This is a genomic window from Reichenbachiella sp. (genome assembly GCF_965233835.1).
Lineage (GTDB): Bacteria > Bacteroidota > Bacteroidia > Cytophagales > Cyclobacteriaceae > Reichenbachiella.
The window spans coordinates 1,757,303-1,872,645 of the sequence record NZ_OZ247585.1; the positions used below are offsets into that span (position 1 = coordinate 1,757,303).

A 115,343-nucleotide genomic window follows, 5' to 3' on the forward strand; every position below is an offset into this window, starting at 1 on the left:
ATGCCGCCAGCTCCTTGCACTAAGGGTTCGAAGATAAAGGTGGCGCAATTTGGATCGCTGGTCAGTTCATCAAAGTGAGCCAGCACTTTTTCAAAATTTTCTTCCGTAGGAAAATCGAGCGACTCAATGTCAAATAGGAAAGGGAAGAAAGGTTTGGTAAATCCGCCTCTTGCGCTTACAGACATTGCTCCAAACGTATCACCATGATACGCTCCGTCTAGCGCAATGACTTTGGTTCTGTTTTCTTCTCCCTTGTTGCACCAATATTGAAAAGCCATTTTGAGCCCGACCTCGATAGACGTACTGCCGTTATCCGAAAAGAATATTTTTGAGAAGTTTTCTGGTAAAATGGTCATCAGGTTTTTAGCCAGTTTCACTGCGGGTTCGTGAGTGAATCCTGCGAATATGACATGCTCAAGTTCCAACGCCTGTTTGTGGATGGCATCAGCGATGTATTCATTGGAGTGACCGTGAATATTGACCCACCAGGATGATACCGTATCAATAATGGTTTTTCCACCATGAGTGAAGAGTCTGGCTCTTTTGGCAGACTTGATAGGGATGTATTCAAATGGACTAATCAGTGGAGCAAATGGATGCCAGATTAAGTCTTTGTCAGCTTTTTTTATTTCAGCATTGGTCATAGGTCGATGTTTTTTAGTTGTGATTGAATAGTTGCCGGAGTGACCTCAGTCAGTTGGCCGATTCTGCCCAGGCATGGCAGTTGTGAATATTGCAGAATAAAACGCTCGGTTTCTGGGTTGGGCGTATCATTGAAAATGATGCCTGCAACCTTAAATCCATTTTGTTTTAGGTAGGCAATAGATAGCATCGTGTGATTGATACTACCCAGGTAATTTCGCGAAACCAAAATTGCCTCTACATCAAATTGTTTGGCTAAGTTGATAACAAACTCTTCGTCATTGATCGGAACTAACAATCCGCCCGCCCCCTCAATGATCAGATTGTTTTCTGTTTCAGGAACTGATAGCTGATTAGCTCTAAGGTCAATGTCTTCCAACTTTGCTGCGGCATGTGGCGACATGGGTGCTTTCAGCACGATGCCTTCAGGGTGGATGATTCTGTCAGGACTGACCAGACTACGAATGGAGTCAGAATCGGTAGGTTCACCAGCTTGAATAGGTTTCCAATAGTCTGCTTTCAGTTTTTCGACTAGGATGGCACTTGCTATCGTTTTTCCAGCGTCAGTATCAATGCCGGTTACAAAATATCTTTTCATGCGTGTTTGGCTAATTCATTAATTAATTCTGCAATTTCTTCTTCTGTGTTGTGCGTATGTATAGAAATACGCAATCTTTCCAATCCCTCCTTCACTGTAGGGGATAGAATAGGCCTCACGTCAAATCCATTCTTTTGCAACGATTCGGCTATAGTCTTTATCCGTGCATTTCCTGGAACTACGATCGGCTGAATCGGTGTGTTGCTCTCCATTCTAAGCATATTTTCATTCTTGCCAATTTTCTGGTTGAATAGTGAATTGAAATAGAAAATTTTCTCTTTACTACTTTTTTGCAATTCCATATTTTCCGCAAGGTGTTCAAAGGCTGCATCTATGGAAAACAAGCTATGCAAGGGAAGCGCAGTAGTGTAAATAAAGGGTCTGGCGAAGTTGATCAAATAATCAATCAGCTCCTGTGATCCACAGATCACCGCCCCATGCACACCCATCGCCTTGCCAAAGGTGTGCACTCTGGCAAAGATGTGTTCTTCTAGTCCCAAGGCGCACAATTTACCTGAACCGCCATCGCCATAGAGTCCCGTACTGTGGGCTTCGTCTACGATGATTTTTGCACCATATTTTTCCGATAAGGAAATGATATCACCAAAAGGAGCCAGGTCGCCGTCCATAGAGTAGACAGATTCAATGATGACATAAATGTTACCACTAGCTTGTTGGAGCTTTGTTTCGAGATCTTCACAGTCGTTGTGTCGGAAAGGAAATCTATTGGCTTTGCTGAGGAAGGCTCCTTCTTTTAGACAGACATGAGAGAGATTATCGTAGAGAATGGTGTCTCCTCGTTGTGGTAGACAGGAAATCAAGGCAAGATTGGCCACATAGCCTGAGTTGAAAAGCAACGAGGCTTCACTTTTAAATATGTCAGCCAATTTACTTTCTAAAGTTTGAGCAGTAGCAGAATTGCCTGCTAGAAGCCTTGAGCCTGTCGAACCGTTGAGGTTGATCTCTTGGCTGTAATCATAGTTTTTTATTCTTTCAAAAAGAGCTTTTGACCTACTTAGCCCCAGGTAGTCGTTGGATACAAAATCCACCAAACCTTCAGTGGCTAAGAGCTTTCTAGTGCTGCCCGCCAGTTGCCTTTCCTCAAGCTTTTGTGAAATATGATTCGTCATACAGGTGTTCTGCAAATCTTTAATTTTCTACTAAGCCAGCCAAAGGATTTCGAGTTTCTTTTAGGGGAAGGCCTTATATTAGCGGTCTTATCAAAAACATCTAATAAAAGACTTATGAAAAAAATTACATTACTACTCGTGATTGGTGCATTATTTATGGCTACTGCATCACAAGCTCAATTGACTGTTGGCTTAAAAGGTGGGTTAAACTTCAACTCTGCCGATGTATCAAGCAATATTGACGTAGATAATAAGACAGGTTATCATTTTGGTGCTTATGCTGTTGTGAAAGCTGGTCCAATTGGTATTCAGCCAGAAGCTTATTTCTCTGTTCAAAATTTGAGTACAGATGCTGGAGATCTTGACCTTTCTTATTTGCAAGTTCCTGTGCTTTTGAGATTAGGGTTTGCAAAAATCTTATACTTCAATGCGGGGCCACAGTTTGGAATTAATCTGAAAGCCGAAGATCCGGTAGGAGACGATATCGAAGATTTAAAATCTCTGGACACATCTATCGCATTAGGTGCTGGATTGGATTTGCCGATGGGGTTAGGTGCGCAGTTGAGATGGGTGAAGTCATTGGCTAATCAGTCAGATGCTTCTGGCGTGGACTGGAAAAACTCAATGATCCAGGCGTCTATTACTTTTGCTTTGATCGGCAATAACTAATAGATTAAAAAAATAGATTATTAAAGCCACTCCTTGAAGTGGCTTTTTTTATGTCCCAACTAAATTGAGTTTCAATCCTGATAATAGAGCGAGGTCTTCACCTTGTTCCAGCGCATCCTCATCTTCAATGTTGTAATACCAATTTACAATGATGTTTTTGCCAGTAGACTTCATCTCTTTGAGGTAGATCATGGTTTCAAGCAAACACTTGTATGTGGAGGTATTGAAATACTCAAGTTGAATATTAACATGAAGTTTAGGGTAAATGCTCTTTTTGAAATTACCCAATGCCTTATATAGTTCTCCAAAAACTTCTCTTGCATTCACTAATGTTGAATTGCCTTTCATTTCGAGGATTTCACCTTCAGGGTTGAAATATATATAAGGCGTCGTGTGCGAAGGGGTAGAAAGAAACTTCTCCATGGGCTACTTTATTCTAAATCCCATCACCAGCATGTCGTCTGTCTGAGGTGTATCTTGTTTCCAGTCTTGTAGTTCTTTTTCCAGTAGGTTCTTTTGAATCATCATCGCTTTTTGTACGATCATACCCAGATACATTCTGAATCTTTTGGGTAAATACTTCTTGTGCTCTTTTCCTCCAATCTGGTCTTTGAACCCATCAGAATAAAGGTAAAAGGTGTCGTTGGTTGAAAGGTTAAATGAATGCTGAGTAATTTCCTGCTCGGCCAGGCTGTCATTATTGAAATTCCTCCCAAGTAGCAGTTTGTTTCCTTTAGTCAAAGACCATTCATTATCCTTGTAAAGTAGTAGTGGAATACCAGCACCTGCATACTTCATGATATTGTAGGTTAGGTCTATGGTGCAGATGGCCATTTCCATGCCTTCCTGAATGGTTTCATTATCAGAGAAATCTTGACTCAATGTGCTGATGATGTCATTGTTGACTTTGGCTAATAGTGCAGAAGGGTTGTAGTCTGACGTGTATTGAATGGCATTGTTGAGCGCATTGATACCCAGCATCGATAAAAATGCTCCAGGTACGCCATGCCCTGAACAATCTGCGCAGGCAATGATTAGGTGATTGCCTGTGTTGTTTTTTACATGTTTGAACCAATAAAAATCACCACTTACGATGTCTTTTGGTTTGTAGTAGACAAAATAATCCTGGAAGAAATCAGAAAGCAGTTTTTCATCAGGTAAGATGGCATTTTGAATTTTTTCCGCATAGCTCAAGCTGGAATGTACCATCGTATGCTGTGTTTTAATTTCTTTGTATGCCCGGTTAATTGCTTTGGCTTGGGTGATGATTTTGCTTTGATGCTTCTGGATTTCCTGATTTTTTTCCATCAGCTGCTTGGTGATTTTTTTCTCGTTATTCTCTTTGGTTTTTAGTTTTTGGGAGGTTACGTTGAATTGTCTGATGAGATAGCCTATTTCATCTTTGTTGTCGCCTGAGATTTGCACGTCATAGTTTCCTTTTGAAATTTCTACAGCAGCAGATCTCAATTTTTTTAGCGGTTTAGAAATGATTCTGGCCAGATAAATGGTCAAGCCAGAAGAAAGCAGTAGGATTACAATACCTACTATAAAAATGGTGGTGCGCATGTCCGACAACGAAGCAAAGGCGTGCTCTTTAGAAGTGTTGATGATGAATATCCAATCCTTTCCAGGGAAACTGAGATAGCCCTCCTGTCTATGAAAGAAGTATAGATTGTCCTCGGTAGAAAAACGCCCTTCTTTTTTCTTCTGCTCTAAAATGTCGTCAGGTATGATGTCTGGATACTTCGCAATTAAAACTTTTTCCGGTTCGTGGTTGGAATAGAGGATGTTTAGGTTTTCATCCAGCAAGTCCATTTTTACCTGTTTGTTACTCTCAGCACCTTGCGATTGATTGCTGATTACGGCGTAAAGGTTTTCAATGAGCACCCGCCCAACGAATACGCCGATGGGCTGATTAGCATTATTTCTCACCACGGAAGCAAAGTGAAGGACAACACGCCCAACAGACTCTGATTTAGAAATATCCATGATGGCTTCTGTATTGTCATTGATATGTGTCCAGTAGAGACGTAGCCCATGTTGTTTGCCAACAGAGAGGCCTTTGCTATCGGCGAGTCTAAACCGATTCATATCAAAGTAGGAAAAGCTATAATAAAGTTCGTTGGCATGTGAGATTTCGCTGAGTGTTCTATTTACTTCATCCAAATCTGGTTTTTCTTCCCTGAAGGCTGGAAGTTTGGCAAAATTTTTCACGTCGTTGAGCCGTTCGTAGATGAATCGGTCAATATTGTTGATGCTGATTTCGGCTTTTTGAGAATGTTCGGTTAGAATGCTTTCACTGAGATTTTTCTCAACAGAATTGTTTACAAAAAGAAAAATAGTAGCAGCAGTGAATACCACTAGGGAAAGGCCCAAGAGCACAAATTTTAAATACAGATTCATAGCTTAATTATTAGAAGTGACAAATCTAGGAATGGAAGGTGCTCAACTTTAAAAAGCTTGATAAAGGAATTATTAATTAGCCAATAGGGTTCGTCAAAAAAATAAACTGGGGATAACAAAATGGAACTAATTGATAATCTAAACTTAATGGATTCGTTTTGGAGAGTACGGTCGTTGGAAATTGTTTTTGCATTTCATTGGGGTTTTACGAATCTTAGTGGTCATTAGAGTTGCGATTAAAAAAACAAGACCATGAAAAAATTACTGTTGATACTTGCCCTATTGTGCGTAAATGAACTGGTTCATGCACAACCTCGAAACCGATCCAGATCTCGCTCTCAGGTGAATGTCACTTCTGAGTATGGAATTATGGGAGGTATCAATTTCAACAGCCCAAAAATCAATGCACTTAACACTGGAGGAAACGAGTTGTCAGATGTGGGTGAAGGAAACTTTGGGTTTCACATTGGCCTTTATTCTACAATTGACTTTGAATTGTTTGCTATTCAGCCAGAGGTTTATTTTTCTCAGCAAGGCGGGAAGTTTAAAGTGAATGCTACTCAAGAGAATGAGTTCAAGTTGAGCTTAATTCAAATCCCTTTATTGGGCAGGTACAACTTTCTAGAATACTTTCATGTACTTGCAGGTCCACAGTTTGGCATTCCAGTTCAGGCAGAAGTGTCATTTTCGGGAGGTTCACCAGTTGATGTCAAGGATCAGATCAAAGGGTTGGACGTATCTGCAGTAATTGGTATTGGAGTAACCATTCCTGAATACAAGGTCAACGGTTCTCTTAGATGGTCCAAAGGTTTTTCGGAAATGATAGAAGAACCAGGCACAACTTCGGGAAGTGTAACTTCTCTAAAGAATTCTATGATCCAGATATCTGCTTCCTATGTCATAGGGGGATAAAAAAAGAGGCTTCTGCCCAGAAGCCCCTTTGAAATTTCTTACTGTGTGTTTATCAGTAACGTATTAGATGCTCAATATTTTGGTCAATCTAATCAACTCTTCATTGAGTGGTTTTGATTTTGAAATAGCCAATTTCAGATTGGTATACGTGATCTTGTTGTCAATTACACCCACCATTACATTTTTCTGACCATTCATTAGACCTTCTACAGCAGCAAGCCCTAGTCTTGAAGCTAGAATTCTATCAAAAGCAGTAGGTCCACCACCTCTTTGAATATGTCCCAGACTGGTTACTCGAATATCCATTTTTGGTGTTTCTACCTTTACTCTTTCAGCGATCTGCAAGGCACTTCCTTGTTCATCGCCTTCTGCTACAACGACAATGGAAGAAGTCTTCTTATTGTCTCTACCTTCTCGTAGTTTTTTGATGACGTCATCGATCGTTGTAGAAGTTTCAGGTACCATGACCATTTCTGCACCACCACCAATACCAGATTGGATAGCTATGTAACCACTGTGTCTTCCCATGACTTCGATAAAGAATACTCTATCGTGAGAAGCAGCTGTATCTCTAATTTTGTCTATAGCGTCTAGGGCTGTATTTACGGCCGTATCAAAACCAATCGTGTAATCTGAGCCATACAAGTCATTGTCAATCGTGCCAGGAGCACCAACGACCGGAATGCCGAATTCATCATAAAACAAGTTAGCGCCAGTAAACGTGCCGTCACCACCAATGGCAATCAGCCCTTCGATTCCATGTTTTTTTAGATTTTTATAGGCTTTTTCTCTTCCTTCTTTGGTTCTGAAGTCTTCGCTTCGTGCAGATTTTAGAATGGTGCCTCCTGTTTGTACAATGTTACTTACGGAGTACGACTCCATCTTCTGTATTTCGCCGCGGATCATCCCATCGTAGCCATATTTGATCCCGTATACTTCAAGATCCAAATAAATGGCACTTCTCACTACAGATCTAATGCAGGCATTCATGCCCGGTGCATCGCCCCCTGAGGTAAATAATGCAATTTTTTTCATAAGGTATTTACTAATATTTTATACTTAACCTTTATACCGTTTTTGGGTGTTGTGATGTTTTGGGCATTCAAAGTAAGTCATAAAAAACTAAAATTTCATCAATAATTTGCTTCAAATCTGTGATTTCGTTTACTCAATGCGTCAAATCATTTAAAATTTCGCATTTTGAACAGATACCAATCAATTTTGGTTTATTTAGCGATTCATAGTTCAGTGAGATATGCCCCAAAAAAAAGTATTGGTAATCACCTATTATTGGCCGCCGAGTGGAGGTGGAGGTGTTCAGCGATGGCTCAAGTTTGTGAAGTATCTCCCACACTTTGGATGGGAACCCATTGTTTTCACTCCAGAGAATCCAGAATTTGACCTAAAGGATCCCTCTCTTTCGAAGGATGTGAGTTCAGACCTAGAAGTGCTTCAGTTCCCTATTTGGGAACCATTTGGGATTTACAAGAAGCTATTCAGAAAAAGAGAAAAGCTCAAACAGGGTATTGTGATCGAAAAGACCAAAATGTCCTTAATTGATCGATTGAGTGTTTGGATAAGGGCGAATTTGTTTATCCCTGATCCTCGACGGTTTTGGGTTAAACCATCGGTAAATTTTTTAGTTCCATATATAGAACAACAGGGTGTTGATGTGATTGTAACGACTGGGCCTCCCCATAGTATGCATCTAATTGGTCTCCAACTAAAAAAGAAATGTGATGTTAAGTGGGTGGCTGATTTTCGTGATCCATGGTCAGATTGGGATATTCTTGATAAACTTGGTGTTAAAGGTTTTTCGTTGAGAGAACATAGACGTTTAGAAAAAAATGTTTTGAGGAACGCTGATCGAATTTTAACGGCGAGTGAGGGAATTAAGAGATCTTTACTTTCTAAGGATGGCAGAGTTAAAATTAAGGTGATTACCAATGGCTTTGACCCTGATGATTATTCGACTCTGACTCAAAAGAGTTCGAATACTAAGTTTAGAATTACTCATTTGGGATTACTTAATGAGTTAAGGAATCCCTCAATGCTTTGGGATGTTTTAGAGGAGCTATGCACTGAAATCCCTTCCTTCCAAGAGGAGCTCGAGCTGGTCTTGGCAGGCATGGTTAGTGATTCTATTTTGGATAGAATAGGTAATTCTGAGGCTTTGGGTGAATCATTCGTTTACATGGATTATATCCCTCATCAACAAATTTTTGATTATTATCAAGGCTCATCCATCTTGCTGTTGTTACTCAATCCACTGGACAAAGATCAGTTAATTATTCCGGGTAAGTTGTTTGAATATTTGGTGGTGAAAAAGCCGGTATTGGCCATAGGAAGAAGACCAAGTGAGGTGGATGATTTGTTGAAGTTCACAGGTACTGGAGAAGTATATGAGCCAAATGAGAGAGGCCGGATGAAGGAAATGGTCAAAAACCAGTATCAACGTTTTGCAAAAGGAGAGAAGAATATTTCAACTATGAACACTTCACAATTTTCGAGAAAAAATCTAACGGCAGAATTAAGTCGATTTTTAGATGAAATAAATTTTTAGTCATAAACTATTATCACTGAAGATTGAATTAAATTGTCGGTTTTTACCGAGAGGTAAGTTGAGTACTATGAGGATTTTGTTCAGGTTTTTTATTGGTTTTTGGTTGATTTTCTTTGGTGGCACCATTGAAGCAACGGCACAGGATCAGTCCAAGTCTGAGCAATTCCTGTCTGCATCCTTTAGGACTTCCGATTCAGATTCTATTCTGCTATTACTTGATTTGGCCATCAAGCATGCAAATAAAGAAGATAACGCAGATGTACTTGTAGAATCCCTTATTGAGAAGGGGATTGTTTTCGAGCAGGGCCAACAAGGAGATAGCAGTGATTTTTATTTCAATCAGGCTTTGAGCAGAGCTAAGAATACAGAGCTAACTCCAATTATTAATGCCAAACTTCATCATCAATTTGGAAATCATGTTGGAAATCAAGATGAATATTTTATGGCGCTGAGTCATTTGGATACTGCTGCCAATTTGTATTTGTCGGTTTCGGATTCAGGTTCTTATGGTGACATGTTATCACTCCAAGGTGCTCTTCATGACAACAATGGCAACCAAGGCAAAGCCTTGCGCATGTATCTTAAGGCTTCAAAAATTTACGAGGCGACTAAAGACAGTGCTGTTTTTGCGGGAATACTAAACAACGTAGCTATTATTTATAAAAAACTAGGTGATATAGAGGGAGCACTAGAATATTACAACAAGAGCATAGAATTGGGAAATCAGCTGAATGATACGGTAGGTATATCCATAAGTAAACTCAATCGCGGAATGTTGTATAAAGACCTGAGCAGATTCGAAGAGGCACTTTCAGAAGTGTATTATAGTCTCAGAACGTTCAAAAAAGAGAAAATGAATAGAGGTGCTGCGATTGCACATCACAATTTGTCCGAAATATACCTAGTGATGAACAAGACAGATTCTGTGTTGTATCATATAGATGCTTCTCAAGCCATAGCCATCGATTTGCAATATTGGACAGTCGTGGTGAGTAATCAAATTGTTTTGGCCAAGGCCTTGAAAAGTATGGGTAGAGCTGATATTTCTAATAAGTCTGCCCTGAGAGCATATAACCTGGCTATTGAGCATGGATTTTTAGAGAAGCAGGAAGAGCTTACCTCTTTAATTGCTCTGAATTACGAAGAACTTGGAGATTTTGAATTAGCACTGGATTACTACAAGAAGTACAAACAAGTAAAGGATAGTTTGTTAGGAAAAGAGTCTCAAGAACAAATCAATCGACTTCGGACTGAATATGACCTAGAACAAAAAGAGGAGGATATAAAGGGTTTGGAGACTATTAACTCTTACCAAAAATCATTGGCCGAGAAGGAGCATAAAATCAGCCAATTTTTGACTGTGGGTATTTTTCTTTCCCTACTGGTGATCGCATTGTTTTTCTACCTCTACCGCAGACAAAAGGATCTTTCAACGATACTAACGGATCAAAAAGTGCAATTGACCGGATTGAATAAAGAAAAGGATGACCTTATTGCAATGGTGGCTCACGATCTACGGAGCCCATTGAACAACATTAAAGGGCTCTTAGCCTTGATCAAGGATGCAAATGGAGCAGAGCAAGAAAAAATGATTGAGCTGGCCAATGAGTCAACAGATGTATTGAGAACCAGAATTAATCAGATATTGGATGTAGAGGCCATCAATGTAGGAAAGATCAATTTAAAAATTGAGAAGATTAATGTGTCTGATATCCTTACCAAACTGGTTCATCATATTACTCCAGAGGCAGAACAAAAACATATTTCTTTTTATGCCCATTCTGTAAAGAATCTGAAATGCATGGCTGATCAAAATTATCTGCTACAAGTGCTTGAAAATTTATGTGCCAATGCCATCAAGTTTTCTAAACAGAAGTCTGAGATTTATGTGAAAGTTGGGACAAACAAGGACAAACTGAGATTTGAGGTACAAGACCAGGGGCAGGGAATTCCAAAAGGCGAGATGAAGAAGTTGTTTGAACGTTATGCCAAAATCTCTACGCTGCCTACAGAAAACGAAAAGTCTACGGGACTAGGATTGCCAATTGTAAAGAAATATGTCGAGGCTATGGGTGGCAAGGTTTGGTGTGAGAGTGAGGTAGGTGTAGGAAGTACTTTCTACTTTGATCTACCAGCAGCATAAAAAAAGGCCAGCTCAAGTTATTGAACTGACCTCATTGGGACTCGATGGATATTAGCTTTCTTTCTTGTCGAGCATTAACATTTCATTTAAGCTAATCTCTGTGATATACTTGATCACACCTTCTTTTTCATATTTTCTATTTACCAGTTTGCCTTGGATGGCAATTTCACTTCCTTTCTTTAGGTAAGAATCGATAGTTTCAGCCTTTTTTCCCCAGGCTACAATGTTGTGCCATTGGGTGTCTTCCACTTTTTCCCCTTTGTTGTTGTAGTAAGTCTCATTGGTAGCCAGAGAGAAGGCGGTCATTTTTTTACCGCTATCGAAAGTTCTCAATTCTGGATCGTTGCCTAATCTGCCAATTAATTGCACGTTGTTTTTTAGAGTTGTCATAATTTTAAAAATTAAGTTTTAATGATGTTTCACCTGATGGCAGATGAATTTGTCGTTTGACATGGCAAATATGAAATGAGTCACAAACCGGAGTCGGTATTTAAGGCATCTATATACAAAGTGGGACAGGTAATAAACCACCTGAACCGCAAAAAGTATCTATATTTGTAAAAACAAAAAGGCCGCTGCAACGACCTTTAAGACCTCCAAGAGGATTTGAAACACGAAAGTTGAGTCTATCAAACCCGATCTCCACTAGCTAATGAGACTAGATTCAACCCTTTCCACTATAGTACTATAAAATCAATTCTAATTGATATGGTACGTTGTGTTCAGCGTACAATTTTATTCTAAAGTCATACCAATCGTTAGATTTTTTCATTACATCAATTGATTCGTTTATAAACTGTTCTAGTTTAATTAATCCGTCTTCATCAAGAAACTGATGATGCTTGTATTTTCTAATTCCAATGCTAATGTAAGGATTATATAACTCAAGGACTGGCAATACTTCTTTGCCAAATCTGCTGTAAATGATTTCATTTGTCCACTTACCAACGATATGCGGTTTTTGAGAAATCAATCCGCTTTCAGGAATTTGCCACTCTAATCCTCTATGTCTATTTAGTCTAAAAATTTCTCTGTAATAATCTTGAGGAAATTTAGTGGTGTAATCTTGAAGTTTATTAGTAACAAAGTCTATTGTATCAGCATTAAGAACAATGCCGCTTCTAAGCTCTATTTTAAGACTTTCTCGGTCAAATTTTTTGTCTGATAATTCATCCTTTACTAGTTGTTCAACTTTAGTTAAAAAGCTCCCCTTCAAGTCTTCTCGACCTTTGGTTGTAGTCTCTTTGGTTGAATTATTTATTTTTGATAGTGGTGCTATATTTTTATTATGCTTCATAAGATTAGGTGTAAAATTTACTTTTAATACTTCTTACATATTCTGTTATTGGCTTAGGATTTTGCCATGAATTATCAAGGGTGCTGAGTAATTTCTTTAGTTCATTATCAGGGTTTTTCTTTTTAGCTAATGCCCAAAAGCTTCTATTATTATTTCCAGCTTCAAATGCGTTGAAAGCATATATTAGGCTTGGGTGTACATGATTGATTCTTGCAAAGCTTTCGACCGCTTGATCATCATAAATATTAGGTCTAATTCTTTTTATTTTTTCCTTTGAGAATAGATACTCTTGAGTAAAATCATTCGCTTCATTTTCTTTTTCAACCACAGTAAGTACATCACTAGATTCTTCCGAAAGGTGATACCTCTGTGATTTTATTTCCTCCCAATCAAAAATTACATGGAACAGCTCGTGTACCAATGCAAACCATAGAGTTGCGTAAAAATTTCTATAGTTTGTTATGACAATACATGGCTTTCTATTTACGGATATTGTAGCTCCTCTTAGATGTAGAGACTTTAAAGTAGGTAAAAAAACAACAGTTACCCCAAAATCATAAAGAGACCTGATAACGTTTAACAGCCCTAATTCAATGCTTGTGGAGTGCCATCTCACTTTAGGGAAATATTCAATTAAAGCATCTCTATTATACTCATTAGGGTTTTGTATTTCCTTAAAAACCTGGATTGCTGCAAAAATCCAGTAATCCTTATTTAGTTCACTTTTCGATTTGGTTTTAGCAGAACTAAATGCGGCATTGTTTTTTATAGGCTTATAGTCAAAAATGCTATCTAGGTTTAGATAAGAAACAATCCGAGATTCTATATCAGCATAATCGTTTATATCTGGAATAAAGCCAGAATCTCTAAGGTTTGCTAAATCAAAATGATCTCTAATGAAGATGGCTTTTTGAGCATCAACGTTAGCGGTTGTAGCGAAATTCCTATTTACAGCGTTTCTATAGAGGTTGTAAACTTCATCTTCGCTAATTTGAAGAAAGTTTGACAACCTTGAGAGGTTAGTAATGTCAATTAATTTTTGTGTGCCATCAAGAATGCCATTTAAGGCTCTTGGTGAAATGCCTATAATATCTTTTGATGCCGTAAAAGACAAGTCCAGATCTTTAAGCCTATTGGTAAATATTTGCCTCAAGCTCAATCCATCTCTCTCGATACTATTCAAAAACTCCTCTATTGTTGCTTGTCTGTTATTCATTATACAAATTAAATGCACTTTTACATCAGTAAAAATACCTCATTAATTAACATATACCAAGATATATACAAAAAAAATGCAAAGTTGCATCAATTATATTAGGTATTTAAAGGGACAAATGCTATCTTTACCATGTAATTCAAACGGAAATAGCCATGAACTTCAAATCACTACCACAGCTTTTAGACTACTTCAAGGAAGAAGAAACAGGCAAAGAGTACTATGCGAACATTCGTTGGGCTGGAAATCCTACGTGTCCTCATTGTGATACTGATAATGCTTATGTAACTACTAGAGGTTATAAGTGTAAGAACAAAGAGTGTCACAAGAAGTTTACTGTTAGGACTGGAACGATCTTCGAAAACTCTAAAATCCCTTTTAGAATCTGGTTTGCTGCTATCTATTTGGCTACTTCTCACAAGAAGGGTATTAGTTCAGTTCAATTGGCTATTGACTTAGGTATCACTCAAAAGACTGCATGGTTTGTACTTCACAGAATCCGTGAAATGCTGAAAGAAAAAGCCCCTAAAATGTTAGGTAAGGACAAGATGGTAGAAGTGGACGAAACTTACATTGGAGGCAAGGAAAAGAACAAGCACTTTGATAAAAAGAGATCAGACGAAAATCTTTCATTAAGAAATGATGGTTCTGATTTCAAAGACAAAAAAGTAGTGCTTGGTATTATCGAGCGTGACGGCAAAGTAGTTTTAAAGCATGTACCGAATGCTACCAAAGAGAATATGGTAAATTTTATCGAGCGACACGTACCAACTGGTTCAAAGGTTTACACTGATGAATACAAAGGGTACAATAGCCTTAAAAAGCAATACACTCACGACACCGTGAATCACAGCTTGAAGGTTTACGTTGCTGGTGACGTGCACACCAATACGATAGAAAACTTTTGGAGCGTCCTTAAACGAGGATTGTACGGTATTTACCACCAAGTAAGTGATAAGCACTTGGAAAGGTATTTGGATGAATTTTCATCAAGATTCAATGAGCGTGATCTAAGCCCACAAGGTAAATTCGAAAAGTTCTTGAATCAAAGTGAAAGCTATCTATCACACAAAAGACTAATTGCAAGATAATGTTTGTAGATCAGGAAAGAGGATGTCTTGAGTGTGGTAGCACTTTATTTGGAAGAGCAGACAAAAAGTTCTGCTCTAACAAGTGTAGGAACGGTTATAACAATCGGATTACGTCAGATGCGACCAACTTCATTAGAAACACAAATAACGCTTTGAGAAGGAATAGAAGGATTCTGGTAACACTTAACCCATCAGGAACAACCAAGGTTAAGAAACAAGAGTTAGAGGACAAGGGATTTGATTTTGAACTGATTACCAACTACCAAACCTCAAAGGCTGGAAAGGAGTATAGATATTGTTACGATCAAGGCTATATGATATTGGATGATACCACCGTTCTAATAGTAGAAAGTAAGTTGTAACTTTAAGGTATGGAACAACCTAATCCTGAATGGTACGAAATCGTTATTGGTATCGTGGCCTTGATTATAGGGTCTTGGATATACTCGAAGTACCTAAACAGATATAAAAAACGCTATTGATATGGCAGGTGAAAAGAAAAAGAAGGAGAGGGCAAAGGAGTACGAAAAGAAATTGGCTATAGAAGGTTCGCTTGATGATGTACTAAAAGTGTCAACTTCTAAGAAAAAAGAGGAGAAGGGCTAGTATTCACCGTTGCTCATTTGTTATTATTTTCATATAATTGCCAAAATGATCGACTTATACCTTTTTTCAATTACTACTCAAACATTAAGCAGTATTATAATAGGAGTTGGCACGGGATTGGCTTCTTCTTTTATGTTCTTATGGTTTTTAACTACAATAAGACCGAAGGTTAGAATATCTACTGATATTGCTGAAGATACAATATTTTATGAAGGGGAAACCCATAAATGTTTTAGATGTAAAGTAATTAATGATACATGGAAAAGCAGAATATACGACATTGAAGCGCAATTAGTATTAATTAAGTACGTTACTGTAGACGGAGGGCAAAACTTATTTATGGATAAGATTCCATTGATTAAGGAACGAACTTGGTCATTAAATCGTTATTCGAAAAAAGATACTCATGCTGAATACGCATTTCAATTTATTACAATAAGAGATTTGTATGATATTTGGGATGATAACGTTAATATTGAGCTTAGAATAAAAGCAAAACATGCTTTTAGCGGTTTTACCAGAACTGATAATTATAGGTATTTCAAAACTAACTGCATAAAGAAAGGTTCTTTTAAGTTTGGAAATACCATGGAGATAACATAAATTAAAAATACACTAGACCAAAACCATTATGAAAAAGGACATTATAGGTGTTTAAGCGTATGTGTAACCCCGATAACGACACAGCTATGGAATCGTCGTTATCTACAAAAAATCTAAAGAGGGGATTCCCCTCTTTTTTATTTTAAGTCGGTTTTGGCCGTATTGCTGGATTCATATAGCAGCTTACAAAACGCTCTTTGAACATTAGCTAAGTTTTGATAGTTAACTCTATCCCTTTTCTGGTAGGCGTTTTTGCCCGCCTGAAACTTAGTGATTGACCACTCAAAAAAAGAAAGCATTTCAGCTTTCAGTAATCATATTTTATTTTCTTGTCCCACTTTGTATATAGATGCCGTATTTAAGCATTTGTAACCGTTTGTAGTCGTTTAATATTGGATATCTATCAGTATTTCAGTACTTTAAACTTATGAAGGAAAATACCAACCAACGCCTTTGTGAAGAATGTGAGCGTCCACTGTTTGGCCGAACGGATAAGAAGTTTTGTTCTGATGCTTGTCGCAATTCCTATAACAATCGTGTGAATGCTGATGCCACGAACTTTGTACGTAATGTAAATAATGCCCTTCGAAAGAATCGAAGAATACTTGTTGATTTTAAGAATGGTGTAGGCACAAAAATTCATCGAGATCGGCTACTTCGTGCAGGATTCGATTTCGATTATCATACCAATACCCGTGAGACAAAAGCAGGAGAGATGTACTATTACTGCTACGATCTCGGATATCAGGTATTAACTGACGGCGAAGTACTTTTGGTTTCTAAGCCTGATGACTAAAACGATACAGATTGCCCCGCTTTTTCAAACATAATGGCATCTGGCATGAATTTTTTGATTTTATCCAAAGACTGCTGGCTGTAGTTTTCAGGAATATGGATGGCCACTACTTTTTTCGCACCAATATGCTGACGAACCACCTCTGCTCCATAAAAGCTGGTCAGATACCAGAAAGGCACGAAGGCAACATCCACTTCTTCAAATTCCAGCTTTAGTTCCTCAAACCGATCTGGATCCATATTGGCATCGCCCAGGTGAAGAACCTTTTTGCCATTGAAGTTTACCAAAAAAATCAAATCCTGAATTTTGGCGTTGCTTTTTCCCGCATGCCTGGCATAGGCTGCCTTCACCGTTAACCCTTCCTGATTGTAGCTTTTCCAAGATCGAGAAAGCGGAAAAGTAAGTGTCCGATCATGTATGCTTTCAAAATTGTCCATAACTGCTTCAATCGAGTCCACTACCTGAGGGGTAGCCAAGCAGTTTAGTTTTTTGTGGGTAAACAAAAGCTTTCCAATTTGACTTGGACTGAAGTGATCTGGATGCGCATGAGTCGCAAGGGCAAGTGAAAGGTTGTTGTAAGGAGGTCTGCCCGCTACCATAGCATCCAGCTGTGAACTGTTGGGTGCTAAGAATCGTCCTCTTCCATCTTCAAAAAAGGCGTCTATAAGCACCTTGTTTTGACCTACTTGTACCAGTACACCACTATTGGCTATATAAGTTGCTTTTTGAGCAAATAAAGAGAGTGAAAGGAATAAGAAAAACGCAGAAAATGTGCTTCTCAAAAATTGCATGTAAGAACTAAGTTTACTTTGACATTGGTTTGTTTGAAGGCAAAATTAAGATAAATCAATTCTATTTCTAATTCTACTGGCTAGATACTAGTTAAAAATTCACCATCTCACCTTCTTTCATAAATACAACGGCATTGGGAAAGTTATCCCTAATTTTTTCCAGAGTTTTGGGGTCTCCCACCTTTGGGTAGTGGATGGCAACGAGCTTATTGGGTTTAATTTGATTCTTCACAATGTCTATGCCTGGCGGGTAAGCCAAGAACCAATAGGGAATCAGGGCCACGTCTATCGGAGGTTTGGATAAATGAAGTTGTGCGAAGTGGGCAGGATCCATTTCTGCGTCCCCAAGGTGAAGTATCTTCTTTCCATCCACATTGATAAGATAGATTTGGTTGTCTACATCATAATTCTGTTTACCACCATGACGCACATAGGCCGTATGAACACTAACTCCTTTCAAGAAGAGCGCGTTCCACTCTGCCTTTGGTTCAACTCCATTGAGCCTTGGTATTAGTAATTCCATGTTCTCCTGAGTTTTCACAATAGAGTCGACGGCCTGTTTTGGACAAACCAGTTCCGTTTCCCTGTGAGACTTTAGGAATTTGCTGACCATTTCAGGATTGAAATGATCTAGATGTGCATGAGTAACTAAAAGTAGGTCAACAATTTGATAAGGGTGCTCTTTAGCGTTTAGGTACTGAATGGTTTGTTCGCTGGGAGAGGCATAGGTTTCATAATAGTTGTCAAAAATGGCATCTATCAAAATGCTTTTGTTTTCAGATTGTATAAAAATCCCTTCATTGGCGATGTAAGAAATAGAGTGTTGAGCGGATGCCGTAAATGAGAATATGAGTGGAATGAGTAGGAATTTCAGATTCGGCATATCATTAAGTTTGAGTTTGAAAAGTAATTTAATCAAACTGCTTGAAGTATTATTTGTAATAAGTCTAAATAAGAACTAGTTTTGCTCCGTGATCCACGAGATATACCATACGACTAACGGAAAAGTTCTTCAAAACGATAAGGATAATCGTTTTTACCTTGAGTATAAGGGGAAAGAATATCGTATGGCAGTTTGTGCTTTGATTGCCTTCAAAGCCAAGTTGGATCAATTGAATATTGAAGAAATGCTTTTGAGTGATGCCTCGCTCAATGACATTGAAATCATTCCCCTTTGCAACAAAGAGCATCTTATGGTTTTGACCTTGGATGAAATAATTGAAATGAAGGATCTGATCCCAGGGACTTTGGTGATGCTTGAGCTCAATAGCATCGTGCAGCAGCGTCTCGTCAGAGCCTTGGTTTAAGCCAAACGCACATCAAACCTAACTTAGACTAGTTCTAAATTTCTTTTTGTCCGAACTATTTAAGCTCCATTTAGTTACCTATAGTATATATTTATCTTGAAATGAACGTGCAAGGCTATATATGCACTTGCGGTTTCATGAACATAAAATACTAGGACATGAAAGATCTAATGAGACAAAAAGTAGCGGTTCAGGACAATGTCATGAGCATGCTCAATAAACAAGTGAAGTTGGAAGCACAATCGTCAGCTGCTTATTTGGCGATGGCAGCTTGGTGTGATCAGCATGGATTTGATCATAGCGCACATTTTTTCTATGAGCAAAGCAACGAAGAAAGAGCACATATGCTGAAGTTGTTTCACTACATCAGCGATATGGGAGGTCAGCCTATGGTGGCGACCATTGAGGCTCCACAGAATGAATTCAGTTCTTTGAGAGAAGTTTTTGAGTTGGCTTTGGAGAGTGAAATCAATGTGACCGAATCAATTAATCAAATCGTGGCAACTTGCAGAAAGTCAAATGATTTTGCGACAGAGAACTTCATGCAGTGGTTTGTGAAAGAACAGGTAGAGGAAGAGTTTGTGGCAAGAAGAGCGCTGGAGTTCTTCGATATGCTAGGAGATGATCCGGCTTCATTATTGCTTATCGATGAGCGAATTTTGAAAATCAAATACACAGAAGAATAAGATATTCCCCTTAATAAAAGTAAACCCAGCTTGGTAGACCAGGCTGGGTTTTATTTTTTAGTTTACCTGAAATGTAATTCCTGTATTGAATACAAATTGATCTTCATCTGGCCATTTTTGCCATTTACCTTGAATATTTACCCCTGCTTTATCGCTTATTGGAATGATTGTGCCTACACCAAGGTTTATCCCATTTTCGGTGGCTGTCAGTTTAGTACCCGAACCAAAAAGACTGGTTTCAGCCGTTGCTCTTAAGTTTGAATAACCTATTAGTCCGTATGCTAGTATATTTTCAGAAAGGAAATAATACCTTAAATCAAAATCGATAGTGCTTCCCCACGATTTAGTTTCTATTGTCATACCTTGAAATGATGAGGAGGAGTATTTTTGTTTTGAAAATTGTGAATAGCTGATAGCCACCCCGATTTTATCATATATCAAATACTCTGCGCCAATATTAAATCCAAAGGCACCTTTATTCTCAAGTGTAGTTTTGTCAACGCCTAGCTTTGTCCCATAGGCTAATCCTCCATTCAAGCGAAAAATACCCTGTTCTTGCGCATAAATGTTTGATACAATCAGGGTAAATGTGATTATTAAGATTTGTTTTTTCATGTTTGATTTGTAATTGATCTATGCGGTAAAGGCTGAGGAGAAAATTGAAGAAACTTGAGGTATAACAAATCTGATTGACGCTGTCATTTTATCATTTGTTTGATAGCAGTTTGTGTGTCTTCTATCGGTAACAAGCAAGATTTATTCTCGCAAACGTAAATTAGTGTTTGACCTTGAGATAACTTTCCATTCAATAATTCAAGGGTTCCTTCAGATGTTCCTCCCAATAGAATTTTATTTGGAATGAAAGGTTTAGCCATTTCGAGTTTTTTGCTGTTTGCTTCCTCTCCTACGATGGCGACTTCAAAATGCCGTTGCCCCATCAGTCCATACAGTCTGGCCCAGTTACTATAGAAGTAAGGCTGCTCTTTAAATTCTTTCTCCATATTAGAAATCATCTGCGTAGCACGATCCAGATCTTTCTGATTATAATAAAACTGACCTAGTAAATAGAGAGCCTCAGCCATAGCTGAATTCGAAGCAGGGATCACATTGTCGGACAATTCCATTTTTCTTGCAATCAGTTTTTCATCTTGATCTGAGGTGTAGAAGAACATCTGTGTTTGTTCGTCAGCAAAATGTTCGATCACATATTCTTTTAGTTTTTTAGCTTCGGCCAACCATGATTCGTCAAATGTGGCTTCGTATAGTTTGATAAAGGCTAAAATGGTATAGGAATAGTCATCGAGGAAGCCATTGATAGTTGATTGGCCATTTTTATAATTCCGAAGCAACAAACCAGATGATTGTATTTGATTGGCTTTGATGAATTCACCAGTCTTTATTGCTCTGCTCAGGTATCCCTCATCTTGCAATGCAAAATAAGCATCTACTAGTCCGATAATCATGAGGCCATTCCATGAGGTCAAAGTTTTATCATCTAACCCTGGGCGAACTCGGCCATCTCTAACTTCCACCATTTTAGACTTGGACCCGGTTAGTTTCTCTTTGACCTCAGATTCGGAAAGGTTGAATGTATCTGCAAGTTCTCTGATCGATACTTTTCTTTCCAGAATGTTGTGGCCTTCGAAATTTCCTTTTTTGGTTACTCCGTAATACGTTTTGAAAAGTTCAGCGTCACTCCCCAGAATTTGGTCAACTTCCGCTTCAGACCATACATAGAATTTCCCTTCTTCGCCTTCACTATCCGCATCTAGCGAGGAGTAAAATCCTCCAGACTTATCGGACAATTCACGATTACAAAAAGTGATAGTTTCGCTGACAGCTTGTGCATACTTTTCATCACCAAATACTTGATAGGCATGACTGTACAAACTAATCAACTGTGCATTGTCATATAGCATTTTCTCAAAATGAGGTACGGTCCAGGTCTCATCTACGGAGTAACGGGCAAATCCGCCACCAAGATGGTCGTAAATACCTCCATCTGCCATGCCGTCTAAAGTTACTTTCAGGGCGTCCCTGATTTCTTCACTAGGTTGATAATAGCCTTGGGCTAACAAGAATTCATAAATGGCGGGCATAGGAAACTTAGGAGCTCCTTGTCTGCCACCATACTTTTTGTCAATGGAGGATACTACTTTTTCTCCAGCGCTCGCGTAAAGAGCAGAATCAAATGGAGTACCTGATTCATTGAGTTCTGGCACTTCAAGCTGATTGATGCCTTCAGTTATTTTTTCTGCTTGCTCAAGCATCTTGCCTGGTTGCGTGCGATACATTTCTGCGAAATAGTCAACCACTTTACCCCAGTTTTCTTTCGGAAAGTAAGTGCCTGCAAAAACAGGCCTACCATCTGGAAGTGTGATCACATTGAGTGGCCAACCGCCTCTTCCCGTCATGAGCTGTGCTGCGTCCATATAGATTTGATCGATGTCGGGACGTTCTTCTCGGTCCACTTTAATCGAGATATAGTTGGCATTCATCTTGGCAGCTATAGTTGAGTCCTCGAATGACTCATGCTCCATCACATGGCACCAATGACAAGCGGCATAGCCAATACTGATGATCATCAGCTTGTCCTCACGTTTTGCTAAGTCCAGCGCCTCTTCTCCCCACGGAAACCAATCCACTGGGTTGTGTGCGTGCTGGAGTAGATATGGACTCGTTTCATCTATTAAATGATTGGTGTGTTTATGTTCTTGTCCCATGTTTTGCGTGCAGGCGTTTATGGATAAAACAACAATTAATAAGAATGCGAGTCCTCTTGGCATATTAGTCTTCTACAGTGATCAAGAAATAATTCTTCTTGCCTTTCTGTGCAAGTAGATATTTGTCATTCAGTAGCTTGAAATCAACGGCTTGGTTTTCATTGGCCAGTTTGGTTTTGTTTATACTCACACCACCACCTTTGATCATACGCCGTGCTTCACCTTTGGATGGGAACACGATCCCATTGCTTTCCTCAGAGAGAAGATCTGTTACATTCTGAGAGTCGGCGAAAGTGTTTTTCGAAATGGTTGTTTGTGGTACCCCTTCGAACACCGAAAGAAAGGTGTCCTCATCTAAAGATTCTAAATCCTCTGTGGTTGATTTTCCAAACAAGATTCCAGAGGCTTTAATAGCCATATTGTAATCATCTTCCGAATGTACCCGGATCGTAATGTCCTTACCTAGCTCTTGCTGGAGCTTTCTCATGTGCGGAGCCTCTTGATGCTCAGCAATCAGAGCATCAATCTCCTCTTTAGTTTTCAAAGTGAAGATTTTGATATAGTTGGTAGCGTCTTCATCAGAAGAATTCAACCAGTACTGGTAAAACTTGTAAGGGGAAGTCAATTTTTTGTCCAACCAAACATTTCCACCTTCGGTCTTTCCAAATTTAGTTCCATCGGCTTTTTTGATCAAAGGAGTAGTAATAGCCCACGCTTCTCCTTGTCCTTTTCTTCGGATAAGTTCTGTACCTGTTACAATGTTACCCCACTGGTCAGAGCCACCGAGTTGAACTTTACAATTCTTATTGTTGTACAACCACCAAAAATCATAGCCTTGTACAAGCTGGTAGCTAAATTCTGTAAATGACATCCCAGACTCTAGTCTGCTTTTTACAGAATCTTTGGCCATCATGTAGTTTACAGATATGTGTTTGCCTACATCTCGAATGAAATCCAGGAAGTTGAAGTTTTTAAACCAGTCATAGTTGTTGACCATTTCGGCAGAGTTGTCGCCGCAATCGAAATCCAAAAATTTCTCAAGTTGTTTTCTAACGCACTCCAGGTTGTGATTAAGAATATCTTCAGATAGTAAATTTCTTTCAGCAGATTTTCCAGATGGATCACCAACCATGCCGGTGGCTCCTCCGACCAAGGCGAACGGTTTATGCCCGGCCTTTTGGAAGTGGACTAAGGTCATGATTTGAACCAAGCTTCCAATATGAAGAGAATCTGCAGTAGGGTCAAATCCTATATATGCAGAAGTCATTTCTTTATTTAGTTGGTCCTGTACTCCGGGCATCATATCGTGGATCATACCCCTCCATTTCAATTCTTCTACAAAATCCTTAGTCATTGTAATCTGATAATTTTTCAATAAGTCGACAAAGATATAGGGTTCAAGGATTTTTGAATATGCTTCTTATAATAATCCCAAAAAATAAATTTCTAACACAATTTTTGTAAATTGACGAAAGGAATGAAGAAGGTTGTTTTTTAACCCTCAATTCACGGTTTGAATAGAAGCTATGGGCTTATTTCGAACTGACAATGAAGCATATTTGAAAGATTGACACTATTACAATGAGAATGCAAAAAACACACCAATGGCTATGGATGTTAATGATTGCTTTCACAACTCAGGGGCTTGCCCAGAGAATGGATATTAATGCCAGTCCGGCAGAACGAAAAAGAATAGCAGAGGAATATTACCAACAGGGAAATCAGGCAGGTAGTCGAGGGCAATTTGAGCTAGCAGTGCTGTATTATGATAGTGCGCTTCGCTTGTACGGAGGGTCTACCGAATATTTTTTTTCGAGAGGACAAGCCAAGGAGCTTGCTGGCAATGATATTGGTGCACTTACCGACTTTGAAGCTGCACTACGCGTGGACCCAGAGAACTACACCGCAATTTTTAAAAAGGCATTAATCTACCACAAACAGAAAAACTATAAGCAGGCTGCTCAAGATTTTACTTTTTTGATTAACAATGTAGAGACCTTTGAAACTCAAGCCATTGTTTTCAAGGGAGCTTCCTATGACGAAAAGGGCGAGATGATTTTCTCTGGTATTGCTACTTTGGAAGATATGAAAGCGGATGTGTATCTGGCTAGGGCTTTAACCTATGAACAAATGGGTTTCAATACACCTACAAGATTAGATTTTGACAAGGCCATCGAACTCAACAATCATGAGCCGAATTATTACGTTCAGAGAGGGCTTTTTAGGCTAAGTAAGGAGGACAAGGAAGGAGCTGAAAGGGATTTTAGAAGTGCACTGGAGATAGATCAGTATCATAGACTGGCACTTTATAATCTTAGTTTTTTAGTAGATGATAAAGAAAAAGATGAGATCAATAAAATTCTTTACGGTGTAGGAGACTTTGCGATGGCTTATTCTAGACGAGCCTTTGAGAAATATCAGAAAGGAAAATATGAGGAGGCTTTAATGGATTACGATTCTGCTTTGATGATCAAGCGCGACAATGCGAATGACCTAATGAACAGAGGTATGGTAAAGGCCAAATTAGATAGACACAAAGCCGCGATTAAAGATTTTGAAACCTCAGTCTATACTGATAATACATTGGTGAGAAACTTTGTGCTTATTGGAAATTCATATCAAGAGCTAAAAAACTATCCTCAGGCCGTTACCTACTATCAGCGCTATCTGAGGTCTGAAACTGGAGATGGTGTGGTTTATTATAATATGGGCTTGGCATACATGAAAGCAAAAAAAGATGAAGAGGCTTGTCAATCACTACGTACAGCCTATGACCTTGGTGAAGAAAGAGCGGAGCCTGCCTTGGAACAAGTATGCTTTAAGTTGAAGTAGTCGAATTTTTGCATCAACTGATACATTTTTTGTATTAACCAGTAATTTTGTACTTTCGAGGTGAAACTAATTATTCAATTTTTTTAAAAGTAATTTAAGAGAGGATTAGATTGATGCCTTTCTTAGCTTAAAACAACTTAACCATGTATCAGAAACCTAACCTCAGGAGGGGCATGTTCGCCCTGGCCATGTTATGCGTATTTAATTTGGCAAAAGGACAATCATTGAAGACACAGGCCGACGAACAACCGAGAGGTCATGCGCTCTACAAGCAATCCAAACTTTTTGATAGCAGAACTGGCTCAGTAGAAAGCAAACCAACTGCTGTGGGTGATCGTGCTACTGATAGATTTACTTTTGAGTACAATCGTACCCGAAATCCATATACTGGAGATATTCCTCGAGGAATTTCAGAACTTGAGCAGAAATTTGCGGACCATATCGCCGAAGGCACTGACCTCAAAAATTCTGCCAGTCAGGATGGTGGGAGATTTCGTCAGTATTCTTACTGGAGCAATAGGGGGCCATTTAATGTTGGTGGGCGAACCCGAGCTCTGGCTATAGACATCACCAATGAAAATGTAATTCTTGCCGGAGGAGTTTCTGGAGGATTATGGCGGTCAACGGATGCTGGTGCGAGCTGGTACAAAGTGACTTCTAGAAGACACGCGCCAAGTATTACATGTATAGTGCAAGATCCGCGACCTGGAAAGCATCACATTTGGTACTATGGTACAGGGGAGCGTTCTGGTAATTCTGCAAGTGAAGGAGGAGCCTTTTATTCTGGTACTGGTGTTTACAAATCAGTTAATGGAGGAAGGTCTTGGAGGCTTTTATCTGCAACCGATGATGATGCTATCGGATCTTATGGGCCTTTTGATATTACTAATTCGATTGTTATTAATCCAATCAACGGAGATTTGTACGTTGCTACTTTCAATGGAGTTCACCGGTCTAAAGATGGAGGAAGTACTTTTGAGGAAGTCTTAACGGGAGGATTTGATGCTAGAACTGAAGTGGCAATCACGTCGTTTGGAAAAATTTATGCTACCGTAGACTACAGTGGAGTTCCAAATGCCGGCCTTTTTACCTCCATGGATGGTGACAATTGGACGAGCATTACACCATCTAACTTTCCTACATTCTTTGGAAGAACCGTCATGGGAATTGATCCATCAAATGAAAACAAGGTATATTTCTTAAATCATGATGAACTCGGCCCACAAGGTTTATATCGCTACAATGCGGCAGACACTACAGCGGCAGCCTGGACAAACTTAAGTGCCAACTTGCCGATCAGCATCGGAGGTCCTGTTGGTGATTTGAATTTTCAGGGAGGCTATAATATGGTTATTAAAGTTCATCCTGGTGATTCGAATATCGTTTTTGTGGGAGGGACTAATCTGTATCGGTCGACAACAGGATTTACTACACCCGCGGGACAAGAAAGTTGGATTGCAGGATATTCCCCAATTAACAATATAAGCGTGTACCCTGACCAGCATCCAGATCATCATGAGCTGGTGTTTTATCCATCAAATCCGAACAAAGTACTTTCTGGGACTGACGGTGGGGTTTTTCTTGCGGAAGACATCACTACTTCTATTTCAGCTGCAGAGCCAGTGGATTGGACTTCATTAAATAACGGTTATATAACTACACAGCCATATGCAGTAGCCTTTGACCCAGAGCCTAATAGTGATGACCTATTGGCAGGATTTCAAGATAATGGGACTTGGTTTACTTCTTCAACAGATAAAACTGAGCCTTGGATTGAGGATTTTGGAGGTGATGGTTCGTACAATGCGATCGCTGATGGAGGAGATACCAGATATGTGTCTTCTCAATTTGGAAACATATATAGACTCAACTTTGATAGTCTAGGTGAATTTGAATCATTCACAAGAGTAAAACCAGCGGGCGCAAATAATTTGGACTTTGTTGCTCCTTTTGTATTGGATCCGCATAATGACAACATCATGTATTTGCCTGATGGTAATAGAATTTGGAGAAATAATGATTTGGATGGAATTCCTCTATTTAGCAATGCAACTACCACAGTAAATTGGGTTAATCTGCCTAACTCAGATACACCAGCAGGCACGACCATTACTTCATTGGATGTGTCTACTTACCCGATGGCTAACAGATTATATTATGGTACTAATAGTGGAGGTGTTTACAGAATGGATAATGCCAACTTGGACAATCAGCCTGCGGTTGATGTAACAACAGGAAAAGATTTACCTCCTGGATATGTCAACGACATTTCTGTTGACCCATCAAATTCGGATAGAGTTATTATTACTTTCTCAAATTATGGAGTGCAGAGCTTGTTCTTGACGAACGATGCGGGTGAGACGTGGACAAATATTAGTGGTAATTTGGAAGAAAATGAAGATGGTACCGGTAATGGACCTTCTGTAAGAAGTACAGCTTTTTTCGGTGGAAGTAACTCTCGTTTTGGTTCAAGATTTCAAAAAGTATTTGCGGCAACCAGTACTGGACTTTATTATACGCTTCGGTTGAATGGAAATAACACCAGATGGTATAAAGAACCATTTGTAATTGGACACGCTGTAGCTGATGAAGTGAAGACCAGAAAAGACGGATTTGTAGCTGTAGCTGCTCATGGAAATGGGCTGTTTAGTGCAAAGTTCCCAATCATATTTAACCCATTACCTAAGTCGAAACTTTCTGTTGCCTATTTGCTTGAAGATTTGAAGGTGGATGAAAATAGTGCCGATGTTACTGTTGATATTGAGGACTTGTTTGTGCATTCAAGGGGTAGACATATAGATGTCACCTTAACTAATTCTAATCCCGGTTTAGTGACTGTTACCGATAATGGCAATAGTCTAACCTTGTCGTTTGCCGCTGATACATTGGGTTCGGCTACCATTGGGTTGATTGCTACAGCAGGTGGAGAACAGGTTGCAGAAGGTTTTACGGTATTCATATCTAAACCTACGCTTTATGAACAACTTGGTGCTGGAGTTTCCTCATTGCCTTCTCAAAACTTTGTGGATTTTGGAGCAATTGCTCAAACTGCGGATGATTTTGTAGTTCCAGCTGGAGACAGTTGGGATATCAGCAATATTCTTGCTTTCGGAGGAGCTAATAATTCACCAACTTTCACCAGTGCAACTGTTGTGATCTATAAGGATACCTTGGGCAACCCTGGTGATGTTTTATACATGAGTGATGAAATAGTACCGGATTCAGATCCTCTAGATGCCAATCTTAATTTAACCTTACCAGAAGAAGTGCATTTAGAAAGTGGAACTTATTGGCTTTCTGTTTATGCCAACCTGCCATTCAATCCATCTGCAACGCAATGGTTTTGGACTTCGCAGAATGGAGGAGTAGGGCAAGAGCCTCAATTTTTAGATCAATTTGATCTGTTCGGAACTGGATCAACCGATTGGACGGATGTATCGGTGGCTTTCGGAAGACCACCACTGGATCAGGTATTTCAGGTCTTTGGATCGATCGTACCTTCGACTTTGGACCCTGCTTCAGCAAGAACTACTGAAAATGGGCCATTGGTAGATTTGGACATGGAAGTGAGATCCTTAGTTTACCCCAATCCTTCTACTGGTGAGTTTACTTTTAGTATTGAAATGGGTGGTTCAGATGAAATTGCACCTATTATAAATATGAGTGTATACAATACTTCAGGTAGGTTAGTACATCAGGTGAGAGATATTGATACGAAGACTGAATTTCGTTGGGATGCATTTAATCAACCTGCGGGTATCTATATGGTTAAATTGAATGGTCCTCGTGTGAGCCAATCATTTAGAATTGTAAAAAAGTAAATCAGTGATAATAGTCGCATGCACTATTTGTGCATGCGACTATTCTTAAAAATATGCTTACGAAGAAAATAGTTTGCTTGGTATTTCTTTTGATCTCATTTATTAGTCATACACAATCAAACGCAAATCATAGATTGACCCAGAGTCCTGATATGGTGAAATTTACGGGAGTCATCCTTGAAATATCATCAGATCAACTGGCGTGTAAGGTGCCAGGAAAAACAATAAAAGTGCAGGTTCAAAAGGTTTTGTATAAAGGTCGTACAGTAAACTTCAATCTTCAACCTCAGGCAGTAATTACCATTCTCATCGACCCAAAGGTCTCTAAGGAAAAGAAAAATGGGCTTCAAGCGGATCGGGTATTGACATTTCATGCTAAGGAAAAACTTTGTCCAGAAGAAGCGGAGTCCCTTCTAACTGCCCTTTCCTGGGCGTCCGAATAGGTTTTGTATTCATTAAACAATATTTATTTAATCAATTCAGGAATTAGATATTTCACAGTTAAGGGAACATGCACTAAGTTCACTTCTTAATTTAATATCTGTTTCTGTGAATCAATCCAAAAGCTACTTCTTCCAGCTCATATTGGCCATCATTGTAATGAGTACCTCAGGTGTGCTCGCAAGGGCAATGAATGTTTCACCTGAACTTGCTATTTGGGTCCGATGCGTGATTTCCGGAGTGGCACTAGGGGTTGTGTTGAAGTTTTTGAAACTTCCACTGTGGGTTCAAGAACCCAAGGCTCGTATGATAGTTTTGTTTAGTACTATCCTGTTTGGCCTGCACTGGGTCACCTACTTTTATGCCTTACATTATTCAAGTGTAGCTATAGGCATGCTTTCCTTATTTACCTATCCGGTTTTTACTGCCATTTTAGAACCTATCATTGTAAAGTCTAAGCTCAAGCTTATGGACATTGGTCTTTCTTTCGTAGCTTTTATTGGGGTTTTCTTTTTGGTGCCTGATTTCGATTTGACTAATGATGTCACCTTAGGTGTCGTTATAGGTATTGTGTCAATAGCCTATTCATTTCGAAATATTTTGTTAAAACTTCACGTGCAAAACCATTCAGGTATCACTTTGATGTTTATGCAAGTAGTGGGACTGTCTGTTTTACTTTGTCCTGTTTTCTTTTTGGGAGACATCACCACGCAATTGGATGCGATTGTGCTCGATTGGTGGAAACTATTAGCGTTAGGACTATTTACGACTGCCATTGGCCATACGCTATTCGTCGTGTCATTTAAAAATTTCTCCATTACCGTAATCAGTATTCTGAGTACGTTAACTCCTCTCATTGGTATTGGATTGGGCTTTTTGTTTCTGGAAGAAATTCCACAAGGCAATGTTTGGATAGGAGGTTTCCTTATATCAATTGCCGTACTAGTCGAGTCCATCAAATCAGCTAAAAAAAAGGTGTAGTTTTTTCAGTTTTGCTTTACCGACTGATATAATATTTGCCCATTTCGTCATAAAAGTGAAGTCTTGGTAATGCCCAAGGTGAAATTTTGTATTACATCTCATTAATGCACAGATTTGTTTGCAGCTTTATGTGATATGAGAAAGTATTGGTTTTTGTTTTATCTATTCGTCTTCCATTGTAGCTATTCTTGTTTTGGCAATGATGAAATAGATAGTGTAAGGCAGGCGGTGGAATCTGCTTCCAATCCGAAGTCCAAACTAAAATCCCTAAATTATTTGGCTGAATTGTATTGGGGTAGAGACCCAAATCAAACACTGGAGCATGCTTATGAAGCCCTGAAAATAGCGCAAGATGAAGGAAATAATGCCCAGTTGAGTTACGCCTACCTAAACCTTTGTCAAGGCTATTTGTACAAGGATGATTATGTAAAAGCACTTGATTTTGGGCTCAAGTGTCTTGACTTAAGACAGCAATCTGATGATGTGCCGGCATTGGCCTTTATACTGCGTACTATTGGCTGGTTGTACTACGATATGGAAAACACTGACCTATCACTCCAGTATCACAAAGAATCACTGAAACTTTATGAAGAACTGGAAGATGTTAGTCGCATTGGCAATGCGCTCAATGGATTAGGTTTAGTCTACATGCAAAAGCAGAGTTATCAGGCAGCATTGTCTTATCTGGAAAGAGCTTTGGAAATAGAGGATTCTTCAGGAAATGATCATCGCGTCAGTGTAGTGCTGAGTAATATAGGCGCTTGCTATCAAAAACTAGGTAGCAATCAACAGGCCATTGATTACTTACAAAGGTCATTGAAACTCAATGAACAGATCGATGATATGGATTTGTTTGCAGAAAGTCTCAACAGAATGGCGAATGCTTATTTGGATTTGAATGACTATCGACAAGCTGAGGTTTTATTGGATAGCGCAAAGAATATCATAGACCGCAGTGTTTTGGCTGATAAGCCAGTGTTGTTAATGGAAAACCTTCAGGCGAGGTCAATTTTATATGCTGCAAAAAGAGATTTTAAGAAATCGTTGGATGCTATGCAGCAGTTCAATGATTTACGAGAAAGTATTTTATCTGAAGAAAAAAGTTATGCACTAATGGAGCTTCGAGTGGATTATGAGATGCAAAGAAAAGAAGCCGAAATTCAGTTGTTGGAGCAGGAGAAGCAACTATCCAACATGAGAAGAAATATGCTCATAGGTGGTCTGGTTGGTTTGATATTGTTTGGAATACTTTTAGGCGGCCGGTTGCGAAGTTCGTATAGAAAAAACAAACTAATCTTAGAAACCAAACAGGCGTTGACCGATGCGGAATTAGAAAAGAGCAAATTAAGTCAGGAACGACTCAAGAACGAGCTGGACTTTAAGAACAAAGAGCTTACCACTTTTGCGATGCATATCGCTCAAAAGAATGAACTATTCAATGAGTTTATAGAGCAACTGACGAGTATTGAAAAAGCAGATTTTGATAAATCACATGTGGAATCCGCAATCAAATCTTTCAAGCAACGTCTCGACATCAATCATGATTTAGAAGAGTTTTACAATCATACCGAATTGGTGCATCAGGATTTCTTATTCAAGCTTGCAGAAAAATTTCCAGACCTAACAGATCACGATAAGAAGCTATCTTCCCAAATAAGGTTAAACCTATCGAATAAAGAAATCGCCGCACTTAACAATGTTTCTCTTAAATCTGTAGAGGTGGGTCGCTCCAGATTAAGAAAGAAAATGGGTATCGACAGCGCTGTCAATTTTTCTGAATTCCTTCAGAATATTTAAATCTCAAACACCAAACTGATACTTTATTACCGCCAGCCAGTAGAATACTGGTCGTATGCATGCTGTGTAGGGGCTATTTCCAAGATATGTAGGGGCAGTGTAGGGGTAATAAATGTCAAATGGACGTTTATTAAACATACTTTTGATTCATGTTAGTTAAGAAAAATGAGACACTGAGTTTCATTTTCACAGACCCATTTAAAAACATAATTAATAAAGTATGATGAATTGTTTACAAAAGAATCAAAAGCTATTGATGCTCCTGTTGGGGCTCAGCTTTTTGAGCTTCAGCACGCTTGCACAAACAAGTAGTGTGTCCGGAACAATCACTTCCTCTACGGATGGACAGAGATTGCCGGGAGTGAATGTCGTAGTCAAAGGGACTACAGAAGGAACCATCACAGATCTGGATGGTGCGTATAGAATAGAAGTTGAGACTGGTGCTTCACTGGTTTTTAGTTCTATAGGATTTGTTTCGCAGGAAATAGCTGTAGGCTCAAGAAGCACGATCGACATTTCTCTTGATGAAGATATTCAGCAGTTGGGAGAGGTAGTAGTCGTTGGCTATGGTACACAGAAGAAAAGTGACCTGACAGGTGCTATATCTTCAGTGAAAGGTGACGAAATCCGAAAGTTTAGTTCCAACTCCCCAGTAGATGCCCTTCAAGGTCAGATGGCTGGTGTCAACATTATCAAAGGGAGCGGTGGTCCTACCGCCAATACTCGGATAACCATTCGTGGATTGCGATCAGTTAATGGTACCAATCCTTTGGTGATTGTAGATGGACTACAGGGTGATATTAATGCCATTAACCCTGATGATATTGCCAGTGTAGAAGTGTTGAAAGACGCGGCAGCAGCTTCTATCTACGGTTCATTGGCGGCCAATGGTGTGATTATCGTTACTACCAAGTCTGGAGAGTCTGGTGAACCACAATTAGAGTTTAGCTCTTTCTACGGTGTGGATAAAATTCAAAACACCCTAGACTTTGCTAATGCTTCAGAGTACACACAGATTGTTCAAGCGGTAGCTAACAACAGTGGTAGAACAGAACCTGATTTTATCAATCAGCCCTGGGCAGCCAATACCAACTGGATGGACGAGATGTTTAGCGATGCAGCATTCAGTAATTACAACATTACCGTAAGGGGTGGTAGTGAAAAGACTAAATATATGCTGTCTGGTAGCTACAATAAGAGGGAAGGTATCCTGCTCGATGAGCAAAGAGACAAAAAGCAAGTCAGAACTAAATTGGGAACAACTGTTGGTAGGCTTTCTTTGGATGCCAATATTTTCTACAGCCAAATGGATGATAGTTTCTTTACAGGAAATATCAACAATGGATATGAGATTATGCCAATTGTCCCCGTATACGATGGATCAAAAGAATATGGCTATGGTTATATATCTGACGATGACTATGCAGATCAGCCTGATCATGAAAATCCAATTGGCGAAAATGCTTATAAGGATGCCACCAGAAAAATCAAAAACTTGGTAACAAACTTCAGTGCAACGGTAGATATTATTGATGGGTTGAAGGCGACGGGTAGAATCGGTATCGATAACAGAGATACTGACAACTATACGAGGTTTAGACCGCATCAGGTAGCTAATAAGAGACAAACTAGATTTCACTATTTAGAAGAAAGCACGAATCATGAACTCAATAGAAATATTGAAGCTTTCATGAATTACGATAAGACTTTTGGCGATCACTCAATCGGATTAATGGTAGGGGCTTCTCGTCAGGATATAGAAGAAAATTGGATGTCAACTTCTGTAGAAGGTAAACAAATCTTAGATGATGGTACAGAAGAACCGATTGGTTTCAATGAGGATGATTTCAATACCTTCGATGCTGGTGCAGGTGGAGTTTTCAACGCAGAAGGATCAGGATATGAAGTAACTAGAATTTCTCAATATGGACGAGTGAATTATGCATTTGCAGACAGATATTTTGTTCAAGCTTCTGTACGTCGCGATGGTTCATCAAGGTTTGGAGCCAATAATAGATATGGAACATTCCCATCTGCAGCTATTGGTTGGAAAATTTCTAATGAATCCTTTTTCAATGTAGAAGCTATTAGTTTCTTGAAATTGAAGGCCAGTTGGGGTAAACTAGGAAGTGAAGCTGCGCTTGGTGCTTATGACTTTGCTGTATTTACTTCTGGCCCTTACAGATATCCATTTGGAGTAAGTGAGACACAAGGGTTCGGGCGTACATTCCGTGCCTTTCCTAACCCTACCCTCCAGTGGGAAGCTGCAACTACTATCAACTTAGGTGTAAACTTCGGATTGTTTGCCGATCGTTTGATTGGCGAATTCAACTATTACCGAAGAAATACTGAAGATATGATTATCCCTCAGGTGTTACCTGCCTCGTCAGGCTTCTGGGATCCTTTTGTGAATGCAGGTGATGCGGTTAATAAAGGGATAGAACTTGAGTTGACTTACAGAAAAAATATTGGTGATTTCCAATATTCTATTAGTGGTAATGTATCTCACAATTCCAATGAAATCACTAAGGTGGTTAGCGACGGAGATGAGTATTTTGGAGGGCCAACTACTTTGGACGGCACCTCAGCAAATATTAGTAAGCTCGGTTACCCAATTGGTGCATTTTTTGTGTATCAGGCAGACGGAATTTTTCAGGACCAAGCGGAGGTCGATGCACATACGGGTACAGATGCCGACGGAAACACAGTATTGGTACAGCCAGATGCAGCGCCTGGAGATATACGTTTCTCTGACGTAAACGGCGATGGTGTACTCAATAATGATGATCTTGTTTATGCAGGTTCAGGTATGCCAAAGTTCAATTTTGGATTGAACCTAACTGCTGAGTACAAAGGATTGGATTTAACTGTCTCACTTTATGGAGCCAGCGGCCACAAGTTGTACAATGCGGTTCGACAGAACTATGAAGGTTTTGATAATTACAGAAATCATCTAGCAAGTGGAGTAAATGCCTGGACACCAAGTAATACAGATACAGACATTCCTAGAGCAGTTTATGGCGACCCTAATCAGAATGCAAGTAGAAACTCTACAAGATTCATCGAAAGCGGGAATTATGTGAGAGTAAGAAACATTCAACTCGGATATACCATTCCAAGCTTGTTGACGGACAAAATTGGCGTGTCAAAAGTGAGAGTTTACGTGAGTGGTCAGAACCTGTTCACCTTCACCAACTATTCAGGAATTGATCCAGAAATTTCTACTTCTTATTCTAACTATGAGGATTCCGACAACGCGAATGCTGCATTGAATATAGGTACAGACTACGCGACTTACCCGAACATTAAAACCATGTTGGTTGGACTTCAAGTAAACTTCTAAACAAGACAAATATGAAATTGTATAATAAAAACTGGTACAGGTTACTATTGGCATCGATGGCATTTTTGGCTTTCGGATGCGATGAATCTGACCTCGAAAAAGTACCATTGGATCAGACAAGTTCTGAAACCTTTTGGGAGAATGAAACAAACGCCAATGATGCTCTGACTGCGGCATACCGTCAGTTGAATGCCGGCTACTGGAGCCACACGGAGGTGGTCTATGTGATCGATAATTTTAGATCGGATTTTTGTAAGGCAGGCGCAGATGTAGTGGCCAACTACCCAGATCAGGAAGCTTTTTCTTCTTATAGAGTGACTGACGATAATGGCCGTATGGCAGCTTATTGGGGACAACAATATATTGCGATCTCTACCGCAAATCAAGTGATTCACAATGTGCCCTTGATGACCGATGATCAAGTACCGGAGGCACGTCGAAATGAGTTATTAGCAGAAGCTAAATTTTTGAGAGGACTCTTTCATATGAGATTGCTGATGAACTGGGAAGAGATTGTAGTGTTCGATTTTCTAGCTCAAACCGGAGAAGAACTATTCAAAGGTTTATCTACCCGAGATGAGGCCTGGGCAGCTGTAGAAGCTGATTTGTCAGATGCTGCATCCGGTCTCCCAACGAGCTACGATGATAACAATAAAGGTAGAGCAACTCGAGGTGCTGCTTTAGGCTTCTTGGGTAAAGCACAGCTGGAGCAGCATAAATATGCAGAAGCAGCTGCTACTTTGAACCAAGTGATAGACTTGAATGAATATACGCTAGAAGCTGATTATGCTTCCCTGTTTGATGGTTCAAATGAATTGAACAACGAAACACTCTTCGAGTTGGCATTTACTAGTAACGAAGTAGGAGGTACCTCGGTGGAGTACGCCGGAATCTACAATGTAGCAGCGTCTGAAATGGGTGGTTGGGAAGCTATGCTCCCTACACAAGCCTTGTTGGACGAAATGCAAGCAGAAGGTAGAATTTCAACTGATGCAGGGAAGTATGATGCCAGACTATACGGTTCTATTTTCTTTGATGATCCAGATGTTGATATCTATGGGTTGACATATGCAGAAGTTTTTGGCGCAGGAGCTACAAAACTCGGATGGAAAAAGTTCTTATTTAGAGATGTTGCCCCTTGGGATGCAACGAGGTTCGAAGCTTCTGATATCAATACGCCACTATTGAGATATGCCGATATTCTTTTGATGAGAGCTGAGGCGCTCAATGAATCTGGAAGCACCTCCGAAGCGATTCCTTTGATCAATCAAGTAAGAACAAGAGCGTTGATGCCAAATACAACGGCAGCAACTCAGGTTCAAGTGCGAGAGGTTATCATGCATGAAAGAGCAGTTGAATTCGCATTGGAAGGAAGTCGATTCTATGACCTCAGACGTTGGGGAAATGATGTGCTTGAGGATGCCATAACCAACAGTGGAAAAGATGGAGTGGACAACTTCAGTGTTTCAAGTGATAGCTATTTACCTGTACCAGCGGGTGAAAAACTGAGCAATCCACTAATTGACTAATTATAGAATTTAGTTGAATAAGGAAGCTGGGATGGGTTATGCCACCCATCCTAGCCCTTTCTAATTACACAAGAAAATGAATATGATAGATACCCCATATCAGCGATTCATGCTTTTTGCTAAAACAAGTAGTTATTTTCTGCTAATGTTTGTTTTGTTTTGGCAATGTCAGCCTAAAGGAACACCCAGTTCCAATCTCTTTCGGCAAACAACATCCCAAGAATCAGGCGTTGATTTTATCAACCGATTGCCATCCAACCATATGATGAACAATATGGTCTATGATTATTATTACAACGGAGGTGGTGTAGCTGTAGGGGATATCAACAATGATAACCTACCTGACCTTTTTTTTACCGCCAATCTTTTACCCGACCGACTGTATCTAAACAAAGGAGATTTACAGTTTGATGATATTACTGAACAAGCAGGAATAGCCCATTCCAAGTCCTGGAGTACTGGCACAGCGATGATAGATATCAATGCCGATGGTTGGCTCGACATCTATGTATGCAAGTCGGGTAGACTTTCAGAAGAGAAAAGAGCCAATCAATTGTTCGTGAATCAGCAGGATGGAACTTTTAAAGAACAGGCCGCAGGGTACGGACTCAATTCATCCAGTTATTCTACTCAGATAGCATTTCTGGATTTTGATTTGGACGGCGACCTGGACGCCTACCTACTCAACCACCCAATAGAAAAAACTACTGTCCAGGATTTTAAAGAGGTAAGAAATATCACTCACCCATTGGGTGGAGATCAGCTGTTTGAAAACCGAAATGGAAAATATGTAGACATAGGTCAAAAAGTAGGAATCATTGGTAATCCGCTTTCTTTTGGACTAGGAGTGGCCGTAGGAGACCTCAATGCAGATGGTTGGCCAGATCTATTCGTGACCAATGACTATTCCGAACCGGATTACTTGTACTACAATCAGAAAGACGGGACTTTCAATGAAGTGATCAAAGAAAAAACTAGCCAAATATCTAATTTCTCCATGGGCAACGATATCGCTGACTTTAGTAATGACGGCTACTTGGATCTAGTTACAGCCGAGATGTCTCCCGAAGACAATTACAGTATTAAGACCAGTATGAGTGGCATGAATCCCGAGCAGTTTTATCGCTTGGTTGATAATGACATGCATCATCAGTATATGTACAATACCCTTCAGGTGAATGCCGGTAATGGTCATTTTAGCGAGATTGGTCAACTAGCGCAGATCGCTAACACTGGTTGGAGTTGGACGACTCTATTTGCGGATTTTGATTTGGACGGTTATAAAGACCTCTTCATCAGTAATGGTTACAAAGCTGATAACTCAAATAATGACTTTAAAATTTGGTACAAAAAAGCCCTGAAGGAATTCGAATCCAGGAGTTCCGGAGATACAATAGCCTTCATGAACGAAGTGATAAACAGAATTCCTCAAGTTCATATTCCTAATTATTTATTCCGAAATACTGGAAACCATCAATTTGAAAACAGCACTGAAAAATGGGGATTGGCGAACGCCTCATTCTCTACTGGAGCCGCATACGCTGATCTGGACAACGATGGCGATTTAGATCTGGTAATCAATAATGTCGACGAACAGTCCCAAGTTTATGAAAACCAATCTACCCAAAAAAATTATCTAAAAATTAGATTACTTGGAGCAGAAAAGAATCCATTAGGGATCGGTGCTAAAGTAGAAGTACAAGCCGCTGGACAGTCGCAGTACCAAGAACAATACCTAACCCGCGGCTACCAGTCTTCTGTCACGTCGGAGTTGATTTTTGGTTTGGGGTCAGCTGATAGAATAGATCAGGTCAGAGTCATATGGCCTGATGGAAAAACCAGTCGACTGGAAAATGTTAGGGCCAATCAAACGCTTAAAGTTCTCTATGCTGAAGCGAAGAACAATAAGTTGGTCAGATTGGCTTCTCTAAAAAAATCCGACACAAGTGTGTCAAAATTCAAGGATGTCACTAGCGAATTCAAACTCGCACATCAACACATCGAAAATCAATATGACGATTTTGAAAAGGAAAGTTTGCTGCCCCATCGCATGAGCCAGTTTGGGCCTGCTTTAGCCACAGGAGATGTGAATGGCGATGGACTGGAGGACTTCTATGTCGGAGGAGCGAAGGGCCTTCATGGAAGCGTCTATTTACAACAGTCTGACGGTAGTTTCAAAAAGAGAGTTTCAAAACTCTGGGAACGGGAAAAAGAATTTGAAGACTTGGATGCTGACTTGTTTGATGCTGACGGTGATCAGGATTTGGATTTGTATGTAGTGAGTGGAGGCAGCGAGTTTGAGGCGAATTCACCCTGGTTGCAGGATAGATTGTATATCAATGATGGAAACGGCAATTTCTCAAAATCAACTAGGCTGCCTAATAACTTCATCTCTGGAAGCAAAGTTAAACCTTACGACTTCGATCGAGATGGAGACCTGGATTTGTTTGTTGGTGGTAGGCTAGTTCCAGGTCAGTATCCATTACCTACCAAGAGTATTTTACTTAGAAACGAGGGCGGAAGATTCGCTGATATTACGGAGGATACATGTCCTGAGCTATTGGAGATTGGCATGGTCACCGATGCAGTTTGGACGGACTTCAACCATGATGGAGAATCTGATCTGATTCTGGTTGGCGAATGGATGGCTCCAAGGTTTTTTTCAGGCGCAAATGGGCAATGGGAAGAAATTAAAAATACAGGTATCCTGGATCAAACCGGTTGGTGGTTTAGCATCGAGCAAGCTGACTTTGATCAGGATGGAGATATGGATTATGTCGTGGGCAACCTTGGCCTCAACTACAAATACAAAGCATCTCAATCAGCGCCATTTAGTGTGTATACAAAGGACTTCGACGAAAGCGGGAACCTCGATATCGTTTTGGGTTATTACAATAATGGGGAAGAATTCCCGCTTCGTGGAAGGCAGTGCTCTTCCAACCAAATGCCTTTCATCAAAAAGAAATTTCCGACCTATCACGATTTTGGCTCGGCGACGATTGAAGAGGTATATGGATCGGAGTCATTAGAAGGGTCTACACATTACGCTGCAACTAATTTTGCCAGCTCATACATCGAGAACTTAGGCAACGGTCAATTTGCTATGAAGGTACTCCCGATCGAAGCGCAGTTCTCCTCGGTCAATGATTTTGTAGTTAGGGATTTCAATCAAGATGGAAATTTGGATGTTGTTCTAGCAGGTAACCTTTATCAGTCTGAAGTGGAAACGCCGCGCAATGATGCTGGCTATGGACTGCTGCTTTTGGGTGATGGTCATGGTAATTTTAAAACCCAACCATTTAGCGAAAGCGGCCTATTTATAAAAGGCGATACCAAAGTCATAAAAACGATTGAAGTCGGCAATGCTAAATCGATGCTGGTGGGTAAAAATCAAGACTTCCTTCAACTCATCCAATGGTAGGTCTGAATAGGATACATATTGTCTTGATCAGTTTAGGACTCTGGGCTTGTGTCAAAGAACAGCCAAGTACTTTTCTTCTCAGCCGTTTATCAGTAGAGGATACGGGCGTTGATTTTGTAAACAAAATCCCCGAAGGTCCTGAAATGAATAGTCATGTCTATGAGTATTTCTATAATGGAGGAGGTGTGGCTGTAGGTGACATTAACAATGATGGATTACCTGACTTGTATTTCACTTCCAATATTTTCGATAACAAATTATACTTGAATAAAGGAAGTTTGGTATTTGAAGACATTACATCTAATGCTGGAGTTGAAGGCTCCAAGGGTTGGACTACAGGCACCTGCATGGCTGACGTCAACGCAGACGGGTGGCTTGATATTTACGTGTGTAAGTCTGGCCGATTTGGGGCTGAGAAAAGAGCCAACCTATTGTATATCAACAATGGAGACCAGACTTTTTCCGAACGAGCATCCTATTATGGGGTGGACCATTCCGGCTACAGTACCCAAGCTTCGTTCTTGGATTTCGATTTGGATGGTGATTTGGATATGTACTTGCTCAATCACAATATTGACAAGTCCAAACTCAATAATCTAGAATTAGCCAGACGTATTCCAAACGCATATGCAGGAGATCAACTGTTCGAAAATGTAGATGGCAAATATCAAAATGTAACTCAAACAGCGGGTATCATTTCCAACCAATTTGGTTATGGGTTGGGTGTGTCCGTAGGAGATCTAAACAACGACGGATGGCCTGATATCTATGTCGGTAACGACTACATGGAGCATGATTATATGTATCTGAATCAAGGAATAGAAAATGGCGTGCATCAAGGTTTCGAAGAGATATCCAAATCTGCTACAGCTCACACCTCCAACTTCTCTATGGGTACTGACATGGCAGATCTCAATAATGATGGGCTACAAGATCTATTGGTTTTGGATATGTCTGCTCAAGACAACTATGCGATCAAAACCAGTATGAGTGGAATGGATCCAGCCAAATTCAACTTTGCAGTCGAGAATGGATTCCATTACCAATACATGTATAATGCCCTTCAGCTCAATCGGGGCCAGCAAAACGGGCAGCCCTTTTTTAGCGAGATCGCACAATTTTCCGGGCTATCATCTACAGACTGGAGCTGGGCGCCGCTATTGGTCGACTTGAACGGAGATGGTCTGAAAGATGTATTTGTAACGAACGGACTCAAGCGAGACTTTAGAAATAATGACTACAGAATTTTTAAAAAGAAGAGGGTAGAGTCAGCGCATGTAAATGGCGAAAATTACAAGGATTTAATGAATGAACTTATCGCTAAAACTCCTCAACGACTGGTTAAAAATAAATTGTTTTTGAATCAAGGCAATTTGCAATTCACAGATAGTACTAGCATTGAAAACCTACCACCTACTTTTTCTAATGGTGCTGCATTTGCGGATCTGGATCTTGATGGAGACATAGATTTGATACTAAACAATATAGATATGGAAGCGATGATTTTGAGAAATAATTCGGCCTCGGTTCCGGGGTTTAAGTATTTGCAAGTAAGACTAAAAGGGCCTGAACGCAATCCTTTTGGCATAGGGGCCAAGGTAAAAGTAATTACTGCCGATGGATTCCAGCTGCAGGAACAATTTCCGACAAGAGGATATCAGTCGTCAGTAGACTACCTCATGAGCTTTGGTTTAGGAACAGCTTCTCGAGCTGACTCTATCGTGGTATTTTGGCCTGATGGCAAGCAAGAAATCAAGACGGGTCGCGAGGCCAATCAAGTGATTACATTTAATTACACCAAAGCGATCTTTATGTCATCAGGTGAAATCAAGAAAGGATAGTAAATTGAGTAAAAGCGAATTGAGGATACCCAAGTAGTTATGAATAGATTTTGGATAATTTTTATAGGATTGTGTTTGGTTGCGTGTGGTAATCAGGTAGATACGGATGGAATCAATCTCCAATCCAATTTTCCTAACACACTCGATCTTTCTGGTGCTCCAGCCAATGCAAAGGACCGATCAGTTTATAGTTTTTCGGACCTAGGTGCTTGGCACAGCTACTCGCTAAGCCCCAAACCTTCCGGAGGCTTTGTTGGTCCATTTTTAATGACGGATGATAATGGGCTTTGGGCATCCAATCAGCTGGTTACTTTACAACTTTCCCTTGGCGAGCGGGTCTTAGATTTGGCTTCCGCCAAAATGGTCAGGAGTGAATACCTTCCCGGGAAATTGTTGCAAACTTATGAATTGGAGGAATTGAGAATCCAGCAAGAGCTGATCTTCATTTCCAATCGTTCGACCTTGGTAGAATACAAAATCGAAAGTAAGGCTAAACAGCCAAAAGTAACTGCTCATTTGACAGCTTCCACCTGGCTTCCTGATTGGCAGTTCAGCGTTGAGGACAGTCAAGTACTTCTTCAATCAGATAGTAGTAAAACTAAACTATGGCTTACCTTCGATCAGCCGGCGGACGGTTCTGTGGTTTCCAATTCATTTGTAGGTCAGCAACAAGAATTTGATCTTAATCCGAGTTTTCCTGTCAAAATCAGTTACGTTCAGTCTGCATATTTCAATGAAGAGGAGAGAGTAAAAGATCAGTCAACGGTAGCCAAGGCCTTGTCCAATTCCAAATGGGCTTTCGTCAATAATCAAAAACGATGGAATGACTATTTGAGCAGAACACTCACAAAGGCAAATGGAGGAAAGATAGATTCCAGTTATCAAACCCTAGCCGTAAAATCTCTCAATACCCTGATCAACAACTGGCGCAGTGCCGCGGGTGAGCTCAAGCATGATGGACTTTTTCCTTCATACGCATATGGAGGGTTTCATGGTTTTTGGGCTTGGGACTCATGGAAGCACGCTGTTGGTCTTGCCGATATCGTACCACAATTAGCCAAAGATCAAATCCTAACCATGTACGATTATCAGGATATTGACGGCATGATTGCGGACTGCATCTTTAGGGATACCTTGATTGAAAAGCACAATTGGCGTGACACCAAGCCACCATTATCTGGGTGGGCCATCGCGAAAGTGTTTGAAGTCACCAGCGACACCTTGTTTGTTAAGAAGCTCTATCCTAAACTCAAGAAATATCACCAGTGGTGGTACAATTTTCGCGATCACAACAAAAATGGTCTGTGCGAATACGGCTCTACCGACGGAACCAGGGTAGCGGCGGCTTGGGAAAGCGGCATGGACAATGCCGTGCGCTTCGATGAGGCTACCATGCTAACGAATGACGGCGGAGGCTTTTCTCTCGATCAAGAGTCCGTGGATCTCAATGCCTACTTGTATGCCGAGAAGCTATATCTGACTCAGTTGGCTCGTGTGCTTGATCTTTCTTCTGATGCTCAACAATACGAGGAAGAGGCTAAACAATTGGTGGGTTTGATTAGGACGAATTATTACGAGGAAGAGACTGGATTTTTCTTCGATGTGATGCTCGACGGAAAAGTCATTGAGGTATTTGGACCCGAAGGGTGGATTCCGCTTTGGGCGGGAATAGCCACTAAGCAACAAGCGGCAGCAGTAGTAAAGCAGATCATGGACAAGGCTAGGTTCAACACCAAAGTACCACTACCAACTTTAGATGCCTCACATCCAAAATTCAATCCGAAGAATGGCTACTGGCGTGGGCCGGTGTGGTTGGATCAAGTGTATTTCGCCATTCGTGGTTTGGAAAAATATGGTTTTCAGGCTGAAGCCAATGAGTTAAAAGAGAAATTGTTTAACAACGCGGAGGGTTTGTTGACTAATGGCCCTATTCGTGAAAATTATCACCCCATCACGGGCGAAGGACTCAATGCCAAACATTTTAGTTGGTCCGCTGCACACCTATTGATGTTGATCAGAGAATAATCAAAAATGAAGAAAGGAATAAAAAAATTAGGTTGGCTAGCCTGTGTGTTGGCCTTGGGTTGCACTGCTCCAAACATACCCCATGATTGGGAAGACGAGTCGATCACAGAGATCAACAAATTACCAGCACGGTCGGATTATTTTCCATACGAATCGCTGGAGTTGGCTATAAGAAGAGACAGAGCAGCATCAGAGAGGTACTTGTCTCTGGATGGTAAGTGGAAGTTCAGTTGGGTACGAAAGCCTGCGGATCGACCTAAAGACTTTTATAAGTTAACGTTTAGTGATAGTGAATGGAATTTGATCGACGTGCCGGGTAATTGGGAGCGTCTGGGGTATGGCGTGCCTCATTACCTGGACGTTGATTATCCATTTCCGGCCAATCCGCCTCACATCCCCAATGATTACAATCCGGTTGGTTCTTACCGTAAGACCTTCGATTTGCCACTTTCGTGGAATGGAAACGACGTTATCATTCAATTCGGAGCGGTGAGATCAGCCTTCTATCTATGGGTGAATGGGCAGCAGGTTGGCTATAGCCAAGGGTCTAAATTGCCAGCCGAATTTGATATCACATCATATGTGCAGTCAGGCGAAAACTTGGTAGCTATAGAAGTGTATCGCTGGAGCGATGGTAGTTATTTGGAAGACCAGGACATGTGGCGCCTAAGTGGAATCGATCGTTCAGTTCTAATCTATGCTCGCCCAAAGTTTCATATTGCAGATCATACGGTGCTGGCAGGGCTGGATGAGAATTATAAAGACGGAACATTGGAAATTGAGACCGAAATCGTTGGTGGTTTAGGCTCACTAGAAGTCAAATTACTAGATGAGGATCAGATAATTGCAAATCTCAAATCTCAAATCTCAAATCAAGAAAGCCAAACATTGAGTCTTGAATCTCAAATCTTGAATCCCAAAAAATGGACAGCAGAAACTCCCAATCTCTACACCCTAACACTAGAACTAAAAGATAGCCTGGGAGCAATTGTAGAAGCCTATTCACAAAAAATTGGGTTCCGAACTGCTGAAATCAAAGACGGCAATTTCAAAATCAATGGTCAGACCGTGATGATCAAAGGAGTTAATCGCCATGAACACGATCCAATCAAAGGTCATGTCGTGAATGAAGCGTCCATGATCAAAGACATTGAGCTCATGAAGCAATTCAATATCAACGCTGTGCGAGCGAGCCATTATCCGAACGCGACACGGTGGTATGAGTTGTGCGATGAGTATGGACTTTATGTTGTGGATGAGGCCAATATCGAATCTCATGGACTAGACATTAGCGACCCTGAAGTTACCTTAGCGAATCAACCTTCCTGGCAAAAAGCTCATTTGGATCGTGTGCAAAGAATGTATGAACGCGATAAAAATTTTACCAGCATAGTCACCTGGTCGTTGGGTAATGAGGCAGGCTATGGTGTAAATTTTGAAGCTACTTACGATTGGCTCAAAGCACAAGACCAGAGTAGACCGGTACAATACGAAATGGGACAAAATACTGATTATTCTGATATTCAAGCACCTATGTATCATTCGATAGAGCGAATCGTGGAGTACGCCGAAAAGCATACAGACAAACCGCTTATTCTTTGTGAATACGCCCATGCCATGGGCAACAGCGTAGGCAATCTACAAGACTATTGGGATGCAATTGAGAAGTATGATGAACTGCAAGGCGGGTTTATCTGGGATTGGGTAGATCAGGGGTTATTAGAAACTTCAGACGAAGGAGAGGAGTATTTTGCTTATGGCGGTGACTATCCACATGCTCCCGTGAAAAGTGATTCTAACTTCTGCATTAATGGATTGGTACAAGCCAACCGAGAAATCAACCCACACATTTGGGAGGTTAAAAAAGTGTATCAAAACATAAAAATCGAAGCTGATGATCTAGCTAATGGTAGGTTTAGCGTTCACAACAAATACGATTTCACGAACCTAAAACAGTTCGATTTTAGCTGGGAGCTCAAGAATGATGAGGGCTTGATAGCCGAAGGGAATTTACCGACTTTGGATGTACAGCCTCATAACAACTCCAAATTTCAAATCTCAAACTTCAAATTTCAAATCTCCAAAAAAGAATCCATACTCACCATTTCTGCAAAAACAAAAACAGCTACTGAGCTCGTGCCTGAAGAGCATGAGGTGGCTTGGGATCAGTTTGTTATTCCGGCTAGTAACTCAATTGAAGATGCTAAAACTGCGAGTCTAAAGTCACTTGGACTGATTGACAATGAATCAAGCCTTATCGTACGAAATTCCGATTTTGAAGTCTCGTTTTCAAAGACCAGCGGACAAATGACCAGTTGGAATATTAATGACAAAGAGATGATAATATCAGGCCTGGAACCTGACTTTTGGCGTGCACCAGTGGACAATGATCTTGGGAATGGTATGCCTGCGAGAAATGCTCTTTGGCACTATGCAGGTAAGAATCAAATAAATGAAAAACTGGAAGTCGTGATATCGGAGGCCAATGAAGTAGTCATACAAGCCGATTTTATACTGCCAGGTGCTAACGAATCCAAATACACAACAACCTATACCATTCGAGCTGATGGTAGCATTCATGTCAAGAATAGCTTTGAGCCCGAAGGTGACTTACCCAACTTGCCAAGGTTCGGAATGAAAATGGTATTGGAGCCTGAGTTTGATGAAATGACTTGGTTTGGGAAAGGGCCTCAAGAGACTTATTGGGATAAAAATACGGGCGCTAAAATAGATAGGTATAACGGTAAGGTTTGGGATCAGTATCATCCTTATGTCAGACCCCAAGAGTTTGGCAACAAGTCTTCTGTTCGTTGGGCGAGCTTAATGAATGCTGACGGATTCGGGCTAAAAGTAGTAGGGGATTCTTTACTCAATGTACGAGCGATGAATCTGGAATTAGCAGATATTGACCATACACCAAGACCGAGTCCAAACAGACACACAACCGATATCAAGAAAAAACCGCTGGTGACTTGGAATATCGACCATTTACAAATGGGTGTAGGAGGGGATACCAGTTGGGGTAGATTGGTTCACAAAGAATATACAATTCCTGTTAAAAAGTATAGTTATGGGTTTACTTTGATCCCAGTCGGATTATGAAATTAATCAACTTGTTGGTGACAAGACCAGCAAAGGTTACTAACAATTTCCCCTTAGGCAAAGGGGGCTAGGGGGATTTGAAACTAGATAGTATAGAATGATCGACAAACAACTAATATCAAAATATAACTTAGGAAAAGTAATTGGAGTAGAGTCTCTCACCCAGGGCTACGCCAACGAAAACCTAAAAGTAATCACAGAGCAAGGCTCGGTACTGTATCGCGTCTGCAAACAGCAACCATTGCACCTGCTGGAATACGAAGTGCGACTGATGCGTGCTTTGAAGGAGGCTGGAATTAAAACTGCTTTTCCTATAGCCGCTGCTGATGGAAAGTGTATTCAAAAGTCAGAAGAACACTTTGTGATGCTTTATGAATTCAAGGAAGGAGAGGAACCTGAATTGACGGAGAAGGTTGCTTTCCAAATTGGTACTGAAGTAGGTAAGCTGAGTCAAATTTCTCTGACTAAAGGATTACAAAAGAAAAATGCTGTTCATATCGATAACTGTCACGTTCTGATCAGAGACTTCATCCAGTGCAAGAATTCCATGCCAGAAGTCTTTGGATACTTTAAGGAACAAACAGATTATTTGACCAGTCAATTAGACTCTACCCTTCCGATAGGATTGGTACACGGGGACATTTTTCCGAACAATACAATTTATGATGGTGAGGATTTGATCGCAATTATAGACTTCGAAGAAGCTTGCAGTGATCAACTTATGTTCGACGTGGGCATGACGATCAATGGCTTTTGTTTTGTCAACAACGAATTGCAGCCAGCGTTACTTCGATCATTCTTAGAAGCCTACAATAGTCAGCGTGAGATGACAGATGGAGAATGGAAAGCGCTGCCTGTCTACATGCAGTGGGGAAGTCACGGTATGCTGAGTTGGCACTTAAGAAATGAGTTGATTAATGTGCCCAATCAGACACAATACGAACGAGTTCTAGAGCTCATGCATCGCACACAATGGATGCGATCAAATGAAAAAGAAATTTTAAAAATGGTCACATGACCAATTAAAAACTGCTATGAAACTGGAAAATAACGCTTATAATATTCAGAGTATTGCTGTAAAAGAATTAGCTGAAAGGTTTGGTACGCCACTTTATGTCTATGATGCCGAGGTGATCAAAGAACATTTGGATCGATTTCGTCAAGGCTTTAGTAGCGTAGACTTGAAGGTTAAGTATGCCTGCAAGGCGCTCACCAATATGAGTGTGATGAAATATTTACTCAAGCAAGGCACAGGCTTGGATACGGTGTCTTTGTCAGAAATTCAAATGGGGCTTACTGTAGGCTATCAACCTGAGGATATCGTTTTTACACCGAACTGTGTTGATTTTTCTGAAATAGAGGAGGCAGTCGATCTCGGCGTAAAAATCAATATTGAGAACCTTTCCAACTTAGAGAAATTTGGAAGGAAGTATGGTGGCAGTGTCCCAGTCTGCATCCGACTCAATCCGCAAATCGCTGCCCAATCCAACACGGACAAAGTTGACTGGTGGCACAAGCAGTCTAAGTTTGGTATTTCGCTAGATCAAATAGAAAATGTAAAGGCTCTAGAATCTAAATTCAATATGCACATTGACGGGATTCATATCCATTCCAGTTCGGTGATCATGAGTCCTGAAATTTTCATCAATGGTGCCAAGGCAGTTTTCGACATTGCCATGCAATTCAAAAAACTGGACTTCATAGATTTCGGTGGAGGCATCAAAGTGGATGTAGGTGATGGTAATGAGGTGATTGATGTAGTAGAGCTAGGCAAACAATTAGATGTGGAGTTTTCTTCCTTCTGTGAAAAGTATGGTCGACGATTACAACTTTGGTTTGAACCGGGAAGATTTTTGGTGGGCAATGCCGGTTCGTTGATCACTACTTGTGTAGTTCGAAAGCGAAATGGAGGGACGGAATTTGTTGGTGTGGATAGTGGTTTTAATCAGCTCATTCGGCCAATGATGTATGGCGCCTATCACGAAATTGTAAATGCCTCAAATCCAGATGGAGAACAGCAGAAGTATACGGTGGTAGGGAATATCTGCGAGATCGACAATTTTGCAGTAGACCGCATGCTACCCGAAACCAGTGAGGGCGACCATATCATCCTAAAAAGTGCAGGGGCCTACGGCTATAGCATGGCTTCAAATTACAATTCAAGGTTCAGGCCAGCGGAAGTATTTGTGGTAGATGGTGCAGCACATTTAGTACGTAAGCGTGACAACTATGAAGATTTGATTCGGAATCAAATAGTAATTGATTAAACGGTTCCTAAACACGTGTTTTGTCAAGTATTTTATTAAATGTAAAATATACGTTTAATAAAATATTCCTGTATATTGCCAATTAGTCCGGTAGGACAGGGGTTGATATATTGTTAATTTTAGACGGATGGCTATCAAAATTTTGACTCGAATTTTGAAATAAGCTCGATTTTAGTGAGTTTAGCCGTCCCCCCAGAACGATTGAAATAAATCTCCCCCCAATTTGAAATATATCTAATCCCATTGCCGGGGTGAATAGGCAAATATTGCGTTGTGTTTAAAATTCTAAAACATCAATTAGGAAAGTATAATACTGTGCAATTGATTAATGATTTGACTGGCGAATATTTGGAGGTACTCACCGATTTTGGTGCAGGACTCAATGATTTACAGGTCAGAGATATAAATAATCAGTTGGTATCGGTCATCGATGGCTATCGTTCAGAAGATGAGATCAACAATTACCATAATACTTCCTTCAAAGGCTCAAAACTTTCACCATTTCCAAACAGAATTCCAGATGGAGTTTATGAATTTGAAGGAGAGACTTATCAGTTACCAATTACGGAAGTAGGAGCTAACAATAACTTGCACGCCTTATTGCATAATCAACCGTTCGAGATACTGGATGAGGAAGAGAGCGAATCTCATGCTGTTTTGAAGTTGGGTTACGACTACAAAGGGGAAGAGAAAGGCTACCCTTTCACCTACTCGTTAAAAGTGACTTATACATTCAGTACTAGAGATGTTTCAATCCATACTGAAATTGAGAATATGTCCAACACTCTCATTCCTATAGGTGATGGCTGGCATCCTTATTTTAAGTTCGAGGATTTAAATGCCGTTCAAATGAAAATGGGGTCAGCAAAAAGAATGAGCTCAAATTTTGGTAACACACTCAACGGTCATCACGGTTTCGAAGAATCGAGAACAATCGATGGAAACACTTTAGATGATTGCTTTCAGGTGAATGACGATGGAGACTTTTCAATTCATTTAAAAGATGAAAACGCTGGCCTTGCCATTGAAATCTGGCAACATAGTGCTGAAAAAGAATACAAATACTTTCAAATATACACACCAGCAAGTCGCAAAACGATTGCGATAGAACCGGTGACATGTATGCCCAATGCCTTCAATACAGGCGAGGGGTTGATTAAACTAGAACCAAAACAAGTGGTGTCAATGTCGTTTGGCATCAAATACGAACTACTAAATAACTAATATGAATTTTTCAACCTTAGATTTCATCATTTTTGCTGCCTATTGTGCGGTCATTCTGGGTGTCGGTCTTTTTGTATCACGAGATAAGAAAGGACATGAAAAAAATGCCGAAGATTATTTTCTGGCAGGTAAGTCACTTCCGTGGTGGGCCATTGGTGCTTCGCTAATTGCCGCGAATATTTCTGCTGAGCAGTTTATCGGAATGTCCGGATCAGGATTCGCCCTGGGATTGGCTATTGCTTCTTATGAGTGGATGGCTGCGATTACTTTGATTATTGTAGGGAAGTATTTTCTGCCCATATTCATTGAAAAGGGACTCTATACCATTCCGGAATTTGTTGAAAAAAGATTCAGTACCAACCTCAAAACCATATTAGCTGTCTTCTGGATAGCGTTGTACGTGTTTGTGAACTTGAGTTCTGTGTTATATCTGGGGTCATTGGCACTAGAGACCATCATGGGTATTCCTATGATGTACGGTGTGATAGGTTTAGGACTTTTTGCTGCAGCTTATTCTCTATATGGAGGATTGTCTGCGGTGGCATGGACCGATGTGATTCAGGTAGTATTCTTAGTGCTTGGTGGATTAGTAACTACCTATCTGGCGTTAGACGTGGTTTCAGACGGCGCTGGTGTGATGGCAGGGTTCAGCCATCTGATGTCAGCAGCTCCTGATAGTTTCCATATGATTTTAGATAAGTCTAACCCTGAATATAAAAACTTACCTGGCATCTGGGTACTTGTTGGGGGTATGTGGGTAGCCAATATCTATTACTGGGGTTTCAATCAGTACATCATCCAAAGAACTTTGGCGGCCAAGTCACTTGAAGAATCTCAAAAGGGTATTGCTTTGGCAGCTGGTTTAAAGTTGATCATCCCTTTTATTGTGGTCATTCCTGGTATTGCAGCATATGTCATGGTGAATGATCCTGAGATCTTGGCCAGACTGGGCGAGGCAGGTCAAATGAACCTCCCGGGTGCTGGAGCCTCGGACAAGGCTTACCCTTGGTTATTGCAGTTGTTACCCGCAGGGCTGAAAGGTGTGGCGTTTGCGGCATTGACTGCGGCCGTGGTATCTTCTCTGGCATCTATGTTGAACTCTACTTCTACCATCTTCACGATGGATATCTACAAACAGTACATCAACAAAAACGCTTCTGAGAAGCAGTTGGTTTCTACAGGTAGATTGACCGCAGGTGCGGCTTTGGTGGTGGCTTGCATCATGGCGCCGCTTCTAGGAGGAATTGATCAGGCTTTCCAGTTCATTCAGGAATATACAGGTATTGTTAGTCCGGGTATTTTGGCAGTATTCTTATTAGGCCTATTCTGGAAGAAGACGACCAATCAGGCTGCGATTTGGGGTGCGATTCTTTCCGTTCCGATTGCGATTGCTTTCAAATTTGTACCCGGCATGCCTTTTATGAACCAAATGGGACTGACTGCTATAGGTACTATGATTGTGATTGCCATCATCAGTCAGATCACTACTGGAGGAGCGGATGATCCTAAAGGTATTGACTTGCATAAGGGACTGTTTAAAACAAGTCCAACATTCAATATTGCAGCTTTCGCAATTTGTATTATTACAGCTGTGCTATACGCCATGTTCTGGTAAAAGAAATTTTGTTTGACTTAGTGAAAGCCTCTCGGACTAAACTCTGAGAGGCTTTTTGCATTTATATTAGCCATCTTTTTAATTAGCAGCTCGTATGTTCCTTACATTAAATTCGAATTATGATAGTAAAATTGGCCGAAGGCTCACTCAGAACAAAGTATGGAGAGTTCACTGAATCGCTCTATTACGACGGGCAAAAGGAATCAGTAGTGTTAATGATGGGAGAATTGTCAGGTTCAGAAGATGTGCTCTGCAGAGTGCATTCCTCTTGCATATTTGGTCACTATTTCAACAGTGTAGAATGTGACTGTCAAGAGCAAATGGATATTTCTCAGCAACTGATCTTCAAAGCTGGAAAGGGAGTTATAATTTTATTGGATCAAGAAGGCAAGGGTAATGGTCACTTTGCTTTATTGAATAGTGTTAAATATAAAAGACAGGGAGTGCAGCAGGCTGAGGCCTATGAGGCCGCTGGGTTCAAAAGAGACAACAGAGATTTTTCTGCTGCTGTAAAAATATTGAAGGACATTGGCATAAAGTCTATAACCATGTTGACAAATAACCCGAATAAGATAGAGACTTTAGAAGCACACGGGATTACCATTTCAGGAACCAAAAACATCGAACTTTGATTTTGTAAAAATGGAAAAACTACTTTACATACTTGGTGATATATTAGGGAGAGGCAGAGTGTTTAAATTGGGTTTTAACCTATTTCCAGGTTTCCGGAGGACGGGTGCACGAATGATCAAAGCCAGAGATGATTTTCACTATGCTAAAATCAAATTACCCCTGAACTACAAAACCAAAAACTATGTGGGCACCATATATGGTGGGTCTATGTACAGCTGTGCAGATGGTATATACATGGTGCAGCTGATCAATATTTTGGGAAAGGAATATGTAGTTTGGGATAAGAGCGCCTCCATACGATTCAGAAGGCCGGGCAACACTACCTTGTTTGCAGAGTTCTTAATAACGAAGGAGTTTGTTTCACAGATTAAAACTGAAATTGAAGAGCTAAATGAAAAGGATTATGTACTCAAAGTAGATTTGGTGGATGCTGAAGGGAAAGTTTATGCTGAAGTAGAGAAAGTACTGTACATCGCTACCAAAGCGCACTACAAAGAAAAGAGGAAGGCCAAGCAATTGGCTGGCAAGGCATAAAAAATGCCCCATGGTTCAACCAATGGGGCATTTTCAATAACCTAAAATGTAACTTTAATCAATCAATTGATCGTCATTAAATCCAACCAATTCTAAATTGATACCTTTAGATTTGGCATTGATTTTAAAGTCATCAATCACTTCCATTACATCCCAGTGAATGTCTTTTGTTCGGGTAGCGTCAATAATCACATGAGAATTCTCAGGAAGCAAACCAAAGGTTTTAATAAAACCTGCTTTGTTTAAGAAACTTACGTCCTCAGAAAGTTCGATTTTGATTGGCTCACCTTCTTTGATTTCGTTTGGATCGAAGTGATATGGCGTTTTGAAGTTATTCCAAAGGATGAACACCACTGCTACTACCAATCCTATTCCAATACCAGTCAAAAGATTAGTGAACACAATGGCTAGAATGGTAGCTATGTAAGAATAGAACTGTGCATGTCCTGTCTTGTACATCGCTTTGAAGATAGATGGTCTAACCAATTTGTAGCCTACCACAAGAAGCACAGCAGCTAAACTGGCCAATGGAATAAGATTTAGGACTTGTGGTATAGCCATTACACAAACCAATAACATGACGCCATGAAAAAAGGCTGAAGCTCGAGTTTTTCCACCTGATTGAATGTTAGCAGAACTTCTGATGATTACTTGAGTTACTGGTAAACCACCAATTAAGCCAGATACGGCATTACCTACACCCTGCGCAATCAATTCTCGATTAGTAGGAGTGATTCTTCTTTCGGGATCCATCTTGTCTGTAGCTTCCACACTTAAAAGTGATTCGATACTGGCTACAATCGCAATGGTCAGTGCTACCGTATAGGTCTTTGCATTTGCTAGCATGGCAAAATTCGGACTTGTAAATTTGCCGAAAAAGTCTTGTAGGCTATTGCTCACTGGGATATTTACCACGTGTTTGCCGCCGTGAAGAGCCAAAAACTCATTGCCTTCGAATAATACGTTGAGTAAAATACCAACAGCTACTGCTAGAAGAGGTCCGTTTACAATCCTGGTAAAGCTCATCTTCTTCATAAATGGTTGCTCCCAAAGAATAAGGATAGCAAGACCCACCATACTAATGACTAAAGCACCAGGAGTAATATTTTCTAACGCATAAAATAGTTCAGAAAAAGTGTTGTGTCCATCAGCTTGAATAAACCCTAAGTCTCCTTCCGGGTCTTCATCGTATCCGAAGGCATGAGGGATTTGCTTAAGAGTAATAATGACCCCAATACCTGATAACATTCCTTTGATGACGGATGAGGGGAAGTAATAAGCAAATACTCCTGTTTTGAACACACCAAGTAAAATTTGGATAATTCCGGCGATTACAACTGCTGCCAAAAAATTCTCGAAACTTCCCATGTCACCAATCGCTGTAAGAACGATTACCGCCAGACCAGCTGCTGGCCCACTTACTCCCAATTGGGATTTACTGATAAGGGCAACTACGGTACCTCCTACAATACCGGCGATAATTCCCGAAAATAATGGCGCTCCAGACGCCAACGCAATTCCTAAACAGAGCGGAACGGCTACTAAAAACACGACCAAACTGGCCGGAAGGTCACTACCTAAGTGACTAAAAAATCCTTGATTATCTGAATTCTTCATGATGCATATATGAATAGACTCTTTTGAGTCTGATTGAACAATTGACTTAAAGTTTAAGGTTGAGCGTGGACTATTACAGTCTTAAGCCAATTGGTCAGGAGGGGGAGTGATTACAGGTAAGCAAAGTTCTTGAAGTAAAAGGTCATTAGATAATTGACTTCTACTGTCTTGCGACTCAAACAATAAACCATGTGCATGAGAAATGTCTTGTTGGAATTTTTCCTTTTGTTCGGAATTCTCCTTTTTCTCTTCACTGGATTCTTCACCATCTAAATCGGCTTCTTCCATGTTTACGGTTTGCTGCTCTAAGGAATAATCAGGAAAAACATCAGAAATCACGAACGAGATCATCATGACAATGATCAGCGAGTTGATCGCGGTATCCGTAAATTTCTTTCTATACATTTTTACTTTTTCTAATAGCTGACTTTTTGGAGCCAACCGCTAAAATCTTGCTTTTTTTACTGATATACAAACAAAATGTTTCATTTGACTTGACATCTCTACAAGTGGTGGTGATGTGAAATTCGAAGAAATAATAAAACAAAGAACCAATTCTGAAAAGAAGTGTTTTAGAAGAAAACAACAAAGATGTATTTCGATTATAAAGACCATCAGCTCAATGCCCTGCTTCGAATGACCGATAATGTTGGGCTCATTGTCGAAGACGCGAGTATCCAAAAGGGATTAATTCATATCATCTGGAATCAAGGAAACAATCCAGTGATTTTTGATGTGGATGGCTCGGCTATTACGCTAGGTCCCAATGAAATTACAACGGTCACTTATATGCACATGGTCAAATTCCAAAGACCATTGCCTGCACTCACGGTGATATCTTTCAATCGTGAATTCTATTGCATCAAGGATCACGATCATGAAGTCTCTTGCAACGGATTATTATTTATGGGGGCAAGAGATCTGCCGATTTTGAAATTTGACGAAAAGGAGAGAGATAGTCTGCAGTCGTTGTTGCATGTATTTGAAGATGAATTTCAGAACAAAGACAACATTCAGGGAGAAATGCTTCAAATGTTGCTAAAAAGGTTGATCATCAAATGCACACGTCTGGCTCGAGCGCAGACCCTGGGTGTTTCTTTGGCCAACGATGCCTCAGAGTCCATTAGGAAGTTCAATGTATTGGTAGACGAGCATTACAAAACATTGAAGCAAGTGGCTGATTATGCAGATTTGATGTTTAAATCTCCGAAGACCTTATCTAATGTATTTAAACAACACGGGAGTAAATCACCTTTGCAAGTGATTCATGAAAGAGTGGCCATAGAGGCAAGGCGGCAATTGTTGAAAACCAATAAAACAGCCAAAGAGATTGCCTTTGATCTTGGATTTGAGAATGTGTCTTCGTTCAATAAGTTGTTTAAAAAATGCACAAACTTGACTCCGGTTGAGTTTAGAAATGAACATCGGGAAAAATCGACAATCATTCAGGAATAATCACCAACTACCTGTGAGAGGCAATCCAGTTAATATGATTAGAAATTAAAATTTTAAATCATAAACAAACAAAAAATGGAAAGCTTTAACGTACCGTCAAGAGAAGAAGTATCAGCAAACAATCAAGCAATTTTTGACAACCTGAAAAGCCAGGTAGGATTTGTGCCAAACCTTTACGCTACCTACACACATTCAGAAAATGCGTTGGCCGATTATTTGGCTTTGTCAGGAAGAAAAACATCATTGTCTGGAAAAGAAAAAGAAGTGGTGAATCTGGTAGTGAGTGAGGTAAACAACTGTAACTACTGCAAAGCAGCACATACGGCCATCGGAAAAATGAACGGATTTACTGATGAGGAAATTCTGGAAATTAGAACAGGAGAAGCTTCTTTTGATTCGAAACTAGACGCTTTGGCCAAATATGTAAAGAGTGCTGTGGTGAATAGAAGCAAGCCAGAGCAGTCGGTCATTGACGCCTTCTTTGCGGCAGGATATACCAAAGAGAATTTAGTGGATACAGTGCTTCTTATTGGAGACAAGACGATTAGCAATTTCTTGTATGGGTCTACACAGATTCCTGTTGATTTCCCTGCAGCACCAGAGTTGGAAGAAGCGGTATTATAAAAATAAGGTGAGTTGAGTAGTAAGTAACCCCATGGGCATTAGCTCGTGGGGTTTTTTGTTTCTCGTTGAGGGTTGATTTCCAATATTTCTTCACTCCATAAGGCACATTTAGCGAAAGCGATTACTTTTGAGGCTTTAAGAAAATCTAACGAGATACAAATCAAATCAAACATGGGTTTATTACAAGGAAAAACAGCTTTGGTGACAGGTGCTTCAAAAGGTATCGGCCGTGCCATCGCGATGAAATATGCCGAACAAGGCGCTAACGTAGCTTTCACTTATTTGTCTAGTGTAGAAAAAGGGGAAGCCCTGGTAAAGGAATTGGAAACACAAGGTGTGCAAGCCAAAGGGTACCGTTCTGATGCCTCTGATTTCGCTGCTGCCGAAGAATTGATTAACAATGTAGTAGCTGACTTCGGAAGCCTGGATATTTTGGTTAACAATGCGGGTATCACCAAGGATAATCTTTTGATGAGAATGACCGTAGAGATGTGGGATGATGTGATCAATATCAACTTGAGATCATGTTTCAATACGGTGAAAGCTGCTACAAGAACTTTTATGAAGCAAAAATCGGGTTCTATCATCAATATCACTTCTGTAGTGGGAGTGAAAGGAAATGCTGGACAGGCCAACTATGCAGCTTCTAAGGCAGGTATCATCGGCTTCACAAAGTCAGTGGCCTTAGAATTAGGCTCTAGAAACATTCGATGTAATGCCGTAGCACCAGGGTTTATCGAAACGGATATGACCGATGCGTTGGATGAGAAAACCGTACAAGGTTGGAGAGACGCTATCCCAATGAAACGTGGAGGACAGCCAGAAGAAGTTGCAGACTGTTGTGTATTTCTTGGTTCTGACCAGTCGACTTACATCTCTGGACAAGTGATCCAGGTGGATGGTGCGATGTTGACGTAAAAAACTGAAACCTATTTGATCATCTCATAAGTGTTTCGTCATTGCGAACGGAGTGAAGCAATCTCGGCATTAATTGTTAAACCGATTTTAAGATCGCTTTGTATCCTCGCGATGACGGTATAATTACTTATGAGATGAAAGTGTTAGATATAAGGTGTTCACCCCCTTTTCTTTTCCGTACCCAATCATTATCTTCATTTTTTCGTAGAATCACTTTTCATCATAAGAAAATCAATTGCCAGAATTAACCTTTGAACAATCCATTTGGTACGTGCCACTTTGCTTGCTATTGGCAGTGGGAATTTCCTATTTGGTTTACACCAAAAAAGCACCTTGGAACAATTGGACGAACTGGTTACTCAATGGACTAAGGTTTCTACTCATTTTTGTTTTGTTGATCTTGTTGCTCAACCCGCTGCTCAACCAAATGGTGAATGAGGTGGAGCAACCATCATTTGTTATTGCTGTCGACAATTCTACTTCTATGATTCAAGGACTGGACTCCATTCAGCAGCGCCAACTTCTGGCAGATGCTGGTCAGCTTAAGCAAAAATTGGAGTCCAAGAATTATGAGGTTTTTGTTCATACGTTGGATGGTAAAAGGCAAGACTTCAATCAAATTCAATTTGATCAAAAAATAACAAACCTGGATAGTTGGCTGAGAGACCTACAGTCAAACTATGAGGGGAAAAACCTAGGTGGCGTTTATCTAATTTCTGACGGTAAATACAATCAGGGCACTTCTCCAGCTTTTTTTCCATACAATTACCCTGTTTATGCAGTGGGCGTGGGAGATACGCTGCAAAAGCAAGACTTGGTCTTGCAAAATGTGCTGTACAACAAGCTGGCCTATCAAGGCAATAAGTTTCCTGTCGTAGCCGAGGTGGTCAATCATGGATTTGCCGGCAAGGAGGTAAGGTTAGAAGTGCGAGGCAATGGAAAAGTTTTGGCTGCTGAAAACGTTAAGCTGAACAGTGCTGAAGGACTCACTAGAGTCGAGCTGGAGATAGAAGCTGGAGAAAACGGCATGCAGCAGCTCGACCTCCGATTGAAAGTATTAGAAGGGGAGTCCGTGACCTCCAACAACTTCAGAAGGATTTTTGTGGATGTAGTAGATGGTAAACAAAAGATCTTATTGGTAGCACCTACGCCACATCCTGACATCAAAGCTTTGGCGGCCGTAGTAGAAAAAAATCAAAACTATGAATTGACCACTTACATTCCGGGAGTCAATGAGTTGAAAGAGGATAAATACGATCTAGTAATTTCACATCAAGCCTATAGCCGATATAAAAAGTCCAACGAGGCAGTTCAAAAGCAAAGAGAACAGGGTGTACCTGCTTTACTTATTTTTGGAGGGAGGTCTAATATCCTAATGGCGAGCAGAACGGAAGAGTATTTCACTTTTCGTCAGAGAGGAGCTAAAAGGGATATGGTATTTGGGGCATTAAATGATGACTTCAATTTGTTTTCGCTGGCGGAAGAAGCCCGAGAAAACTTCAGCAGCTTTCCTCCGGTGAGCGTACCTTATGGTGAGGCTACCCTACCAGCTCATGCGGAAATCTTGATGTATCAAAGGGTAGGAAGTATCCAGACCGACAAACCGCTACTATACCTCGTCGAGCAAAATGCGCAGAAATCTGCTTACCTGTTGGCCGATGGTATTTGGAAATGGCGTATGCAGGAGTTTGCTACTACCGACGAATCTGCGACATTCGATGACCTTTTCCTCAAGACGATTCAATACCTCAGTACCAAGGTGGATAAGCGAAAATTCAAATTTTACCCAGAGAGCAATACTTACTTCGAAAACCAGACGGTAAAATTCCACGCTGAGATTTACAATCAGATTTATGAGCGTGTATATGGTGAACAAGTACAAGTGATCGTATCCAATGCCGACGGTTTCAGTAAAGAATACAACTTCACACCGAGCTCAGCTTACTCCAGACTAGAGGCTTCCAATTTCGAGCCAGGCCTCTACAATTATCAAGCGAAAGTCACGCTCAACGGCAAACCGGAAACGGTGTATGGAAAATTCTCTGTAAAAGAACTCCAGCTTGAAGAATTGGATCAAGTCGCAGACTTCAGCCTACTCCGCCAGCTGGCCTACAACACCGAAGGTAAGTTCTACGCAGACACACAGTCTCCTCTCGCAGATATCGACAACTTTCAACTCAAAGGCATTATCCACTCACAGGAAGATATTTTTCCTGTTATCCATTTGAAATGGATTTTGTTTGTGCTGCTCACGTTAGTGTCAATCGAGTGGTTTGTGAGGAAGTATAATGGGGGGTATTAGTTTTGATAAGGATGCGTTTGTATAAAGAGTAATGAATATATTCGCATGCTGTTCGTTAGTATTCTAATTAAATGAAAATGAGAAAACACACTCTATTTTTGATGTTGCTAGTTTTAATTAGCTTCAAAGCTTACCCTCAAATTAGTTTTGGTATAAAAGGTGGAGCTAACTATGTAAACAACGTGAGTAGTGACTCTGATAATGATAACATGTTCCGATTCGGTTTTCATTTTGGTATAAGCAGTTCAATACAATTATCTAATAAGTTTTTGTTTAGTCCGGGACTCATGTTTTCAAATAAGGGTTTTAAATTTGCTGGATTAGCAGGAGGAACACCCTCTGGTGATGGTACAATGCATTTAAATTACCTTAATTTGCCTTTGATAATAGGTTATAAATTTCATGAGAAATTGTTGATTGAAGGAGGAACAGAATTTGGATATCTTATGTCCGCAAAATCAAAGTTTGACTCAGAAACAATAGATGTCAGTGATATTTGGGATAATAATTTGGACATTGGACTCTTATTAGGATTTAAAGTTTTATTGAATGATAAAATAGATTTAGGTCTCAGGTATATACATGGTCTTACATCCGTTGTTGAAACTGTGGGGTTAACTGACCTTAATGGAAACCCTACAAATGGTGACTCTTCTAAGTTTTTAAATCGGACAATTCAACTTTCCTTAGGTTATACATTTAATTAATAGCCATAATGGCGCATATGTGATGCGTGACTCGCATGGTCGCTTAGGCTAAGAAGTTCAATAAGATTTTTCACTTCACCTCCCTGCCAGTCGGATCGTTCGAAATGACAAAGAATTATAATTTTCGTTTTATTGTCAGTTCGGTCCCGATAAGTATTGGGAGTGAAATTATATAAGCGAAAAAAAATAGCTCAGGGCTTAAACCCTGAGCTATTTTTTTGAATGTATGTGAAGATTTTTATTCCTCTTCTTTCTTCTCTTTCTTAGAGGCTTTTTTCTTCTTTACTGAGATCGTCAATACTTCAGCTTTGGCTTTGTGATCGGCTACCAGCGTTTCTCCTTCAGATACTTCGCCTTTCAGAATTTCTTCAGCGATCGGATCTTCCAAATACTTCTGAATCGCTCGATTCAGTGGTCTGGCACCGTATTGAGAGTCATAGCCTTTTTCAGACAAGAAGTCCTTGGCTTTTTCTGTTAATTCGATGTTGTAACCCAAATCGATGATTCTTTCGAGCAAACTATCCAAAGTGATGTCGATGATCTTGTGGATGTGCTCTCTTTCCAAAGAATTGAAAGTGATCACATCATCCAACCTGTTTAAGAATTCCGGACTGAAAGTCTTCTTCAAAGCACTCTGAATGGTTGACTTCATCACATCATCCAGATTGTCCTTCTTAGACTTGTTCATGAATCCGATACCCGCACCGAAATCTTTCAGATCCCGTACGCCGATATTCGAAGTCATGATAATGATTGTATTTCTGAAATCGACCTTTCTACCCAAGCCGTCAGTCAAGATACCATCATCAAGCACTTGAAGCAAGATATTGAATACATCTGGGTGAGCCTTCTCGATCTCATCCAAAAGCACAACGCTATAAGGTTTTCTTCTCACCTTCTCAGTCAACTGACCGCCTTCTTCGTATCCTACGTATCCCGGAGGTGCTCCTACAAGTCTGGACACAGAGAATTTCTCCATATATTCACTCATGTCGATTCTCACGAGTGCGTCGTCCTTGTCGAACAGGTATTGAGAAAGTACTTTCGCCAATTCAGTTTTACCTACTCCGGTAGGGCCCAAGAATACGAAGGAACCGATGGGCTTCTTTGGATCTTTCAAACCTACGCGAGTTCTCTGAATCGCTTTCGCTAATTTTTCGATGACTTCGTCTTGTCCGATGATCTTCTTCTTCAAATCACCTTTCATACCTAGCAACTTGTTGCTCTCTTTTTGAGCGACACGTTTGGCTGGCACACCAGTCATCATAGCGATTACTTCAGCTACATTTTCTTCGTTTACAGTGAATCGCTGAGATTTAGTCTCTTCTTCCCATTTGGCTTTAGCCAATTCCAACTGCTCGATGAGTTTCTTCTCTTTGTCACGAAGCTGCGCTGCCTCTTCGTATTTCTGGCTTTTCACTACCTGGTTCTTTTGCACCTTGATGTCTTCGATAGACTCTTCCAGGCTTACAATTTCGTCAGGCACATAAATGTTGTTGATGTGAACCCTTGAACCAGCTTCATCCATCACGTCGATAGCCTTGTCCGGCAAGAATCTATCGCTGATGTAGCGATCAGATAAATTCACACAAGCATCAATCGCCTCTTCAGTGTAGTTCACATTGTGATGACTTTCGTACTTGTCTTTGATATTGTTCAGGATTTGCTTTGTCTCGTCAGGTGTAGTAGCATCTACCATCACGATCTGAAATCTTCGAGCCAAGGCACCGTCTTTTTCTATATACTGTCTGTATTCGTCCAGCGTAGTTGCTCCGATGCATTGGATTTCTCCTCGGGCTAGCGCCGGCTTGAACATATTTGAGGCATCTAAAGAACCAGAAGCTCCACCTGCCCCAACAATGGTGTGCAATTCGTCAATGAAAAGAATCACTTCTGGAGATTTTTCAATCTCATTCATGACAGCCTTCATTCTTTCTTCGAATTGTCCTCTGTATTTTGTTCCCGCTACCAGAGAGGCTAAATCAAGTGTTACCACTCTTTTGCCAAACAAGACACGAGATACCTTTTTCTGAATGATGCGAAGTGCAAGGCCTTCTGCAATAGCAGTTTTACCTACACCCGGTTCACCAATCAAAATCGGGTTGTTTTTCTTTCTTCTACTGAGGACCTGAGCCACACGCTCAATTTCTTTGTCACGACCAACGATAGGATCCAAAGCATCCTCTTCAGCCATTTTGGTCAAATCACGGCCAAAGTTGTCAAGTACTGGCGTTCTTGACTTATCACCGCCTTTGGCTGATTCCTTGCTTGATGAAGATCCGCCGCCTGCGCCGCTACCAGACCCAAAGAGTCTCGAAGAATCTTCATCTGGTTCGTCAGTGTCCGACGAGCCCATTGGATGCTCAGTTTGATATTCTAGTAGTTCTTTCACTACATCGTAGGCTACATCAAATTTGTCTAAAATCTGAGTGCCGATATTATCTTCATCTCTTAATATGGAAAGCAACAAATGTTCGGTACCAATCAAATGGCTCTTAAAGATTTTTGCTTCGAGATAAGTGATTTTTAAAACTTTTTCAGATTGTCGGGTCAACGGAATGTTGGCGAGGTTCTTTACGTTGTTTGTGGCAGAACCTTTGGTAGCTTTTTCTATAGAAGCTCTTAGCTCATCTAGCGACACACCTAATTTCTTCAAAAGACTTACTGCTACGCCTTCACCTTCTCGGATCATACCCAATATCAAATGCTCAGTTCCGATATAATCATGACCTAGCCTTAACGCCTCTTCTCTACTCAACGAAATGACTTCCTTTACCCTATTTGAAAACTTTGCCTCCATATGCTACTTTGTGTGTAGTAAAAATAAATTTTAATATCCTAAAATCTAATCCAAAAACGAAATAATTAAACGAATCGTTTCCTGACTTTAGAAATTATAAGTATTTGTTCGAATCCGGCCCAACACAACTGAGCAAATCCAGAATACTTAGGTTAGCAGCAAATTTGCTACCAAACAATTGTTGATACGGGATGGGGGTGAAATACTTCCGACAAATATAATCTGATTTTGGGTGGATGAGCGAACGAACGTCCTCCATTTCGTCGAATGGGCCTTTTTTATAGGTGGATGTGTATTTTATCTCGGTGTCAATATTGAGGACTTTGAGACAGAATGTCAGCACTTCATTGTTGAGTGCCAAAAGTGTCTCGTGTTTTTTGAACAAAATATTGTGGAAATATGGCTCATAATATTCAAAAAACGGCGATTTGTTGTAGGCAGAAATAATAGCTCGCCAGTGATTGTTGAGCCATTTTTGACCATAGTCGATTTTGATTTCATCCATGGGTATTTTTTTGTTGCCACCAATCATTGGAATGGCTAAAGGTAGAACTCTGTTGGCATCCAAAATGTAACAACGATTTCTATACGTCTGCTTGACGAAGTGCTCTTTCGTTTCGATCCAAATTTCCTTTCGATTCTTGATCAAACTGAAATATTCGAGGCAGGGAAAGTATTGGCTCTCTATTAATGTGCTCATAGAAACTCACTCAAATCGCCCAGCCCTTCTCTTACTAATCCAGGTTCGTCAGCGGTGCAATCTACCACAGTACTGGCTACAACCTCTCCATAGCCGCCATCAATGACGATATCCACAAGGCCGTCATATTTTTCATAGATCAGTTCGGGATCAGTAGAATATTCTAGTACCTCATCGTCATCGTGGATGGAAGTCGTAATTATGGGGTTGCCGAGTCTGTTTACTATCTCTCTGGGTATGTTATTGTCAGGCACTCTGATACCAACGGTTTTTTTAGAGGCATTCAGCAGCTTGGGGACTTTGTTGCTTGCATTCAGAATAAATGTAAATGGGCCCGGTAACGCTTTTTTCATCAGTTTGAATACTGGATTAGGCAAGGATTTGGTGTATTCTGAAATATGGCTCAAATCATAACAGATGAAGGAGAAGTTAGTTTTCCCTTTGATCTGTTTTAGACGTTTGATTTTTTCAATAGCCTTGGTATTAAAAATACTGCAACCCATGCCATAAACGGTATCCGTAGGATATATAATTACCCCTCCATTTTCCAGTGTTTTTACAATAGTGTCAATTTTTTGAGGATCTGGATTTTCCTCGTAAAGTTTTATAAAAGCTGTCTCCATGATTGCGGTTTAAAATTACAACATTTGTGAGAAACGGAATGATAGATTTGGCCTTGTAAATTATAACTCGACCTTCGGTTTTGGGTGTTGGTTCTAGGTACTTGGCTCTTAAATCAGCTTCAATTACTTTTGCCGCCAATGGATAAAAAGAAAATAGTAATGGGTTCGGCAATCGTGGCTTTTTCCATGATGCTTTCCTCTTTTGGATTTTACTTCTGGCAGATGATCTATTCACCCAATTTTTTGGTGGAGCAAGATCCAAAACCACTCATGATCCGCACGGGATCAACATTCAAAGATGTTCAGAATCAATTGTACGACGGTAGATATCTAAATGATTTGGTGTCATTTAGTTTTCTGTCTAAAATGATGGACTACGATAAGTTGGTAAAACCGGGATTGTATCTCATTGAACCAGGCATGACCAATGTGCAAGTGATAAGAATGCTTCGTTCTGGTGATCAGACTGAAGTTAACGTCACTTTCAATAATGCACGCTTACTGGCTGACCTTCCAGAAAAAATTACAAGAAACCTTGAGATGACTGAAGAGCAGTTTGCTTCACTCATCTTAAATGATTCCGTTCAGCAATCCCTGGGATTCGACAGTTTGACTTTTATTGGGATGTTTATTCCCAATACTTATAAAATGTGGTGGAATACCAAGCCCCAGGATTTACTGAAAAGATTAAAAAGTGAATATGATAAATTCTGGAATGCAGAACGATTGAATAAAGCGGAAGAGTTGGGGTTGACTCCAAAGGAAGTATCTGCCTTGGCGGCCATCGTGCAAGCCGAAACTATAAAGTCAGACGAACGACCGGTTGTGGCAGGAGTCTATTTGAATAGAATAAAAAGAGGTTACCCATTGCAAGCTGACCCAACGTTGGTTTTTGCCGCTCAGGATTTCACCATCAAGCGGGTACTCAATAAGCATAAGAAAATAGATTCACCATATAATACTTATAAGTATCAGGGATTGCCTCCAGGGCCAATCAACATGCCGAGCATAACTTCTATTGATGCCGTATTGAATGCGAAGGATCATAAGTATCTGTACTTCTGTGCCAAAGAGGATTTTTCAGGCTATCATAATTTTGCTACCAACCTAATTGATCATAATCGAAATGCAGAGAAGTTTCAGCGTGCAATGAATAGGGCAGGGATTTATAAGTAGATAGTATTTTGTTTTTTTGTCATTTCGTAGTGCAGCGGAGAAATATCGTTAGCACATTGCAGAATGATAAGATTTTTCTCTGTCGTTCGAAATGACAGAAATTGCTGTTTATTTCTATTTATTATGAAAGAACATTCCTTTTTTAAAGATGTCTATGAAGTAGTAAAACTCATTCCCGAGGGAAGAGTAACTAACTATGGTGCCATTGGAAAATACTTGGGCTCTGGCTTGAGCGCCAGAATGGTCGGCTGGGCAATGAATGCTGCTCATGGACAGTCTGATGTGCCAGCTCATCGTGTGGTGAACGCACAAGGTCTTCTTACAGGAAAGATGCATTTCGCTACCCCAACGATGATGCAAGAAAAATTGGAAGCCGAAGGTTTGGCTATAGTTAAGGACAAAATTCAAAACTTCAAGGAGCACTTCTGGGATCCAGCGATTGAGCTGGAGTTATGATTTTTTAATCAAAGCCACCAGTCCCAAGAACGTTAATAACCCATTCAATAAAAGCAATTCAAATCCGAATTTGTAACCGCCAAGTAAGGCTTCTGAATTTTCGTTGATAATATATGTCAGAATTGGAGAGGCGATACAGATTAATGGAATCCATTTGTCGGAAAGAGACTTTTTCGTAAATAGTCCAAATGCATACAAGCCGAGTAAGGGGCCATAAGTGTATCCTGCCACTCTAAAAACTGAATTGATTACACTATCGTCATTAATTGCCTGAAAGATCAGAATAACAATAAAAATGAGAACTGAAAAGCCAAAATGCACGAGCATTCGGTTTTTGCTATCACTTTTGCTTGGGTCTTTGCCAAGGAAATCGATGTAAAAAGATGTGGTCAGAGCCGTGAGTGCCGAATCGGCACTTGAATATGCCGCAGCGGTAACACCGAGTAAAAAAACAATTCCCCCAAAAACTCCGAAATGATTCATAGCCAAATAGGGAAACAAGGCATCTGTGGTATTTGTGAGGTCTATCTGATTTACTTCAACAAAATGATAAAGTAAAACGCCCAATGAAAGGAAAAGTAGGTTAGCAAAAATCAGTACGATACTGAACCAAAAGACATTCTTCTGTGCGTCGCCTAAGGATCGACAGGTTAGATTTTTCTGCATCATATCTTGATCGAGACCTGTCATCACAATAGCAATAAATGCTCCCGCAAAAAACTGTTTGAAAAAATTGCGTGGCGCTTGCCCGTCCCAAATGAAGGTGTCAGATAATTCGCTCGATTGGATGACTTGCATCAATCCGCCAACAGAAAGATCCAGTTGACTCCCAATAATAGAAATACTAATCCCGACAGCCAACAGCATAAAAAGGGTTTGCAAGGTGTCTGTCCACACGATCGTCTTAATGCCACCTTTGAAAGTATATAGCCAAATCAAGGCAATGGTCACAAATACCGATACCGAAAATGGAATATTGAAAGTATCAAAAAAGGCAATTTGAAGTACTGTGGCTACCAGGAACAATCTGAACGAAGCACCAATCACTCTGGAAATCAAGAAGAAGAATGCTCCAGTTTTGTAAGCATTTTTTCCAAATCTGGAATCTAAATACTGGTAGATGGATACCAAATTCATTTTGTAATACAATGGCAATAGAACTGTGGCAATTACAAAATAACCCAATAGATACCCGAGCACCATTTGAAAATAAGCCCAGTGACTATTGCCCACTTCGCCGGGCACAGATATGAAAGTGACTCCTGAAAGGGAAGCACCGATCATTCCAAAGGCAACCAAATACCAGGGAGATTGTCTATTAGCTGTAAAGAATGATTCAGCGTCCGAATTTTTTGAAGTAAAGTGGGCGATGGTCATCAGTAGAATAAAATATCCGGCAATCACCGAAAAAACCAAAATTGGGCTCATACAGATTTCAATTAATTATTGGATGTGGCAAACATACTGATTCTTGTCATAGGAAGTAATCAATGCATTTCAGACGATCTTCAGTTTAATGGTTTAAATTGCGAGTCGGTTTGACAAATTGAGTCAAAAAGAAGGTTTGAAAACTAGAAATTAAAGTAGAATGGCAGAAGTAACGAATATTTATTTCAACAATGAGGACCCTCATTGTAAGGAATTCGCGAAGGTGTTGAATGGAAAGGTGAACGAATACTTTAAGAATAAAGGCATATCAAAATATGGAAATGGAGAAATGTACTTCAAGACTGTTTTTATGCTGACTTTGTTTTTTGCTCCTTTTGCAGCGATTGTATATTTCGAACCCGTATGGTACATCGCACTAGGATTGGCCATCTTGATGGGACTAGGCATGGCAGGCATTGGCTTGGGGATTATGCATGATGGCAATCATGGGTCTTATTCTAAGCACAAATGGGTCAACAATTTGATGGGTTATACACTCAACCTTGTGGGTGCTAATGCTATGAATTGGAAAATTCAGCATAATGTAAAACACCATACCTACACCAATATTGAAGATCATGACGAAGATATTGAGCCAAAAGCTATTTTAAGGTTTTCACCAGCTACCCCACTGAAAAAAGTACATAAATACCAATACTTGTACGTATGGTTTTTCTATTCCTTGGGCACATTTTTTTGGGTTACGATCAAAGATTTTGCAAAAATCACGCGATACAAAAAAGAAGGAATTCTGCATAAAAATGTAGGAAGTGTAGCCAAGGAGTATTTTATCCTGATTATGACCAAGGTAATTTACTTCTCATGGGTAATTGGAATTCCTGTGATGTTTACCTCATATTCTGGCGGTGAAATTTTCTTAGGCTATTTCATCATGCATTTGGCAGCAGGGTTGGGTGTTGGTGTAATTTTCCAACCCGCTCATTTGTTACCAGAAGTAGAATACCCTGAGCCAGACGAAAACGGCAAAATGAAATATTCTCGTTTTGTTCATCAATTGTATACTTCCGTCAATTTTGCCAATTCAAATCCATTAGTGACTTGGTATGGTGGAGGATTGAATTATCAAGTGGAGCATCATTTATTTCCACATATATGCCACGTGCACTACAAAGCTATTGCGCCAATAGTTAAGGAGACTGCAGCCGAATTTAATATTCCATATCACGCAAAGGAAGGGTTCTTCGAGACAATGAGCGAGCATACCAAAATGCTTAAGTGGTTGGGAACGCCAGAGAGTCAGTTGGTGACTTCTTCCTAACCATTAGGGCTTGCTAAACCAAAATGGAATAGTGGCCAGATCGTATAATTTTTTATTCTGGACACTGTCTAGTCTTACTTTTTTGATATCTAAGATGTTTTCACCAATAGTAAATTGATTGGTTGGGATGACTGTGATCAAACCTTTTTGATTTTTACTGGGATGGTTGTAAAAGCGAAAACTGAGGTCCTGGTAGATTGAATCATTGATGCTGACTTGAAAAAGGTTGCTCAGGCACTCCAGAATGGAGGTATACTCTTCAGGTGAGTTTCTTCTGCTATTGATATTTAAACTTCCACCATCCAGAACCATGTCCAATTTCCAATTGAGTCCATCTTCTTTTTCAGGAACATAATCGGGACAGTGGCTTTGGATCATTGCGTTGTCGGAAGCATCGTATCTTAAGAATAGTTTTACGAAAGGTTGGTTGATTATGTCAGACTCCAAACTGGCTGTGTAAACAAACTCGTCTTCTGGTCTTAGGTTGTCATAATGGTTGGAAGACATATACAGCTCATGAGCTTCGTCTGGGTAATACGGATGCTGATCAAATTCGAATAGTAAAGAGAAAGTAAGAAAGAACGCCGCCACCCCATAAACCAGGCGTATTTTTCTCTTGGAAAATTTACTAATCATATAATAGTAAATGCTTCGACTGAGCACGGACAGGGTGACAAGATTGTAAAGCCTATAAAATGGGTAGTAAACTTTTGAAAACCACTTGATTTTTTTGAAAAAACCTAGCGTGAAGTAATCAATCATGTATATCAGACCAGTGATCAAGATCAGCGGAAGCATGGTAAGCGCCAGTACAGTTACTACAGAATCCATCCAATCTGATATATCTGCCAGTGCGTTGAGAATGACCGCCACCATGCCGAAGAATATCAAATACATGCCAAATGCCAACAGAATCGAAATCACCAAGAAGGCGAAGGCGAAAATTACACTGCATATCTCATCAAGTTTGATGACGAGTTGGTCAAGACTGATTACTTTTTTCTTCAACTTTTCGGTAAAAAAGTCACTGTAGTTAAGGTTGGAGAAATTGATTTTAGATTGCACCGAGCGCAGTCCAATGGTGCCAATCCAAAAGCCTCGAAGCATGAGGTGAGCAACCAAAAAGAAGGTGAGTGCCTCCAAAGATTTAAATAGCAGTCCTATGAATAAATAAAGCATACTGTACTGCCCTGAAGTCAGGTCATACTGATATTCGAGCTCTGTGATAAATCCTTCAAAGGAGATTGTGGCTTGAATCAGTAGGAAAATCGTAAATGCCGAAACGAGCAGTTCTAGCTGCCAGCTTTCCCTCTCTAGTTTATTCAGCCAATCACTGATTTGGTCTTTGGTTTTGTCGCTCATTTAGATACAGGTTTTCCTAAAATTAATAGAACTACACTTGAATCCAATTGAGCCGGTCTAGGTTTTTCTTATTCTGATTTTCCGAACGCCTGCTCCAAATCTGAGATGATATCTTCGATATGTTCAAGACCGGCCGAGATTCTGATCAGATTAGGGGCAATGCCAGTTGCAGCTCGCTCTTCGTCTGTCAATCGAGCATGTGTGGTAGAGGCAGGGTGCGTCACAATGGTACGCGTATCACCGAGGTTGGCAGTTAAACTACACATCTCAATACTATTGAGAAATTTCCTTCCTCTTTCTACTCCTCCCTTGATACCAAAGCATACCATGCCACCACCGCTTCGCATTTGCTGTTTGGCAATTTCGTGCTGTGGATGAGAAGGCAAAAACGGATATCTTACCCATTCTACATGGTCGTTAGCTTCTAGCCATTCGGCCAATTTTAGTGCATTGTCTCCATGTTTTTCCATGCGCACAGCCAAGGTTTCTAAACTTTTAGAAAGAACCCATGCATTAAACGGTGACAGTGCAGGTCCGGTACTTCTGCTGAAGGTATAAATTTCTTTGATCAGGTCTTCTCTTCCCACAATCATGCCTCCCATGACACGTCCTTGGCCATCCAAGTATTTTGTGGCGGAGTGTATTACCAAATCAGCACCGTATTGGATAGGTTGCTGAATGTATGGTGTTGCGAAGCAATTGTCTACGATCAGAATGAGATTGTTCTTTTTTGCGAATGCACCTGCAAACTCTAAGTCAATCAGTTCAATGCCGGGGTTGGTAGGTGTTTCTAAGAATAAGATCTTACTGTTAGGTTGAACTTTGGCTTGCCAGCTATCCGTATCGTCTAAATCCAAGTAGGTACTTTCTATTTTATACTTAGGAAGAAATTTAGTAATTACAGAGTGAGAGGACCCAAAGATTGAACGGCAGGAAAGGAGATGATCACCAGCGTTTAGCAAGGTGGCAAAAGTTGAAAAGACCGCAGCCATACCTGTGGCCGTTGCATATCCAGCTTCGGCACCCTCGAGTGCACACATCTTATCAATAAATTCTGTGGTGTTTGGGTTGGTAAATCGACTGTAGGTATTGCGGTCGATCTCTTCTGCAAAAGTAGCTCGCATTTCTTCGGCATCATCAAACACAAAACTCGATGTGAGGTACATCGGCGAGGCATGCTCTTTTTCGTGTGTGGTCTCGATTTGGGTTCTAATGGCGTTTGTCTCGAAGTGTTTGTACTTTTTCATAGAAAGGCCTTCAATAATTCTAACGGTTTTTTGCAAATATGTAAAGTTCATATCTAAAAAGGATTCTAACCGTGAACTATTATGGTACATTTATTAGGTTTGCGCCTTCAAATTTTACTATGAGCCAAACAGCCTCTTTATATCTGTATGATAAGCCTTTCGAACTAGAAAGGGGTGGAACTCTTCCACAACTAGAAATAGCGTATCATACCTATGGCGAAATGAATGCGGATAAGTCCAACGTGGTCTGGGTATTTCATGCGCTGACTGCTAGTTCTGATGCTTTGGATTGGTGGCCTGGTTTATTTGATCCTGACTGTGCTATCAATCCAGATAAACACTTCATTGTTTGTGCGAATATTTTAGGTTCAACTTACGGCACTACTGGTCCTCATTCCATAAATCCAAAAACTGGTAAACCTTATTTTTCTGATTTCCCTATGATCACCATTAGGGATATGGTCAAGGCACATCAAGTGCTGAGAGATTATTTAGGAATCGAAAAAATTGCCATTGGCATTGGAGGGTCGATGGGTGGATTTCAGACTTTTGAATGGGCCGTAGAAGAACCTGATACTTTTGATAAGCTGATTTTAGTCGCATCTGCTCCTAAGGAATCTCCTTGGAGAATAGGTACGCATGCGACACAGCGACTGGCTATTGAAGCGGATGCAACATGGAAGGATCATTCTGTGAATGCTGGTGCCAAAGGAGTTGCGGCATCTAGAGCAATTGGTATATTGTCTTATCGAAACCATCGAATATTTGAACAAACCCAGTCGGATACTGAAGAGAAAGTCGATGATTTCAAAGCAGAATCTTATATCCGCTACCAAGGTGATAAGTTGGTGAATCGTGGCTTTAGCGGTTACATGTTGTGGAATCTATCTAAGGCATTGGACAGTCATGATGTCGGCCGAGGTCGAGGTGGATTAATAGAAACGCTTGAACGTTTGAAAACGCCCATTTTGCAAATCGGTATTTCATCGGATCTGTTGTTTGCTATAGAAGAACAACGTACAATTTCAGACCATTTGATTAATGTCAGTTACCACGAAATTCATTCCAAGTTTGGCCACGATGGATTTCTTACTGAGACGAAGAAGATCAATCAATTGATCAGTGAGTTTATCTAAGGTTTTCTAACTGCCTTGCTCTTTCTTGCTTAAGAATCAATTCTCTTGTTATCATTGCGGGTTGCCAATAAAAATATTATCTATGATGAACTCTTTCGATCTTGAAAAAAGAGAAATTTATCTCCTGATTGTATTGATTCTAACATTTGTGAGTATCTATATGCTGGTCTTTGATTCCAAGATGGATATAGGTGGCGATAATTTTGAGTATCTAAACTATGCCAAGTCAATTTCCACTGGGCATGGATATGCTTCTCCCTATTCTTCTAAATATGAACCAGTAAACTGGTATCCTCCAGGTTATTCTGTACTGCTGGGCATGCTGATGACAGTGTTTGGAACAAACATCATTCTGTTCAAAGTACTAAACGGCTTCTTTCTTTGTGGTAGCCTCGTTTTGTTTTATTTCATTGTTAAAAAACTGACATCCAATTATTTGCTTGCATTTGCGGTCAATTTCTATCTCATTTTCAATATAGGTCTTCTCAAGTTTGGCTATATCATTATGTCGGAAATACCCTATTTGTTTTTGACAATGTTCGCTTTGTTTTTTCTTACCCACTATGATAATATAGTCCAGAAAAGGTTCTGGAATAAGACGCTGTTAGCGACGATATTATCGGTCGCTCTAGCCTATTATTTTAGAGGTATAGGCTTGTCTTTAGTGGCTGCAGTTGGAGTTTACTTCTTTCTGGGCAAGGAGTGGAAAACGCTGGCCATATATTCGGGAGGAGTGATTTTACTTCATTTGCCTTATCAAATTAGAAATATGATTCATGGGTTGAATGGAAGATATATCGAGGCGCTACTTCAAGTTAATCCCTGGCAGCCAGAATCTGAACAGGTAAGTTCATTTAGTAGTTTTCTGGATAAACTGATTTCAAATTTCACATTAGAAATTTTGAATGTATATCCGAAAATGATTTTGCCTATTCGTCAACTTCGAGAGTTCGGGGAGAATCAGATGTTAATATTAGGAGCTGTTTTTTTATTGGTGTCATTAACGGGAATCATCTTGACTGATAAAAGGTACAGATATCTCTTTTTGAGTTTTTACTTGTTCAATTTGTTTATCGTCTTGCTCTACCATTCGGGAAATGATTTTCGTTATCTGATTCCTTTGATTCCATTAATGGTTTTTGGTTTTTTGAATGCGCTAAATGAATTGATTAATAAAATCAGAGTTCGACAGCAAGCTGTGGCCATCCTGATAGTTATAGGAGGTCTGATGATGGTGCCAAGAATGTATGAATTTCATATTATCGCCAAGCGTGAATATCATGATAAGTTCAAAACATTTATTGAAATAGCTGAGCATATTAAGTCATTGGGCTATTCGAATATCACAATCGCAACAAGAAAACCGGGGATACTTCATTACTATTCAGGAGCTTATGTACATCGCTATAAGTTTAGCCCTGATTCAGACGAGGTAATGGTAGATTTAGTGAATAATAATGTTGATTTTGTTTTTTTTGATGCGCTAGGTTATGGGTCGAATTATAACTACTTGCTTCCAGCCTTGAGAGAATACCAAAACCACTTTCGTGTGTTGAAAAGAATTGATAAACCGAGAACTTTGTTATTACAGTTTGATAGAATGAAGGTGAAAAAAATAATGGAGAAAAAGGGAATGCTATGATGGGTGTTCTAATCAATGGATAGCTTACATTATTCTAATAATTTATCTTCGTGTGACAAAAGTTACAAACTGTAAACTGCGGCTGGCGTACATTTGTAACAAGAAACCCAAAAAAGGAATTAACTATGAAAATAGAACAGATATATACAGGTTGTCTCGCGCAAGGCGCCTACTACATTCAGAGTGAAAATGAAGCGGTCATTATTGACCCTTTGAGAGAGGTTGATTCTTATGTAGAAAAAGCAAAGGAGAACGGGGCGACCATCAAGTACATATTTGAAACACACTTTCACGCCGACTTTGTGTCAGGGCATGTGGATCTGGCGAAAAAAACAGGAGCAAAAATAGTTTTCGGACCAACTGCGACAACGGAATTTGATAGCCATATCGGAGCTGACAACGAAATATTCGAAGTTGGTAAAGTAAAAATCAAATTGCTTCATACGCCAGGGCATACTATGGAGAGTAGCACGTTTTTACTCATTGACGAAGAAGGTAGAGAGAAAGCTATTTTTTCTGGGGATACTTTGTTTATCGGAGATGTGGGAAGGCCTGATCTGGCAGTTAAGTCGGATTTATCAGAAGAAGATTTAGCAGGTCATCTCTTCGACAGCCTTCGGCAAAAAATCATGACTTTGCCTGATGATGTGGTGGTGTATCCGGCACACGGCGCAGGATCAGCTTGTGGAAAAAACATGTCTTCTGAGACCTGGGATACTCTGGGTAGTCAAAAGAAAATCAACTATGCCTTGAGAGCTGATATGACCAAAGAAGAGTTTATCAAAGAAGTGACAGAAGGTATCTTGCCTCCACCACAGTATTTTGCTAAAAATGCCATGATGAACAAATCTGGTTATGAAAGTATAGATAAAGTGATGGCTACTGGAACTGTTCCTTTAGATGTAGAGACGTTCGAAGCCATGGCCAATCACGAAGGTGCTCTGGTTTTGGATACGCGCCATCAAAATGAGTTTGTGAAGGGACATATCCCTAATTCGATTTTTATAGGGATAGATGGAAGCTTTGCTCCGTGGGTAGGTGCTTTGATTACTGACTTGAAGCAACCGATTGTTTTTCTGGCTGATGAGGGAAGAGAAGAGGAAGTGGTAACTCGTCTATCCAGAGTTGGATATGATAATACTTTAGGATACCTAAAAGGAGGGTTTGCCGCTTGGCAAGCGGCAGGTAAGGAACTGGACACCTTGGAGTCTATTTCACCGCAAGAGTTTGAAAGTAGAATGAACCAAGGCGAATTAGAGGTGCTAGATGTGAGAAAGCCTGGAGAGTTTCAAGCAGAGCATGTAGATCAATCGGTTACATTTCCTTTAGATTTTATAAATACCCACATGGGTGAAGTAGACAGCAATCATAAATACTATGTGTATTGTGCAGGGGGATATCGCTCAGTAATTGCTTCTTCGATATTGAAATCTAGGGGTATTCACGACCTCGTGAATGTAGAACAGGGATTCAAAGGAATTAGTCAAACCAAAATAAAAACAACGGACTATGTATGTCCATCAACTTTAAAATAAGAGAAGATGTATCAAAACATTGACGAAATTGATTTTGCAGAGAAGTTTGAAGCTGACGACAACGGTGTTTTGTTAGATGTGAGAACACAAGAAGAATACGACGGTGGGTTTATTGCCGGTTGTGAGTTGATGGATATTTTTCAACCAGACTTCAAAACAAAGTTGGAAGGGTTGGACAAATCTAAAAACTACTACGTGTACTGTCGAAGTGGAAACCGGAGCGGACAAGCTTGTGGCTTGATGGCGCAGATGGGATTCACAGGTGAGTTATATAATTTGGATGGTGGAATCATGGGTTGGACCCAGGATTTGGAATATTAATTTTCACTAAAAAAGATTGGTAATGATAGAATTGGTTGAATGGATAAAGCAACCCTGGGAGTGGTATGTCGCAGGGCCAATGATTTCCCTTGTAATGTTCTTACTGCTCTACTTTGGGAAAGAATTTGGTGTGTCAGGCAACTTGAGGACGATGTGCAGCATCGCTGGCGCTGGTAAAGTCAGCGAATTTTTTCGATTCGATTGGAAAGGCCAATTGTGGAACTTAGCGTTTGTTTTAGGTGGTTTAATAGGCGGTTTTATTGCCAAAGAATATTTGAGCGACTCAACTGTGGTTGGTATTTCACAGGAAACTATTGCTCAACTAAAATCCATGGGAATTGAAAAACCAGGGTCATCATATTTGCCATCAACGATATTTTCTTGGGATGCATTGACTACTCCCAAATATGCCATGATGTTAGTGGTTGGAGGTATTTTGGTTGGTTTTGGAACCAGATATGCAGGAGGTTGTACTTCTGGTCATGCCATCAGCGGCCTGAGCAATTTGCAGTTTCCAAGCTTTATTGCCGTAGTAGGCTTTTTTATTGGAGGGTTGATCATGACCCATTTGATTCTCCCACATATTTTAACTCTATAACCCAGAATTGATGAAAGTTATAAAATATCTATTGACGGGAATAGTGTTCGGGATTGTACTCACAAAATCAGAGGTAATCTCTTGGTATCGCATTTATGAAATGTTCAATTTCCAATCTTTCCACATGTTTGGCATTATTGGATCGGCCGTTATCCTGGGTATTGTGATTACACAAAGTATCAAGGGCTTCAATCTGAAGTCGATCAAAGGAGAGCCAATCAAGATCAATCCCAAGTTTCCTGATTTTTGGCGTTACCTCTTAGGAGGAACATTCTTTGGTCTAGGCTGGGCTATGACTGGCGCATGCCCAGGGCCCATGTTTGTCTTGGTTGGCAATGGAGCTTCGGTCTTTCTATTAGTTATAGCTAGTGCTATGTTTGGAACTTTTCTTTATGGGGTGTTACGGAAGTATTTGCCCCATTGAGAGAAATATTTACCTAGCGTAAAAATTGAACACTTTATTGTTTTAAGGGGTAGCCATACTTAGCTTAACTATTATCTTTAAGTTTATATCTAATCAATTTTTGAGACCATGGCTACCGACCAACTTAATATTGTATTCTATGTTTTCATAGGCATTTTTTCTATTACTGCTATCTTGACCTTCCTAGGCATTACAGGAGTAATTAAATCCATTCAGCCCAAACACCTCAATGCTCTTTTCGCAGGGTTGATCTTAGAAGTGGTTTCGGCAGTCATCTTTACTTACAAACAGATTGATTTTAGTTGTCAGACAGAAAATGTCATAGATGAACTGGGTGAAAACGTAGTGGGCTGGCCAATTGAGTCCGAACTGGATCATAAAGTGGCCAAACTTGAAGAGGCATTGGTAGACGGTCAAACAAGTGCTTTGGAAGTAAAAAGGCTGGCCAACGAAAGAGATCAGTTAAAAACAAAGCTGGACACTTGTGAGGAGTCCCAAAGCAGTACTAATACGGAGCTGACCACTTTGGATAAAGTATTCTATTCTAATGTCATCAAGCTGAGAATAATTTCGGAGAAATTTCGTGGACGAACCATCAATTTAATTTGGGATAAAGCCAATAAAGGAGAGGTTTATCAAACACTGGGGCAGATATTCCTGGATTTAGGCCATGTAGGTCCCAACGACCAACTGTCCGATGACTACATTATAGCGAAGTATATCAAATTTGCCAATGACAGCGGCTGGGACTATCTCCTGAAGAAAAACGAAACGGGTGACTACAATCAAGTGCTTTTGGATGAATATGCCACTACCATTTTCCTCAGGAAGTACCTGAATCAGCGATATCCGCTAAAAAAAGAATAGGTCAAGTGGAAGTTCTCTTTAGGTAACTACTTCAGTGCGACTACGGCTACGGATGTCGTAACAACTCCGGCAATGAAAAAATAGAACCGAGATCTTTTGGCTGATTCCACATCTGCTCTGAGCTGAATAGCTGTCTTTTTTTCGGCGATTAACTCGTCGTCGTTACTCAAAAGTTTTTGTCGCCAAAATTCTGCTTCTAAGTTTTTTATTTGAGCAGCACTATCGGCCAATTCAATTCTTTCCTGGTAATCATTGGTTAGTTGCTTGTACTTCTCAATTCTGATGGAGTCAAACTCAGATTTGGTTTCTAAATCTAAAAATTCAATCACCTTTTGCTTAGGCATATAATATAGCACTTGGTTAGAGGTATTGGTGAAAGATTTTCCGGGATGCACGGTGCCAACGTTCTGAGCACTTGCGAAATAAAAGCTAAAAACAGCGAATGTTGAAATAAGTAAGAATTGTCTCATTAGGCTTGATTAGATTAGTTGAGTAGTCTGGTTAAAATTTCTTCTTCCGTCAGTGTTTTGTTTTTGGCGAGTGCTTCATGTTCCTGTTGGTCGACATCTAAAATTTCCTGTCTGATTCGAGCAGTTTTATAGTCTATGTATTCCATTTTGGCCTTGAGCGCCTCGAACTTGCTGTCATACTCATCTTTAACTCTGTCCCATTCTTCCCTTTTTATGCTATGCTCGTGATCTACCTGAGCCATTTGCTCTTCGACATTTACTTTGGAACTATTGAATAATTTTGCTTTAAAAGCTGCAAGTCCACCGATCATAGTAGCAAATACTGCACCGATTTCGGCTTTAAAGAATACTACAAGTACCACCGCCAAAATTACGGCTAGCACTATCACGATTGTTTTAATAGATTTAGTCATGCTGGTTCTTTTTTCAATCTGGTTCGCTTCCTACAGTTTCCGTACCATCCGAATTCAATGTTACAGCCTTTGGGTCTGCTGTTTTTGAAGTGGCTATTATAGTAGCCAACTTTTGCTTGGATTCAAGTTGTTTGCTCAATGTTTCCTTTTCTGTTGAGTCTCTTTTCTCTGAGATTCTGAAAACTTCTTTCATACCAAAAATGAGTGCCCAAATGGTTGTATTAAATGTCATCCATTGCCCGCCATTGATGCCAAATTCAAACGTTTTCCCACCTACTTCAATGACGTCATGATTGAGAAGTAGCCAGGTTGATATCCAGGTAGCGCCTATCAGTCCCCAAACTTTCACGCTGATTAGGGTGAAAAGGAGTTTGGATCCCCATTTTGCCCAAAAACCCGTTTCTCCAATGATAAATTCTTCTTTTTTTTCCATTTGTTTATGAGGTTAGTTTTACTAGTCGTTGCCAGGTGCGAGCGCCTACCACACCATCTACTTGTAATTGTTGATCTTTTTGAAACCGTCGTATGGCTGCGAGTGTTTTTATACCATGAATACCATCTACAGGGCCTGCAGCATATCCGAGCTTATTAAGTCTTTTTTGAATTTCCTTTAAGGTTTTCTCTACTTTGACAACTTCTTCGTCTGAAATATCATTCCGCTTATCTTCTACCCATTTTTGAAGTACATAACCTGGGCAAGCAGGTTTGCCAAAATGATAATGACCATAAACATCTTGATTGGTGAAATTAAATGCATTGATCAGATAATCCACCAGTTCGCTCAGCGACTGTATCTGCTCTTTTGTGGGTTCTGATGTGCCCAGATCATATTCGGGACCATCAAAATTGCCCTGAATCATAATGCCAATCGATTCTTTGTTATGGTTTCCTACATGCCAGGTGATGCTGGAGAGTTCATTGGCCTGTACAATTTCGCCGTCTTTTCTGATGCCGTAGTGGTAACAAAAATGAGGGCAGCCCTTGCTCGAAATATGGTTAGGACTGATGTGATAATTGTTCACGCCTTCGATGGAGCCTTCACCTAATTCTTGGTGCACAACAATTTTCTGGATTTTTGAGAGGTCTCTAGTTGCCCACCGCCTTGTGGCGTGCCAAGGCAACTTGTTGATTAGGTTTTCTATTTTAATCATTTGATTATGAGTATTTATAGCATGAAATAACTCGCTATTGGTTGTGATACTTTAGTAATTTAATGAATAAATCAGAAGCAGCAAAGGCCCGAACTGATCATGAAAATAGTAAATGATCAACTCAAATTATTAAGGGGTATGGGACTAAAAAATTAAAATAAATAAAACACTTCCAGGTCCTCCAATACAATGAGGATGAAGCTTGAAAAGTATTTACCACATTAATTCATAGGTTGGAATCTACTCACTCCGCAAATATTTTACTGGACTGACCAACGAAGCTTTGACTAGTTGATAGCCAATAGTAGCCATGGCCAATAAAAACAAGGCTAAGCCCGAACCAATAAATAGGCCTGGGGCCACTGGTATGCGGTAGGCGAAGTCTTCCAGCCATTCAATAGCTAAGAAGTAGGTAATAGGCCAGGCAATAACGTTGGCTATGACAATCAGAAATACATACTTTCTAGCCAATAATAAAACCAGTTGATTCAAGGGAGCACCTAATGCCTTTCTGATTCCGATTTCTTTGAGCCTGTTTTGTATGGAGAAGGCCACCAGTGCATACAAGCCCAAGCAGGCCAATACTACTGCCAATGACGAAGCTGCAGAGATCAGTGTGGCAATCTTTTCCTCCTTTTCATACATGGCCCGGATACCAGCATCGACAAAACTGGCCTCAAAAGGTAAGTCGCCGGCTATCTCATGCCAGTCACTTTCTAGTGATAGCATCGTTTGTCTTAGGTCGTTTCCTTGAACTTTGATGAGTACCTGCTCCAGGTTGACAAAGGGCATTACAATTCCCATGGGTCCAATGGGTGTATGCAAAGAGCCAAAATGAAAGTCTTCGACTACACCTATGACGACTCGTTCTCGATTGTTAAAATTGACCTTTTGTCCAATGGGAGATGTAAGGCCTAGTTCTGCAACTGCCGACTGATTGAGTACCAAGCCAATTTCTTCATCAGTTGCGAAGTCTCTGGAAAAAAACCGACCTTCTTTCAAATTTATACCAGAAACCTCCAAGAAATCGTATTCCGATTGGTAGTAGGACAGCTGATGCGCATCATCTCTGGACTGGTCACTCAACCAGGCTGGGCCGCTAGAGGCAGATCCGTCAAAGGCGTGACTGAGCCTGGTGAGTCCGGAGACACGTGAATTAGCTAGTAATTTATTTCGTAAAGCTTCATAGTGCCCTTCTTCGGCTCCTATTCGCAGCTTTACTAAATTCTCGCGATCAAAACCTAGGGATTTGTTTTGAATGTATTCAACCTGCGAGGTCACAATGACCGTTGATATGATCAAACATAAAGCAACGACAAATTGAAAAACGATGAGACCTTTTCTAAGCCACGCGCCAGAATTGAAACTAACCTGATAGCCTTTCAATGCAAGTATCGGGCTAAAAGTAGCCAATACAAAAGAAGGATAAATTCCGGCCAGGAGACCTATGAGTATGGTGCCAGCAAGAAAAAAGGGAAGAGATTTGAATAACTCCAAATGAGAATAATCGAGACCTAACGAAAACAATTGATTGAAATAGGGACCAAAGAGCACAAGTGTAATCATGGCCAATCCCAGACTAATCAGGCTGATCATCATAGATTCTATTAAAAACTGCTTGGATACTCTTGACCTCACGGCTCCAAGTACTTTTCTAATACCAATCTCTTTTCCTCTACGCAAAGACATTGCCGTGGATAGATTCATAAAATTGCAACTCGCCACCAGGAGAATAAGGAATACCACTACGCTCAATCCCAAGATAGTGGACCGGTTGCCAATCCGTATAGAGTCACCCATATTGGAGTAGTTGGAAGAACCTAGATAAATGTCTTGGAGAGGTTGGAGAATCACGTCTATTTTGACATCAGGTGAGTTCTGGTAATTGGATTTATACAATTCAGAAATTTGTATTCCAATCGCTTCAGGGTTTTGGTTTGATAATTCCACGTAAGTCCAAAATCCTGCCCAGCCCCAGCTGTTGAGGTCAGCCAAATAGCCATCAGGCACGACATAGGTAGGGAAGGAAATCAGGAGGTCGAACACGATATGAGAGTCCGAGGGGATGGGGGCTAGTATTCCTGTGACTTTCAAAGTGGTCTCATTTTCGAGTATGATGAGCTTCCCCATGGGGTCTTGATCTCCAAAAAACTTCTTGGCAATCGTTTCTGTCAACACAATGTTGCCGGGCTCATCTAGTGCTGTGCTGCGATCGCCAGCTACAAGTGGGAAATCAAACATCTCTAAAAAAAGCGAATCGGCATAGAATCCATTGCCCTGATAGAATGATCGATCATTGACCGTGTAGAGTACATCGTCGGTATAGCGAAGCCTTGTAGTTCGTTCTATGCCTGCGAAGTTGGCTCGAATAGCTGGGGCAAGGGCAGGAGGGGTTCTTGCCCATAGATTAGTTCGATTGGGTCGTTCAAATCGGTTGGTGACGCGGTAGATGTTGTCCGCTTTACTATGAAACTGATCGAAAGTCAGCTCCTTCTTAACAAAAGAAAAAATGAGGAAACAACTGGCCAAGCCGAGCGCCAGGCCAAGGATGTTGATGCTGGCAAATACTTTGTTCTTTTTCAGCCCTCTGAGAGCCACGAGGATGTAATTTCTTAACATGGGTGTAGTGTTGAGTGTCGTGTTTGAGTTTTTTCTTTTGAGTGTGAATTGGTTGATGAAGCGGAATACAGTCAGCCAGTAAAGCAGTCGTGTTCGAAAAAGCCCTTTCTTTTCCACTTGATCATCAAACCATTCGTGCAAATCGCCAAGAATGGATTCTGCCAGATCATTCTGACAGTACCAGCTGAAAAAACGATCTGCCCAGCGCGGTGGTTTGTGAGCCTTTTTCATTCTATAATAAAATTCGGGATCATGTTCCAAAGCAGATTTCTCGAAGCTCTGGATTCTTGCAAAGCCGACTTGCCCATGGCAGTAATGGTGAAAAGTCTTTTTCTCCTACCGCCACGCGCGGTACTGCTTCCTCCAACCTGGGATTGCACATAGCCCTTTTCTTCCAGTCGATAGAGTGCGGTGTGTACACTGCTTAGCGTGACTGCACGCTTCAGTTTTTCTTCTATGGCATTAGTGATCGATAGGCCATAAGCCTCATCGTGCTGTGCCGCCACTAGCAGCAATACGATCTCTTCAAACTCTCCTAGTGAGTATTTCATTATTTACCTATTTGTAAAACAACTAAACTCTAGACGAGTAGGTTTGGAGAAAGGTTACGTATTTTCCTGTTGGTGTCTGATAATACCCCGTCGTCCTCGTTTACAACGAGAACGAATCGTGAAAAGCATTTGCAATACGCGAATAGTAATAAGAATCAAATAGCAACAAATGCATATTCAACTGCTGTCTTCGCCCACTACATATCAATATGATTGATATTTTCAAACGGCGCAGGTATCTGATCAGGCTTTTCGTCAATCAGCTGAAGGATGTCTCTGGTAATGCCTCTTGATATGTTAGATATTGGTACATCGTTCGGTGTGCCTTCAAATGGATTTTCTCCAGCCAGACCTATACGTAACATCGTATTGAATACCCAAATGACAATGACCGTAAATGGTATGTTGAACCAGATGAAATAGGCACTAATTAGAGGATGGTTTTCGGCCAGTTTTACGCCCATGCCTTCGAAGGCAGGGATAATAGCCATAGGCAACAACCACATAAAAATATGAACGAAATGATAGCCTATGCTGCCATATTGTTTGGGATAGGGGAAATTTTTTATGCGTTCAGATTTGCCCTGTAATGCTGTTAGCTCCTGAAGCAATTGTTGAAGATTCAAAAGAGAAAAGTCCCATATTTTACGCTCATCTGTCAATTTTCTTAAATGCTTAGATTGAAGGCTAATAATCGCATTTGGCTTGTTGTCTTGGGACATTACGAAATCATACTCCTCTTTTGATAAGTTGGATGCTAGCTCATCTTCCATGGGTGCTTCATGCTCAGGTATCATATACTTTATTGTCGTATTTTTATGTTTCGAGTCATAGGAAGCTTCCCAGTTTTTTTTACTTCTCATTGCATATCGCAAAGCCGTTAGCCAGGCCACGTGCCTTTTGGTGATCGCTCGTAATGCATTTGTTTCATCCTGAGTCTCTGAGGGTCGATGAATGTAAAAGCTATCTCGCACAGTGATGACGAAGCTCCGTGAGGTATTCACGATGCCTCCCCATATTTTTCGGGCTTCCCATATTCTGTCGTAGGCCGCATTGTTTTGAAATCCAATCATGAAAGCTACTGCGGTGCCTATGAGCCCTACAGGAGTCAAAGGAATCTGCAACCATTTAATATCTAACAATTCATAAAGCGCAGTGATAACTGTCGCCAATACGATAAAGAAAATCAATTCTCTTTTAGTCCAGATGAGGACGGACTTAAATGGAAACCTCCGTTGTACGTACATACCTTTTTGTTTTTAGTGAGTAAGAAGGATTACCAGAGACATCCTTCGGCTTATTGATCGAGACAAAATTAAACCTAAATTTTTCCCTTAAGCATTTCTTCAAGTTCTTGATGATTCTCCCAGAAATTGTCGGATATAGCTTGGATGAGTTTTGGAAACTCAGGATGGTCAGCCATCCGTCTTAAGATAGGGTCTTTATCTAAAAAGAGCACAAACCAATACATGTAGTTTTCTTGCTTAGAGAAGGCAGTAAAATGTTCGATACCCTTTTCTATATCTCCAATATAGGCGTAATAGGCAGAAAGCAATAGGTCCTTGTAGATCGAAGTGTCATTATTTGAATAGTCGAAGTAGCTTTCAAGATATTGCTGTGATTTTTCTGTTTGGCCCAACTGCTCCAGTACATAGGCTATTTTGAGGTCTTCAGCACCATATATGTCCAGATCCAGAGACTTTTTGATACTTACGAATTTGTCATAGAACGCCCAGGCACCCTCATAATCGTGCTGCATATAGCAAACCTTGGCTATTTCCTGTAGGATATGCAATTGTGTGGTGTCCTTATTCCAGGATTGAATCAGTGACTCCCGGGCTGACTGAAGGTTGAAGTTTCCTGCCAATTTTATATATGCATAAAGAGTTTCTGAGTAAAGATTCTCAGGATAATGAGCTAGTGATTTTTTGACGTATTGTTCAGCTTCTACTATAAATCCGTTTTGTGCTAGCGCATTGCTAAGGTGTAGATAGGTGAAGCTGGTAGTAACTGAATCCTGTCCCGCCACACCAGCTTGAATACCCTGTAAGGCATGCTCAAGATATTTTTCCGTGTTGGGTATATACGTCGTATAGATGTCGGTCAGGAAGTTGTGAATCCACCCTGAGTGTGGGCTGAGAACTAGTACCTTTTCAAAGTATTGAATGGCGAGCTGATATTGCTTGTCTTGCATATAAAACAAGGCCTTGGCTATCAGGCTTTCAGCCACATTTGGATCCAATAACATGGCCCGGTCGGCATAGGTATTAATTTCAAGTCTGTATTGTTTGTTGGCCTGAAATAGATCCAGATAGTAATAGCAAATGGCGACAAAGGCATAGGCATGGGCAAACTCTTCATCTTCTGCTATGGCCTGTTGGAATAGCTCAACTGCCTCGAGTAGGCCTTCATAGCTTTCTTCTCTGGCATATTGTTGTCCTTTTAGGTATAAATCATAAGCCTTTAGGTTTTCAGTAGGAATTTTCTCCATCCGTTCGGCTTCTTCTGGTGTGATCGTGGCTTCGATTTGTGAAGCGATACTTTTGGCTACCTCTGTTTGAAGCTGAAAAATATCTTTCGACAGGCGTTCATATCGCTCAGACCAAATCGGTCGATCCTTTTTTGCGTTAATCAGCTGAACGGTGAGCAAAATCTGATCGCCAATTTTCTGACCGCTGCCTTCGAGAAAGTAGTTGACATTTAGTTCCTCTGAAAGCTCGGGGATTGTTCGAATCACTTCGCGATACTTTTCGGTCGTTGTCCGGCTGGTGACTTTCATGTCTTCAATCTTCTGCAGGTGGTTCAGTATAGCATCGGTTACACCGTTGATCAGATAGACATTCGAAGCATCATCGCTATTGTTTTTGAAGGGTAGTATAGCAATGGTTTTCTCTAATGGTTTATCGGAAGGCTCTTCTCTTAGGGTGAAAACGAAATACAGAATAACAGAAACAATCAGGGCTGAGAAAATTGTAATAGCCAAGACAGGTTTCTTCTTTTTGAAAGGAGTCTGCTGCTCTTTCTGTTTTACACTTCTTTTGCTCTCCTCACCCGGAGGATAACCAAACTGCTCTCGAAAACATTTGGTAAAATAGGAGGTACTACTGAAACCCACCTTGTATGAAATTTCGGAGATGTTCAACGTACCTGCATTCAGTAAATCCTTTGCATGATAAAGGCGAACCTGACGAATCAGAAGACTCACCGAAAGATCCGTGGCACTTTTCACTTTTCGTAGCAGATTCGATCGGCTCATGCTGATTTTGTCAGCCAACTCGGTCACGCCAAAATTCTCGTCTGATAGATTTTCTTCAATAGCAGTAATCACTTTGCTGAGAAACTCATTTTTGGCGTACGGAAAATCCGGCATTTGTCTTTGTTTAGGTAGGTACAATAGTCGACAAGAAATTGGCTATTTCCAAGCCTTTGAATCAGTCAAAAAAGCCTATTTGCGTCATAGTTTATAGTTGTGCATCATAGTTTTTAGAGAAGATGCATAGGTGATAAATCTTGCCGCATCATTGATTTTAGTCCTTTCAAGGCTTTCAGAACTTTGTTTCATCAAAATTAAAGTAGAAATCTAAAAACAAAATAATCATGAAAAATCTAACATTTAACTCAATCGAAAACTGGTCTAATATGATCATGGTTGTGTTTTTTTCCGCCTTGGCTTCTTGCCAATCGAATGCTGAGACATCAAATAATACCTCAGACTCAGACATGCCATCCATGACCATTCATGAAGCTGTCTTCATGGGAAATTTTGAAGCAGTAAAAGCACATGTAAAAGCCAAAACTGATTTGAATGAGAAAGATGCCTATGGCTCAGCACCGTTATCTATAGCAGCTACCTTTGGCAAAACAGATGTGGCAAAACTTTTGATCAATTCTGGAGCTGATTTGAATATAAAAAGTGCAGATGGGTCTACACCGTTGCATACTTCTAGTTTCCTATGCAGAGTGGAAATTGTAAAAGCATTGCTTGATAAAGGTGCGGATTTGACAATCAGAAACAATTTTGGTTCTACGGCTTTAGAATCGGTTTCTGGTCCTTTTCAGGAGGTAAAAATGGTGTATGAGCAACTGAGTAAAAACCTTGGACCATTTGGTTTGAAATTGGACTTCGATTATATCGAGAAGACGCGTCCTCAGGTGGCTGATATGCTTAGTGCTAAAAAAATAAATAAGTAGACATGTCAGTAGATAATAGAAGATACGACATCGACTGGTTGAGAGTCATTGCGATAGGATTGTTACTCATTTATCATATCGCCATAGGGTTCCAGCCTTGGGGAGTGTTTATTGGATTTATTCAGAATAATGAGGCATGGGAGGGGATATGGGTTCTCATGTCCATGCTGAATGTATGGCGAATACCATTGCTATTTTTTGTGTCGGGTATGGGCGTGTACTTCGCTATCCAGCGACGCAATTGGAAACAGCTATTAATTGAAAGGTCGAAGAGAATTTTTCTTCCCTTTGTGTTTGGCATGTTGGCCATAGTGCCTCTACATATATTATTGTGGCAAGAATACTATCATCAGGATAGGAGTTATATTTTTAATCCTGCTCATTTGTGGTTTCTTGGTAACATATTCATCTATGTATTAGTGCTTTCCCCATTATTTTTCTATCTGAAAAAGAACAAGGATGGAGTCTTCCAACGTATGCTTCAAAAACTGTTCAGCACACCCTTAGGGTTGTTGGTAGTTATGGTTCCTTTTGCGCTGGAAGCCATGATTGTCCAACCTGATAATTTTGAAATGTACGCCATGACCATGCATGGTTTTTGGTTGGGGCTCGTTGCCTTTCTGGTCGGTTTTTGTTGTGTATATAGCGGACTAACCTTTTGGAATACCGTGACCAACTACCGATGGGTACTTTTGTTATTTGCCGGGGGCTTATATATAGTCAGATTACTTTTGTTTGAGTTAAAAAGCCCTGATTACCTCATGGCAATAGAATCCAACTTTTGGATATTTACAATTTTCGGGTTTGGGCATAAATACCTCAACAAGCCCAGTAATTTGCTGACTTATTTGAGTCAAGCAGCTTACCCCATTTATATCATTCACATGGTGTTTTTGTATCTGGGTTCTGTGTTTTTATTTACAACAGACCTTTCAGCGTCAATCAAATTTTGGGGCTTGGTTGTGTTTACCAATATCGCCTGTTATCTGACTTATGAATTTGTAATTCGTCGCGTCAAAATTTTACGACCATTGTTTGGGTTGAAAGCATAAAAAAAGCCCATTTCGAGTGATCGAAATGGGCTTTGATATTTTGTAAGTGGCGAGGAATTACCCCGCCACTCTGAGTTTGTTCAACTTAGACTTTTCGAATTTCTCTTCTGCATAAGCTCTGGTCACGACCAGTTTCTTAGCGTCTTTCTGAGAAGGTAGTTCAAACATCGCATCGTTGATGATGGCTTCACAAATGGAGCGAAGCCCGCGAGCACCCAGCTTGAATTCAAGTGCTTTTTCAACCACATAGTCCAATGCACCCTTCTTGAATTCAATTTCAATGCCTTCCATATCAAACAACTTGGTGTACTGTTTCACCAAAGCATTTTTAGGTTCTGTCAGGATCTGACGGAGTGCCTTGTCATCCAATGGGTTCAAGTGTGTCAATACTGGCAAACGACCGATCAACTCAGGAATCAATCCGAAGCTCTTCAAGTCCATTGCTGTGATGTATTGCAACAAGTTGTCTTTGTTTACTTCTCCGTAAGTGTCAGTTTTCTTATTGTTGAATCCAAGTGGGCGAGTATTCAAGCGCGTCGCAATATTTCTGGCTATTCCATCAAATGCTCCACCACAAATGAATAAAATGTTCTCTGTGTTCACAGAAATCATCTTCTGATCCGGGTGTTTACGTCCACCTTGGGGAGGCACATTCACAGAAGTACCTTCCAAAAGTTTCAATAATGCTTGTTGTACCCCTTCACCACTTACATCTCTGGTGATGGATGGGTTATCAGACTTACGAGAAATCTTGTCCAACTCATCGATGTATACAATACCTCGCTCAGCAGCTTCTACATCGTAGTCAGCCGCCTGGAGTAGGCGAGTCAGGATGCTTTCTACATCTTCACCTACGTAGCCCGCTTCTGTGAGTACAGTCGCATCAGCAATACAAAATGGTACCTGAAGGATTTTGGCGAGTGATCGGGCCAGGTAAGTTTTTCCTGTTCCAGTCTCTCCGACCATCACAATATTCGATTTTTCAATCGTCACCTCATCGTCTTCCGCTGGCTGAGACAATCTCTTGTAGTGGTTATACACCGCTACAGAGATCACTCGCTTAGCTTCGTCCTGACCAATCACAAACTGGTCGAGGTGTTCTTTCATTTCAATGGGTTTGATGAGGTTGAAGTTCGGTGCATCAAGATTGCTCTTGGTGTTCGATTCCTCGCTCAATATTTGATTGGCCTGTGCGATACATTTGTCACAAATGTGAGCATGTATCCCTGAAATCATCAAATCAACATCTTTCTTATTCCTACCACAAAATGAACAGGTTACTTGAGCCATATCTCCCCTTTATTTTAAAAATTTTTCAAAGATAACGATTAATCGTCAGCTTTTCGTTCCAGAACCTCATCGATCAAACCATATTTTTTAGCCTCAGAGGCCTTCATCCAATAGTCACGATCAGAATCTTTCTCGATCTGGTCATAAGTTTTGCCACTATGCTTAGAAAGTATCTCGTACAAGTCTTTCTTTACCGAAAGTGTCTGCTTCAATGAAATTTCCATATCAGAAGCCTGTCCTTGCATGCCTGCCATAGGCTGGTGGATCATAATTCTGGCATGTGGTAGAGCAGCTCTCTTGCCAGCAGCACCTCCAGCTAGCAAAACAGCACCCATAGATGCAGCCAAGCCTGTACAGATAGTGTTCACATCAGGATTTACATAGTTCATGGTGTCATAGATGCCTAGTCCTGCATATACAGATCCTCCTGGACTATTTACATAAAGTAAGATATCCTTTTTTGCATCTACTGATTCCAGGAAAAGTAACTGCGCTGTAATGATATTGGCAATGTTGTCATCTACACCCATACCTAAGAAGATGATTCTGTCCATAATGAGTCTTGAAAATACATCAATCTCACGGAAGTTTGTCGGACGTTCTTCGATGACCGCTCGCGTCATATTCTCGATATGACCAGTGTATTGATCGAATGTGTTTCCATTTATGTTTTGGCCTTTTACGGCGAAATCTCTGAATTCTTTTTTATCCATTTCTATTGGTGTTATATACAGGTACAAAAAAACTAAAAAAGTCCATAATACAAAGGGCTTTGATTAAAGACGGTGCACGAAGGTAAAAGTTTATGTGTTTTATGTACTACCTTCTCTTATATTTCAAACCCTGCTTTGGTTTCGTGTCCTCACGAACCATAGTTTTCCATGATATGGCTTGTGAAGACACAAGCCAGAGCTTTTTAAACTTCTTAAAAAAAGAAAAACCTGCCTACCATCAAATGATGACTAGACAGGTTTTTATAAAACAAGGTATTATTCTTAAGCTTTTTCTCTGTACTCGTCAGCAGTTACTTCTTTCGCCTTGATAGAGATATTTTCTTTGATGTGGGCCATCACCTTGTCGTTGAATACTTTTTCATTCAACTTCATGTAATTCTGACCTTCTTCACCTTTCAAGTAGTTATCAGCAAATGAATCGATGTTTTGTTCCATCGCTTCAGACATGCCCATAGAACCAAACTGTACTCTGATCATGTTCTTTGCTTCTTCCACTACTTCTTCATGCTCTACTTTGATCTCGCTATCTTTTGAGATCTTGTTTTTGATCAATGACCATTTCAAGTCATTGGCGTACAATGGATAGTCTGTATCAATCTGCTCTTGAGTCAAATTGTTTTTGTTGGAAAGAGCCAACCACTTCTTCAAGAAAGTATCAGGCAATTCCATCTTAGTTTTTTCGATGAACTTGTCTCTGATTTTTAGTTCGGTGTAGCCTTCAGTTTCTTTCACGTAGTTTTCGCTAATCGAAACTTTGATTTTCTCTTTGAACTCTTCTTCTGACTTCACGGCATCTTTTCCAAATGTCTTGTCAAACAAGTCCTGGTTGATTTCTGCACGATCAGTTCTGTTTACTTTCTTAACCTCGAATTTGATCTTGCCAGTCAATCCTTGGTTAGTAGCTAGAAAAGCATTTCTCTGATCTTCGTTTTTGATGGCTTTAGCCGGATCAAATTCAATTACATCACCGGCTTTTTTACCGATCATGTCTTTCTGAACCTTTTTCTCTACGTGATCGAAATCCAGTAGTGTTCCAGACGCATTCTCGTCATCACCTTCGATGATGATTTCACCGTAAAGAGAATCGCCATCTTCTGAAACCTCTGGGTTGGTCGTTTCTCCGAATTGCTTTTGTAGATTAGCTACCGTCTCGTCGATCAATTTGTCTTCGATCTTGATAGAGAAAGTGTCTACTTTCAGCTTGCTGTCTACTTTCAAGTCAAATTCGGGAGCGATGCCAATTTCGTATTCAAAGTCGAACTCTTTTCCATTTTCCCAATCCAGGTCAGCAGCTTTTTCAGCGTTTGGAAGTGGATCTCCTAAAATTTGGATGTCATTCTCTTTGATGTAATCCATTACTTTGTGAGAAACCATTTGATTGATTTCTTCTACCAAGATGGACTTGCCGTACATTTTGTTGATCAGACCTTGAGGAACTTTCCCAGGACGGAATCCTTTGATCTGAGCCTTCTTGCTGTACTCCTTTAGTTTTTCTTCAACTTTGGGTTGATAATCAGCCTCCTTTAAATTAATTTTAATAAGAGCCTCTGTTTTCGATTTTTGATCTAATTGAATGTCCAAAATTGTGATCTTTTATGGTATGAATTCAAAAAATTAAAAACCCTCTAGCCTGAACAATTACAGGAAAGAGGGTGATTATTTGTGCGGATGGAGGGACTCGAACCCCCATGCCTCGCGGCGCTAGATCCTAAGTCTAGTGCGTCTACCAATTTCGCCACATCCGCATGCGTGAAATTTTTGGAAGTGCAAAGCTAGGAAGATAATTCAATTAGGCAATAGGTGATAGGAAATATTTTTTGTTTTTTTCTATCTCGAAAATGAGAAGGTTTGGAAGTAACTTTGCTAAGAGATTTTTATACCATAAAACTTGGGTTGAAATATGGATACAACAGTGATGATTGACGAAGAGGAAGAGAAGAAAGAGATCATCCGTCGCTATCGAAAATTACTCCGTCATGCGAAGCCGTTCCTGAAGGATAATGATGCCAAGGAGATTAAGAAAGCTTTTTATATTTCTGTAGAAGCGCATAAGGATATGCGCAGAAAATCTGGAGAGCCATATATCTACCACCCCTTGGAGGTAGCGGATATCTGCGTCAATGAAATTGGTTTAGGCACTACATCCATTATTTCGGCATTGCTGCACGATGTAGTGGAAGATACGGACTGGGAACTGGAGGATATTAGACGGGAGTTCGGTGTCAAAATCATGCGCATTATAGATGGGCTGACCAAAATTTCCGGTGTGCCTGGTCAAAGCGTATCTGAGCAAGCAGAGAATTTCCGTAAAATGCTTCTTACCCTATCAAGCGATACGAGGGTAATTCTCATTAAGCTGGCCGATCGTCTTCATAATATGCGTACGCTGGAAAGCATGCCTCGACATAAGCAGTTGAAGATTGCTTCGGAGACCTTCTATTTGTATGCACCCCTGGCGCACCGCCTAGGACTATATGCGATCAAGACGGAACTCGAAGATCTGTCCATGAAATACAGAGAGGCAGATGACTATGATGCTATCTCTGAGAAGATTGAGGAGTCCAAAGATGATCGAAATAAGTTTATAAGAAACTTCATCAGGCCTATTCAAAAGTCTATCAATGATCAGGGCTATGCAGTAGAAGTGAAAGGCCGAACGAAATCAATATATTCGATCGCCCAGAAGATGAAAAAACAGGACATTCCTTTCGAGGAAGTCTTTGATCTATTTGCCATTCGAATCATTATAGATACCGACCTGGAAAAAGAAAAAGCAGCCTGTTGGCATGTTTATTCAATAGTTACGGATTTTTATCAACCTAACCCAGATCGATTGCGCGATTGGGTAAGTATTCCTAAGGCGAATGGCTATGAGTCACTGCATACCACAGTAATGACCAAAAAAGGTCAGTGGGTGGAGGTGCAAATTCGTACACGACGGATGGACGATATTGCTGAGAAGGGGTATGCGGCACATTGGAAATACAAAGACGGATCTGCTAAGGAAAATGAATCTGCATTGGATATGTGGATCAACCGTGTGCGTGAATCATTGGAGCAGAATGATATCTCTGCGATAGAGTTTGTGGATGATTTTCGTTCGAATCTATTCTTGGAGGAAGTTTATGCTTTTACCCCAATGGGTAAACTGATCACCTTGCCCAATGGCTCTACAGCGTTGGATTTTGCTTTCGATGTGCATTCAGAAGTGGGTGCAAGTTGTATTGGCGCTAAGATTAATCACAAGTTGGTGCCAATCAATACCAAACTCAAAAACGGCGATCAGGTGGAGATACTTACTTCTTCTAAGCAGAAGCCAAAAGAGGATTGGTTGCGATTTGTTGTCAGTTCGAAAGCGAAGTCTGGCATTAAGGACTTCTTGAAAGAAGAGAAGAAAAAGGCTGCTTTTGAAGGGAAGGAGATTGTAATTAGAAAACTCAAGCAGATCAAGCTTACCTTAAATAATGAAACGATCAATAGACTGGTCGCATATTTCGGAGCCAAAAGCCCGCTCGACTTCTTTTACGCTGTGGGCACTGAGAAAATTGATTCGAAGGACATCAAGAAGATCAGCGAGATCAAGAAGGAGGTTCCGAAAAAGCCCAAAAAAGGAAAGCTGGAAAGTGCTGAGGATGTCAAAAAGACGATCAAGAAAGTACATGATACCGGGACGGCAGACATGCTGCTTATTGGAGAGGACATGGACGTGGTGGACTACAAATTTGCGAATTGTTGTAAACCTATCCCGGGCGATGACGTTTTTGGTTTTGTGACGGTAAGTGAAGGGATTAAGATTCATAGAACCTCTTGTCCGAATGCTACTGAGCTGATGTCCAACTATGGCTATCGAATTATCAAAGCCAAATGGACGTCACAACAGCAGATTGCATTCCTGGCTGGAATCAAAGTAATTGGAACGGATCGAATTGGGATGGTCAACGATATTACCTCTATCATTTCTACGGACCTGAAAGTGAATATGCGTTCGCTGACCATTGACACAGATCATGGCATTTTTGAAGGAAATATTTCTGTGTATGTGGATGATACCAGTCACCTCAATACCATGCTGGATAAGTTGAAAAATGTGGAAGGCATAGAAAGTGTGAGTCGCTTTGACTTATATGATAAATAATATCTTTAATAGGCTATATTTGCCCGCGGAAAAACAACCGTGCTTTAGAAAGTTCGAGCAGTGAGCGAAATAAAACATCATATCGATCCTAAGACTAAGATTTACGAAGAGGTAAAAAGCATTTTTACTGAATTTCTTGAATCCAAGGCTTTACGTAAAACACCAGAACGCTATGCAATTCTGGAAGAGATTTACAGCAAATCTGGTCATTTTGATGTGGAGACTTTGTACATCAGTATGAAGAACAAAAACTATCGTGTCAGTCGCGCGACAGTATATAACTCATTGGACTTATTGGTGGAATGCAATTTGGTGACCAGACATCAGTTTGGCCAGAATCTGGCTCAATACGAGAAGTCTTACGGCTTCAGGCAGCACGATCATATTTTGATGGCGGATAGCGGGAAAGTATTAGAGTTTTGCGATCCACGAATTCAAAACATCAAACAGACCCTTGAGGATATGTTTGATATTGAAATTACCCATCACTCGTTGTATTTCTTTGCAAAAGAAAAAACTGACAAAAAGTAAATTATACTCACCCTATGAATTATAAAATAAATCACGAAGGTGACTTGGTGTTCATTAATTTCGAAGGCGACCTCATTGGCGAGGAAAATGGACCGGAGATTATAGAAGCCGTAAATGATACGTTAAGCAACAACATCATCAAATGCGCTGTGGATATTTCCGAAGTGAGATATATAAACAGTAGCGGAATTGGTGTTTTGATCACAATCCTGACCAAGTTTAGAAATAAAGGCGGTGAAGTGGTTATTGTGAACCCATCCGAACATGTAAAGAAACTATTGGCTATCACGAAGCTCAATGCCATATTCACCATAGTGGATAGTGTAGCCGAAGCAAAAGAAGAACTAAATAAATAATTACCACATGTCTGTAGATGTATTGCTTGGACTTCAATGGGGAGATGAAGGAAAAGGTAAAATTGTAGATTATCTCACTCCAAAATATAACGTAATTGCTAGATTCCAAGGGGGACCCAATGCCGGCCACACCTTGAAATTTGGAGATACTAAACACGTATTGCACCAGATCCCTTCTGGTATTTTTCATAAAGGAGCTCAAAATGTAATTGGCAATGGCGTAGTGCTAGATCCAGCCATTTTCAAGAAAGAAATTTTGGCTTTGGAGCAATTCGAAAATTATGATAAAAACAGCCTTTTGATTTCAAAGAAAGTGCAGTTGATCTTGCCTACCCACAGAATTCTGGACGGTGCTTACGAAAATGCCAAGGGCGATAAAAAGATTGGTTCAACCCTAAAAGGTATTGGTCCAACTTACGAAGATAAAATCTCAAGAGTAGGTCTTAGAGCAGGGGATATCAATAGCCCGGATTTTGAAGCAAAGTACAATGCTTTGAAACAAAGACATTTAGATATCTTGTCTAGATATGATTTCCAGTTCGAATTAGCTGAGCTTGAAGCAGCTTTCTTGGAAGGCGTAGAATTCTTGAAAACTTTCGAGTTGATAGATAGCGAATATCACTTGAATAAAAAATTAGCTGATGGTGAGTCTATCTTGGCTGAAGGAGCGCAGGGTTCTTTGTTAGATATCGACTTTGGTAGCTACCCTTTTGTGACTAGCTCCAACACTACGACAGCCGCGGCTTGTACAGGACTTGGTGTAGCAGTGAATAAGATCGGAGACATCTTTGGTGTATTCAAGGCTTATTGTACACGAGTGGGCAGTGGACCATTCCCTACAGAGCTTCACGACGAAACGGGCGAATTGCTCAGAAAAAATGGTGGAGAGTTTGGTGCAACCACAGGCCGACCAAGAAGATGTGGATGGTTGGACTTGCCGGCATTGAAATATGCGATCATGGTGAATGGTGCTACACGCTTATATATGATGAAAGCGGATGTGCTTTCTGGCTTTGATACTATTCAGGTATGTACCTCTTACAAGGATGCTGATGGTAACTTAACTGATCAAATGCCTTATGACCTAAATGATGATACAGTAACACCAGTTTACGAATCTTTAGAAGGCTGGTCAGAGGACTTGACTGAAGTTACTTCATACAATAATCTTCCAGCTTCCTTGAAATCTTATGTAGAATTCATAGAAAAACATGTGGGTCTGCCTATCGATATTGTATCTGTAGGACCGGACAGAAAGCAAACTTTATTGAAATAAACAGAACTAATATCGTTCTTGAAAATACAAACCAGATGAGGTCTTCCATCTGGTTTTTTTGTGGCTGAATTAAAAGATTACTTCGGGGAACCTCTGGAATATATTATCAGAATATGCTTGTACGACGCTAATAAACTGCTTTTGTAAAAAATACCCTCGTTTTTTGAAATATTGCTAGTGCCTCATCGCCTGTCATTAGAGCTAATTTCGATTATTGAAATTTTAATAATCTAAATAGAATCAATGAAGCGAGTAATAATTGCATCTCTGCTAGCCCTTGTGATTGGAAGCGCCCAAGCACAATACACCGATCAACAGGTCGAATCCAAAATAGACAGTATACTTCCTTTACTCACGCTGAAGGAGAAGGTGGCCATGTGTCACGCACAGAGTAAATTCAGTTCGCCCGGTGTGCCTCGCCTAGGCATACCTGAAGTATGGATGTCGGATGGACCGCATGGCGTTCGTGCCGAGATCAGCTGGGACAGTTGGGACTACGCTGGCTGGACGAATGATTCGATCACGGCTTTTCCTGCACTCACATGTCTAGCTGCCACTTTCAATGATTCTTTGTCTTACGCTTATGGCGTAGCGGTAGGAGAAGAGGCCAGATACAGAAAGAAAGATATCCTCTTAGGGCCAGGAGTAAATATCTATCGAACACCAATGAATGGTAGAAACTTTGAGTACATGGGAGAAGATCCTTATCTGGCTTCGAAATTAGTTGTTCCTTATATTAAAGGTGTGCAGAAAAATGGAGTTGCTGCTTGTGTCAAGCACTATGCACTCAACAATCAGGAAAGATGGAGAGATCATATCAACGTAGAAGTAAGTGATCGTGCCTTGTATGAAATCTATTTGCCTGCTTTCAAAGCTGCCGTAGAAGAAGGAGAAGCCTGGTCGATCATGGGGGCCTACAATCAGTTTCGTGGACAGCACTGTTGCCACAATGAGATTTTGCTCAACAAGATTCTAAAGAAAGACTGGGGCTTTGATGGCGTGGTAGTAACCGACTGGGGTGGCGCACACGACACCAAAGAATCAGCGCTATACGGATTAGATATAGAAATGGGAACCGGCACCAATGGCTTGACCTATTCGAAAGTGAATGCCTATGAAAACTACTATTTAGCAGGCCCATTTTTGGAAATGCTGGAAAATAAGGAAGTGGAAGAATCTGTGGTAGATGATAAAGTCCGAAGAATTTTGAGACTCATCTACCGAACGAACTTGAATCCAAACAGACCACTAGGAAGTGTGAATACCGGTGCTCATCACGAAGTAGCTAGGAATGTCGCCCAAGAAGGCATTGTGTTGTTGAAAAACAAGGAAAACATTTTTCCAGTCAAAGACGAGTCTAATGTGACCATAGCAGTGATTGGTGAAAATGCTACCAGAATGATGACAAGAGGCGGAGGATCTTCAGAATTGAAGCCACAATTTGAAGTATCGCCGCTAGAAGGCATCAAAGCCAGATACAAAAATGCAAAGGTCACCTATGCCATGGGGTACGCCTCTGGAGCTCCGGCTTATGCACGTGTCAACCCTTCGCCTTATGATGCAGATTCTTTGAAGGCTATCGCTGTTGACGTGGCCAAGGATGCAGATGTCGTTTTGTTTATTGGCGGACTCAACAAAAACCATCATCAGGATTGTGAAGGAGGAGATAGAAAAATATATAACCTGCCTTTCGGTCAAGAGGAGCTCATTGATGAATTGTACGCTGTCAATAAGAACCTTGGTGTAGTGATGGTGAGTGGTAATGCAGTGGCCATGCCCTGGTTGCCAAAGGCCAAGGGATTAATGCAGGCCTGGTATCTCGGCTCGATGACCGGTCATGCGCTGGCTGATGTGCTGTCTGGTTATGTCAACCCTTCCGGGAAGTTGCCATTTAGTTTCCCTAAAAAACTGGAAGACAATGGTGCACACGCCTTCGGCGAGATTTCTTATCCAGGAGACAGTATTATGCAAGAGTATAAGGAAGACATCCTGGTAGGCTATCGCTGGCACGATACTAAGAAAATTGCCCCTCAGTTCGCCTTTGGTCACGGGTTGAGTTATTCGGATTTTTCTATTTCTAATGTTCAAACCGATCAATCAGTATATGCTTCCAACGGATCTATCAATGTTTCGTTTGAGGTGAAGAACGAAGGTGTTGTTGAAGGTGCAGAGGTGGTACAAGTCTATGCCGGAAAAATCAAATCCAAAGTACCACGAGCACTAAAAGAACTCAAAGGATATCAAAAACTCAACCTTGAATCAGGTGTTACCCAGTCAGGGCAGGTGATCATAGATGTGACTGATTTGGCTTACTACGATGAGTCCAGTGCAGAATGGATAGTAGAACCTGGCGATTACTACCTGTATATAGGCAATGCCTCAAATAACATCGCTAAAAAGATTAAAATATCAATCAGTAAGCAGTCAAAATCATGAATCGAAAATTAATAACATCCATATTAGTAATGGCAGGTTTTGCTTGTCAACCAAAGCAGGAAGCTCCAGTCATAGAAGCTTCACTCGTAGCTCCGAAATTTTCGGTGGAAGGAAAAGAAGTAACTATTTACACTACTGCGAGCAATACAGAGTTGAGGCTTGCTCAGACAGCTAAGGCCTCATTCATAAAGGCAGATCAGCCTAAAGAAACGGAATGGTCGATTTTTGTGAAGCCGGAAAAAACCTTTCAAAAAATGCTCGGAATTGGAGGAGCAATCACAGATGCTTCGGCCGAAACATTTGCTAAACTATCTCCTGAGAAGCAGGAGGAGTTGCTGGCCGCTTATTACAATGAAGATACCGGTATTGGCTACTCGTTGTCCCGAACCAATATTCATAGTTGCGATTTCAGCAGTGGTAGTTACACCTATATCGAAGAAGGTGACAAGGAACTAAAAACATTTGACATTGCCCATGATCGACAATTCAAAATCCCGATGATCAAAAGAGCTATTGAAGCGGCTGGTGGTGAATTGATGTTGTATGCCACACCATGGAGCCCGCCGGCCTTTATGAAAGGAAAAGATCACATGCTGCAAGGAGGGAAACTCCTGCCCGAATATCGAGATGCTTGGGCTACCTATTATACTAAATTCATTAAGGCGTATGAAACCGAAGGCATGCCAATATGGGGTGTATCTATTCAAAACGAGCCAATGGCGACACAAACCTGGGAGTCTTGTATTTACTCAGCTGAAGACGAAAGGGATTTCTTGAGAGACCACTTGGGCCCAATCATGGAAAAAGAGGGGTTGGGGGATAAAAACATTGTGGTTTGGGATCACAATCGTGATTTGATTGTTAATCGGGCTAATACAATTTTTGGCGATCCAGAAGCAGCCAAGTATGCCTGGGGTATTGGATTTCATTGGTACGAAACCTGGACAGGAGCCGATCCGAACTTTGGAAACCTGAGAATGGTCAATGAAAACTTTCCTGATAAGAAGCTGCTTTTCACCGAAGGGTGCAATGAAAGATTCGATCCAGCCAAGTACCAGTACTGGCCTAACGCCGAGCGATATGGCCGCTCTATGATCAATGATTTCAACCAGGGAACGGTTGGCTGGACTGATTGGAATATCCTGTTAGACGAAACAGGAGGCCCTAATCATGTTGGAAATTTTTGTTTTGCGCCAATTCATGCTGATACCAAAACGGGAGGCTTAATTTACACGCCATCTTACTACTACATCGGGCACTTCTCTAAGTTTATCAAGCCAGAAGCTGCTAGAGTAAGTACGGCCAGTAGCAGAAGTCAACTACTGAGTACCTCTTTCTTGAATGAGGATGGTACTTTGGCTACAGTAGTTATGAATTCACTAGATGAAGCTATTACTTATAAAATGTACATTGGTATGGAGGCCGTGGAAACAACGATTCCGGCGCATGCTATGCAAACCTTAATCACGAAATAAATGAGATGTTTTGTTTTTGTACTTTTCTTAGCTCTGGCGGCTTGCAATCCAGAGCAGAAAAGTGCTTCTAATGAAAGAAGTCCTATAGAAGGCACCTGGCAATTGTTGTCCGCAGAGAAAATCACAGGTCAAGACACAGTTTTTACAGACTATACAATTGGTATGAAAGGGATCAAAATGATCAATCAAAATTACTTTGCCTTTTTTCAGCATGATTTGAATAAAGGCACGGACAGTTTGAATACCAAATATGGGTCAGGGAGCGGATCGCACAGTTATGTTGATGGCCATTATATTGAAAACCTCGAATACTGTACAGCTCGCCAGTGGGAAGGCAACACCTTCGAATTTGAATTGATTCTCAAAGGAGATACATTGATTCAAGAGGGCAGAGAGCGAATAGAAGACCTGGGTGTGGATCGGATAATAAGAGAGACTTATGTCAAGTTGGATTAACAAAACTAAAAACATACTATTCACACTAATGGGCATGTACGGGGGACTGTTGCATGCCCAAAGTGTGGAAAGGTTAATCTAAAAGAGTGCTGCATCAACTCATCTAGCCCTCGGCAAATACTTCTCCTCACAATGACGGTATTATTGTTCGTCAACTCAATTCGATCTGGCGCTCTCCGTTCTAAAACCACGTCATTGCGAACGAACAAAGAGCAAGTAATGCGACTTGGGAAGTGCGGCAGCCCCCTTCGGTTTTCTACTGTTTTATGATATAAAGTCCGAGAATTACTGCTGCCTTCGTTGGAGTTGTCTCCAACAAACAGCTGTTGGCTACACTGCATGCCATATCATTATGATAATGGCTTGCTCTAACTAAAATAAACCCAAATAGAAGCCAGGATACAAACCAGTATTCCCGATAGAATCAAATCCTGACGTGTATCCACCATAGACATTTTGTGGAAGGTCACACCCTCGATTTGTGCATAGTCCGGACTTTGAGTTAGCAGGCTGACTAGAATCAGCACCGCCACACAAATCACAAATAAGAAAATAGCGAAATGCAGAAAATTGATATCGCAGAAGTAGAAAAATGCCCCCTGCAAATCAGTTTTGTTTACTTCACCAATCAGTCGGGCAATACCCAAAACAAATCCGGTGATCATAGAAGCCATCGCGCCTTTGGAGTTGAGGCGTTTGAAGAAAATGCCTAGCAAGAACACCGCAGCAATCGGTGGCGAAATGTACGCCTGCACACTCTGCAAGTACTTAAATAACTGATCAGAGATATTGTCGATAAACTGTACCCAAATCAGGCCAAAGAAAACCAATCCTACGGTAGCTATTCTCCCAACGAGCACTAAATGCTTTTCCGTAGACTCGGGTTTGATTTTCTTGTAAATGTCAAGGGTGAATATGGTAGAACATGAATTGAACACCGAAGACAATGAACTCATCAAAGCAGCCAATAGTCCTGCTATTACGAGGCCTTTTAAACCTGCTGGCATCAGTACTTTGATCAACATCGGTAAAGCATCATCTGGGGTATTGAGAAGTAGTTCTCCTTTTTGACTCAAAGCCAGAGCAATTACACCAGGGATAACAAAAATCAGTAAAGGCAACATTTTCAGGTAGCCCCCAAATATGCTGCCTTTTCTTGCTTGTTGAATGTTTTTTGCCGCAAGCACTCGCTGCACAATATACTGATCTGTGCACCAGTACCATACGCCCAAAATGGGTGCGCCAAAGATGATGCCCGTCCAGGGGAAATCAGGATTTGAAATGGGTTTCCAAAGACTGAAATAACTGGCATCTAGACCTGAGGTGAATGCGTTCCACCCTCCTAGGTGATACAGCCCGACAAATGTTACCACCAGCGAGCCCCCAATCAAAACAAACATCTGAATCATATCTGTATAGATCACTGCTTTCAGACCACCCACGGTGGTGTAAATACCTGTGACAATGACAATGGCTACTGCACCTGCCCAGAAGTCCATGCCCATAGCCTGAAAGATGATCCCGCCTGCGGCAATGGTCACAGAGATTTTGGTGAGTATGTATGCCACAATCGAAATGACAGATAAATACGCTCTGGTATTCTTGGAATAGCGTTTTTCTAAAAATTCTGGCATGGTGAATACACCACTACGTATATAAAACGGAACAAACACCCAACCCAATAGAAGTAGTACAACCCCTGCTAACAGTTCAAATTGGGCCACGGCCACACCGCTGCTTGCCGCAGTTCCGGCCAGACCTATCAAGTGCTCGGAACCGATATTAGAAGCGAAAAGTGAAGCACCGATCACAAACCAACCCATATCTTTTCCGCCAAGGAAATAGCCTGTGGGGTCATCACCATTTTTGCTCTTTTTGGCCACACGGATGGCGATCCAGAAGATACAAATAAAGTAGATGCCAATAATGGCGATATCTATGATCTCTAAGTCGAGCATTTGGGTTTAGAATAAATAAAATAGGCGCCGCCCCTTGCAGGGCGACACCGTGAACGGTATAAAGATCTTATTTCTTATAGAAGAAATTTTCCTGCTGATCCCCTATCATCAAGGTGAATTCACCTTCTTCAGTCACTCTCTCACTATTCTGATTGATGAATGATAGATCAGCCGCAGCTAGTTGAAAATCTACTTGTGTAGAAGTTCCAGATTTGATCTCTACCTTCTTGAATTTCTTTAATCTTTTTTCTCCTGGAGTTACAGACGCGTACAGGTCGGTTACATAAAGCTCTACCGCCACTTTGCCGTCTCTGTCGCCTGTATTTTCCACCGTCACAGTTACGTTGATTTGGTCACTGTCTCCAATTGTAGCTTTGTCTAATTTTAGATTGCTGTAGCTAAATGTGGTATAACTCAATCCGTGACCAAAAGCCCACTGAGGTGAGAATCCGCCTAAACCGTAAGTGTCAGGCTCTGATTCTTTGTAGTTCTCAGAATGCTTACGATCGTAGAGTACGATATCTCCCGTGTTTTTTGGGTAGGTAAAAGGTAATCTGCCATTAGGATTGTAGTCTCCAAACAAGATTTCCATAGTAGCCTTCGCACCCTGACTAGCTGGGCGATAGAGGTTCAGAATCCCTTTCACATCAGGTTCTATTGAAGAAATTACTCGTGGACGACCTTGAGCTAAGAGTAGAACAACTGGTTTGCCAGTAGCCATAGCCGACTCCACCAACTGCAATTGACTTTCGTCCAATGTTAAATCGTCGATGCCTCCTGGAGATTCTGCGTAAGCTTTTTCGCCAATGGCTAAGACGATCACATCTGCTTTAGATGCATTGTTTTTTACGAATGTGGCACTGGTGTTAGTAGCATCCTTATAGTCGGCTACTGCATTGGTGATCACATTGCTCTCGCCGATTTTTTCGATCATGGCATCTTTCAGTGTAAGCGTACCTTCATTGTATGCCTCCTCTGCATCTCCCTGCCAGGTGTACGACCATGAGCCGTGAAGCGCGCCGATATTGTTGGCTCCAGGGCCTGTGAGTAGTACTTTAGTTTTTTTGCTTAGCGGTAAGATTTCTCCTTCATTTTTCAACAAGGTGATGGATTCCAAGGCGGCATTCAGGGCGATATCAGCATACTCAGCTTTACCAAAATTAGCCTTCGCACCCTCTTCTGGATAGGCATTGTCAAAGAGTCCTAAATCAAATTTGAGTTTCAATATTCTGTAAACGGCTTCATCGATACGGGCCTGGCTTACTTCTCCTTCATTGACTAGCTCAATCAGGTAATTGTAGAAAGAGTAGTCTAAGGGTACCATGCTCATGTCTATACCAGCGTTCACTGCCAGTTTTACTGCTTCTTTTGGTGTATCAGCTACTTGATGACGGATATGTAGCCTGATGATATCTTCCCAGTCCGATACCGCTAGTCCTTCAAAACCTAATTCGTCTCTGAGAATGTCCTGAAGGTAGTATTTGCTAGCATGAACGGGTACTCCATTTACTTCTCCGGAGTTGATCATTACGGTTGATGTGCCATTGGCAACAGCTGCTTCGAATGGTGGTAAATAATATTCTCTCAATTGAATATCGGGAATATAGGCTGGCGTACGATCTTTACCACTTTGGGGTGTAGAGTAGCCAATAAAATGCTTCATACAGCTCGCCACAGCGGTAATATTCTTTAATCCATCTTCTTCGTAAGCGTTAATCGCTGACCCGCCTAATGTTGATGTGAGATATACATCTTCGCCAAATGTCTCTTCAAACCTGGACCAAAGTGGCTGACGACCAATGCCCAGCGTAGGGTCGAAATTCCACCGAATACCTGAAGCTCGCACTTCCATTCCAGTAATCTTAGCCGACTGAGCGACCAAATCAGTATTTCTGGCGGCGGCCATGCCAATATTATGAGGAAAAAGAGTAGACCCTTTGGTGTATGAAGTACCATGAATGGCATCAATTCCGTAAAGAATTGGAATTTGGAGTACAGTTTCTTTTGTCGCAATATCTTGAATAACCGTCAGTAGCTCGTGCCATTGCTCAACAGTTAATGGGCTACCATTGGTATTAAGAATTGATCCGACGTTTTTATCAATAATAGCTTCTCTCAAAAGATCTATTTTTAGCTGCCCACCTTCATGAAATTTCCCTAAAGTGATTTGAGTCATCTGTCCGACCTTTTGCTCGACAGACATTTTGCTCATCAGTTCAAGTACTGCAGAATTTTTTGTATTGTCAGATTGAGGTTTTTGCTCACAGGCGTAAAAAAGGCCAAGGGCTAGAATAGGAGCAATATATTTTTTAAATTGAAATAGCTTCATTGATTCGAATTGTGATTAAAAAGTGATGAATTGAGTCACTATACAAAGCTGATTTATTTATTACCTAGATCACTAGGCATATCTCTCAATGAGCAGGGGTAATTGTATCAAGGGTAGGCTGGTGTAAAATATTATTGAAATATTTACATCTATTGTAATGTGAGCGGTATGAGAAAGTATAAGTTACTAATGTGTGTGCTTGTCTGGCACAGCTTTGTTTGTCTAGGACAAGGCAGGAACAACAAATTCATTTCTATAGAGGCGGAATTGTCACAAAATACTGTGGCATCTATCGTTCAAGATCATAACGGTTTTTTGTGGATCGGTACACGCAATGGTTTGAACCGGTACGATGGAATCAATATGATCTCCTATGAATTCGATGAGAATGACAGTACCAGTTTAAGCAACGACTATATACGGACGGTATATGAAGATTCTGATAAACAGTTGTGGATTGGTACCATGGGTGGAGGCATTTGTTTGTACAATGAAGACTTGGACTCTTTCGAACGATTCAGACCGGCTGGTATGCCAGAGTATCTTAAAGAAGCTAGTGTAAAAGGTTTTCTCGAAGATGATAATAATATTCTTTGGTTTGGAACTGAAAGATATGGCTTGCATCAATACAATAGAGAGACTGGAGAAATCAAATCCTATCAAAAAAACCTGGACGATCCTTTTAGTATCTCGGAAAATCATATCACCGGGCTTGTTAAGGACAATATGGGAAACCTTTGGATTTCAACCTGGGGAGGTGGAATGAACCTATTCGATCCAAACAGTCAACGGTTTATAGTATACAAACATGATGACAGTAAATCAGAATCCATCGTATCTAATACTATTCGAAAGCTGTACAAAACCAAGAACGGGGATATCTGGTTAGGGACCCATGGAGGGCTTGACAAATTAGAATATGATGAGAGTGGACGCTTTGTGTTCAAACATCAAAAGCTAGACAACAAACTTGGACAAACAGGAACAAGAGTGATCTTGTCCATACTAGAAGATGACGAAAACCAGCTTTGGATCGGAACAGAAAATGGCGGATTGAATGTGATAAGCCTTGAAACCGGTAAATCTGTATTGTACACATTTGATCCTCGTCGAGAATATTCACTACAAAACAATTCAATTTGGAGTTTGTACCAAGACCGTACAGGGATCATTTGGGTGGGTACATTCAACAAGGGAATATTCAAAATAGACCCAAACGCCACGAAATTTGAGCACTATCAACATAACCCATACTTTGCAAATTCATTGAGTAATAATTCTGTGAGCTGTTTTGTGGAAGATGGCCAAAACAACGTGTGGATTGGTACTGACGGTGGTGGTTTGAACTATTGGGACGTAAAAAAGAACACATTTAAATCCTACACAACGCGGTCTAAGATTAATCCTATCACTAAAGACGCCATTCTTTCGCTTTTGCTGGATAGCAAGGAAAATCTGTGGATTGGTACTTGGGATGGGGGAGTGAACCTGAAAAGAAAAGGGTCTAACAAATTTGAAAAATTTAGAATCAATCATCCACTGAATCAAAACCAAGGATTTGAAAATGTCTTTTCGATTTACGAAGATAAAAAGGGCAGAATTTGGTTTAGCGCTTTCCGAGACGGTCTATTTGCTTACGACCCTTCCAGTCGTTCATTCATTGGTTTCAATCATGATAAGGACAATCCTCATAGTATAAGTTCTGACTACGTCAGGCCAATAATGGAAGATAATAGGGGGACTCTCTGGATAGGTACCGAAGGTGGAGGTTTGAATCAGATGTTTGAGACCAATGGACAAGTTAGTTTCAAACGCTACACAGTGGATGAGAAAAGTGAAAACGGGATATCGAGCAATACGGTAATCTCCCTCAAACAAGGCAAAGATGGAATCATTTGGGTAGGTACCTTTTCAGGTCTGAATAGGTTTGACATGACGAAAGGAGAGTTTACAAAAATTGGTAAACACGACGGGCTCCCAAATGAAGTGATTTATGGGATAGAATTAGACGATCAAGAGAATTTATGGTTAAGCTCCAATAGAGGGCTGTCAAAGTACAACCCTATGACTGGAACTATTCAAAATTACACGAAGTCTGATGGTCTGCAGGGTATGGAATTTTTTAAAAATTCAAGCTATACCCTTAGCAACGGTGAAATGCTTTTTGGAGGAATCGATGGATTCAACCGATTTAAACCTGACGAAATTAAAAAGAATACCTATGAGCCTCCGGTTTACTTTAGTGATTTCAAATTGTTTAATCAGTCGGTGAAAGTTGGATCGGAATCACCATTGAACAAGAACATTCGAAAAACAGAAAAAATCAATCTCACATACGATCAAAATGATTTCAGCTTTGAGTTTGCCGCACTGAGTTTTTCTCAAACTTCCAAAAATGAATATGCCTATCAATTAGTCAATTACGACGAAGGTTGGCAGAATGTGGGAAATAGAAGAGAGGCCTATTATACTAATGTGCCTCCAGGATATTATGTGTTTAAGGTGAAGGGAACGAACAATGATGGCATATATAGTAAACATGAGGCTTCTGTAGAAATTGTTATTTCTCCAGCTTGGTACAACACCTATTGGGCTTACTCGCTATATATTATAATTATCACTGCGTTATTGGTTTGGGGAATTCAGACAATCGTAAACAGGGAAAGATTGCAAACGCAGCTCCAGGTAGAGCACATGGAATTGTCCAAGATGCAGGAACTCGACGAAATGAAATCCAGCTTCTTTGCTAATATTTCGCACGAGTTTCGTTCACCACTTACGCTAATCCTAGGACCTCTGAAAGCCATGTATGAAAATGCAGAGTTCAGTAGTATCAAGGAGCAGGTGAGCATGATGATTAGAAACGCAGAGAGTTTGCTTAATTTGATTAATCAGCTTTTGGAACTTTCTAAACTGGAATCCGGAAAGATGAGATTGGAGGCGGTGGAGCAGGACGTAGCCAAATTTCTGAAGCCGGTCATTCATTCGTTTTCGTCATTTGCTGCCAGGAAAAATATCAGTTACAAAGTTACTGTGCCTAAGAAGGAAATTACCCTGTTTTTTGATAGGGAAAAGCTAGAAAAAATTGTGGTGAATTTACTTTCCAATGCTTTTAAATATACTGCTGAATTTGGACACGTAGAATTCGAGCTGGTGGAGTCCAATGACAAGGTGACTCTTATAGTAAAAGATGATGGGATTGGGATTCCGGAAGACGAGATGGAATATATCTTTAACAGATACTATCGTGTAAGAGACGCAAAAAACAAAAAGAGTAAGGGAACTGGCATCGGCCTTTCTCTGACCAAAGAGCTGGTAGAGTTGCACAGGGGAGAAATTGAACTAGAAAGCAAGGAAAATGAAGGTTCAGTATTTATTGTACATCTCAATAAGGGAACGGATCATTTAAATCCAGAGGACTTTTCTAATGTGGATAGCGAGTTCAAATACGAAAACCAGGAACTATTCAAATCGGACCAACAGGCCAATACTCAGCCTTTGACGGAGAGCTTGGAAAGCCTGGAAGATCAGGAAAAACAGCCATTAATATTGGTTATAGAAGACAATAATGATATCCGTGGATATATTAAACAGATTCTGGAGCCTGACTATCGAGTGATCGAAGCTGATAACGGTGTGGATGGCTCTGAGTTAGCTTTGGAGCGAATCCCTGATTTAATTATTTCAGACATTATGATGCCTGGCATGGATGGCTTTGAGGTTTGTAAAAAAGTAAAAAACGATACGAAGACGAGTCATATTCCAGTGATTCTACTTACCGCAAAAGCATCAAATGACAGTGCGCTGGAGGGATTTGAGAAAGGGGCGGATTATTATATCACCAAGCCTTTCAATCCGAAGTTATTGGCTCTAAGGGTTCGGAACGTGCTCAACATTCACGATCATATCAAAAACAATATTGTCAACAGGAAAACGCTCAATATTGAACCTACTAATGTTAAGATTGCCTCGCGAGATGAAGACTTTATTAAGAAGGCTGTCAAGATCGTGGAGGACAACATGTCCAACTCAGAATTTTATGTAGATGACCTTGGAAGGGAACTTGGACTAAGCCGAATGCAGTTGTATAGAAAGCTGAAGGGTTTGATTGGTCAGTCTGCCAATGAGTTTGTAAGGTCCATAAGGCTAAAAAGAGCCGCTCAACTCATTCGCCAAAATCAACTGACAATTTCAGAAATCACCTATCAGGTAGGCTTTAATGATTTGCAATATTTCAGAGATTGCTTCAAAAAACAATTTGGGGTGAATCCTTCTGAATATGCAAGCGATACAGAAGAAAAAACATCTTAAAATAGCCGCCAGAGCTGTTTTAAGGTTATTTGAAATAATTACCATCCGCCTTTGTGACAAATGCCCCACGCAAGAAGGGTAGAGATTGAAGAAGTTTGAGACTCAATTTTTATTAAAACTATTCACTAAAATCAAAAAATTGAAAGGCATGATAAAACTTAGACAAATGAGGGGCAGGCTAAACGGTCTGTCCAAAGTGATTTTATCATCTGCGCTGCTGCTGCTTATCACAGTAGCATGCGAGGATGATGAGTCAGGACAAAACAATGTGGGCACTGTGCTCTACATAGATGGACCTTCTGGTGTGACGCCTATGTCAACTCAAACCTTCACGGCAAGCGAAGCAGGTGGAAGTGTATCTTGGTCTGTAACCGGAAATGCAACGTTAGGAACAACTGATGGTTTAACTGCTGAAGTTACTTTCGGTGCCGTAGGAACGGCCACCGTTAACGCAACGGGCAACGGATTGGAAGGTGCCAGAGCCATTACAATTAATGGTGTAGATGCTATTCTTTTAGAAGAAGGCGGTGTGGCATTTAGTAATTCGAGCGTAAATGATGGCGGTAGTGAAACTGTTACATTGACGTTTGCGGGACCTCTTGCTTCTGCACCAACGTTGGCATTTGAAGGTGACTTTACTGCGGGAACGATTACTTCTAATCTTGCGGAGGTAGCTGGAAGTGGTATGACGCAGTTCATAGCTACTATTACTGGTGGAACAGGAAACGGTCAGTTGATGGGTCGTATGTTAAATGTAACCGCAGCTGCCGATTATGGAGGCGGCGTTACTGATACGCTAAGAGTTGATCTTCATGCAGTTGACAATGTGAAACCGCTAGCAAAATTTGAAAATCCTGATGAAGTAGCTGTTGTTAGTAAAGGAGGGGCTGTGAAATTTATGGTTTCTGCAAGCGAGGCAATAAGAGCAGTAAATGATTCCATGAAATTAGCACTTGACTATGATGCAGGATCTGCCGGAACAGATACCTTGCTTTTGCTATCTCAATCTGAAGATGATGCTTCTGTTTGGTATACTACATGGACAAACACGGCAGATGGAGATGGGTCTTTCACGGCTACACTTGATCAAACAACGGTAGTTGATATTGCAAATAATGATGCATTGTGGGATCCAGCAACAAACGTTTTTGCTGTAAATGTGGATAACACCGCACCTACTGCATTTACGCTTACCGCTACTGAAAACGACCCGGTTGACGAGCCTAGAGTGATTGATGTGGTTGTTGTAGCCGAAGAACTAGGGTCTACGGTTCATTGGATTTGGTTACCGTACAATTCTCAATTTACCCCAGAATCACCAGCTGATTTTGACGGTGAAGGCGCTGGTACAACCAAGTTTGTTGCAAGTGCAGGTAATTATAAACTATTCTACTTGGAGGTGGATGCAGCAGGTAATTACGATCAAACAGACGGTGTAGCAAATATCAAAAGATACCCAGAATTGACTGGAGATCAGGAAGAGGGAGATAAGGATGCTTCAATTGAGGTTGAATAATTGGTAGCTATTTCAAATCAAAAAATTAAAAGACATGCATAAAATAAAAATATATAGTGTTGGGCTTAGAAGTCTGATGCCCATGTTACTGATGCTACTGACACTTGCTTCTTTTAGTGTTCAAGCTCAGGACAAGGTGGTTTCCGGGAAAATTATTTCGGCCACCACAGGAGAAACACTTCCTGGTGTAAGTGTATTAATAAAAGGTACTGCCACAGGTACGGTTACGAATCTTGATGGTGACTATAAAATTTCTGTGACTTCTGATGAGGATATTTTGGTATATTCTTTCATAGGAATGAAAGCACAAGAAGTGGCTGTTGGCGGCCGATCTACCATCGATGTGAGCATGATGGATGATGTTACTTCTCTAGAAGAAATTGTAGTTGTAGGATATGGCTCTCAAAAGAAGAGTGTATTGACTGCTGCTATTTCTAGTGTGAAAGCTGAAGACTTGGCTAACTTCTCAGCAGGATCTGTTGATCAGGCTTTGCAAGGAAGAATGGCTGGTGTTGAGGTAGTTCCTACTTCAGGGTCTCCGGGAGCTGGATACAATATCAAAATTAGGGGTGCTGGATCTAACGGTTCGACTGCTCCACTTTATATCGTAGACGGAATGAGAGTACCGGATATCAATTGGTTAGATCCATTTGAAATTGAAGGTATTGAAGTATTGAAAGATGCGGCCTCTGCAGCAATTTATGGAGCGGAAGGCGCTAACGGTGTAGTTTATGTGACTACTAAGAAAGGCGAAGAAGGTCCAGGTAAAATTTCTTATGATTTCCAGTTTGGCATTCAAAATGAAAACACTCCACTGGAGGTAATGAACCTTACTCAATACGATGAGTATAATTCTGAAGCAGGAATATCTAGAAGAGCTGATGAACAAGTGCCATCAGTTGGGACCAATTGGAAAGATGAAATATTTGATACGGCTCCACAGCAGAGACATGCTTTGACATTCTCAGGCGGAACAGAAGATACCAAATATATGATTGGTGGATACTTCTTGGATCAAGAAGGTATCGTAGGTGGTGAAGATGCTTCGATCAATAGATACGGATTGAGATTCAACATCAGTCACCAAGTAAATGATTGGGCAAAAATTTCAAGTAATTACTCTTTTGCTAAGTTCGAAAGACAGTCTATTCAAGAGAATACTGAATTTGGTGGAATTGTACAAAGTGGTATCGTAATGGACCCTGCGGTTCCGGTTACTTATGACAATGGGATTCCTCCTTGGGTAATCAACGAATACGGTGAGCAAAACTATAAAACTGATGAAAATGGTAACTATTGGGGTATTTCTACATTGGTAGATGGAGAAAACTCTAACCCGATAGGTAAGATGGCTCAGATTCATGGTGGATTCAACGCGACAGTGCTTCAAGGTGCTACAGCCGTTACTATTACACCGATCGAAGGGTTAGAAATAACTTCTAGATTGGGATTGATTTCAGGTAATTTCTACAATCACTACTGGCAAGAATCTTGGTTCTTTAATGACAGAGATACGGAGACGGCAAGAGTGTCAGATACGTATAGTGATTACTTCAACTATCAGTGGGAAAACTTTGCTTCATATACTAAGAAGTTTGGCGACCACAATGTGAATGTGTTAGGAGGTACTTCTTTCTTCTCAACTGAGAATGGTTATATGACTGGCAACGGAACTACATTATTAAATGCGATTCCTCAGTTAGCATATTTGGACGCTGTTCCAAACAGAATTCAGAATACAAATGCTCAAGGAAACAGAAATACAAATACATTGAACTCATACTTCGGTAGAGTTACATATAACTACAAAGAGAAATATCTGCTTTCTGCAACTATGAGAGCAGATGGTTCTTCAGTGCTATCTGAAGACAACCGTTGGGGATACTTCCCTTCAGTGTCTGCAGGATGGGTATTGTCTAGCGAGGATTTCTTCTCTGCAGGTCCAATGAATTTCTTGAAGTTAAGAGCTTCTTGGGGTCAGAACGGTAGTTTGTCATCTGTAACCAATGCTGGTGCTGGTGCTTCTTTGGCGACAGTTAGTGCAGGTTTTATCTATGCTGATGCTACGGGTAACTTCTTAACTGGTGCTGAGCCAACGCAATTAGCTAATCCTAATTTGACTTGGGAAACTTCTGAGCAAACTGATATCGGATTAGACTTAGGTTTCTTCGAAGATAGGTTGACATTGTCTGCAGATTACTTCTGGAAAACAACTAAAGATCTATTGGTTATTGGTAGCCCACCAGCATTTGTTGGAAACCCTGCAGGATTTGTAAATTCTGGTGAGGTAAGCAATAAAGGTCTAGAAATTGAGATGGGATATCAAGAGCAAAAAGGTGATTTCAAATATGATATTACCATGAACTTCACTTCAATCAAAAATGAGGCAACGTTTGTTGATCCGAACAAAGAGTTTGAGGCTGGAGCTAACGTAGGCATTGATTGGAACTCTGCTACTGCTATGCAAGAAGGGTTCCCGATCTGGTATTTCAGAGGATATCAGACGGATGGTATTTTCCAAAATCAAGCGGAAGTAGATGCTTATACGGCAAACGTAACTAGTGGATATACTCCCGCTCCAGGAGATCCTGTGATCGTGGATGCGGATGGTGATGGTTCTATTACACCAAGTGACTTTGTTCAAATCGGCTCTCCACATCCTGATTTCTCCATTGGTACTACGATCAAGTTGGATTACAAAGGTTTTGATTTCAAAATCTTTGCTCAAGGATCATTTGGAAACGAAGTGATTATGGGATTCAATAGAACTGATAGACCTCAAAATAACAAACCAGAATTTTTCTACAATGATAGATGGACAGGAGAGAATTCTACGAACAGCTGGTTTAGAGCTGGTGTAGCAGGACAAGCATATACTAGTGATATGATGGTGTTTGATGGTTCTTTCTTCAAAATCAGACAAGTACAATTAGGTTATAACCTACCAAGTTCAATTTTGGATAGAGCAGGAATCAGTAAACTGAGATTGTACGTTTCATTGGACAACTTCTTCACATTCACTGATTACAAAGGATTCGATCCTGAAATCGGAGGAAGTAATAACGCGAATAGTTTAGGAATAGACAGAGGATCTTATCCTGTGCCAAAGACATTCGTCACTGGTTTAACGCTACAGTTTTAATATAAAAATATTTAAGACATGAAAAATAAAATAGCAATATTGGGAGTAGCTTCTGCACTGGTTGCAGTAATACTCGCAGCATGTTCTGAACAATTAGAACAAGACGTAAATGGAGTGTCGTCTATTGAGACATTCTACGCTACAGATGATGA

The 115,343-nt window shown here is 40.5% G+C and carries 91 protein-coding genes and 1 tRNA gene (2 of these 92 running past the window's edge); 56 read left to right on the forward strand and 36 right to left on the reverse strand.

What is annotated here, in order from left to right; all coding sequences use genetic code 11:
* The 3 genes in view from ACO6S2_RS07665 to ACO6S2_RS07675 are tightly spaced (each overlapping or abutting the next) and all read right to left on the reverse strand, a layout consistent with a single transcriptional unit that may run on beyond the window.
* A protein-coding gene (locus ACO6S2_RS07665) for an adenosylmethionine--8-amino-7-oxononanoate transaminase (protein ID WP_422361910.1) crosses the window boundary here: on the reverse strand, positions 1-644 show its 5' portion. 640 nt of this gene lie to the left of the window's left edge; 644 of the gene's 1,284 nt are visible here — the first part of the coding sequence; it begins with the start codon at positions 642-644; its stop codon lies beyond the left edge, outside the window.
* Entirely contained in the window at positions 641-1,240 is a 600-nt protein-coding gene (bioD, locus tag ACO6S2_RS07670; protein WP_422361911.1) for a dethiobiotin synthase, read from the reverse strand. Before bioD ends, ACO6S2_RS07665 begins: the two co-directional genes overlap by 4 nt.
* On the reverse strand, positions 1,237-2,370 hold the full coding sequence (locus ACO6S2_RS07675; RefSeq protein ID WP_422361912.1) for an aminotransferase class I/II-fold pyridoxal phosphate-dependent enzyme: 1,134 nt from the start codon (positions 2,368-2,370) through the stop codon (positions 1,237-1,239). The genes bioD and ACO6S2_RS07675 overlap by 4 nt, the downstream gene beginning before the upstream one ends.
* Positions 2,371-2,484: 114 nt before the next feature.
* Between ACO6S2_RS07675 and ACO6S2_RS07680 the strand changes: the two genes are divergently transcribed.
* On the forward strand, positions 2,485-3,039 hold the full coding sequence (locus ACO6S2_RS07680) for a porin family protein (RefSeq protein WP_422361913.1): 555 nt from the start codon (positions 2,485-2,487) through the stop codon (positions 3,037-3,039).
* 48 nt (positions 3,040-3,087) lie between these two features.
* On the opposite strand, the gene ACO6S2_RS07685 is transcribed toward ACO6S2_RS07680, so the two are convergent.
* Both ACO6S2_RS07685 and ACO6S2_RS07690 read right to left on the reverse strand, forming a co-directional pair.
* On the reverse strand, positions 3,088-3,462 hold the full coding sequence (locus ACO6S2_RS07685; protein WP_422361914.1) for a DUF1987 domain-containing protein: 375 nt from the start codon (positions 3,460-3,462) through the stop codon (positions 3,088-3,090).
* Positions 3,463-3,465: 3 nt separating this feature from the next.
* On the reverse strand, positions 3,466-5,442 hold the full coding sequence (locus ACO6S2_RS07690; RefSeq protein WP_422361915.1) for a SpoIIE family protein phosphatase: 1,977 nt from the start codon (positions 5,440-5,442) through the stop codon (positions 3,466-3,468).
* A 252-nt stretch (positions 5,443-5,694) separates the two neighbouring features.
* Here ACO6S2_RS07690 and ACO6S2_RS07695 point away from each other — a divergent pair, with 252 nt between their 5' ends.
* On the forward strand, positions 5,695-6,354 hold the full coding sequence (locus tag ACO6S2_RS07695) for a porin family protein (protein WP_422361916.1): 660 nt from the start codon (positions 5,695-5,697) through the stop codon (positions 6,352-6,354).
* 63 nt (positions 6,355-6,417) lie between these two features.
* Here the strand turns inward: ACO6S2_RS07695 and pfkA are convergent, their stop codons facing one another.
* Positions 6,418-7,389: a 6-phosphofructokinase gene (gene pfkA / locus ACO6S2_RS07700; RefSeq protein WP_422361917.1), complete on the reverse strand. Its 972-nt coding sequence runs from the start codon at positions 7,387-7,389 to the stop codon at positions 6,418-6,420.
* A gap of 220 nt (positions 7,390-7,609) precedes the next feature.
* Here pfkA and ACO6S2_RS07705 point away from each other — a divergent pair, with 220 nt between their 5' ends.
* Both ACO6S2_RS07705 and ACO6S2_RS07710 read left to right on the forward strand, forming a co-directional pair.
* On the forward strand, positions 7,610-8,917 hold the full coding sequence (locus tag ACO6S2_RS07705; RefSeq protein ID WP_422361918.1) for a glycosyltransferase family 4 protein: 1,308 nt from the start codon (positions 7,610-7,612) through the stop codon (positions 8,915-8,917).
* A 67-nt stretch (positions 8,918-8,984) separates the two neighbouring features.
* A complete protein-coding gene (locus ACO6S2_RS07710) occupies positions 8,985-11,060 on the forward strand; it encodes an ATP-binding protein (RefSeq protein WP_422361919.1) in 2,076 nt (691 codons plus the stop codon).
* A 51-nt stretch (positions 11,061-11,111) separates the two neighbouring features.
* Here ACO6S2_RS07710 and ACO6S2_RS07715 read toward each other — a convergent pair whose 3' ends face one another.
* The 3 genes from ACO6S2_RS07715 to ACO6S2_RS07725 form a co-directional block, all read right to left on the reverse strand.
* The gene (locus tag ACO6S2_RS07715) at positions 11,112-11,450 is read right to left on the reverse strand and encodes a single-stranded DNA-binding protein (RefSeq protein ID WP_422361920.1); all 339 of its coding nucleotides are present in this window, start codon (positions 11,448-11,450) and stop codon (positions 11,112-11,114) included.
* Between the two features lie 295 nt (positions 11,451-11,745).
* Entirely contained in the window at positions 11,746-12,357 is a 612-nt protein-coding gene (locus ACO6S2_RS07720; RefSeq protein WP_422361921.1) for a P63C domain-containing protein, read from the reverse strand.
* Positions 12,358-12,361: 4 nt separating this feature from the next.
* The gene (locus ACO6S2_RS07725) at positions 12,362-13,573 is read right to left on the reverse strand and encodes an ImmA/IrrE family metallo-endopeptidase (protein WP_422361922.1); all 1,212 of its coding nucleotides are present in this window, start codon (positions 13,571-13,573) and stop codon (positions 12,362-12,364) included.
* A 155-nt stretch (positions 13,574-13,728) separates the two neighbouring features.
* Here ACO6S2_RS07725 and ACO6S2_RS07730 point away from each other — a divergent pair, with 155 nt between their 5' ends.
* The 5 genes from ACO6S2_RS07730 (at position 13,729) to ACO6S2_RS07750 (ending at position 16,669) form a co-directional block, all read left to right on the forward strand.
* Positions 13,729-14,664: an IS1595 family transposase gene (locus ACO6S2_RS07730; RefSeq protein WP_422361923.1), complete on the forward strand. Its 936-nt coding sequence runs from the start codon at positions 13,729-13,731 to the stop codon at positions 14,662-14,664.
* Entirely contained in the window at positions 14,664-15,026 is a 363-nt protein-coding gene (locus ACO6S2_RS07735) for a hypothetical protein (protein ID WP_422361924.1), read from the forward strand. The genes ACO6S2_RS07730 and ACO6S2_RS07735 overlap by 1 nt, the downstream gene beginning before the upstream one ends.
* A gap of 121 nt (positions 15,027-15,147) precedes the next feature.
* On the forward strand, positions 15,148-15,270 hold the full coding sequence (locus tag ACO6S2_RS07740) for a hypothetical protein (protein ID WP_422361925.1): 123 nt from the start codon (positions 15,148-15,150) through the stop codon (positions 15,268-15,270).
* Positions 15,271-15,315: 45 nt separating this feature from the next.
* Entirely contained in the window at positions 15,316-15,873 is a 558-nt protein-coding gene (locus tag ACO6S2_RS07745) for a hypothetical protein (RefSeq protein WP_422361926.1), read from the forward strand.
* Positions 15,874-16,300: 427 nt separating this feature from the next.
* Positions 16,301-16,669, forward strand: a complete 369-nt coding sequence (locus ACO6S2_RS07750; RefSeq protein ID WP_422361927.1) for a hypothetical protein — start codon at positions 16,301-16,303, stop codon at positions 16,667-16,669.
* On the opposite strand, the gene ACO6S2_RS07755 is transcribed toward ACO6S2_RS07750, so the two are convergent.
* Positions 16,666-17,460, reverse strand: a complete 795-nt coding sequence (locus tag ACO6S2_RS07755; RefSeq protein ID WP_422361928.1) for an MBL fold metallo-hydrolase — start codon at positions 17,458-17,460, stop codon at positions 16,666-16,668. The genes ACO6S2_RS07750 and ACO6S2_RS07755 overlap by 4 nt on opposite strands.
* A 91-nt stretch (positions 17,461-17,551) precedes the next feature.
* Positions 17,552-18,343, reverse strand: a complete 792-nt coding sequence (locus ACO6S2_RS07760) for an MBL fold metallo-hydrolase (protein ID WP_422361929.1) — start codon at positions 18,341-18,343, stop codon at positions 17,552-17,554.
* A gap of 88 nt (positions 18,344-18,431) precedes the next feature.
* Here ACO6S2_RS07760 and ACO6S2_RS07765 point away from each other — a divergent pair, with 88 nt between their 5' ends.
* Positions 18,432-18,767 carry a hypothetical protein gene (locus tag ACO6S2_RS07765; RefSeq protein ID WP_422361930.1) on the forward strand — a complete coding sequence of 112 codons (336 nt, stop codon included), beginning with the start codon at positions 18,432-18,434 and terminating at the stop codon, positions 18,765-18,767.
* 158 nt (positions 18,768-18,925) lie between these two features.
* The gene (locus tag ACO6S2_RS07770; RefSeq protein ID WP_422361931.1) at positions 18,926-19,453 is read left to right on the forward strand and encodes a ferritin; all 528 of its coding nucleotides are present in this window, start codon (positions 18,926-18,928) and stop codon (positions 19,451-19,453) included.
* 57 nt (positions 19,454-19,510) lie between these two features.
* On the opposite strand, the gene ACO6S2_RS07775 is transcribed toward ACO6S2_RS07770, so the two are convergent.
* The 3 genes from ACO6S2_RS07775 to tyrS form a co-directional block, all read right to left on the reverse strand.
* Entirely contained in the window at positions 19,511-20,068 is a 558-nt protein-coding gene (locus ACO6S2_RS07775) for an outer membrane beta-barrel protein (RefSeq protein WP_422361932.1), read from the reverse strand.
* A gap of 83 nt (positions 20,069-20,151) precedes the next feature.
* Entirely contained in the window at positions 20,152-22,176 is a 2,025-nt protein-coding gene (locus ACO6S2_RS07780; RefSeq protein ID WP_422361933.1) for a thioredoxin domain-containing protein, read from the reverse strand.
* A 64-nt stretch (positions 22,177-22,240) separates the two neighbouring features.
* Complete coding sequence (tyrS, locus tag ACO6S2_RS07785) at positions 22,241-23,530, reverse strand: tyrosine--tRNA ligase (protein ID WP_422361934.1); 1,290 nt, start codon at positions 23,528-23,530, stop codon at positions 22,241-22,243.
* Positions 23,531-23,763: 233 nt separating this feature from the next.
* Here tyrS and ACO6S2_RS07790 point away from each other — a divergent pair, with 233 nt between their 5' ends.
* The 17 genes from ACO6S2_RS07790 (at position 23,764) to ACO6S2_RS07870 (ending at position 53,582) form a co-directional block, all read left to right on the forward strand.
* A complete protein-coding gene (locus tag ACO6S2_RS07790; protein WP_422361935.1) occupies positions 23,764-25,008 on the forward strand; it encodes a tetratricopeptide repeat protein in 1,245 nt (414 codons plus the stop codon).
* Between the two features lie 143 nt (positions 25,009-25,151).
* Positions 25,152-28,829 carry a T9SS type A sorting domain-containing protein gene (locus ACO6S2_RS07795; protein ID WP_422361936.1) on the forward strand — a complete coding sequence of 1,226 codons (3,678 nt, stop codon included), beginning with the start codon at positions 25,152-25,154 and terminating at the stop codon, positions 28,827-28,829.
* 134 nt (positions 28,830-28,963) lie between these two features.
* Positions 28,964-29,272, forward strand: coding sequence for a hypothetical protein (locus ACO6S2_RS07800; RefSeq protein WP_422361937.1), 309 nt, complete (start codon positions 28,964-28,966; stop codon positions 29,270-29,272).
* A gap of 106 nt (positions 29,273-29,378) precedes the next feature.
* Complete coding sequence (locus ACO6S2_RS07805) at positions 29,379-30,251, forward strand: DMT family transporter (RefSeq protein WP_422361938.1); 873 nt, start codon at positions 29,379-29,381, stop codon at positions 30,249-30,251.
* A gap of 135 nt (positions 30,252-30,386) precedes the next feature.
* On the forward strand, positions 30,387-32,048 hold the full coding sequence (locus ACO6S2_RS07810; RefSeq protein WP_422361939.1) for a tetratricopeptide repeat protein: 1,662 nt from the start codon (positions 30,387-30,389) through the stop codon (positions 32,046-32,048).
* Between the two features lie 220 nt (positions 32,049-32,268).
* Positions 32,269-35,391: a SusC/RagA family TonB-linked outer membrane protein gene (locus ACO6S2_RS07815; protein WP_422361940.1), complete on the forward strand. Its 3,123-nt coding sequence runs from the start codon at positions 32,269-32,271 to the stop codon at positions 35,389-35,391.
* 11 nt (positions 35,392-35,402) lie between these two features.
* The gene (locus ACO6S2_RS07820) at positions 35,403-36,920 is read left to right on the forward strand and encodes a RagB/SusD family nutrient uptake outer membrane protein (RefSeq protein ID WP_422361941.1); all 1,518 of its coding nucleotides are present in this window, start codon (positions 35,403-35,405) and stop codon (positions 36,918-36,920) included.
* A 76-nt stretch (positions 36,921-36,996) separates the two neighbouring features.
* Entirely contained in the window at positions 36,997-40,341 is a 3,345-nt protein-coding gene (locus tag ACO6S2_RS07825; RefSeq protein ID WP_422361942.1) for an FG-GAP-like repeat-containing protein, read from the forward strand.
* Positions 40,335-42,182 carry a CRTAC1 family protein gene (locus ACO6S2_RS07830; RefSeq protein ID WP_422361943.1) on the forward strand — a complete coding sequence of 616 codons (1,848 nt, stop codon included), beginning with the start codon at positions 40,335-40,337 and terminating at the stop codon, positions 42,180-42,182. Before ACO6S2_RS07825 ends, ACO6S2_RS07830 begins: the two co-directional genes overlap by 7 nt.
* Positions 42,183-42,221: 39 nt before the next feature.
* On the forward strand, positions 42,222-44,207 hold the full coding sequence (locus tag ACO6S2_RS07835) for an MGH1-like glycoside hydrolase domain-containing protein (protein WP_422361944.1): 1,986 nt from the start codon (positions 42,222-42,224) through the stop codon (positions 44,205-44,207).
* 6 nt (positions 44,208-44,213) lie between these two features.
* Positions 44,214-47,309 (forward strand): glycoside hydrolase family 2 TIM barrel-domain containing protein, encoded by a 3,096-nt coding sequence (locus ACO6S2_RS07840; protein ID WP_422361945.1) that lies wholly within the window; start codon positions 44,214-44,216, stop codon positions 47,307-47,309.
* A gap of 97 nt (positions 47,310-47,406) precedes the next feature.
* Complete coding sequence (locus tag ACO6S2_RS07845) at positions 47,407-48,327, forward strand: homoserine kinase (protein WP_422361946.1); 921 nt, start codon at positions 47,407-47,409, stop codon at positions 48,325-48,327.
* 16 nt (positions 48,328-48,343) lie between these two features.
* Positions 48,344-49,576, forward strand: coding sequence for a diaminopimelate decarboxylase (lysA, locus tag ACO6S2_RS07850; RefSeq protein WP_422361947.1), 1,233 nt, complete (start codon positions 48,344-48,346; stop codon positions 49,574-49,576).
* Between the two features lie 273 nt (positions 49,577-49,849).
* Entirely contained in the window at positions 49,850-50,800 is a 951-nt protein-coding gene (locus ACO6S2_RS07855) for an aldose 1-epimerase (RefSeq protein ID WP_422361948.1), read from the forward strand.
* A gap of 1 nt (position 50,801) precedes the next feature.
* A complete protein-coding gene (locus tag ACO6S2_RS07860; protein ID WP_422361949.1) occupies positions 50,802-52,415 on the forward strand; it encodes a sodium/sugar symporter in 1,614 nt (537 codons plus the stop codon).
* 119 nt (positions 52,416-52,534) lie between these two features.
* On the forward strand, positions 52,535-53,047 hold the full coding sequence (locus tag ACO6S2_RS07865; RefSeq protein ID WP_422361950.1) for a GTP cyclohydrolase: 513 nt from the start codon (positions 52,535-52,537) through the stop codon (positions 53,045-53,047).
* 10 nt (positions 53,048-53,057) lie between these two features.
* Positions 53,058-53,582 carry a DUF4442 domain-containing protein gene (locus tag ACO6S2_RS07870; protein ID WP_422361951.1) on the forward strand — a complete coding sequence of 175 codons (525 nt, stop codon included), beginning with the start codon at positions 53,058-53,060 and terminating at the stop codon, positions 53,580-53,582.
* Between the two features lie 54 nt (positions 53,583-53,636).
* On the opposite strand, the gene ACO6S2_RS07875 is transcribed toward ACO6S2_RS07870, so the two are convergent.
* Positions 53,637-55,199 carry a SulP family inorganic anion transporter gene (locus ACO6S2_RS07875; protein ID WP_422361952.1) on the reverse strand — a complete coding sequence of 521 codons (1,563 nt, stop codon included), beginning with the start codon at positions 55,197-55,199 and terminating at the stop codon, positions 53,637-53,639.
* An 81-nt stretch (positions 55,200-55,280) separates the two neighbouring features.
* On the reverse strand, positions 55,281-55,604 hold the full coding sequence (locus ACO6S2_RS07880) for a hypothetical protein (RefSeq protein ID WP_422361953.1): 324 nt from the start codon (positions 55,602-55,604) through the stop codon (positions 55,281-55,283).
* Positions 55,605-55,790: 186 nt separating this feature from the next.
* Between ACO6S2_RS07880 and ACO6S2_RS07885 the strand changes: the two genes are divergently transcribed.
* The 5 genes from ACO6S2_RS07885 to ACO6S2_RS07905 all read left to right on the forward strand — a co-directional run bounded on the left by ACO6S2_RS07885 (position 55,791) and on the right by ACO6S2_RS07905 (position 61,205).
* A complete protein-coding gene (locus ACO6S2_RS07885; RefSeq protein ID WP_422361954.1) occupies positions 55,791-56,654 on the forward strand; it encodes a helix-turn-helix domain-containing protein in 864 nt (287 codons plus the stop codon).
* A 75-nt stretch (positions 56,655-56,729) separates the two neighbouring features.
* Positions 56,730-57,278 carry a carboxymuconolactone decarboxylase family protein gene (locus ACO6S2_RS07890; RefSeq protein WP_422361955.1) on the forward strand — a complete coding sequence of 183 codons (549 nt, stop codon included), beginning with the start codon at positions 56,730-56,732 and terminating at the stop codon, positions 57,276-57,278.
* Between the two features lie 171 nt (positions 57,279-57,449).
* Positions 57,450-58,196: a 3-oxoacyl-[acyl-carrier-protein] reductase gene (gene fabG, locus ACO6S2_RS07895; protein WP_422361956.1), complete on the forward strand. Its 747-nt coding sequence runs from the start codon at positions 57,450-57,452 to the stop codon at positions 58,194-58,196.
* 235 nt (positions 58,197-58,431) lie between these two features.
* Positions 58,432-60,498 carry a VWA domain-containing protein gene (locus ACO6S2_RS07900; RefSeq protein WP_422361957.1) on the forward strand — a complete coding sequence of 689 codons (2,067 nt, stop codon included), beginning with the start codon at positions 58,432-58,434 and terminating at the stop codon, positions 60,496-60,498.
* A gap of 77 nt (positions 60,499-60,575) precedes the next feature.
* Positions 60,576-61,205, forward strand: a complete 630-nt coding sequence (locus ACO6S2_RS07905; RefSeq protein WP_422361958.1) for a porin family protein — start codon at positions 60,576-60,578, stop codon at positions 61,203-61,205.
* 238 nt (positions 61,206-61,443) lie between these two features.
* Here the strand turns inward: ACO6S2_RS07905 and ACO6S2_RS07910 are convergent, their stop codons facing one another.
* The 3 genes from ACO6S2_RS07910 to ACO6S2_RS07920 all read right to left on the reverse strand — a co-directional run bounded on the left by ACO6S2_RS07910 (position 61,444) and on the right by ACO6S2_RS07920 (position 65,328).
* Positions 61,444-64,005, reverse strand: coding sequence for an ATP-dependent Clp protease ATP-binding subunit (locus ACO6S2_RS07910; RefSeq protein WP_422361959.1), 2,562 nt, complete (start codon positions 64,003-64,005; stop codon positions 61,444-61,446).
* 94 nt (positions 64,006-64,099) lie between these two features.
* Positions 64,100-64,705, reverse strand: a complete 606-nt coding sequence (locus tag ACO6S2_RS07915; protein WP_422361960.1) for a WbqC family protein — start codon at positions 64,703-64,705, stop codon at positions 64,100-64,102.
* Positions 64,702-65,328: an L-threonylcarbamoyladenylate synthase gene (locus ACO6S2_RS07920; RefSeq protein WP_422361961.1), complete on the reverse strand. Its 627-nt coding sequence runs from the start codon at positions 65,326-65,328 to the stop codon at positions 64,702-64,704. Before ACO6S2_RS07920 ends, ACO6S2_RS07915 begins: the two co-directional genes overlap by 4 nt.
* Before the next feature lie 138 nt (positions 65,329-65,466).
* Between ACO6S2_RS07920 and mltG the strand changes: the two genes are divergently transcribed.
* Together mltG and ACO6S2_RS07930 are read left to right on the forward strand one after the other, a co-directional pair.
* Entirely contained in the window at positions 65,467-66,504 is a 1,038-nt protein-coding gene (gene mltG / locus ACO6S2_RS07925) for an endolytic transglycosylase MltG (RefSeq protein WP_422361962.1), read from the forward strand.
* A 123-nt stretch (positions 66,505-66,627) separates the two neighbouring features.
* Positions 66,628-66,960: an MGMT family protein gene (locus ACO6S2_RS07930; RefSeq protein WP_422361963.1), complete on the forward strand. Its 333-nt coding sequence runs from the start codon at positions 66,628-66,630 to the stop codon at positions 66,958-66,960.
* On the opposite strand, the gene ACO6S2_RS07935 is transcribed toward ACO6S2_RS07930, so the two are convergent.
* Positions 66,955-68,388 carry a sodium:solute symporter gene (locus tag ACO6S2_RS07935; RefSeq protein WP_422361964.1) on the reverse strand — a complete coding sequence of 478 codons (1,434 nt, stop codon included), beginning with the start codon at positions 68,386-68,388 and terminating at the stop codon, positions 66,955-66,957. The two genes, ACO6S2_RS07930 and ACO6S2_RS07935, sit on opposite strands and share 6 nt — an antisense overlap.
* A gap of 160 nt (positions 68,389-68,548) precedes the next feature.
* Between ACO6S2_RS07935 and ACO6S2_RS07940 the strand changes: the two genes are divergently transcribed.
* The gene (locus tag ACO6S2_RS07940) at positions 68,549-69,667 is read left to right on the forward strand and encodes a fatty acid desaturase family protein (protein ID WP_422361965.1); all 1,119 of its coding nucleotides are present in this window, start codon (positions 68,549-68,551) and stop codon (positions 69,665-69,667) included.
* Between the two features lie 3 nt (positions 69,668-69,670).
* Here the strand turns inward: ACO6S2_RS07940 and ACO6S2_RS07945 are convergent, their stop codons facing one another.
* The gene (locus ACO6S2_RS07945) at positions 69,671-71,029 is read right to left on the reverse strand and encodes a hypothetical protein (RefSeq protein WP_422361966.1); all 1,359 of its coding nucleotides are present in this window, start codon (positions 71,027-71,029) and stop codon (positions 69,671-69,673) included.
* A 68-nt stretch (positions 71,030-71,097) separates the two neighbouring features.
* Complete coding sequence (locus ACO6S2_RS07950; RefSeq protein WP_422361967.1) at positions 71,098-72,276, reverse strand: O-succinylhomoserine sulfhydrylase; 1,179 nt, start codon at positions 72,274-72,276, stop codon at positions 71,098-71,100.
* Between the two features lie 119 nt (positions 72,277-72,395).
* Here ACO6S2_RS07950 and ACO6S2_RS07955 point away from each other — a divergent pair, with 119 nt between their 5' ends.
* The 7 genes from ACO6S2_RS07955 (at position 72,396) to ACO6S2_RS07985 (ending at position 78,799) form a co-directional block, all read left to right on the forward strand.
* Positions 72,396-73,412 (forward strand): homoserine O-acetyltransferase family protein, encoded by a 1,017-nt coding sequence (locus ACO6S2_RS07955; RefSeq protein WP_422361968.1) that lies wholly within the window; start codon positions 72,396-72,398, stop codon positions 73,410-73,412.
* A gap of 82 nt (positions 73,413-73,494) precedes the next feature.
* Positions 73,495-75,054: an ArnT family glycosyltransferase gene (locus tag ACO6S2_RS07960; protein ID WP_422361969.1), complete on the forward strand. Its 1,560-nt coding sequence runs from the start codon at positions 73,495-73,497 to the stop codon at positions 75,052-75,054.
* 125 nt (positions 75,055-75,179) lie between these two features.
* Complete coding sequence (locus ACO6S2_RS07965; protein ID WP_422361970.1) at positions 75,180-76,589, forward strand: MBL fold metallo-hydrolase; 1,410 nt, start codon at positions 75,180-75,182, stop codon at positions 76,587-76,589.
* Positions 76,590-76,595: 6 nt separating this feature from the next.
* Positions 76,596-76,910 carry a rhodanese-like domain-containing protein gene (locus ACO6S2_RS07970; RefSeq protein WP_422361971.1) on the forward strand — a complete coding sequence of 105 codons (315 nt, stop codon included), beginning with the start codon at positions 76,596-76,598 and terminating at the stop codon, positions 76,908-76,910.
* Between the two features lie 22 nt (positions 76,911-76,932).
* Positions 76,933-77,508: a YeeE/YedE family protein gene (locus ACO6S2_RS07975; RefSeq protein ID WP_422361972.1), complete on the forward strand. Its 576-nt coding sequence runs from the start codon at positions 76,933-76,935 to the stop codon at positions 77,506-77,508.
* Between the two features lie 10 nt (positions 77,509-77,518).
* Complete coding sequence (locus ACO6S2_RS07980; protein WP_422361973.1) at positions 77,519-77,932, forward strand: DUF6691 family protein; 414 nt, start codon at positions 77,519-77,521, stop codon at positions 77,930-77,932.
* A 108-nt stretch (positions 77,933-78,040) separates the two neighbouring features.
* Positions 78,041-78,799 (forward strand): hypothetical protein, encoded by a 759-nt coding sequence (locus ACO6S2_RS07985; protein ID WP_422361974.1) that lies wholly within the window; start codon positions 78,041-78,043, stop codon positions 78,797-78,799.
* A 26-nt stretch (positions 78,800-78,825) separates the two neighbouring features.
* Here ACO6S2_RS07985 and ACO6S2_RS07990 read toward each other — a convergent pair whose 3' ends face one another.
* The 8 genes from ACO6S2_RS07990 to ACO6S2_RS08025 all read right to left on the reverse strand — a co-directional run bounded on the left by ACO6S2_RS07990 (position 78,826) and on the right by ACO6S2_RS08025 (position 87,373).
* Entirely contained in the window at positions 78,826-79,269 is a 444-nt protein-coding gene (locus ACO6S2_RS07990; protein ID WP_422361975.1) for a hypothetical protein, read from the reverse strand.
* Positions 79,270-79,283: 14 nt separating this feature from the next.
* On the reverse strand, positions 79,284-79,682 hold the full coding sequence (locus tag ACO6S2_RS07995) for a hypothetical protein (RefSeq protein ID WP_422361976.1): 399 nt from the start codon (positions 79,680-79,682) through the stop codon (positions 79,284-79,286).
* 13 nt (positions 79,683-79,695) lie between these two features.
* Positions 79,696-80,115 carry a hypothetical protein gene (locus tag ACO6S2_RS08000; RefSeq protein WP_422361977.1) on the reverse strand — a complete coding sequence of 140 codons (420 nt, stop codon included), beginning with the start codon at positions 80,113-80,115 and terminating at the stop codon, positions 79,696-79,698.
* A 4-nt stretch (positions 80,116-80,119) separates the two neighbouring features.
* On the reverse strand, positions 80,120-80,833 hold the full coding sequence (locus tag ACO6S2_RS08005) for an N-acetylmuramoyl-L-alanine amidase (protein WP_422361978.1): 714 nt from the start codon (positions 80,831-80,833) through the stop codon (positions 80,120-80,122).
* Positions 80,834-81,073: 240 nt separating this feature from the next.
* Positions 81,074-83,683, reverse strand: a complete 2,610-nt coding sequence (locus ACO6S2_RS08010; RefSeq protein WP_422361979.1) for an ABC transporter permease — start codon at positions 83,681-83,683, stop codon at positions 81,074-81,076.
* Positions 83,680-84,003, reverse strand: a complete 324-nt coding sequence (locus ACO6S2_RS08015; RefSeq protein ID WP_422361980.1) for a PadR family transcriptional regulator — start codon at positions 84,001-84,003, stop codon at positions 83,680-83,682. The genes ACO6S2_RS08010 and ACO6S2_RS08015 overlap by 4 nt, the downstream gene beginning before the upstream one ends.
* A 197-nt stretch (positions 84,004-84,200) precedes the next feature.
* Positions 84,201-85,250, reverse strand: coding sequence for a bestrophin family protein (locus tag ACO6S2_RS08020; protein ID WP_422361981.1), 1,050 nt, complete (start codon positions 85,248-85,250; stop codon positions 84,201-84,203).
* Positions 85,251-85,324: 74 nt separating this feature from the next.
* Positions 85,325-87,373: a helix-turn-helix domain-containing protein gene (locus ACO6S2_RS08025; RefSeq protein ID WP_422361982.1), complete on the reverse strand. Its 2,049-nt coding sequence runs from the start codon at positions 87,371-87,373 to the stop codon at positions 85,325-85,327.
* A gap of 227 nt (positions 87,374-87,600) precedes the next feature.
* Between ACO6S2_RS08025 and ACO6S2_RS08030 the strand changes: the two genes are divergently transcribed.
* On the forward strand, positions 87,601-88,194 hold the full coding sequence (locus ACO6S2_RS08030) for an ankyrin repeat domain-containing protein (protein ID WP_422361983.1): 594 nt from the start codon (positions 87,601-87,603) through the stop codon (positions 88,192-88,194).
* A gap of 2 nt (positions 88,195-88,196) precedes the next feature.
* Positions 88,197-89,246, forward strand: coding sequence for an acyltransferase family protein (locus ACO6S2_RS08035; RefSeq protein ID WP_422361984.1), 1,050 nt, complete (start codon positions 88,197-88,199; stop codon positions 89,244-89,246).
* Positions 89,247-89,303: 57 nt separating this feature from the next.
* On the opposite strand, the gene clpX is transcribed toward ACO6S2_RS08035, so the two are convergent.
* The 4 genes from clpX to ACO6S2_RS08055 form a co-directional block, all read right to left on the reverse strand.
* Positions 89,304-90,536, reverse strand: coding sequence for an ATP-dependent Clp protease ATP-binding subunit ClpX (gene clpX, locus ACO6S2_RS08040; RefSeq protein WP_422361985.1), 1,233 nt, complete (start codon positions 90,534-90,536; stop codon positions 89,304-89,306).
* Between the two features lie 38 nt (positions 90,537-90,574).
* Entirely contained in the window at positions 90,575-91,249 is a 675-nt protein-coding gene (locus ACO6S2_RS08045) for a ClpP family protease (RefSeq protein WP_420579715.1), read from the reverse strand.
* Positions 91,250-91,531: 282 nt separating this feature from the next.
* Positions 91,532-92,851, reverse strand: coding sequence for a trigger factor (gene tig / locus ACO6S2_RS08050; protein ID WP_422361986.1), 1,320 nt, complete (start codon positions 92,849-92,851; stop codon positions 91,532-91,534).
* Between the two features lie 82 nt (positions 92,852-92,933).
* Positions 92,934-93,015 (reverse strand) — tRNA-Leu (locus tag ACO6S2_RS08055).
* 155 nt (positions 93,016-93,170) lie between these two features.
* On the opposite strand from ACO6S2_RS08055, the gene ACO6S2_RS08060 reads away from it, so the two are divergent.
* The 7 genes from ACO6S2_RS08060 (at position 93,171) to ACO6S2_RS08090 (ending at position 101,935) form a co-directional block, all read left to right on the forward strand.
* Positions 93,171-95,405, forward strand: coding sequence for a RelA/SpoT family protein (locus ACO6S2_RS08060; protein WP_422361987.1), 2,235 nt, complete (start codon positions 93,171-93,173; stop codon positions 95,403-95,405).
* A gap of 60 nt (positions 95,406-95,465) precedes the next feature.
* Complete coding sequence (locus tag ACO6S2_RS08065) at positions 95,466-95,936, forward strand: Fur family transcriptional regulator (protein ID WP_422361988.1); 471 nt, start codon at positions 95,466-95,468, stop codon at positions 95,934-95,936.
* 14 nt (positions 95,937-95,950) lie between these two features.
* The gene (locus ACO6S2_RS08070) at positions 95,951-96,292 is read left to right on the forward strand and encodes an STAS domain-containing protein (protein ID WP_422361989.1); all 342 of its coding nucleotides are present in this window, start codon (positions 95,951-95,953) and stop codon (positions 96,290-96,292) included.
* A gap of 7 nt (positions 96,293-96,299) precedes the next feature.
* A complete protein-coding gene (locus tag ACO6S2_RS08075) occupies positions 96,300-97,568 on the forward strand; it encodes an adenylosuccinate synthase (protein WP_422361990.1) in 1,269 nt (422 codons plus the stop codon).
* 243 nt (positions 97,569-97,811) lie between these two features.
* Positions 97,812-100,004: a glycoside hydrolase family 3 C-terminal domain-containing protein gene (locus ACO6S2_RS08080; RefSeq protein ID WP_422361991.1), complete on the forward strand. Its 2,193-nt coding sequence runs from the start codon at positions 97,812-97,814 to the stop codon at positions 100,002-100,004.
* A complete protein-coding gene (locus ACO6S2_RS08085; RefSeq protein WP_422361992.1) occupies positions 100,001-101,479 on the forward strand; it encodes a glycoside hydrolase family 30 protein in 1,479 nt (492 codons plus the stop codon). The genes ACO6S2_RS08080 and ACO6S2_RS08085 overlap by 4 nt, the downstream gene beginning before the upstream one ends.
* Positions 101,480-101,935, forward strand: coding sequence for a hypothetical protein (locus ACO6S2_RS08090; RefSeq protein WP_422361993.1), 456 nt, complete (start codon positions 101,480-101,482; stop codon positions 101,933-101,935).
* 368 nt (positions 101,936-102,303) lie between these two features.
* Here the strand turns inward: ACO6S2_RS08090 and ACO6S2_RS08095 are convergent, their stop codons facing one another.
* Together ACO6S2_RS08095 and ACO6S2_RS08100 are read right to left on the reverse strand one after the other, a co-directional pair.
* The gene (locus tag ACO6S2_RS08095; RefSeq protein ID WP_422361994.1) at positions 102,304-103,893 is read right to left on the reverse strand and encodes a sodium:solute symporter; all 1,590 of its coding nucleotides are present in this window, start codon (positions 103,891-103,893) and stop codon (positions 102,304-102,306) included.
* 67 nt (positions 103,894-103,960) lie between these two features.
* A complete protein-coding gene (locus ACO6S2_RS08100; protein WP_422361995.1) occupies positions 103,961-106,222 on the reverse strand; it encodes a glycoside hydrolase family 3 N-terminal domain-containing protein in 2,262 nt (753 codons plus the stop codon).
* A 168-nt stretch (positions 106,223-106,390) separates the two neighbouring features.
* Between ACO6S2_RS08100 and ACO6S2_RS08105 the strand changes: the two genes are divergently transcribed.
* From ACO6S2_RS08105 to ACO6S2_RS08120, 4 genes are all read left to right on the forward strand, one after another.
* Complete coding sequence (locus ACO6S2_RS08105; protein ID WP_422361996.1) at positions 106,391-110,533, forward strand: two-component regulator propeller domain-containing protein; 4,143 nt, start codon at positions 106,391-106,393, stop codon at positions 110,531-110,533.
* Between the two features lie 148 nt (positions 110,534-110,681).
* Positions 110,682-112,049 (forward strand): hypothetical protein, encoded by a 1,368-nt coding sequence (locus ACO6S2_RS08110; protein WP_422361997.1) that lies wholly within the window; start codon positions 110,682-110,684, stop codon positions 112,047-112,049.
* Between the two features lie 34 nt (positions 112,050-112,083).
* A complete protein-coding gene (locus tag ACO6S2_RS08115) occupies positions 112,084-115,191 on the forward strand; it encodes a SusC/RagA family TonB-linked outer membrane protein (RefSeq protein ID WP_422361998.1) in 3,108 nt (1,035 codons plus the stop codon).
* Between the two features lie 18 nt (positions 115,192-115,209).
* Positions 115,210-115,343 carry the 5' end (the start) of a RagB/SusD family nutrient uptake outer membrane protein gene (locus ACO6S2_RS08120; protein ID WP_422361999.1) on the forward strand. Its footprint extends 1,417 nt past the window's final position, so 134 of the gene's 1,551 nt are visible here — the first part of the coding sequence; its start codon is at positions 115,210-115,212; the stop codon falls past the right edge of the window.

What these genes read in the sequence shown, in the direction of transcription:
- ACO6S2_RS07705 (WP_422361918.1), top strand. Translation starts at nt 7,610, where the DNA reads ATGCCCCAAAAAAAAGTATTGGTAATCACCTATTATTGGCCGCCGAGT.
- ACO6S2_RS08000 (WP_422361977.1), bottom strand. Translation starts at nt 80,115, where the DNA reads ATGGAAAAAAAAGAAGAATTTATCATTGGAGAAACGGGTTTTTGGGCA.
- ACO6S2_RS07980 (WP_422361973.1), top strand. Translation starts at nt 77,519, where the DNA reads ATGAAAGTTATAAAATATCTATTGACGGGAATAGTGTTCGGGATTGTA.
- ACO6S2_RS07750 (WP_422361927.1), top strand. Translation starts at nt 16,301, where the DNA reads ATGAAGGAAAATACCAACCAACGCCTTTGTGAAGAATGTGAGCGTCCA.
- ACO6S2_RS07950 (WP_422361967.1), bottom strand. Translation starts at nt 72,276, where the DNA reads ATGAAAAAGTACAAACACTTCGAGACAAACGCCATTAGAACCCAAATC.
- ACO6S2_RS08080 (WP_422361991.1), top strand. Translation starts at nt 97,812, where the DNA reads ATGAAGCGAGTAATAATTGCATCTCTGCTAGCCCTTGTGATTGGAAGC.
- ACO6S2_RS07760 (WP_422361929.1), bottom strand. Translation starts at nt 18,343, where the DNA reads ATGCCGAATCTGAAATTCCTACTCATTCCACTCATATTCTCATTTACG.
- ACO6S2_RS07690 (WP_422361915.1), bottom strand. Translation starts at nt 5,442, where the DNA reads ATGAATCTGTATTTAAAATTTGTGCTCTTGGGCCTTTCCCTAGTGGTA.
- ACO6S2_RS08095 (WP_422361994.1), bottom strand. Translation starts at nt 103,893, where the DNA reads ATGCTCGACTTAGAGATCATAGATATCGCCATTATTGGCATCTACTTT.
- ACO6S2_RS07930 (WP_422361963.1), top strand. Translation starts at nt 66,628, where the DNA reads ATGAAAGAACATTCCTTTTTTAAAGATGTCTATGAAGTAGTAAAACTC.
- ACO6S2_RS07945 (WP_422361966.1), bottom strand. Translation starts at nt 71,029, where the DNA reads ATGAGCGACAAAACCAAAGACCAAATCAGTGATTGGCTGAATAAACTA.
- ACO6S2_RS07835 (WP_422361944.1), top strand. Translation starts at nt 42,222, where the DNA reads ATGAATAGATTTTGGATAATTTTTATAGGATTGTGTTTGGTTGCGTGT.
- ACO6S2_RS07885 (WP_422361954.1), top strand. Translation starts at nt 55,791, where the DNA reads ATGTATTTCGATTATAAAGACCATCAGCTCAATGCCCTGCTTCGAATG.
- ACO6S2_RS08020 (WP_422361981.1), bottom strand. Translation starts at nt 85,250, where the DNA reads ATGTACGTACAACGGAGGTTTCCATTTAAGTCCGTCCTCATCTGGACT.
- ACO6S2_RS07970 (WP_422361971.1), top strand. Translation starts at nt 76,596, where the DNA reads ATGTATCAAAACATTGACGAAATTGATTTTGCAGAGAAGTTTGAAGCT.
- mltG (WP_422361962.1), top strand. Translation starts at nt 65,467, where the DNA reads ATGGATAAAAAGAAAATAGTAATGGGTTCGGCAATCGTGGCTTTTTCC.
- tyrS (WP_422361934.1), bottom strand. Translation starts at nt 23,530, where the DNA reads ATGACTAAGGATTTTGTAGAAGAATTGAAATGGAGGGGTATGATCCAC.
- ACO6S2_RS07720 (WP_422361921.1), bottom strand. Translation starts at nt 12,357, where the DNA reads ATGAAGCATAATAAAAATATAGCACCACTATCAAAAATAAATAATTCA.
- ACO6S2_RS08075 (WP_422361990.1), top strand. Translation starts at nt 96,300, where the DNA reads ATGTCTGTAGATGTATTGCTTGGACTTCAATGGGGAGATGAAGGAAAA.
- ACO6S2_RS08015 (WP_422361980.1), bottom strand. Translation starts at nt 84,003, where the DNA reads ATGAAATACTCACTAGGAGAGTTTGAAGAGATCGTATTGCTGCTAGTG.
- ACO6S2_RS08105 (WP_422361996.1), top strand. Translation starts at nt 106,391, where the DNA reads ATGAGAAAGTATAAGTTACTAATGTGTGTGCTTGTCTGGCACAGCTTT.
- ACO6S2_RS07830 (WP_422361943.1), top strand. Translation starts at nt 40,335, where the DNA reads ATGGTAGGTCTGAATAGGATACATATTGTCTTGATCAGTTTAGGACTC.
- ACO6S2_RS08060 (WP_422361987.1), top strand. Translation starts at nt 93,171, where the DNA reads ATGGATACAACAGTGATGATTGACGAAGAGGAAGAGAAGAAAGAGATC.
- ACO6S2_RS07775 (WP_422361932.1), bottom strand. Translation starts at nt 20,068, where the DNA reads ATGAAAAAACAAATCTTAATAATCACATTTACCCTGATTGTATCAAAC.
- ACO6S2_RS07845 (WP_422361946.1), top strand. Translation starts at nt 47,407, where the DNA reads ATGATCGACAAACAACTAATATCAAAATATAACTTAGGAAAAGTAATT.
- fabG (WP_422361956.1), top strand. Translation starts at nt 57,450, where the DNA reads ATGGGTTTATTACAAGGAAAAACAGCTTTGGTGACAGGTGCTTCAAAA.
- ACO6S2_RS07910 (WP_422361959.1), bottom strand. Translation starts at nt 64,005, where the DNA reads ATGGAGGCAAAGTTTTCAAATAGGGTAAAGGAAGTCATTTCGTTGAGT.
- ACO6S2_RS07685 (WP_422361914.1), bottom strand. Translation starts at nt 3,462, where the DNA reads ATGGAGAAGTTTCTTTCTACCCCTTCGCACACGACGCCTTATATATAT.
- pfkA (WP_422361917.1), bottom strand. Translation starts at nt 7,389, where the DNA reads ATGAAAAAAATTGCATTATTTACCTCAGGGGGCGATGCACCGGGCATG.
- ACO6S2_RS08025 (WP_422361982.1), bottom strand. Translation starts at nt 87,373, where the DNA reads ATGCCGGATTTTCCGTACGCCAAAAATGAGTTTCTCAGCAAAGTGATT.
- ACO6S2_RS08110 (WP_422361997.1), top strand. Translation starts at nt 110,682, where the DNA reads ATGATAAAACTTAGACAAATGAGGGGCAGGCTAAACGGTCTGTCCAAA.
- ACO6S2_RS07675 (WP_422361912.1), bottom strand. Translation starts at nt 2,370, where the DNA reads ATGACGAATCATATTTCACAAAAGCTTGAGGAAAGGCAACTGGCGGGC.
- ACO6S2_RS08070 (WP_422361989.1), top strand. Translation starts at nt 95,951, where the DNA reads ATGAATTATAAAATAAATCACGAAGGTGACTTGGTGTTCATTAATTTC.
- ACO6S2_RS08115 (WP_422361998.1), top strand. Translation starts at nt 112,084, where the DNA reads ATGCATAAAATAAAAATATATAGTGTTGGGCTTAGAAGTCTGATGCCC.
- ACO6S2_RS07990 (WP_422361975.1), bottom strand. Translation starts at nt 79,269, where the DNA reads ATGAGACAATTCTTACTTATTTCAACATTCGCTGTTTTTAGCTTTTAT.
- ACO6S2_RS07955 (WP_422361968.1), top strand. Translation starts at nt 72,396, where the DNA reads ATGAGCCAAACAGCCTCTTTATATCTGTATGATAAGCCTTTCGAACTA.
- ACO6S2_RS08100 (WP_422361995.1), bottom strand. Translation starts at nt 106,222, where the DNA reads ATGAAGCTATTTCAATTTAAAAAATATATTGCTCCTATTCTAGCCCTT.
- ACO6S2_RS07965 (WP_422361970.1), top strand. Translation starts at nt 75,180, where the DNA reads ATGAAAATAGAACAGATATATACAGGTTGTCTCGCGCAAGGCGCCTAC.
- clpX (WP_422361985.1), bottom strand. Translation starts at nt 90,536, where the DNA reads ATGGCTCAAGTAACCTGTTCATTTTGTGGTAGGAATAAGAAAGATGTT.
- ACO6S2_RS07880 (WP_422361953.1), bottom strand. Translation starts at nt 55,604, where the DNA reads ATGTATAGAAAGAAATTTACGGATACCGCGATCAACTCGCTGATCATT.
- ACO6S2_RS08010 (WP_422361979.1), bottom strand. Translation starts at nt 83,683, where the DNA reads ATGAAAAAGGCTCACAAACCACCGCGCTGGGCAGATCGTTTTTTCAGC.
- ACO6S2_RS08090 (WP_422361993.1), top strand. Translation starts at nt 101,480, where the DNA reads ATGAGATGTTTTGTTTTTGTACTTTTCTTAGCTCTGGCGGCTTGCAAT.
- ACO6S2_RS07870 (WP_422361951.1), top strand. Translation starts at nt 53,058, where the DNA reads ATGGAAAAACTACTTTACATACTTGGTGATATATTAGGGAGAGGCAGA.
- ACO6S2_RS07820 (WP_422361941.1), top strand. Translation starts at nt 35,403, where the DNA reads ATGAAATTGTATAATAAAAACTGGTACAGGTTACTATTGGCATCGATG.
- ACO6S2_RS07810 (WP_422361939.1), top strand. Translation starts at nt 30,387, where the DNA reads ATGAGAAAGTATTGGTTTTTGTTTTATCTATTCGTCTTCCATTGTAGC.
- ACO6S2_RS07770 (WP_422361931.1), top strand. Translation starts at nt 18,926, where the DNA reads ATGAAAGATCTAATGAGACAAAAAGTAGCGGTTCAGGACAATGTCATG.
- ACO6S2_RS07960 (WP_422361969.1), top strand. Translation starts at nt 73,495, where the DNA reads ATGATGAACTCTTTCGATCTTGAAAAAAGAGAAATTTATCTCCTGATT.
- ACO6S2_RS07985 (WP_422361974.1), top strand. Translation starts at nt 78,041, where the DNA reads ATGGCTACCGACCAACTTAATATTGTATTCTATGTTTTCATAGGCATT.
- ACO6S2_RS08085 (WP_422361992.1), top strand. Translation starts at nt 100,001, where the DNA reads ATGAATCGAAAATTAATAACATCCATATTAGTAATGGCAGGTTTTGCT.
- lysA (WP_422361947.1), top strand. Translation starts at nt 48,344, where the DNA reads ATGAAACTGGAAAATAACGCTTATAATATTCAGAGTATTGCTGTAAAA.
- ACO6S2_RS07780 (WP_422361933.1), bottom strand. Translation starts at nt 22,176, where the DNA reads ATGGGACAAGAACATAAACACACCAATCATTTAATAGATGAAACGAGT.
- ACO6S2_RS07905 (WP_422361958.1), top strand. Translation starts at nt 60,576, where the DNA reads ATGAGAAAACACACTCTATTTTTGATGTTGCTAGTTTTAATTAGCTTC.
- ACO6S2_RS07695 (WP_422361916.1), top strand. Translation starts at nt 5,695, where the DNA reads ATGAAAAAATTACTGTTGATACTTGCCCTATTGTGCGTAAATGAACTG.
- ACO6S2_RS07920 (WP_422361961.1), bottom strand. Translation starts at nt 65,328, where the DNA reads ATGGAGACAGCTTTTATAAAACTTTACGAGGAAAATCCAGATCCTCAA.
- ACO6S2_RS08030 (WP_422361983.1), top strand. Translation starts at nt 87,601, where the DNA reads ATGAAAAATCTAACATTTAACTCAATCGAAAACTGGTCTAATATGATC.
- ACO6S2_RS07840 (WP_422361945.1), top strand. Translation starts at nt 44,214, where the DNA reads ATGAAGAAAGGAATAAAAAAATTAGGTTGGCTAGCCTGTGTGTTGGCC.
- ACO6S2_RS07735 (WP_422361924.1), top strand. Translation starts at nt 14,664, where the DNA reads ATGTTTGTAGATCAGGAAAGAGGATGTCTTGAGTGTGGTAGCACTTTA.
- ACO6S2_RS07795 (WP_422361936.1), top strand. Translation starts at nt 25,152, where the DNA reads ATGTATCAGAAACCTAACCTCAGGAGGGGCATGTTCGCCCTGGCCATG.
- ACO6S2_RS07995 (WP_422361976.1), bottom strand. Translation starts at nt 79,682, where the DNA reads ATGACTAAATCTATTAAAACAATCGTGATAGTGCTAGCCGTAATTTTG.
- ACO6S2_RS07730 (WP_422361923.1), top strand. Translation starts at nt 13,729, where the DNA reads ATGAACTTCAAATCACTACCACAGCTTTTAGACTACTTCAAGGAAGAA.
- bioD (WP_422361911.1), bottom strand. Translation starts at nt 1,240, where the DNA reads ATGAAAAGATATTTTGTAACCGGCATTGATACTGACGCTGGAAAAACG.
- ACO6S2_RS07915 (WP_422361960.1), bottom strand. Translation starts at nt 64,705, where the DNA reads ATGAGCACATTAATAGAGAGCCAATACTTTCCCTGCCTCGAATATTTC.
- ACO6S2_RS07940 (WP_422361965.1), top strand. Translation starts at nt 68,549, where the DNA reads ATGGCAGAAGTAACGAATATTTATTTCAACAATGAGGACCCTCATTGT.
- ACO6S2_RS07740 (WP_422361925.1), top strand. Translation starts at nt 15,148, where the DNA reads ATGGCAGGTGAAAAGAAAAAGAAGGAGAGGGCAAAGGAGTACGAAAAG.
- ACO6S2_RS07710 (WP_422361919.1), top strand. Translation starts at nt 8,985, where the DNA reads ATGAGGATTTTGTTCAGGTTTTTTATTGGTTTTTGGTTGATTTTCTTT.
- ACO6S2_RS07865 (WP_422361950.1), top strand. Translation starts at nt 52,535, where the DNA reads ATGATAGTAAAATTGGCCGAAGGCTCACTCAGAACAAAGTATGGAGAG.
- ACO6S2_RS07825 (WP_422361942.1), top strand. Translation starts at nt 36,997, where the DNA reads ATGAATATGATAGATACCCCATATCAGCGATTCATGCTTTTTGCTAAA.
- ACO6S2_RS08045 (WP_420579715.1), bottom strand. Translation starts at nt 91,249, where the DNA reads ATGGATAAAAAAGAATTCAGAGATTTCGCCGTAAAAGGCCAAAACATA.
- ACO6S2_RS07935 (WP_422361964.1), bottom strand. Translation starts at nt 68,388, where the DNA reads ATGAGCCCAATTTTGGTTTTTTCGGTGATTGCCGGATATTTTATTCTA.
- ACO6S2_RS08035 (WP_422361984.1), top strand. Translation starts at nt 88,197, where the DNA reads ATGTCAGTAGATAATAGAAGATACGACATCGACTGGTTGAGAGTCATT.
- ACO6S2_RS07860 (WP_422361949.1), top strand. Translation starts at nt 50,802, where the DNA reads ATGAATTTTTCAACCTTAGATTTCATCATTTTTGCTGCCTATTGTGCG.
- ACO6S2_RS07680 (WP_422361913.1), top strand. Translation starts at nt 2,485, where the DNA reads ATGAAAAAAATTACATTACTACTCGTGATTGGTGCATTATTTATGGCT.
- ACO6S2_RS07790 (WP_422361935.1), top strand. Translation starts at nt 23,764, where the DNA reads ATGCAAAAAACACACCAATGGCTATGGATGTTAATGATTGCTTTCACA.
- ACO6S2_RS08005 (WP_422361978.1), bottom strand. Translation starts at nt 80,833, where the DNA reads ATGATTAAAATAGAAAACCTAATCAACAAGTTGCCTTGGCACGCCACA.
- ACO6S2_RS07815 (WP_422361940.1), top strand. Translation starts at nt 32,269, where the DNA reads ATGATGAATTGTTTACAAAAGAATCAAAAGCTATTGATGCTCCTGTTG.
- ACO6S2_RS07745 (WP_422361926.1), top strand. Translation starts at nt 15,316, where the DNA reads ATGATCGACTTATACCTTTTTTCAATTACTACTCAAACATTAAGCAGT.
- ACO6S2_RS07755 (WP_422361928.1), bottom strand. Translation starts at nt 17,460, where the DNA reads ATGCAATTTTTGAGAAGCACATTTTCTGCGTTTTTCTTATTCCTTTCA.
- ACO6S2_RS07725 (WP_422361922.1), bottom strand. Translation starts at nt 13,573, where the DNA reads ATGAATAACAGACAAGCAACAATAGAGGAGTTTTTGAATAGTATCGAG.
- ACO6S2_RS07890 (WP_422361955.1), top strand. Translation starts at nt 56,730, where the DNA reads ATGGAAAGCTTTAACGTACCGTCAAGAGAAGAAGTATCAGCAAACAAT.
- ACO6S2_RS07715 (WP_422361920.1), bottom strand. Translation starts at nt 11,450, where the DNA reads ATGACAACTCTAAAAAACAACGTGCAATTAATTGGCAGATTAGGCAAC.
- ACO6S2_RS07975 (WP_422361972.1), top strand. Translation starts at nt 76,933, where the DNA reads ATGATAGAATTGGTTGAATGGATAAAGCAACCCTGGGAGTGGTATGTC.
- ACO6S2_RS07875 (WP_422361952.1), bottom strand. Translation starts at nt 55,199, where the DNA reads ATGAAGAATTCAGATAATCAAGGATTTTTTAGTCACTTAGGTAGTGAC.